The sequence below is a fragment of the Streptomyces hyderabadensis genome, from assembly GCF_020404845.1.
Classification (GTDB): domain Bacteria; phylum Actinomycetota; class Actinomycetes; order Streptomycetales; family Streptomycetaceae; genus Streptomyces; species Streptomyces hyderabadensis.
Genome location: NZ_JAIOJZ010000010.1, coordinates 1 through 113,894, shown reverse-complemented (window position 1 = coordinate 113,894; position 113,894 = coordinate 1). Strand labels below are relative to the sequence as shown.

Genomic DNA, 113,894 nt, shown 5'->3' with positions numbered 1-113,894 from the left:
TCGCGCCCCCGGAGGGGAAGAGCAGCTTCACGTAGTGGTCGGTGCAGGTGTCCGCCGCGAACGCGGAGAGCCCCTCGCCGCCGAGCACCACGCGCTGCATGTGCGGGGTCAGCCGCTCGGTGCGGACGACCTGCGCGGTGTGCGGCTTGCGCGGCTTGCGTGCCGGACGGTCTGCCATGTCGGCCTCCCTGCTCCCTGCGTGCGAATCCTTGAGTTAGGTAAACCTAAGCTAGCATCCCGAACCTGTGAATGGCTCATGGAAACGGGTGCCGCCCGCCGCCGGTCAGCCGGTGAGCGTGGCCAGCAGCCGCTGCAGTGACCCGCCGAGTCCCCAGCGAGCCGCCAGTGAGTCCAGCGCCTCGGCGTCGCGCGGAACACGCGGCAGCGCCGTGCCGGTGTCCGGCAGCGGCACGTCGTCGGCCACCCGGACGACCTTCGGGGCGACCGCGAGATACGGCCCGGCCTCGGTCAGCCGCTTGCGCTGGGTGGGGGTGAGCTTCGCCCCCGGGTCGGCGACGGCCGCCTGGATCCCGGCCAGGTCCCCGAACTCGGCGAGCAGCTTCGCCGCCGTCTTCTCGCCGATGCCGGGCACCCCGGGCAGGCCGTCGCTCGGGTCGCCGCGCAGCAGCGCCAGATCGGCGTAGCCGCGGCCGTCGACGCCGTACTTCTCGCGCAGTGCGGCCTCGTCGACGAGGTTGAGCGTGCCGACGCCCTTGACCGGGTAGAGCACGCGCACCCCGCGGGCATCGTCGACCAGCTGGTAGAGGTCGCGGTCACCGGTGACGATGTCCACCGGGCCGGTGGCCCGCGCGGTGTAGGTGCCGATGACGTCGTCCGCCTCGTATCCCGCCACGCCGACGCGGGCGATGCCGAGCGCGTCGAGGACCGCCTCGATGACCGGGACCTGCGGGGACAGCGTGTCGGGCACCTCCTCCTCGTCCGGGCCCGCCGGGCGTTCCTCGGCCACCCGGTGCGCCTTGTAGGAGGGGATCAGCTCCACCCGCCAGTGCGGGCGCCAGTCGGCGTCCATGCAGGCCACCAGGTGGTCGGGCCGGTGGTCCTTCACCAGGCGGTCGATGAAGTCCAGCAGCCCGCGCACGGCGTTCACCGGCGTGCCGTCGGGTGCCTTCACCGAGTCCGGCACGCCGAAGTAGGCGCGGAAGTAGAGGGAAGCGGTGTCGAGAAGCATCAGTCGTCCGGTCACGCCTCGCATCATGCCGCAGGTCGTGTGGGCGGGCGGGGGAGGGCGTGTGAACTGGCTCACTTAAATGTTTGGCGCATAAGCATCGGGGCAGGCGCGCAGCCGGGCCGAAGCTGGTTGATGCATTCAACTGTCAGGGGAGCTTCGCACCCTGTCCCTGCCCCCGAGCCAAGAGGTAAGCGTGTCAGCCAGACTAGAGGCCGAGAACCTGTACAAGGTCTTCGGCAGGAAACCGGACCAGGCAGTCGAACGGCTGCGCCAGGGGGATGTCCGCGAGGACCAGGGGGACGTTCGCGAGGAGCTGCGCGCCGACGGCACCACCGCCGCCGTCATCGACGCGTCCTTCACCGTGGAGCCCGGCGAGATCTTCGTGGTCATGGGACTGTCCGGATCAGGCAAGTCCACGCTGCTGCGCATGCTCAACGGTCTGTCGGAGCCGACCGCCGGGCACGTCCGCTTCGGGGGCCAGGACCTCACCGAGCTGAGCGACCGCGAGCTGCGCGAGGTCCGTTCCAAGAAGATCAGCATGGTCTTCCAGCACTTCGCGCTCTTCCCGCACCGCAGCGTCCGTGACAACGCTGCCTACGGTCTTGAAGTGCAGGGCGTGCCCCGCGCCGAGCGCGAACGCCGCGCCGACGAGGCGCTCGCCCTGTGCGGCCTGGCCGGCTGGGAGAAGTCCTGGCCCGACGAGCTGTCCGGCGGCATGCAGCAGCGCGTCGGCCTGGCCCGCGCGCTCGCCACCGACGCCGACCTGCTGCTGATGGACGAGTCCTTCAGCGCCCTCGACCCGCTGATCCGCCGCGACATGCAGGACCAGCTGCTCGACCTGCAGAAGACCCTGAAGAAGACCATCGTCTTCATCACCCACGACCTCAACGAGGCCATGCGCCTGGGCGACCGCATCGCCGTGATGCGCGACGGCCGGATCGTGCAGATAGGCACCGCGCAGGACATCCTGATCCGCCCCGCCAACGACTACGTCGCCTCCTTCACCAAGGACGTCGACCGCTCCCGCGTCCTGACCGCCGCCGCCGTCATGGAGACCGACGTGCGCGGCGACGAGGCGGACTGCGACTGCGAGACCGCCCTGCCCGACACGCCGTTCTCGGAGCTGTGCGCGATCAGCGCCCGCGTGCCCCACGCCGTGGCGGTGGTCGACGGCGAGCGCCGGCTCGTCGGCGTCGTCCCGGCCCAGCGGCTCATCGGCTTCCTCGGCGACGAGGACGACGTCGTCCCCGGCGTCTGCGACAGCCCGCGGGACAAGGGCGGCAAGAAGGTGATCAGCCGTGCCTAGGATCCCCCTCGGCGACTGGGTCAACAGCAGCGTCGACTGGCTGCTCGACAACGTCTCCTGGCTGTTCACCTTCCTCAAGGACATCTTCACCGGCGCCTACGACGGCATCAACGCCGTCCTCCAGGCCCCCGAGCCGCTGCTGCTCGCCGGCATCTTCGCCGTGATCGCCTTCTGGCTGCGCGGCACCTTCGCCGGTGTCCTCTCCTTCGTCGGGTTCGCCTTCATCGACTCCCTCGGGCTGTGGGACAACGCGATGGTCACCCTGGCGCTCCTGCTGGTCGCCACCATCATCGCGCTGGTGGTCTCGGTGCCGGTGGGCATCTGGGCGGCCCGCTCGGACCGGGTGAGCGCGTTCGTGCGGCCGGTCCTGGACTTCATGCAGACGCTGCCCGCGATGATCTACCTGATCCCGGCGATCCTGTTCTTCGGGACCGGCTCCGCCCCGGGCATCGTGGCCACCCTGATCTTCGCCCTCGCCCCCGGTGTCCGCATGACCGAGCTGGGCATCCGCCAGGTCGACAAGGAACTGGTCGAGGCGGCCGAGGCGTTCGGCACCACGCCCCGCAACACCCTGCTGCGCGTCCAGCTCCCGCTGGCGCTGCCCACGGTGATGGCGGGCGTCAACCAGGTCATCATGCTCGGCCTGTCCATGGCCGCGATCGCCGGCATGGTCGGCACCGGCGGCCTCGGCGGCGACGTCATGGAGTCCATCGGCCAGCTCAACGTCGGCCTCGGCGCCGAGGCCGGTGTCGCCATCGTGATCCTGGCGATCTACCTGGACCGCATGACCAGCGCGCTGGGCACCCACGTCTCCCCGCTGGGCCGCCGCGCGGCGGCCAAGGCACGCGCCGCCAAGGGCCTGAAGATCTGGTCCTACCGCCCCCAGCCGCAGGTCGCGGTGATCGGCATCGTGATCCTCGCGCTGGTGGCCGGCGGCATGGGCATGTTCGGCGGCGGCTCCGACGACGCCGAGGCGGCGGGCGGCGGCAAGAACGTCGGCAACGGCAAGAAGGTCTCCATCGGCTACATCCCCTGGGACGAGGGCGTCGCCTCCACGTTCCTGTGGAAGGAGATCCTCGAACAGCGCGGCTTCGAGGTCGAGGCCAAGCAGTTCGAGGCCGGCCCGCTCTACACCGCGCTCGCCCAGGGCAACATCGACTTCCAGACCGACTCCTGGCTGCCGACGACGCACGAGCAGTACTGGAAGAAGTACGGCAAGCAGCTCGAGGACCTGGGCTCCTGGTACGACGAGACCTCGCTGGAGCTGACCGTCCCGGCGTACATGAAGGACGTCAACTCCCTGGAGGACCTCAAGGGTAAGGCCGACCTCTTCGGCGGCAAGATCACCGGCATCGAGCCCAGCGCCGGTGAGATGAACCTGCTCAAGAGCAAGATCCTCAAGGAGTACGGCCTCGACCAGGAGTACAAGGTCGTCGACAGCTCCACGCCGGCGATGCTGGCCGAGCTGAAGCGGGCCTACAGCAAGCAGGAACCGATCGTCGTCACCCTGTGGTCCCCGCACTGGGCGTACAACGACTACAAGCTGAAGAAGCTGAAGGACCCCAAGGGCGCCTGGGGCAAGGGCGACGGCGTGCACTCGCTGTCCCGCAAGGGCTTCTCGGACGACAACCCGGTCGTGGCCAAGTGGCTGAAGGACTTCTCCATGTCGGAGAAGCAGCTCACCAGCCTCGAGGCCGAGATCAACAAGGCCGGCAAGGGCCAGCAGCAGGAGGCCGTGCGCACCTGGCTCAAGGCCAACCCGGGCGTCGTCGACAAGCTCGCCCCGGTCGAGGGCGGCTCCGGCGCCACCCCCGCCGAGGCCAAGCAGCCCCTGGACGTGGCCTGGTTCCCCTGGGAGGAGGACGTCGCCGTCACCTACCTGTGGAAGAACGTCCTGGAGCGCCGCGGCTACAAGATGAACCTGAAGCAGATGGACGTCGGCCCGGTCTACACCGGCCTGGCCTCCGGCGGCATCGACCTCAACTTCGACGCCTGGTTGCCGCACGCCCAGAGCAACTACTGGAACAAACACAAGGACAACCTCGTCGACCTGGGCACCTGGTACGAACCGACCTCCCTGGAGATCGCCGTCCCCTCGTACGTGAAGGACGTCAAGTCCCTCGCCGACCTCAAGGGCAAGAGCGACCTGTTCGACGGGAAGATCATCGGCATCGAGCCCGGCACCGGTCAGATGCAGCTGGTCAAGAACGACGTGATGCCGGCCTACGGCCTGGAGGACGAGTACGAGGTCGTCGACGGCTCCACGCCGGCGATGCTGGCCGAGCTCAAGCGCGCCCTCGCCAAGAAGGAGCCGGTCGCGGTCACCCTGTGGTCGCCGCACTGGGCCTACAGCGACTACGACCTGACCAAGCTGAAGGACCCGAAGAAGGCCTTCGGCGAGGGCAACACGATCCGGACCATCTCCAGCAAGAACTTCCCCGAGCAGTACCCGCAGCTCACGAAGTGGATCAAGAACTTCAAGATGAGCGAGGACGAGCTGGGCAGCCTGGAGGCCGAGATCAAGGACCGCGGCCAGGGCCACGAGGAAGAAGCCGTCGCGGCCTGGCTGAAGGAGCACCCGGACATGGTCGGCCGGATGACTCCGTAGCGCGCCGGACGGCTCCCCGGGAGCCCCGCGCAGCGACGGTCACCCCCGAGGGGTGGGCCCGGTGACGCCACCTGACGGCGCGCCGCCGGGCCCACCCCTCGGGTCGTCCCGGGCCCGGACACGGTAAGGATTCGGCCAACCACGGAGCGCCAACCCCGCACCCGAGCCTGGCCCACCAGGGCGGGAACGGCGTGCGGGAACACGGAAGGCCGTCCACGCCTTGAACCGGTAAGGCGTGTGCCACGGCGCGCGGACCCGCCCGCCGGTGGCGAGAAACGTGAGGTCGCGGCCACCGCACCGTGACATCGATGTGACGGCCGCATGAAACGGTTTGCCGAACATGCGTAGGGTGCAGAGAACTCATCAGGAGGGCCGCGCCCCGCACGGGGCACGGTGACGGTACGACGACGGGTGAAGGAGGGAGCCGGAGCGATGGGCGACCACAAAGATCAGCACCTCCGGGTGGGCGCGGCCGTACGGCGGCGGCGCCGGGACCTCGAACTCACCCTCGCCGTGGTGTCCGAGCGCAGCGGCCTGTCCGTGCCCTTCCTGAGCCAGATCGAGAACGACCGGGCGCGGCCCAGCCAGACCTCCCTGGAGAAGGTGGCCGACGCGCTGCGCACCACCGCCGTCGAGCTGCTCGCCGCGGCCGACCCGGCGTGCAGCGTCGACGTGGTCCGCGCCGAGGACCCCGACCCCGAGCTGGCGCCCAAGGTGCGCTCCCTGGTGCGCGGACACCACCAGATGCACGCCTCCGAGTTCACCGGCGACCACGACGCCGGCCGCGAACTGCAGTACCGCAACGACCAGTTGATGTTCGTCGCCGAGGGCGCCGTGGAGATCGAGGCCGAGGGCCGCGCCTACCGGCTCGGGCGCGGCGACACGCTGTACCTCACCGGCGGGGTGCGGCACCGCTGGCGGGCCACGGTGCCCGACACCCGGCTGATCGTCGTCGCCGTCGCCGAGCACATCGAGGCGGTCCGCGAAGGGCCCCGCCGGTGAGGGCGCGCCGGTGAGGGTGGTCTCGCTGGTGCCGTCGCTGACCGAGGCGGTGGCCCGCACCGTCCCCGGGGCGCTGGTCGGCGCGACCGACTGGTGCACCCACCCGGCCGGCCTCGATGTCGTCCGCGTCGGCGGCACCAAGAACCCGAAGACCGACCGCATCCGCTCCCTCGCTCCCGACCTGGTGATCGCCAACGAGGAGGAGAACCGCGCCGCCGACCTCGACGCCCTGCGCGCGGCGGGCGTCGAGGTGCTGGTCACCGAGGTGCGCACCGTCCCGCAGGCCGTCACGGAGCTGGACCGGGTGCTGACCGCCTGCGGCGCCCGCTCCCGGCCCCGCTGGCTGGACGAGGCGGAGGCCGCCTGGGCCGGCCCGCCCGTCCCCGAAGGGCGCGCCACGGCCGTCGTGCCGATCTGGCGCAGGCCCTGGATGGTGCTGGGCCGCGACACCTTCGCCGGGGACGTCCTGGCCCGCCTCGGCGTCGACCACCTGTACGCCGCCCACGCCGAGCGCTACCCGAAGGTGCCGGTGGACGAACTGCGGGCGGCCCGCCCGGACGTCGTGGTCCTGCCGGACGAGCCGTACCGCTTCACCGCCGACGACGGCCCGGAGGCCTTCCCGGGGCTGCCCTGCGCCCTCGTCGACGGGCGGTACCTCACGTGGTACGGGCCGTCACTGGCCGGGGCGCCCCGGGCGCTGGCCGCGGCCCTGCGAGCAGCACGCCGCTGAGCAGGCCCCGGGCGGTGTGCACCGCGGCGACGGCCCAGGCGGTGACGAGCAGGGCGTACAGCGCGACGGTGAGCCCGTCATAGCCGGCCAGCCCGGTCTCCCGGGCCAGTGCCTCGGCGCCGGTGACACAGGTGCCGACCGGGAAGGTGAACGACCACCAGGTCATCGAGAAGCGCATGCCCTCCCGGCGGGCCCGTACGACGTGCGCCGCGGCGAGCGCCAGCCACATCAGGGCGAAGCCCATCACCGGCACCCCGTACAGCACGGCGAAGACCGAGAAGCCCTCGGCGTACGGCCGCGGCACGACCCCCGGCGCCAGGTCCGCGAACTTCCCCACGGCGGTCGTCGACTGCCCGAGCGGGCCGAGGACGAGGAACAGCGACGGGGTGAGCGCGAGCGGCAGCGGCCCGCCGGTGAGCAGCCTGCCGAAGATCACCGGCAGGGTCAGCAGGGTCGCGAACAGACTCACGCCGAACATCGCGACACAGGCGAGCAGCAGCGTCTCGCGGGGCTGCCCCGGCGGGAGGTACGGGACGAGCAGGGGGCCGACGGCCGCGGACACCATCGGCGCGACGAGCGGCAGCAGCCAGACCGGGCTGGCCTGCCCCGGCTCGATCCGGTGGCGTACGGCCATCAGGTACGGCACCGCGACCGCCGCCGCCAGCCCGACCGCCGTACCGGCGGTGAACAGCACGGTGTCCAGGGCGACCGCGGCCGGGGTGCCGATCCAGTCCCGGCCGAGGGTCAGGGTGCCGCCGCCGACGGCCAGCAGGGCCATCGACAGACAGCCGTAGAACGGGGCCGCCGCCGGGTCGAGGAGATGGGCGCGGGCCTGGTCGCGGTGGTGCAGCCAGTGCAGGGACCGGGCGACCAGCAGCACCGCCAGCAGCAGGAGGGACAGGGCCCAGAACGCGGTGCACACGGCACGCAGGCCCGGCACCTGCCCGGGGAGCGCGGCCCCCGCCGTACCGACGATGGCGGTGCCCATGACGCAGGCGTACCAGTTGGGCCCGAGATGACGGACGGCCGGGACCCGCCGGACGGCCGGGCCGACGGTGGGGGAGGGGGCAGGAGAGCGGGGCTGGGCTGCGGTGACCATGACTCCACGGTCCCGGCCGGGGAAACCCCTGACCAGGGACCATGCCTCTATGAGGGCATAAGCTGGGGTTATGAGCGAGGGCACGGGCAGCGGTACGGGCGGCGGCACGGGTGCCGCGGAGGGCGGGCACGACACCCGGGCGCGGCACGGGGCGGGCTCGCTGGCTCACCGGGTGCCGGACCTCGGCGCGCTGGAGCTGTTGCTGGCGGTGGCCCGCCTGGGCAGCCTCGGCGGGGCGGCGCGCGAGCTGGGCATCACGCAGCCGGCCGCCAGCAGCCGCATCCGCTCCATGGAGCGGCAGCTGGGCGTCGCCCTGGTGGACCGCTCGCCGCGCGGCTCCCGGCTCACCGACGCGGGCGCGCTGGTGACCGACTGGGCGCGGCGGATCGTGGAGGCCGCCGAGGCGTTCGACGCGGGCGCGCAGGCGCTGCGGGACCGGAGGGACTCGCGGCTGCGGGTCGCGGCGAGCATGACGATCGCCGAGTACCTGCTGCCGGGCTGGCTGGTCGCGCTGCGCACCCAGCTGCCGGACACGGCGGTGTCGCTGCTCGCGGGCAACTCGACGGCGGTGGCGGAGCGCCTGCTGGCCGACGAGGCCGACCTGGGGTTCGTGGAGGGGGTGAGTGTGCCGACCGGTCTGGACTCCGCGGTCATCGGCCACGACCGGCTCATCGTCGTGACCGCCCCGGGTCACCCCTGGGCCCGTCGCAGGAGCCCGCTGAAGGCGGCGGAGCTGGCGTCGACCCCGCTGATCCTGCGGGAGAAGGGCTCGGGCACCCGGCAGGTCCTGGACGCGGCGCTGGGCGGCCTGGCCCGCCCCCTGATCGAACTGTCCTCGACGACGGCGGTGAAGGCCGCCGCGGTGGGCGGCGCCGGGCCCTCCGTCCTCAGCGAACTCGCGGTCGGCGAGGAACTGACCACCCGGCGCCTGGTGAGCGTGCCCGTGGCGGACGTCGTCCTCGCCCGCGACCTGCGAGCGGTGTGGCCCACCGGCCACCGCCCCACCGGCCCGGCCCGCCGCCTGCTGTCCCTGACCCGGAGCTAGACCCGGCGCACACCGCCCCGGCCCCGGACCCACCACGACCACCGGCGCCGGACGGCATCCCTCCCGCGACATCACGGGTGCCGTCCGCCGCGCGGGGCGGGACGGGGCGGTGGCAGGGCCGGGGCCCGGGGTGCGGGGTTGGTTCGTGGCGCGGTCTCGTGGCCGGTCTGTGTCCTGTCCGCGGGGGCCGGGGGCCGGGGGCCGGGGGCCGGGGGTGTGGGGTTGGGCTCGTGGCGCGGTCTTGTGGCCGGTCTGTGTCCTGTCCGCGGGGGTCGTTGGGCTCTTCCACGGCTGCCTCGGGGCACGATCCGCTGCGCGGGCCGGGCGGCCGGGGTGCGGGCCCCGAGGGCCGCCGGGCGTGTGGACCGGAGGTGGCCAGGTGCGGGGCGGGGGCCGTGGGGTCGCGGTTCACCGTGCGGTGATGGATCGGGCGGACGCCGTCAGGCTTCTCGGCCCCGCCGGGCCGCGTCCACCAGGGCCCTCATCACGCGTACGTCCTCGCCCATCTCCGGGTGCCACTGCACGCCCAGCACCCAGCCAGGGGCGGACGGCAGTTCCACCGCCTCCACGGTGCCGTCCGCCGCGTGGGCCGAGGCGACCAGGCCGGTGCCGAGCCGGTCCACCGCCTGGTGGTGGTACGTCGGCACGCTCGTCTCCTCCGGGACGGCGGCGGCGTACCGCGTCCCCGGCACCGGGCGCACCGGGTGGTCGCCGAACACGCCCACCACCTCGGCGTGCCCCTCGATGTGCTGGACGAGGGTGCCGCCCAGGGCGACGTTGAGCAGCTGCATGCCACGGCAGACGCCCAGCAGCGGGACGCCCGCGGCCAGGGCCGCCTCGATGAGCGCCAGCTCCCAGGTGTCCCGGGCCCGGGCCGGCGGGCCGGTGCGCGGATCGGGTTCGGCGCCGTAACGGACCGGCTCCACGTCCGGTCCGCCCGCGATCACCAGCCCGTCGACCCGGGCGACGGCCGCGGCGGCCCGCTCCGGCGCGTCCGGCGGGAGCATGACGGCCAGGCCGCCCGCCCGTTGCACCAGCCGCGGATACCCGGCCGGCAACAGGGCCGCCTCCAGCTCCCACACGCCCCAGCGCACCGCGGACTCCAGGTACGTGCTGACGCCGATCAGCGGGCTGTCCGCCATCCGCCCTCCAGGAAATCGGACCGGTCAATGAGCCGTTCCCATACCTTTGCCGCGGCATGCCGCCACGGCAAGGCGTTCAGGTCAGAAACCCGCGCAGCAGCGCCGCCGTCCCCGCGCAGTGCTCCCGCGCGATCTCCCGCGCCCCGTCCGCGTCCCCGTCGAGCACCGCCGCCACCAGCGCCGCGTGCTGGCGCTGGGAGTGCTCCAGGTTGCGCACCAGCAGCGGGATGCAGTCCAGCAGGTCGTTGAGGGTGGCGCGGACCGCCGCGTACTGTGCCGCCAGCGCCGGAGAGCCGCACAGCTCCGCCAGCGTCAGGTGCAGCATCGTGTCCAGCCGCCGGTACTGCGCCAGCGGCGCCTCCCGCGTACCGGCCAGCGCCTCGGCCAGCCGCGCCGCCCGCGCGTCCGTCAGCCCGTGCGCCGCGCACAGCCCGGCCGCGCCCACCTCCAGCACCTCCCGGAAGCGCAGCACGTCCTCGATGTCGACCCCGGCCACCCGGCGCCGCAGCTCGTCCTCGCCGCCCGCGTCCGCCCGGGGCAGCACGAACGTTCCGCCGTAGCGTCCGCGCCGCGCCTCGACCAGCCCCTGGTCCTGGAGCACCCGCAGCACCTCGCGCAGCGTCACCCGGCTGATCCCCAGCCGCTCCGCCAGCTCCCGCTCGGCCGGCAGCCGCTCGCCGCCCGCCACCAGGCCCAGCCGGACGACCTGGAGGATCTGCTCCAGCGCCTCCTCGAAGCCGTTCCCGGCCCGCACCGGGCGCAGCACCGGCGCCAGCCGGTCCGTCACGCTCCCGGCGCTCCCGGCACTCCCGGCGGATTCCTCCCGCACGCGGCCGCGCCCCCTTCCCAACCAAAGGTTCCCGGCAATACCTTATGGCTCCCGGCCAGAAGGAGGCTCTCCCCGTGGCAGACCGCACACCCCCGCTCGGGGTCGAGGAACTGCACGCCCTCGTCGCCGCCGGTGACATCGACACCGTCGTCCTCGCCTTCCCCGACATGCAGGGCCGCCTCCAGGGCAAGCGGTTCGCCGCCCGCTTCTTCCTCGACGAGGTCCTGGCACACGGCACCGAGGGCTGCAACTACCTCCTCGCCGTCGACGCCGACATGAACACCGTCGACGGCTACGCCATGTCCTCCTGGGACCGCGGCTACGGCGACTTCGCCATGCACGCCGACCCGGCCACCCTGCGCCGGCTGCCCTGGAACGAGGGCACCGCGATGGTCGTCGCCGACCTCGCCTGGGAGGACGGGTCCCCGGTGCTCGCCGCGCCCCGCCAGATCCTGCGCCGCCAGTTGGAGCGGCTCGCGGAACACGGATACACCGCGCAGGTCGGCACCGAGCTGGAGTTCATCGTCTTCCGCGACACCTACGAACAGGCCTGGGACGCGAACTACCGCGGCCTGACCCCGGCCAACCAGTACAACGTCGACTACTCGGTGCTCGGCACCGGCCGCGTCGAACCCCTGCTGCGCCGCATCCGCAACGAGATGGCCGGGGCCGGTCTCACCGTCGAGTCCGCCAAGGGCGAGTGCAACCCCGGCCAGCACGAGATCGCGTTCCGCTACGACGAGGCCCTGGTCACCTGCGACCAGCACGCGATCTACAAGACCGGCGCCAAGGAGATCGCCGCCCAGGAGGGCATGTCCCTCACCTTCATGGCCAAGTACAACGAGCGCGAGGGCAACTCCTGCCACATCCACCTCTCGCTCGCCGACGCCGACGGGCGCAACGCCATGGCCGACGGGTCCGGCATGTCCGAGGTCATGCGGCACTTCCTCGCCGGACAGCTGGTGGCGCTGCGCGAGTTCTCCCTCCTCCACGCCCCGCACATCAACTCCTACAAGCGCTTCCAGCCCGGCTCCTTCGCCCCCACCGCCGTCGCCTGGGGCCACGACAACCGCACCTGCGCCCTGCGCGTCGTCGGCCACGGCCGCTCGCTCCGCTTCGAGAACCGGCTCCCCGGCGGCGACGTCAACCCCTACCTCGCGGTGGCCGGCATGGTCGCCGCCGGGCTGCACGGCGTCGAGCAGCGCCTGGAGCTGCCCGAGCCCTGCCCCGGCAACGCCTACACCGGCGACTTCGCACACGTCCCCAGCACCCTGCGCGAGGCCGCCGAGCTGTGGGAGAACAGCACCCTCGCCAAGGCCGCCTTCGGGGACGAGGTCGTCGCCCACTACCGCAACATGGCGCGCGTCGAACTGGACGCCTACGACGCCGCCGTCACCGACTGGGAACTGCGCCGCTCCTTCGAACGCATGTGAGGCCCACTTGTCCCACGAGTCGCCCGGACTGGTCGTACTGAACCCCGCCACCGAAGAGGTCGTCGCCACCGTCCCCGCCGCCTCCGCGGCCGACGTGGACGCCGCCGTCGCCCGCGCCGTACGGGCCCAGACCGCCTGGGCCGCCCTCGCCCCCGGCGACCGGGCCCGGCTGCTGCGCCGCTTCGCCGCCACCGTCGACGCGCACCTGGAGGAGCTGGCCCGCCTGGAGGTCCGCCAGGCCGGACACCTCCTCGGCAACGCCCGCTGGGAGGCCGGCAACGTCCGCGACCTGCTCGACTACGCCGCCGGGGGAGTGGAGCGGCTCACCGGACGCCAGATCCCGGTCGCGGGAGGCCTGGACGTCACGCTCCTCGAACCCCTCGGTGTCGTCGGCGTCATCGCCCCCTGGAACTTCCCGATGCCGATCGCCGCCTGGGCCACGGCACCGGCGCTCGCAGCGGGCAACGCGGTCCTCCTCAAGCCCGCCGAGACGACCCCGCTCACCGCGCTCCGCCTGGCCGAACTCGCCCTGGCTGCGGGCCTGCCCGAGGGCCTGTTCCAGGTGCTGCCCGGACACGGCCCGGTCGCGGGCGACGCGCTCGTCGAACACCCGGACGTCGCCAAGATCGTCTTCACCGGGTCCACGGCCGTCGGCCGGCAGGTGGCCGCCAAGGGCGCCGCCCTGCTCAAGCCCGTCACCCTCGAACTCGGCGGCAAGAGCCCCAACATCGTCTTCGCCGACGCCGACATCGAGGCCGCCGCGGCCGCCGCACCCATGTCCTTCCTCGACAACAGCGGCCAGGACTGCTGCGCCCGCACCCGCATCCTCGTCCAGCGGTCCGTGCACGACCGCTTCCTCGAACTGCTCGCCCCCGCGATCGAGGCCGTCCGGGTCGGCGACCCGGCCGACGAGAGCACCGAGATGGGCCCGCTGATCTCCCGCGCCCAGCTGGAGCGCGTCCGCTCGCACGTCCCCGCCGACGCCCCCGGCATCCGCGGCAAGGCACCCGAGGGCGGGCCCGGCTTCTGGTACCCGCCGACCGTCCTCACCGGCGTCGACCCGCACGCGCCCGTGGCCGTCGAGGAGGTCTTCGGCCCCGTCGCCGTCGTCCTGCCCTTCGACGACGAGGCCGACGCGATCCGCCTGGCCAACGCCACCGACTACGGCCTGTCCGGCTCGCTGTGGACCCGGGACGTCGGCCGCGCCCTGCGCGTGTCGGGCGCGGTGCGCGCCGGGAACCTGTCCGTCAACTCCCACGCCAGCGTCCGCTACTGGACACCGTTCGGCGGGTTCAAGCAGTCCGGCATCGGCCGCGAGCTGGGCCCGGACGCGCTGACCGCGTTCACCGAGACCAAGAACGTCTTCATCAGCACGGAGGCCTAGCCACTCATGACCGAGGACATCATCTGCCGACGCCTGGTCGGCCGCAGCGCCGTCGTCACGGGCGCGGGCAGCGGCATCGGACTCGCCACCGCCCGCAGGCTCGCCTCCGAGGGCGCCCACGTCGTCTGCGGCGACGTGGACGAGGCCCGGGGCAAGGCCGCGGCCGAGGCGACCGGCGGCATCTTCGTCAAGGCCGACGTCACCGACCCCGAGCAGGTCGAGGCGCTGTTCGCGGCGGCGTACGACACCTACGGCAGCGTCGACGTCGCGTTCAACAACGCCGGTATCTCGCCGCCCGACGACGACTCCATCCTGGAGACGGGGCTGGAGGCGTGGAAGCGCGTCCAGGAGGTCAACCTCACCTCCGTCTACCTGTGCTGCAAGGCAGCCATCCCCTACATGCGCCGCCAGGGCCGGGGGTCCATCATCAACACCGCGTCCTTCGTGGCCCGGATGGGCGCGGCCACCTCGCAGATCTCGTACACCGCCTCCAAGGGCGGGGTCCTCGCCATGTCCCGGGAACTGGGCGTGCAGTTCGCCCGGGAGGGCATCCGCGTCAACGCGCTGTGCCCGGGACCGGTCAACACCCCGCTCCTGCAGGAGCTGTTCGCCAAGGACCCGGAGCGGGCCGCGCGCCGCCTGGTGCACATCCCGGTGGGCCGGTTCGCCGAGGCCGAGGAGATCGCCGCCGCGGTCGCCTTCCTGGCCAGCGACGACTCCTCCTTCGTCAACGCCACGGACTTCCTGGTCGACGGCGGGATCTCCGGGGCGTACGTCACACCGCTGTAGAACCCCGGGCACGGCGTCCTACAGTGCCGGGATGAGCATGACGCCGCCGCCCGGCTGGTACCGCGACCCGTCGGCCCCCCACCAGGAACGGTGGTGGGACGGCACGGCCTGGACGGAGCACCGCCGCGCCCCCGAGCCCGTCGGATTCGGGCCCGCGGTGGGCGCCCCGGCACCCGCTCCGACTCCCGGTCCGGGACTCGGCCAGGGGGCCGGCACCGGCGGACGCGGCAAGGCCGTCGCCGTCACCGTCGCCGCGGCCGTACTGGTCGCGGCGATCGTCACCGGCGTGTTCGTGCTGGGCGAGGACGACGGCGGCAGCCCGCGGACGCAGACCCCGCCGGTCACGGCGACCAGCACCGACCCCGCGCCGGTCAGCGACCCGCCGTCCCCCTCACCGACCGCGTCCGCGTCCTCCGCCGACGACCCGGCCGTGGTCGAGGACCAGCTCAACGGCGTCACCTTTCCGCTGCCGGACGGCTGGGTCCCGCCCAAGTACGTCGCCGAGGACGACGTCATGATGACCACCGACGGCACCTACGACTGCCCCGCCGACGGCAGCGTGTGCCGGCACGGCCTCGTCGTCTCCCGCACCGTCACCGCGAACGCCGAGTCCTCCCCGAAGGTCCTGGCCGAGCAGGACATCGAGGACGCGGCCGACGACGCCTACGACCGCGACCTGATCGGCAACAAGCCCTTCGGCGGCATCGAGTCCCACCAGGAGGTGGCGTCCGGCCCCGTCGCGGTCGTCGGACGCGCCGGGTACTACGTGCGCTGGCGGGTGAGGACGGCCGAGGGGCCCGGCGGCTACGTGCAGTCGATGGTGTTCCCCTCCACCGTCGGCACCGAGTCCCCGATCCTCGTCCGCTACGTCTTCGACGCCGGCGAGGACGGGCCGCCGCTGGCCGACATGGACAAGATCACCAAGGGTATCCGGCCCATCGGCGACGCGGACACCGGCGGCGGCGTGGGCAGCGGCATCGGCCCGACGGACTGACCCGCCCGCACAGGGGCCCCGCTACAGGAAGGTGTGCCCCTCGCCCCGGTACGTCGGCACCGTGGCCGTCACCGCGTCCCCTTCCACCAGCTGCAACGCCTCGAACCGCTCGCACAGCTCCCCGGCCTTGGCGTGCCGGAACCACACCTTGTCGCCGATCAGCAGGTCGTCGGCGGGCGAGCCCAGCAGCGGCGTCTGCACCTCGCCCGGTCCCTCCTGGGGGTCGTAGCGCAGGCCCTCGGGCAGATAGGGCACCGGCAGCCGGTCGGCCCCGGCCGCGCCGGAGGCCGGATAGCCGCCGCCGAGCACGGTCACCACGCCGACGCCCGGCCGCCGTACGACGGGCTGGGCGAACAGCGCCGCCGGACGACCGCTGAACGACGTGTAGTTGTCGAACAGCCGCGGCACGTACAGCCCCGAACCGGCCGCGATCTCCGTCACCGCGTCCTCGGCGGCGGTGTGCTGCACGCTGCCCGTACCGCCGCCGTTGACGAACTCCAGGCCGGGCACCACCGCGCGGACCGCCCGTACCACGGCCGCCCGCCGCTCGGCCAGTTCCCGGCGGGCGGCGGCCTGCATCAGCCGCACGGCACGCGACCGCAACGGCCGCCCCGCCACCGCGTCCCCGACCCCCGCCACATGACCCTCGTACGCCATGATGCCGACGACCTCGAACCCGGGCCGACGGGCCACCGCGCGGGCCAGGTCGGCGACCTCGGCGGGGGAGTGCAGCGGCGAGCGCCGGGCGCCGACCCGCACCCGGCCCCCGAGCAGCTTCAGCGAGGTGTCCAACTCCAGACACACCCGCACGACTTCCCGGCCGCCGTCGCCGTCGCGCGCCGCGTCGACGAGGTCCAGCTGGGCCACGTCGTCGACCATCACCGTCACGGCGGAGGCGAGCTTGGGATCGGCGGTCAGTTCGGCGTACCCGGCGCGGTCCGCCGACGGATAGGCGAGCAGCACGTCCTCGAAACCGGAGCGCGCCAGCCACAGGGACTCGGCCAGCGTGAACGACATCACGCCCGCGAAGCCGTCCCTGGCCAGGACCCGTTCCAGCAGCGCACGACAGCGTACGGACTTGCTGGCGACCCGGACCGGCTTCCCGCCGGCCCGGCGGACCAGGTCGTCCGCGTTGGCGTCGAAGGCCTCCAGGTCCACGATCGCCACGGGGGCGTCCAGATGGGCGGTGGCCCGGTCGTAGCGGGCCCGGTCGGCGGCGCGTGCGGTCATGACGGCAGCCTGCCAGACAGGATTACCGCGGGGTAGGGGGACGATCCGGGCCAATGCCACGGGCGGGCGGACTGGTTCCCCCTCCGGCGGGGTCACGCCGTAGAGTGACGCGCACGCACGGCGGGCCCGACCCCGGCGGCCGGGCCGGGAGCCCGCGCCGGGATGGCGGTCCGCCCGAGCGGGTATGCGTGCCCGGGACGGATCGGTTCCGCGCCGGGCCGGGCAGGAGACCGCGGCCGGGACCACCGTCTCCGGTCCGTGTCGGAGCGACGGGCCGGGGCCCGAGGAAACGGGGGGTGCATGAGCACGGAAGCGCGCCGCGCCGCCCTTCCCCCGCACCCCGCAGCACCGCCCCGCCCGCAGACCCCGCCCCGTCCCGAGGCGCCGCCGGACACGGACCCCGGACCGCCTTCCGCACCCACGCCGGGCACGAACGAGACGCCCCGACCGGCTGCCGCCGCCGGGGGCGCACCGGTGCCGGGGTCGGCGTGGGGTCCGGACGCGGCTCCCGGCCCGGAGCCCTCGGACCGTTCCGGCTCCGCGCCCGATCCCGCCACGTCGTTCGGCCGGCCGGCACCGCCCCGTCCCGGGCGCGAGCCTGCGCCGGGACCGGAGTCGGTGCCCGGTTTCGGTGGCGCTTCCCGTTCGGTGTCCGAGCCCCGGCCGGGGGCCGCTTCCGGAGCGCGGACGTCGGCCGGTGCCCAGGCCGCGTCCGGCCCGGAGACCGGGTCGGGTCCGGATGTCTCGTCCCGGGCGGCGGTGCCGCGTTCGTCGGTGCCGCCGCGCCCGGGGACCCCGCCCCGTCCCGGTGTTCCTCCCCGCCCGGCCCAGGCGCCGACGGGGGAGCGCGGCGAGGCCGCGGAGCCCGGGGCGCCTCGGCGTACCGGCGGGGCCGGCGCGCCCGCGCCCACGGCGGGCGGCGACGGCCGTGGGGGCGCGTCCACGGCCCCGGACGACGGCCGGGACGGGGACGCCACGGGTCCCGGTGCCCGGACCCGCTACCCGCGCTTCCGGCTCGCCGACTCCCGGTCCGCCGACGCCGCCGCCCCTCCGCCCAGCCCCTCCGCCCGCTTCCCCGACGCCGCCCCGACCGTCGGCCGGGACGCCCCGCGCGGCGGTGGCGCGGCGGTGGCACCGTCCCGCCGTCCCGGCGCTCCCGCACAGACCCCGACGGAGACGACCGCACGCCTGCGCCCGGTCCCGGCGGCGCCGGAAGCGGAGACGGTGGCCGCAACGGACGTTCCCGCGCCCCGGGCAGCCGTCCCGCCCTCCGGCCCCGCAGCCCCCCGCACCCCCGACCCGGCCCTCTCCTGGAGCAGCCCGCACGACCCAAGGCCCCGGGTCTCGTTCGGGGAGCCCGAGGGGTACGACGGGTCGGCCCGGCCGCGTCCGCTCGGCGGGCGTCCGCGGCCGCAGGCCGTCGCCGCCGCCGTCTGCCTCGTGCTCGGGGTGGGGCTCCTCACCGGGGCGGTCACCGGCAGCTGGCTCGCCGACGACTCCGGGGACGAGGGCGCGCGCAGCGCGTACACCGCGGCCGGCGACCTGTGGCACAGCGTGCCCGTCGACCAGCTGTTCCCGCCCACCGTCCAGGGCAAGGGCGCGGGACCCGGCGGAGCCGACCGCACCTGGACGCGGGTCGCCGTCGCCCCGGACGGCGACTGCGCCGGCGCCTTCGACCGGCTCCTCGCCAAGGTGCTCGACCCGGTCGGGTGCTCCCGCCTGCTGCGCGCCACCTACACCGACGCCACCCAGAGCTACGTCACCACCGTCGGTCTGCTCTTCACCAAGGCCGACGCCGCCGCCATGACCGCGCTGGCGGACCGGTTCGAGAAGGAGGGCCTGGGCCGCCGGGAGGACCTCATGCCGCTGCCGTACGCGGCCAAGGACACCGTTGCCGCGGACTTCGGCGCACCGCAGCGCGCCGCCTGGACCGTGTCCGTCCTCACCGATGCCCCCGTCGTCGTCTACGCCGTGTCCGGCTGGGCCGACGGCCGCACCGTCGACGAACCCGAACCCGCCGAGGAGGCCGTCGAGTCCGGCGCCGCGTCGGCGCCCGCCCAGGCCGGTCTCGGCCACGAGGCGCAGGGCCTCGCCGACCGCGTCGAACGCGCCCTGCGCGGACACGTCGGCGCACCCACGGAGCACCCGTCGTGACCCCCGCCGACCTCCGCCGCGGGACCGGCGCCCTGAGCCTGCTCCTCGCCGCCGCCCTCGCCCTCGTCCCGGCCCCCGCCGCGCACGCCGACGGCATCCGCGCCCAGCAGTGGGCCCTGGACGCCATGCACACCCAGGAGGCGTGGCGCACCACCAAGGGCGCGGGCGTCACCGTCGCCGTCCTGGACACCGGCGTCGAGGCCGACCACCCCGACCTGACCGGCAACGTCCTCACCGGCAAGGACCTGGTCGGCTTCGGCGCGAGCGAGGGCGACCGCTCCTGGGCCCGGCACGGCACCGCCATGGCCGGGATCATCGCCGGCCACGGACACGGCGCCGGCAACGCCGAGGGCGTCATGGGCATCGCCCCGGAGGCCAAGATCCTCCCCCTGCGGGTGATCCTGGAGGACGGCGACCCCTCCCGTGCCAAGGCCCGCAAGACCCGCGGCAACGCCCTGGCCGAGGGCATCCGGTGGGCCGCCGACCACGGCGCCGACATCATCAACCTCTCCCTGGGCGACGACTCCGCCTCCGCCCACCCCGAGCCGGCCGAGGACGAGGCCATCCAGTACGCCCTGAAGAAGGGCGTGGTCGTCGTCGCCTCGGCCGGCAACGGCGGCGAGAAGGGCGACCACATCTCCTACCCGGCCGCCTACCCGGGCGTGATCGCGGCGACCGCCGTCGACCGCTACGGCACCCGCGCCTCCTTCTCCACCCGCCGCTGGTACGCCACGGTCAGCGCCCCCGGCGTCGACGTGATCATCGCCGACCCCGACCACCGCTACTACGAGGGCTGGGGCACCAGCGCCGCCTCCGCCTTCGTCTCCGGCGCCGCCGCCCTGGTGAAGGCGGCCCACCCGGACCTCACCCCGGCCCAGGTCAAGGACGTCCTGGAGGACACCGCCCGCAACGCCCCGGCCGAGGGCCGCGACGACTCGCGCGGCTTCGGCTTCGTCGACCCGGCCGCCGCCATCGAGGCGGCCGGACGGCTGAAGCCGGAGGGCCTGAAGGCGGCGGCGTACGGCGACGACTACTTCGGCCCGGGACCGGACGCCCCCGCCTCCGACGACGCCACCTCCGCCTGGGCCGCGCCCCTGGCGGGCAGCGCGGGCGGCGTCCTGGTGGTCGCGGCCGTGGTCCTGTGGCGGGGGCGCCGCGAACGCCGCGACGACTTCTGACCAGCCGGAGAGGTTCCTAGGCCGCCTCGTCCGTGAACACCGACACCGCCGCCCGCGCCGCCGCCTCGGTCAGCGAGATCCCCTCCGCCTGCGTACCGCTGCCCCGCGACACCACCGCCACCAGGTAGCCGTGGCCGCCGCTCTCCACCCGCCCGATGCTGTTGACGACCCACAGTCCGGTGGTGCTGCGCTGCAGCCAGCCGTTCTTCAGCGCCCACGCCGAACCGTCCGTCCCGCCGGCCGCGTCGGCCGCCGCCGACACGCCCCACCGCTGACCGTCCGCGATCCGCTCCATCAGCCCGCGCACATACGTCCGCGACGCCTCGCTCAACGCCGACCCCTCCGCCACGAAGATCTGCCGCAGCAGCACGACCTGGTCGGCGGCGGTGGTCCGGGTCAGGCCCCACAGCGGACCCTCGCCGCCCTCGGTGCCGGTCAGCCCGAAGCGTGCGTTCGCGGCGTCGAGCCCGTCGGCCGTCCCGATTGCCTCCCACAGCGCCGACGCCGAGTCGTTGTCGCTGTTCTCGATCATCGCGGTGGCGTACGCCTTCTCCGACGCGGTGAGGGAACGCCCCGCGTCCTGCGCCCGGAGCAGCAGCGCCGCCAGGATGTCGACCTTGACGATGCTCGCCGTGTCGAAGGCGCCGGTGCCGTACGAGGCGCTCCCGCCCGAGTCCGGGTCCAGCACCGCCACCGACACCTCGGCGCCGTCCGGCACCGTCACCGACGCCATGGCCGCGGCCAGTCGCGCGTCGTCGTCCACCACCGGCTCCGCCGGCTCGACCGTCTCCACCGCCGCCTCCCCGCCCGAGGGTGCCGAGGACGACGACGATACGGCGCCGTCCGCGCCCGGGCGTGCGTGGCCCTGCCAGTACACCGCGCCGGTGGCCGTGGCACCGACGACGGCGAACGCGACCAGGGCCGACCACACCGGGGTACGCCGCCGCGGGGCCCGCCGCGCCCGCCGGGCTCTGGAGGATGCCATGGCCGCGATCGTCCACGCGGTTGCTGTGCGCGCTGTTGGGCGGAGGTTAAATCCCGGTCAGATGTCCCTGAGAGGGCGGTGAGGAACGCCGTGCGCGCCCCCCGATAGGGTCGTGACCGTGGCGAACAAGAACATCCCCGACTCCGCCTTCTCCGACGACGACGGCTCCGCCGACCCCCGGCTGAGCGCCGCGCTCGCCGCCTGGGCCGAGGACCGCGCCGCCGTCGGCCCGGTCCTGGCGGCGCTCAAGGGTGCCCGGCTGCTCGTACCCGTCGTCGCCGTACTCGGCGAGCTGGAGGAGGACGAGAACGGGCTGCGCCGCGAGAAGACCAGCGACATGGCCGTGCCGACGCTGAAGGCCGGTGACCGCACCGCGCTGCCCGCCTTCACGTCCACTCAGTCGCTCGCCCGCTGGGACCCCGCGGCCCGCCCCGTCGCCGTACCCGTGCACCAGGCGCTGCAGGCCGCCGCGCACGAGAAGGCGGACACCGTCGTACTGGACCTGGCCGGGCCGGTGCCGTTCGAGCTGACCGGAGCGGTGCTGCTGGCACTGGCCGAGGGACGTACGACCACCGACCCGCTGGCGGACCCGGCCGTGGCCCGGGCCGTGCGCGCCGCCCTGGCCGACGAGCCCGCCGTGCTCCGCGCCCACCTCGGGCCGGGACGCGCCGACGGCACGCTCGCGCTGGTCCTGGACCCGGACGCCGACGCGGCGAAGGCCGCCCGCGCCGTCGCCGGGCGGCTGGCCGCCGACGACACACTGAGGGCCCGCCTGGTGCGCGGCCTCGACCTGGCACTGCTGCCGGCCGGGGCGACGCCGCCGGGCGAGCCCTTGTACGTGCGGTGACGACTCGGGGCGGCGGTCAGCCGTAGACCGCGCCCGTGTACTTCTCGCCGGGGCCCTGGCCCGGCTCGTCCGGGACCAGCGAGGCCTCGCGGAAGGCGAGCTGGAGCGACTTCAGGCCGTCGCGCAGCGGTGCCGCGTGGAAGGAGCTGATCTCGGTCGCGGTCGCGTCCAGCAGACCGGCCAGCGCGTGCACCAGCTTGCGGGCCTCGTCCAGGTCCTTGTGGTCCTCGCCCTCCTCCGTCAGGCCCAGCTTCACGGCGGCGGCGCTCATCAGGTTGACGGCGACCGTCACGATCACCTCGACCGCCGGGACCTCGGCGATGTCGCGGGTCATGGCGTCGAAGTCGGGGTTCGCCGAGGATTCGGGAGGGGTCTCACTCATGCCGCACACGATAGGCGCAGCCGGGGAGCGGGCCCCACTCGGACTCGGTTAGCCCTTCCCCGGCCGAGCTGCTAACCTTGTGTAACGACCGGTCGGACACGCACGCCCACGGCAGCGGGTCCGGCCCACAAGTGGAGGCTTCGAACTCCCACCTGGCCGTCCTGCCGACGGCGGGTCACCGGTCAGGCGGTCCCGTCCCAGCGGCGGCGACCAGCCCGAAATCGCGCCCCGCGGTCACCGCGGCGGTGCTCCGGTAGCAGTTCGAGGAGCCCCGCCTGTGATCGTCCGGGGCATTTTTTGTGTGCCGGCGCGGTTAGGTCTATCGAACACAGACGTTACGCGGCTGTCCGCCAGACCGTCGCGTGGTGCTACCGAGGAGGATCCATCAGCGCCGAGCCCCGCATCAACGACCGGATTCGCGTTCCCGAGGTGCGACTTGTCGGTCCCAGCGGCGAGCAGGTCGGGATTGTCCCGCTTGCCAAGGCCCTGGAGCTTGCGCAGGAGTACGACCTCGACCTCGTCGAGGTCGCGGCGAACGCCCGTCCGCCCGTGTGCAAGCTCATGGACTACGGGAAGTTCAAGTACGAGTCGGCCATGAAGGCCCGTGAGGCGCGCAAGAACCAGGCGCACACGGTCATCAAGGAGATGAAGCTCCGGCCGAAGATCGACCCGCACGACTATGACACCAAGAAGGGTCACGTCGTCCGGTTCCTCAAGCAGGGCGACAAGGTCAAGATCACGATCATGTTCCGTGGTCGCGAGCAGTCCCGGCCGGAGCTCGGCTACCGACTGCTGCAGCGTCTCGCGGAGGACGTCCAGGACCTCGGCTTCGTGGAGTCGAACCCGAAGCAGGACGGCCGGAACATGATCATGGTCCTCGGTCCGCACAAGAAGAAGACCGAGGCGATGGCCGAGGCCCGCCAGGCGCAGGAAGCGCGCAAGGCGGACGCGAAGGCGAACCCCGGCAAGTCGCAGAACGCCGCGGAGGCCGACGGCGCGGAAGCCGAGGCTCCGGCCGAGGCACCCGCCGAAGCGTGACCCCGGGGGACCGCCAGTCCCCAGGACACAACCGATACCAGAGCGACGCTCCAACCGTGCCCGGTTTCACGACCGGGCACCGGAGCGCCACCGACGAGGAGAGAACGGCGCTATGCCGAAGAACAAGTCGCACAGCGGTGCCAGCAAGCGCTTCAAGATCACCGGCTCCGGCAAGGTGCTCCGTGAGCGCGCCGGCAAGCGCCACCTGCTCGAGCACAAGTCGTCCCGCGTGACGCGTCGCCTCACCGGCAACGCCGAGATGGCCCCGGGCGACGCCGCGAAGATCAAGAAGCTTCTCGGCAAGTGACGTACGGGCGCCACTGAGCGCCGTACGGCAGGACCGGGACCCAATCGATACCGGGCCGCGTGAGGACCACCGCGGCCCCGCTACAAGGAGTTAACAAGTGGCACGCGTCAAGCGGGCAGTCAACGCCCACAAGAAGCGCCGGGCGATCCTCGAGCAGGCCTCCGGCTACCGCGGTCAGCGTTCGCGTCTGTACCGCAAGGCCAAGGAGCAGGTCACCCACTCGCTGGTCTACAACTACAACGACCGCAAGAAGCGCAAGGGTGACTTCCGCCAGCTGTGGATCCAGCGCATCAACGCCGCTGCCCGCGCCAACGGCATCACGTACAACCGCTTCATCCAGGGCCTGAAGGCCGCCAACGTCGAGGTCGACCGCAAGATCCTCGCCGAGCTGGCCGTCAACGACCCGAACGCGTTCGCCGCGCTCGTCGAGGTCGCGCAGAAGGCGCTGCCGAGCGATGTGAACGCGCCGAAGGCGGCGTGACGCTGCGCCGGCTTGAGCCGTAGTTGAAGGGACCCGCAGGCTGGAGCCTGCGGGTCCCTTCGGTTGCCGCCCGGTCCTGTCCGTTCTCGGCTGCGGGCTCGTTGTGGCTGGTCGCGCAGTTCCCCGCGCCCCTGGGGGGCGCGTTGCAGTCCGCGTTGATTCAAATGTGAAGGTGAGCAAGAGTGCGACCTGGCAGCCCCGAGCTGATCTCTCCCCGGTCCCCCCGTGTCGCTGCCGCTCGGCGGCTGGGGAAGCGGAACTTCCGGGGGAAGGAGCGGCTGTTCCTGGCCGAGGGGCCGCAGGCCGTGCGGGAGGCCGCGGGGTACGGGGAGACGCTGGTCGAGCTGTTCGCCACCGTCGAGGCCGCGGAGCGGTACGCCGACATCGTGGGGGCCGCCCGGGAGGTGGGTGCCCGGGTGCACCTGGCCGCCGACGCGGTCATCGAGGACATCTCCACCACCGTCACCCCGCAGGGCCTGGTCGGGGTCTGCCGGTTCCTGGACACGCCGTTCGAGGAGATCCTCGCCGCCCGGCCCAAGCTGGTCGCCGTCCTCGCGCACGTGAGGGACCCCGGCAACGCCGGGACCGTGCTGCGCTGCGCCGACGCCGCGGGCGCCGAGGCGGTCGTGCTCACCGACGCCTCCGTCGACCTGTACAACCCCAAGGCCGTACGCGCCTCCGTCGGCTCCCTCTTCCACCTGCCGGTCGCCGTCGGCGTCCCCGTCGAGCGGGCCGTCGCCGGGCTGCGGGAGGCGGGGGTGCGGGTGCTGGCCGCCGACGGTGCGGGTGCGGACGACCTCGACGCCGAGCTGGACGCGGGCACCATGGGCGGGCCCACCGCCTGGGTGTTCGGCAACGAGGCCTGGGGGCTCCCGGAGGAGACCCGCGCCCTCACCGACGCCGTCCTGCGTGTCCCGATCCACGGGAAGGCGGAGAGTCTGAACCTCGCGACCGCCGCCGCCGTATGTCTCTACGCGTCGGCGCGTGCACAGCGCGCCGCCGGAGGGTGCCGCTCCGTCACCGAGAGCTAGTAGGGTGACCAGCTCAAGGCCCCTGCGCGGTTGAGAGGTGGGGTACGGGGATGAGCGTCGGCACGAGCAGCGCACCGGGAGCACACCAGGTGCCGCGCCCGCCCGCGCCCCGCCCGCCCGCCGATCCCGCCGACCTCGGCATCGACCCGGACCAGCTGCCCGACGGCCTGGTCGTCGCCGACGAGCACGGCCGGGTGGTCTGCTTCAACGCGGCCGCCGTCCGGATCACCGCCACCCCTGCCGCCCAAGCCCTCGGACAGCCCCTGGAGAGCGCCCTGCCCCTGGAGGACCTGGAGGGCCGCCGCTGGTGGCAGCTCACCGACCCCTACGGCGGCCTCGCCATCCGCGTCCGCCAGCCCGAGCGCAACCTGCTGCTCCCCGGCGGCCGGGAGGTCCTGGTCACCGCCCGCTACGTCCGCACCGAACGCCTCGGCCCCGTCCACCGCGTCGTCGTCACCCTGCGCGACACCGAGGCCCGGCGCCGCACCGAGCGCAGCCACGCCGAGCTGATCGCCACCGTCGCCCACGAACTGCGCTCCCCGCTCACCTCCGTCAAGGGCTTCACGGCCACGCTGCTGGCCAAGTGGGAGAGGTTCACCGACGACCAGAAGCGGCTGATGCTGGAGACCGTCGACGCCGACGCCGACCGGGTCACCCGGCTCATCGCCGAGCTGCTCGACATCTCCCGGATCGACTCCGGCCGCCTGGAGGTGCGCCGCCAGCCCGTCGACATCGGCGCGGCCGTCGGCCGGCACATCCAGGCGTACGTCGCCGCCGGCCTGGCGGCCGACCGGTTCCTGCTCCGCCTCGCCCAGCCGCTGCCCGACCTGTGGGCCGACCCCGACAAGGTCGACCAGGTGCTGAGCAACCTGCTGGAAAATGCCGTGCGGCACGGCGAGGGAACCGTCACCATTGACGTCACGCCCACGGCGTCCCCCCGCGAGGGGGAGGACACCGGCACGTCGGTCACGGTGAGCGACGAGGGGGCGGGCATCCCGGAGGAATCCATGAACCGCGTCTTCACCCGCTTCTGGCGGGGCAGCAAGCGCGGCGGCACCGGGCTCGGGCTGTACATCGTCAAGGGCATCGTCGAGGCCCACGGCGGCACCATCACGGTCGGCCGCGCCCCCGGCGGCGGCGCGCAGTTCCGATTTACGTTGCCCGTGGCGGCACCGGCGTACCTCACCTGAGCAGCACCCAGAGGCAGCCGGCGCCCCCCACGGGCGTCATCAGCGTTCCACCGCCCCGTTAGACTCGGTCTTTGGCACCTTTGCGTCCAGATCCGCAGACGAAGCGTCGACGAAGCGTCTCCGCGCCGTCTGAGGACCGTAGACGGGGCGTCCCAGCCAGCCAATCGGAAGCACGGGAAGAGATGTCGGCACCGAATAAGTCGTACGACCCAGTCGAGGTCGAGGCGTTGAAACCGGAAGAGATCGAGCGCATGCGGGACGAGGCGCTCGCCGCCTTCGCCGCCGCGGACTCCCTCGACGCGCTCCAGGAGGCCAAGGTCGCCCACACCGGCGGCACCTCCCCGCTGTCGCTGGCCAACCGCGAGATCGGCGCCCTGCCCCCGCACGCCAAGGCCGAGGCCGGCAAGCGGGTCGGCATGGCCCGCGGTGCCGTGAACAAGGCGCTGGCCGCCCGCCAGGCCGAGCTGGAGGCCGAGCGCGACGCGCGCGTCCTGGTCGAGGAGGCCGTGGACGTCACGCTGCCCTACGACCGGGTGCCGGCCGGCGCCCGCCACCCGCTCACCACGCTCTCCGAGCGCATCGAGGACATCTTCGTCGCCATGGGCTACGAGGTCGCCGAGGGCCCCGAGGCCGAGGCCGAGTGGTTCAACTTCGACGCCCTCAACATCGGCCCGGACCACCCGGCCCGCGGCGAGGCCGACACCTTCTTCGTGCAGGGCCCGGAGGACGGCGCCGAGTCCGGCGTCGTGCTGCGCACCCACACCTCGCCGGTGCAGATCCGCTCCGCGCTCACGCGTGAGCTGCCGGTGTACGTGATCTGCCCCGGCCGGGTGTACCGCACCGACGAGCTGGACGCCACCCACACCCCCGTCTTCCACCAGGTCGAGCTGCTCGCCGTCGACGAGGGCCTGACCATGGCGGACCTCAAGGGCACCCTGGACCACATGGTCCAGTCGCTGTTCGGCGCGGAGATGAAGACCCGGCTGCGGCCGAACTTCTTCCCCTTCACCGAGCCGTCCGCCGAGATGGACATGCTCTGCTACGTCTGCAAGGGCGCGTCCGTCGGCAACCCCGACCGGCCCTGCCGCACCTGCTCCAGCGAGGGCTGGATCGAGCTGGGCGGCTGCGGCATGGTCAACCCGCGGGTGCTCACCGCCTGCGGTATCGACCCGGAGAAGTACAGCGGCTTCGCCTTCGGGTTCGGCATCGAGCGGATGCTGATGTTCCGCCACAACGTCGAAGACATGCGAGACATGGTCGAGGGTGACGTCCGGTTCACCCGGCCGTTCGGGATGGAGATCTGATGCGGGTCCCGCTTTCCTGGCTGCGGGAGTACGTCGACCTGCCGGCCACCGAGACCGGCCGCGACGTGCAGGCCAAGCTGATTTCGGCCGGTCTGGAGGTCGAGACCGTCGAGCACCTGGGCGCCGACCTCAAGGGCCCCCTCGTCGTCGGCCAGGTGCTGACCATCGAGGAGCTGGAGGGCTTCAAGAAGCCGATCCGCTTCTGCACGGTCGACGTCGGCCAGGCCAACGGCACCGGTGAGCCCCAGGAGATCGTCTGCGGCGCCCGGAACTTCTCCGTCGGCGACAAGGTCGTCGTGGTCCTGCCCGGCGCCACCCTGCCCGGCGGCTTCTCGATCAGCGCCCGCAAGACCTACGGCAAGACGTCCCACGGCATGATCTGCTCCAGCGACGAGCTGGGCATGGGCGACGACGGCACCCACGGCATCATCGTGCTGCCGCCGGAGACCGAGGTCGGCAAGGACGCCATCGAGCTGCTGGAACTGGTCGACGAGGTGCTGGACATCGCCGTCACCGCCAACCGCGGCGACTGCCTGTCCATCCGCGGCGTCGCCCGCGAGGCCGCCATCGCCTACGGCCTGCCGCTGCGCGACCCGGCCCTGCTCGACGTGCCCGGGCCCAACGCCTACGGCTACCCGGTGAAGATCGCCGACCCCATCGGCTGCGACCGCTTCACCGCCCGCACCGTGACCGGTCTCGGCGCCGAGGCCCGCTCGCCGATCTGGCTCCAGCGGCGCCTGCAGAAGGTCGGCATGCGCCCGATCTCGCTGGCCGTGGACGTCACCAACTACGTGATGATGGAGCTGGGCCAGCCCCTGCACGCCTACGACCGCTCACTGGTCCAGGGCACCATCGGCGTGCGCCGGGCCCAGGAGGGCGAGAAGATCGTCACCCTGGACGGGGTCGAGCGGAAGCTGCACGCCGAGGACCTGGTCATCACCGACGACCGCGGCCCGATCGGCCTCGCCGGTGTCATGGGCGGCGCCAACACGGAGATCGCCGACCACGACGCCGCCGAGAACGGCGGGAACGCGACGAGCGACGTGGTCATCGAGGCCGCCCACTTCGACCAGGTGTCCGTCGCGCGCACCGCCCGCCGGCACAAGCTGTCCTCGGAGGCGTCCCGCCGCTTCGAGCGCGGCGTCGACCCGCAGGCCGCCGCCGCTGCCGCGCAGCGCACCGTCGACCTGCTGGTGCTGCTCGCGGGCGGCACCGCCGAGTCCGGCGTCACCGAGATCAGCGCCCCGCACGCGCCGCACACGATCACCGTGGCGGCCGACCACCCGGACAAGGTCGCGGGCGTGGCCTACGGCCGCGAGACCGTGGTACGCCGCCTCCAGGAGGTCGGCTGCGACGTGTACGGCCAGGACGAGCTGATCGTCACGGTTCCGTCGTGGCGGCCCGACCTCGACGACATCAACGACCTGGCCGAAGAGGTCATCCGCCTGGAGGGCTACGAGAACCTGCCCTCCACGCTGCCCCGGCCCCCGGCGGGCCGCGGCCTCACCCCCCGCCAGCGGCTGCACCGCCGCGTCGGACGGGCCCTGGCCGGAGCCGGTTACGTCGAGGCGCTGAACTACCCGTTCGTGAGCGAGCAGGTCTTCGACCAGCTCGGACTCGACGCCGACGACCCGGCCCGCCGCGTCGTCCGGCTGGTCAACCCGCTCAGCGACGAGGAGCCCGCGCTGCGGACCTCGCTGCTGCCGGGCCTGCTGGGCGCGCTGCGCCGCAACGACGGCCGGGGCGCGCACGACCTGGCGCTCTTCGAGACGGGCCTGGTCTTCCACCCGCGCGACGAGCAGCGCGTCGCCGCGAACCTGCCGGTCGACCGCCGCCCCAGCGCGGACGACCTCGCCGCGCTGGACGCCGCGCTGCCCGACCAGCCCCGGCACGTCGCCGTGGTCCTGGCCGGCGCCCGCGAGCAGGCCGGCTGGTGGGGCAGGGGCCGTCCGGCCGACTGGGCCGACGCGGTCGAGGCCGCCCGGACCGTCGCCCGCGAGGCCGGTGCCGAACTGGGCGTCCGCAAGGGCCAGTACGGTCCGTGGCACCCGGGCCGCTGCGCCGAGCTGTTCGTCACCTTGGACGGCGAGGAGCGGGTGATCGGGCACGCGGGTGAGCTGCACCCGCGGGTCCTGAAGACGCTGGGCCTGCCCGCGCGCACCTGCGCGATGGAGCTGGACCTGGACGCGGTGCAGCGGGTCGGCGACGACACCCCGCAGGCACCGGGCATCTCCACGTTCCCCGTCGCCACGCAGGACGTCGCCCTGGTCGTCGAGGAGTTCGTCCCGGCGTCGGAGGTCGAGGCCGCGCTGCGTGAGGGCGCGGGTGAACTGCTGGAGTCCATCCGGCTGTTCGACGTGTACGACAACGCGGAGCAGCTCGGCGAGGGGCGCAAGTCGCTGGCGTACGCGTTGCGCTTCCGCGCGGGGGACCGGACGCTGACGGTCGACGAGGCGTCGGCCGCCCGCGACGCGGCGGTTGCCCTCGCGGGCGAGCGGGTCGGAGCGGTGCTGCGCAGTTAGGGCCGCGGTTCGCCCAAGGGGCGTGGGGTTTCCGCCGGTTCGGCGGCTGCGGGTACGTCGTGGTCGCTCGCGCAGTTCCCCGCGCCCCTGAAAAGGGGCGCGGGGAACTGCGCGACCAGCCACCGACTGCCCGCAGTCGACAACGCACCCGCACACCGAACGGCGACGAGTCGAAACCATTGAAGCCGGCGGAGCCGTCCGCCCCGCCACGGAGTGTCGGGCAGGCAGCTGGGCGGACGGCGTGGATACGGGCCGCCGCACTGTACGAGGGGGAGCCGGCGGCCCGGCCGGCCTCTTTCGAGGCCCTTCAGTCAACCGGTCCGGAACTCTCCGCGACAGCGCGCACACGCTGCGGATGCGCGCACTCCGTTCACACCCCGTGTGAAGACCGACGCACTACGCTGTCGGCAGCGATTCACCGGGGGGCACCCATGCAGCCCAACACCCTGCTCGACGCGATCCTCGACGAGGCCGGGATCTCGCACGCGGGACTGGCCGCGCACGTGAACCAGGCGGGGCGGGCACGTGGGCTCGCACTGAGGTACGAACACACCGCCGTGGCGCGGTGGTTGAAGGGGCAGCGGCCGCGCGGTCAGGTGCCCGACCTGATCTGCGAGGTCCTCGCGGCCCGGCTGCACCGACCCGTCACGCTCGACGACATCGGCCTCGGCGTGCCCGGCGAACCGGCCGCCCCGCACACCGGCTCGCTCTCCGGGTTCGTGGAGCGGGCGACCGCCCTGTGGCGCTCCGACCAGCAGCAGCGCCCGCACATCCTCGGCGCCCCCGCGCTCACCGGCACGCCCGCCGTGATGCCGGTGTGGGAGTGGGAGAACCCGCCCGAGGACACGGACGTCTCCCGCGGCGGGCGGCACCGGGTCACGGCGGCCGACCTGGAGACGGTGCGCTGCGCCCGCGCGCACTACGAGCAGATGTACCGCAAGGCCGGCGGCATCGCGACCCGCGCCCGCATCGTCGGCTTCCTCAACTCCGAGGCCGCGCCGCTGCTGCGGGGCAGCTACACCGACGCCACCGGACGGCAGCTGCACCGGGCCACCGGGGGCCTGGTGGCGGTGGCCGGGATCTGCGCGTACGATTCCGACGCGCACGGCCTCGCCCAGCGCTACTTCCACCAGGCGCTGCGGCTGGCCAAGGCCAGCGGCGACCGGGGGCTCGGCGCCTACGTCATCGCGCTGCTGGTCAACCAGGCGCTGTTCCTGCGGGAGTTCCGGCAGGCCGTCGCCTTCGCCGAGGCCGCGCTGCGGGCCGCCGGACGGCACATCACCCCGGCGCTCGCCTCCGACCTGTACGCGATGCAGGCGAAGGCGTACGCGCACCTGGGCGACGGCAGCAGCGCGCTGGCCTGCATCCGCCGGGCCGAGCAGGCCGCCGAGCGCATCCGGCGCGGGTACGAGCCCGACGAGACCGGCTACGTCCAGCCCGGACTGGTCAACGTCCAGGTGGCGGAGGCGCTGCTGAGCCTCGGGGAACTCGCGGCGGCCGGGGAGCACGCGGCGGCCGCCGTCGACACCCCGGCGCACGACCGGGGGCGCGTGCACCGGCTCGCCATGCTCAGCACGATCGAACTGCGCCAGGGCAACGCCGACAAGGCGGTCGCCACCGCCGTACGGATGGCGGAGCAGGCCCGGGGCATGGAGTCCCAGCGGCTGCGCGACCGGCTGCGGGCGGTGCGCGAGCACCTGGTGAACAGCGGGTGCGCGGGCACGGACGAGGCCGCCGAACTGATCGACGGTGCCCTGCGCGTCCCCCTGTAGGAACACCCTCCGCGCCCGCCCCTGCGCCGTGAGCGGCCGTCGTACGCCTGCTGCCGGGACGCCGCTGCTGCGATATTGCCACCTACTCAAGGAAAGGTGGCAGAACCGTGCAGTGGACGAAAGAGAGCGAACAGAATGTGTACGCAAATCGCTGGTTCAGCGTCAATCTCGCCGATGTCGCCCTGCCGGACGGCCGGCACCTCGACCACTTCCTGATACGGATGCGCCCCGTGGCCGTGGCCACGGTCGTGAACGAGGCCGACGAGGTCCTCCTGCTGTGGCGGCACCGCTTCATCACCGACAGCTGGGGCTGGGAACTCGCCGCCGGCGTCGTCGAGGACGGCGAGGACGTCGCGGTGGCGGCGGCCAGGGAACTGGAGGAGGAGACCGGCTGGCGGCCCGGACCGCTGCACCACCTGATGAGCGTGGAGCCCTCCAACGGCCTCACCGACGCCCGGCACCACGTCTACTGGGCCGACGAGGGCACGTACGTCGGCCATCCCGTGGACGACTTCGAGTCGGAGCGCCGGGAATGGGTCCCGCTCAAGCTCGTCCCCGACCTGGTCGCCCGCGGGGAGGTCCCGGCCGCCAACATGGCGGCCGCGTTACTCCTGCTGCATCACCTGCGGCTCGGACAGGACGCCAGGCCGTGATCCCCGGCGCCTCGCCGTCCCACCCGCGCCGCTCAGCGTCCGAACGCCTGCCACAGCGCCACCGCCGGCGCGCCGGCGGCGGTGACCGCGGTGACTGCCGGCAGGGGCCCACGAGGTGGTCAGTCAGCGTCAGCGTCCGGGAGCGGCTACAGGGCCAGCACGGTGTCGCTGCACTCGTAGTCGCAGCTCCCCGACGCCACCTGGAGCCTCCACAGGCCGGGCTCCAGCCGCAGGGCCACCCGGAACTCCCCGTCGCCGCACGGTTTCATGGGCGTCTCCGCCAGGACCCGGCCGTCCTCGGTCACCTGCCTGACCACCAGCCGCATGGCCGCGTCGGCCCGGACGGCCACCACCTCGAACTCCTCTCCCGCCATCACGGTGTCCGGCAGGTCGATGCCCGTCTCGTAGTCGTCGGCCAGGTCCTGCAGCAGGGGGCGTCCGTCGCACACGTTGCGCATCTGCTCCCTGACGCGCGCGGCGTCGAACATGGACGCGTGCCGGAAGGAGCACCACTGCGTCCGGGTGTTCTCGTCGTCCATGAGCGGCTGGGCGGAGTGCCGCGACACCGTGCTGTCGCCCCACCAGTCCGCGGCCCCCCACGGGCTGCCCGACACACGGTGGAGATACTCGAGCGACTCGTCCGCTCCGTGGCGCACTCCGTACGTGGTGGGATGCTTGTCCCCGCCCACGACGAGCAGGTCGTACGACGGCACGCCCTTCCTCTCGTTCTCCTCCACCGCCCTCTCGATCTGCCAGGCGAACCGGGCCGCGTCGTCCAGCATCGCGGCCGGGATCCCCTCCACCGGCGCGACGGCCTGGAGCGGGATCCGGCCGAAGGCCGAGTGCTCCACCACTTCGTAGGTGGGCAGCAGCTGGCCGATGGACGGATAGGTCGAGCACACCTCACGGATGAGCGAACGCCACGGCCTCATGGCGCCGGACGCGTGACCGGTCAGCATGCGCATCGCCTTCAGGCTGCCGCGGTACGGCGTGCCCAGGGTGACGACCGCCCTGGTCTCCCGCCGGCCGCCCAGCACCTCCAGGTAGTACCGGGCGACCAGGCCTCCCATGGAGCGGCACAGAAGGATCACCTTGGCGTCCCGTGCCTCCGGGTACCTGCGCGGATCGGCGGTCGTTCGCCACCGGTCGAGGTGCTCGTCCACGAACTGCCTCAGCTTCTCCGCCGAGTTGCGGTTGCTCAGCCGCCAGTCGTAGGGAAAGGTCACCAGACGTTCCCGATCGATCCCCAGGTGCCTGGCGAGATGCGCGTGCCCGCCGTGTCTTCCCCAGCCGGGCAACTGCCGCAACGTCCTGATGGGCTCCCCGACCTCGAGTGCGTAGCGGGGCTCCGGCTCTCCGTCGCCGATGCCGTCCTGGAGACGCAGCCGCTCGGCGACCCCCGCCCGGGAGGTGAGCGCGTCGCGCAGCATCGCGAGGCTGGTGTTCCAGGCGTCTTCCCCGTCCCGGGACAGCGAGGTGCCCATGATGCCCGGAACCACCACGACGAGATCATGCTTCATGACGTGTCTTCCTCGTTGATGCTTCGGGGGAGGCCGTCCGCTGCCCGGGGAACGCCCGTGGTTCCTCCCACCACCGGTCGATGCGGTCCTGCCGGAGCAGGACCTGGTCACAGCGCAGCCCCGACTGATGCGTGCCCTGGATCACGAGCGTGAGGCCCGCGTCGTCCTGGACCGCGCCGACGTCCGCCACGTGATAGCCGCGGGGCTCCAGGGCAGGCAGGTCCCGGTCGCCGGTCAGGTCGCGGAGGACGATCCGTCCCGAGTCGTTGCGCCAGCCCACCAGGACCAGGCGGTCCGGCGGTCCGACCAGGGCCAGCCGGTCGATCACCATGCCGCCGGGCGGACGGAACGGCCTGGGGTGGGCGTAACTGCCGAGCCACCGGACGACACGCACCCGCCCGGGCCCCGGGTAGGCGATCAGCGGCACCTCGGTGCTGCCCTGGCGCACGAAGCCGGCGACCCCGCCGCCCGCGGGGATCGGTTCGTTGCCGGGCTCGTCGAACTTGAGGGGCTCGGCGCTGAGGTCCGACAGGTCCCAGAGACGCACGAGGGGGCCGCCCCATACGGCGAGCCGGGCCACGCCGCCCGGACCGTTCACCACGGCCAGCCGGTCGACGGTGCCGGCCCCGGTCATATACACGACGGCCCTGCCGTCGTCGCGCCACTCCCCGCCCGGGCCGGCAGGCCGCTCCCAGCACCGCACCCCCTGGTCCCGGGGCCAGTACAGCCGGACGCGTCCGTCGTCCCCCGTGTGCAGCGCGACCGAATGCACCTGGTCGTCGTCGGTCCCCTCCAGCGGGAGCTCGTCGCGGCGGACCGCCACCAGGTCCCGGTCGCAGCTCCAGGCCACCGCCTGGCGACGGCCGACGGCGACCACCAGCGCCCCGGCGTCCGTCCACAGGGCGCTCACCGCGGTCAGCTCGGTCACCCGGGAACCAGGGTGCTCCAGTACCGGTCCGTGGACGACCCTGCCGTCAGAGGTGTGCCGGCTCAGGAGAACGGAACGCCCTTGCGCCCTGACGACCAGGAAGCTGCCGTCCGGTCCCTGCGCCACCTCCACGCGCGGGTTGCCCTGCCTGCCCGACGACGCCGGCGCCGGTCTCCGCCCGCCGCCCCGGCCCGGCCCGTGCGGATCCCAGACCCGGACCCGGGTCTCGTCCGCCACGGCCAGACGTCCGGAACCCGACGGGTCGAACGCCAGCGCCTTGTGTTCGTGGTCGCAGGGCAGCGGTACCTGCTCGACCCCGTCACCGGTCCAGATCCGGATGTGCCCGTCCTCCTGCACGGCGACCAGCAGACCCGATCCGGTACGCCCCAGGGCCAGCGCCGGTGCCTGGGCCTTGCTCTCCCGGTCGAAGAGCAGCCGGCACTGGTCGAGGTAGAGGTCGGGAACCTGCCAGACCCGCAGTTTCTCCCCGTCCAGCGCGGCGATCACCGCCCCGTTGTCCTCGTCCGGGACAAGACCGGTCACGGTGTGCACCGCAGGAGTGCCCCGCCACAAGTACCTCGGCGTCGTCTCCCTCGACTCCCTGCCGGTGAGCCTGCGCAACCGGATCCCCTCCGCGCCCGCGATCACCGCGAAGAGGTCGTCCTGCAGCGGCAGCAACGCGGCACTCTCCGCGTCGGAGATCCGCCGCAGACTCATGTCCCGTCGCGCGGGCCGTCCGTCCCCGGTCCAGTGCCACAGCCACAGCTGCCCGTGCCCCGTCGCGGCCAGCCAGTGCCGCCCCTCCCACCGGGCCAGGTCCAAGGACTCGACGCGGCCGCCCCAGAACAACTCCTCCGAGGGACGGCGGTCCCCACCCCACCACACGCGCACCGCACGGCCGTCGTGTGCGGCCACCACCCGCTGTTCCCCCGCGCCGGTGGCGACGACACCGGCCAGGTGGACGGGGTCACCCGGGAACAGCGGCCCCGTCTCGCGGAGGCGCGCCTCCCGGCCGGCCCACGTCCACGACCGGATCTCTCCTCTGCCCGCCGCGTGGATGAGCCCCTCCCCGTCCCGTTCCCAGTGGACCGCGCACGCGCCTCCGGAGGGCGCAGGCCAGATCCGCTGCAACGGGAGACGTTCCGCACTGGTCCACAGGTCGTCCCAGAAGACCCCCGGTGCGCGGGGGATGTCCGCCCGCTCCTCGGCGGAGAACATCACCAGGGCGGTGGCCTTGAGCACCGCCCACCGGCCGGCGATCAGCCGTTCCCGGCTCACCTCCGGACGGGCCCGGAACTGATCGGCGACCGTCAGATACAGCGACGCCTGCGGGCTGTTCGCCAGCCGGGTGGCGATCAGCGGCTCCAGCACCTCGGGCGACGCGTACACCAGGAAGCGGTAGTCCGCGATCAGTTCCTCCAGCACCTGATCGCCGGCCAGGGCCGCGTGAGCGGCCAGATAGTGCGCCGTGTACGGAGCGACCGCATCCCAGTCCTCGTCGGACGCAGGCCGCAGCGCCCGGTCGGCCAGGGCGTGCAGACGCCGTTCATCGAGACCGGCCAGCAGGTGGCCGCCGAAGCTGGGGTGGTGGAACCGGTACACCGGTTCGCCGAACTCGCCGTCCCTGGCCAGCACGGCCCCGCGCGCACGCCCGACGACGAGTTCCAGATCCGCCTCGTCGTACTCCCGTTCCGCCTCGCGCGTCGCGTTCGCCATGGCCACCCAGAGCCGCCCCAGGGGAAGCCCGTTCCCCTGGGCCAGGGCCAGCGGCCTCAGGAGGTCCCGGATCCGGCGGGGGTCCTCCGGGTCGAGTTGCCGCAGCTCTTGCGCCAGCAGGGAGTCGAGCACCGTGGCTCCCTGCCGAAGCTCCGCCTCGAGCCGGTCCGGGTCGGGCAGGGCGTCCAGCTCGGCCAGCCGCCGCGCCCACAGGGTGGCCACCAGGAAGAGCCCGCTGCTGTGGGCGGCGATGTGCCGGGCGACGGCCTCCCGCGTCACCCGCTCCTCGGACGTCGTCGGCGACAGATGCCTTCCCCGCAGCAGGTTCTCGACGTGCCGGGCGAGATCGTGCTCCGTCTCGACCAGACGGTCCAGTTCCAGCACCCGGTCCCCGGCCAGGACGTCGACCAGCGACTCCGGAGCGGCCTCTCCCGGCAGCGCCCGCCTGGCGTTCGCTCGCGTGGCCACCACCACCTTGACCCTGGGGAGCGAGGCCAGCGGGGTGAGCAGTTCCCTGGCCACGCGGAAGGCATGACCGACGGCGGACTCGTCGAGACCGTCGAAGAGCAGCGTGAGCGTGCCCTTGCGGTCGGCGAGTGCGGAGACCGCCTCGACGAACGCCGGCACCGTGCCGCGTGCCGTGTGCCGGTCCAGGCCCAGATACGCGAGTTTGGCGGCCAGCTCCTGGCACAGGGAGGCCAGGGTCCGCCCCCGGCAGTGCAGCACCGCATGCACCGAATGGAGTTCGGGCTGGACCGGAGGCAGCCGCTCCAGAGCCGCGGCGAACTTCTTCGTCGTCAGGTGCGCGACGAAGTGCAGGAGCGTCGACTTGCCCGCACCGGACGCCCCGGTCACCACGTACATCCCGGTGCTGCGGACGTTCATCCAGGTCACCAAGGGACCCAGGGCGGTGTTGCGAGGGGAGAAGTCCCGCAGCCGCCAGGTGTCACCGCCGCCGGCGAAGAGGGGGATGGACTCGCTCCGGAACTCCTCACCGATCCAGGACTCGTCGTCCTCCGGCCGCGTCGCGGGCCTGACCCGGTCCGAGCAGTACGGGTTGACCAGGAAGAGCGGTCGCAGCGGGCGGACGACGGCGATCCTGGGCGTCTGTCCGTCCCGCATCCTGGCCGCCACCGCCCAGTGCAGGTAGTGCAGCGGCAGATCCGGCTGCTCGCGCGCGAAGAGCCGGTGCTGGCTGTACTCGAGGTCCGGGGTGTGCAGCACCTCTTCCAGGCAGTCAACCCAGCGCGTCTCCGTGGCTCGTTCCTCGGAGCCGGCCGTGGCGACGACGACGAAGCCGCCCGTCGGATCGTCCCCCACCTCCTGATTCCTCGCGCGCTTCACCTGGTCCTCGACCGCCTCCAGAGCGGCTCCGGAGAAGCAGGCGTCCAGCACGACCCAGGTGTCGGTGAGGTCGTTGCCCAGCCACGACGCGAGCTCCTGAGCCGAGACGGCCCGCGAAGGGTCCAGGCGTCCGTTCACATAGCTGTCCTCGCACGCGAGGTAGAAGGTGTCGCCCTCCTGGTGCCCGTGCCCCGTCCAGTAGAGGATCTTCCGGCTGGCCTGTACCTTCCGCAGGTTCGCGATCAGGTCCCGGATCTGTTTCCGGCCCGCCGCCACCGGACTCGTGTCGTCCGTGCCGCTGGTCACGCCGATGGGCTCGGTCACGAAGCCCAGCCGCCGTGTCTGCTCGACGAACTTCGCGGCCGCCCCCCGCAGATACTCGCGGTCCCTGCCACGACGAGTGTCGTCCCGGTATCTGTCCACGACGACCGTGGCCACCAGTCCGTCGTGCTCGATGGCTTCCACCGGAGCTCTCCCCCCAAAGCCCAACCAAGATCTTCAAGAGCCCAACCCGCCGACAACCGAACGTATTTGATGGTTAGTCAGCGGCGTGCAGCCGGTAATAACCTACCGGTACACCACAAGGAGGTTCACGTGGAGGAACGCGGAGACCGCGACAAATTCATCATCGGCAACCTGGTCACGGGCTGTCACGTCTTCGAGGGTGACGGGACCCGTCCCATCCGCGAGGAGAACGTGCGGATCATCTACGAACCGGAACGGCGGAGGGTTCAGCTGCCGGCCGAGGTCCAGCGGTGGCGCGGGGAGATCGAAGCCGAACAGCAGCGCAGGAAGGCGGCCGGCCAGCATTTCGCGTGGAACAACCCCCGGTTCGCCGTGGAGAGCATCATCGTCTCGCGGACCAACGAGACCGAGGAACCGCTGATCCAGCTCAGTCTGTGCGACGCGGACTACTACGACTTCCTCGCCACCTCCATCAACCTCGACACGCCGCTGCGTGAGGGCTCGGACGCCACCCTGCGGTCGCAGTACCTCGAGAACGCGGACCCGGTCAAGGCGCCCGCCTTCCTCTCGTGCAGCTTCGGCGTCAACGTGGCGGTCGAGACGGGTGTCGACGGGAAGATGGTCTTCGCCCGCCGGAGCGCGGTCGTGGAGGGCCACAACAAGGAACGCTGGAACTCGTCGGTGAACGAGGGGATGGCGGCGAACCACGACAGCCCCAAGGACGGCTCGCCGATGCGGCTGCATTCCGTGGCCCGCCGTGCGCTGCGCGAGGAACTCGCCGTCCAGGACGACGACCCGGTGGAGCTGGAACTGCTCGGCTTCGGCCTGGACGTCCACAACCACCAGTGGGCGGCCTTCTACCGTGCGGTGCTCACCGACCTGAGCGCGGACGACCTCGTCACCCGACGCAGCAAGGGCGTCGAGGACAAGTGGGAGCACGACAAGTTCGCCTTCGTGTCCGCGGACCCGGACAGCGTGCTCGACTTCCTGCTCACTCCCGGCAGGAACTGGACCCCTTGCGCTCCCGCGCTCTTCTACCTGGCGCTGGTGCGGGGTGCGGTGCTCGCCCGGGACGGGAATCCTTCCGGGCGTCTGGACGTCGAAGCCGCGGAGCGCCGCGCGATGAAGCGGCTCCGGGAAGCGGCAGCCGTCCGGTAGACCGCCGCCTCCGTGGGCCGCTCACCCGGATTCAGAAGATGTTGCGTTCCCGGTGCTGCTGGCGCAGCTTGAGGAACTTGGTACGCACCTGTTCGGTGGACATGCCGTCCTCCGCCTGGATCAGCAGGTCCGCGAGCGCGTCCCGTGACTCCATGAAACCCCGCCACTTCTGCTGGGGCTTCAGCCAGGTGTCGAACGCGGTCAGGACGGCGACGCCGAGGGCGAGTGCCGGCACCCACTCCGTCAGCCAGCTCCCGTGCCCGCCGTTCAGGTTCTGGTCGGCCGCCACCACCGCCGTGGCGGCGATCAGCAGAATGCGGCTGAGGTAGTAGGTCACCCCGTAGTTCAGGGTCGCGATGCGCCAGCGCCGCCGCTCGCGCTCCATCTCCTCCCTGAGGACCCGGGGCAGTCGTGCGATCTCACCACCCGGCTCCGTAGCCACGCTCTCCGGCGTCTGCTCGGCCTCGGCCACACGTCCCCCTTGCGATCTCTCACCTGCCTGAGCGGGGACATTGTGACCGACCGGCGAGCCGTGCACGATCGACTTCAGGACATCCGCGAATCCGGACCGGACGGCTCCGCCCGGACGCGGGTCCGGCCCGGACGACAGCGGGCCCGACCCGAAACCCCGGGTCGGGCCCACGGAAGCGGCGGGATCAGCCGTAGGCGTAGAAGCCCGAGCCGCTCTTGCGGCCCAGGCGGCCCGCGTCGACCATGCGCTGGAGCAGCGGGGGAGCGGCGTACAGCGGCTCCTTGTACTCCTCGTACATCGAGTACGCCACCGAGGCGACCGTGTCCAGGCCGATCAGGTCGGCCAGCTTCAGCGGGCCCATCGGGTGGGCGCAGCCCATCTCCATGCCGTTGTCGATGTCCTCGCGGCTGGCGATGCCCGACTCGAACATCCGGATCGCGGAGAGCAGGTAGGGGATCAGCAGCGCGTTGACCACGAAGCCGGAGCGGTCCTGGGCCCGGATCGCGTGCTTGCCCAGCACCTTCTCGGTGAACAGCTGGGCCCGGCTGAGCGTGCCCTCGGAGGTGGTGAGCGCCGGGATCAGCTCGACCAGCTGCTGCACCGGGGCCGGGTTGAAGAAGTGGATGCCGATGACGTGGTCGGGCCGCGAGGTGGCGACCGCCAGCTTCACCAGCGGGATCGAGGAGGTGTTGGAGGCCAGGATGGCGTCCGGCCGGGTCACGACCTGGTCGAGCACCTGGAAGATCTCGGTCTTGACCTGCTCGTTCTCGACGACCGCCTCGATCACCAGATCACGGTCGGCGAACTCGCCGAGGTCGGTGGTGAAGCTGAGGCGCGCCTGCGTCGCGTCCCGCTCCTCCTCGGTGATCTTGCCGCGCTCGGCCGCCTTGGACAGCGAGTTGTACAGCCGGGTGCGGCCGATCTCCAGAGCCTCGCCGGTGGTCTCGGCGACCATCACCTCCAGACCCGAGCGGGCGCACACCTCGGCGATGCCCGCTCCCATCTGACCGCAGCCCACCACGCCGACGCGTGCGATATCTCCCGAGATGCCGGTCACATCGTCCCTTTCGCTGACTCCACGGCTGGCCGCAGGCATGGCGGGGTCCCCGGTGCCTGCTCCGATCGAGCACGTTACCCCCGAATGGTCACGGATCCGTCTCCCGGGTCGGGCATGCTGAGGCCCCGTACACGATCCGTGACCGTACGGATCCACAGCGTTTCAGGAGGTCTTGTCATGGGCGGTGTCTCGCGCCGTGCCTTCACGGTGGCGGCGTTGTCGGCGTTCACGCTGGTGCCCGAGGCGTCGGCGGCGGCCCCGGGCGGCGCCGAGCCGGCGCCCCCGCGCAGCGCCGCCGCCGGGATGCGCGGGATGTGGCTGGCCACCGTGGCCAACCGCGACTGGCCGACCCGCGCGGGGCTGCGCGCCGCCGAGCAGCGCGCGGAGCTGATCGAGCACCTCGACAACGCGGTCCGGCACCGCCTCAACACGGTGATCCTCCAGGTGCGGCCGACGGCCGACGCGCTGTGGCCCTCGGCACACGAGCCGTGGTCGCAGTACCTCTCCGGCAGCCAGGGCCGCGACCCGGGCTGGGACCCGCTGGGCACCGCCGTGACGGAGGCCCACGCCCGCGGCCTGCAACTGCACGCCTGGTTCAACCCGTACCGCGTCGCCACCCACGAGGACCCGGCCCGCCTCGTGTCCTCGCACCCCGCGCGGAAGAACCCCGGGTGGGTGGTGCCGTACGGCGGGCAGCTCTACTACAACCCCGGACTGCCCGAGGTCCGGGCCTTCGTGCAGGACGCGATCATGGACGCGGTGGCGAAGTACGCGGTGGACGGCGTCCACTTCGACGACTACTTCTACCCCTATCCGGTGGCGGGCCAGAGCTTCGACGACGGCGGGACCTTCGGCACGTTCGGCACCGGCTTCGCCACGAAGGCCGACTGGCGCCGCGACAACATCGACCGGCTGGTGCGCGAGACCGCGCAGCGGGTCAAGGAGGTGCGTCCGGCCGCCCGCTTCGGCATCAGCCCCTTCGGGGTGTGGCGCAACGCCGCCGCCGACGAGCGCGGCTCCGACACCCGGGCGGGCGTGCAGACGTACGACGACCTGTACGCCGACACCCGCAAGTGGGTGCGCGAGGGCTGGATCGACTACGTGGTGCCGCAGTTGTACTGGCACATCGGGATGGACGGCGCCGACTACGCGAAGCTGCTGCCCTGGTGGGCCGAGGTGGCCCGGGGCAGCCGCACCCAGCTGTACGTGGGCGAGGCGCTGTACAAGTCGGGGGACCCGGCCCAGCCCGCCGCCTGGCAGGACCCGGCCGAGCTGTCCCGGCACCTCGCACTGGCCGCGCGCCACCCCGAGGTCCGCGGACACGTCTACTTCTCCGCGAAGGACGTCGCCGAGGACCGCGGCGGCGCGATGGCGCGGGTGGCCGCCGACCACTACGCGCAGCCGGCCACCGCCCCGCGCGGAAACAGGTGACCGGCCGTCCGGCTACCGGCGGCTCTCCCCGTGCCGGATCTCCGAGTCGGGGCCGGGCGAGCACACGGCCTCGTGCCCGTCCTCGAACCGGACCCGGTACGGGGGAGTGCCCTCGTCGCCCATGACTTCGACGATCTCCGCGACCTTGTCGTGCTCACCGACCACCCGGCCGTGCTGGACCAGCTGGTCGCCCTTGGTTGCGTGCATCCGTGAGGCCTCCTCACCCGTGTGCGGCCCGAAGGCAGGGTCTGAAGGGTCTGAAGGGTCTGACCGGGCCTAACCCCTGGCCCGCTGGGTGACCGCGATGCACACCAGTACGGCCGCGGCCGTCAGCGGAGCGGCCACCGGCAGGTGCTCGCCCAGGAGAAGTACCGACCACACCAGTGTGAGCAGCGGCTGGGCCAGCTGCAACTGGCTGGCCTTCGGGATGCCGATCGACGCCATGCCCCGGTACCAGACGACCAGGCCGAGGAACTGCGAGCCGATCGCCACCCACAGCAGTCCGGTCACACTGTGCGCCGTCAGGTGCACCGGCTCGAACGGCAGCGCCACCGCCGCCATCGGCACCGTCAGCGGCAGGCACAGCACCAGCGCCCAGCCGATGACCTGCCACCCCGGCATCTGACGGGCCAGCCGGCCGCCCTCGGTGTAACCGGCCGCGCACACCAGCAGGGCCGCGAAGAGATAGGCGTCGGCCGAGGTCAGCGCGCCGCCGCTCTGCTGCACCGTGAAGGCGATCACCGCCGCCGCACCCGCCAGGGCCGCGATCCAGAAGGTGCGCGAGGGGCGGGTGCCGACGCGCAGCGCGGACAGCAGCGCCGTGGTCAGCGGGAGCAGCCCCACGACGACGGCGGCGTGCGCGGTGGTCGACGTCTGCAACGCGAGCGTGGTCAGCAGGGGGAAGCCGAGGACCACCCCGGCGCCGACCACCGCGAGGCCCAGCCAGTGCCGCCGCTCGGGCGGTGCGACCCGCATCACCAGCAGACAGCCGCCGGCGACCACCGCGGCCAGGATGCTGCGCACGGCGATCAGGGACCAGGGGCCGAAGCCCTCCAGACCCCATGCGGTGGCGGGGAAGGTCAGGGAGAAGGCGACGACACCCAGGGCGGCCTGGACGGTGCCGAAGGCCGCACCGCCGGTCTCCGCGCTCGCGGCGCCGACTGCTATCCGGGGTGATGCGGTAGCGCTACTCTGTGCTCTCATGCAAGAGCGTAGCAGCGTCGCTGACCTGGTGGCCGTGTTGCGTCGGGAGCTGGACCGCTACTCTCCCGGCGGAAAGCTCCCGTCCAGCAGGGCCCTCGTCGACCGGTTCCGGGTGAGCCCGGTGACGGTCTCCCGCGCCCTGGCCCAGCTGGCCGCCGAGGGGCTGGTCGTCACCCGGCCCGGCGCCGGTGCCTTCCGGGCCCGGCCACGCCCGGCGGCCGCGTCCGCCGGGGACACCTCCTGGCAGGAGGTCGCGCTCAGCGCCGACGGCGCCGCCGACCTCGTACCGCGCTCGGTGGACGCCTCCGGGGTGCTGGTCTCGCTGGCCGCCCCGCCCCCCGGCGTCGTGGAGTTCAACGGCGGCTATCTGCACCCGTCCCTGCAGCCGGAGCGGGCGATGGCGGCGGCCCTGGCCCGGGCCGGACGGCGGCCCGGAGCCTGGGGCCGGCCGCCCATGGAAGGGCTGCCGGAACTGCGGGAGTGGTTCGCGCGCGGCATCGGCGGCGCCATCACGGCGGCCGAGGTGCTGATCACCGCGGGCGGCCAGTCCGCGCTGGCCACCGCCCTGCGTGCGCTCGCCCCGCCCGGCACGCCCGTCCTCGTCGAGTCCCCGACCTACCCCGGGATGCTGGCCATCGCGCGGGCGGCCGGACTGCGCCCGGTGCCCGTCCCCGTGGACGCCGACGGCGTACGGCCCGCCCTGCTCGCCGACGCCTTCCGGGCCACCGGCGCCCGCGTCTTCGTCTGCCAGCCCCTGTTCCAGAACCCGACCGGCGCCGTGCTCGCCCCCGAGCGGCGCGGGGAGGTGCTGCGCATCGCGCGGGCGGCCGGTGCCTTCGTCGTGGAGGACGACTTCGTGCGCCGCCTCGTGCACGAGGACGCGGGGCCGCTGCCCGCCCCGCTCGCCGCCGACGACCCGGACGGCGTCGTCGTCCACGTCTGCTCGCTGACCAAGGCGACCTCGCCCAGTTTCCGGGTGAGCGCCCTGGCCGCCCACGGGCCGGTCCTGGAACGGCTGCGCGCCATCCAGATCGTCGACACCTTCTTCGTGCCCCGGCCGCTCCAGGAGGCGGCGCTGGAACTGGTCGGGTCGCCCGCCTGGCCGCGCCACCTGCGCGCGGTCTCGGCCGAGTTGAGGGCCCGCCGGGACGCCATGACATCCGCGCTGCGCCTGCACCTGCCCGAGCTCTCCCTGGCCCACGTCCCCTCCGGCGGCTACCACCTGTGGCCGCGCCTGCCGGAGGGCGCCGACGAGAGTGCCCTGGCCGCGGCCGCCCTGCGCGCGGGCGTCGCGATCACCCCCGGCCGCCCGTACTTCAGCGCCGAACCCCCGGCCGCCCACTTCCGGCTGAGCTTCGCGGCGGTCGCGAACGTCGGGGAGATCGCGGAAGGCGTACGGCGCCTGCGCACCGCCTGCCCGAAGGCCTGGGGCGGCTGACGGAGCCGGCGGATAACCGGTCGACGCACCTTCGACGGCCCTGCGAACATCCCGGCATGACCGACACGCCGAAGCTCCCCGAGGGCTACGAGATCTCCACCGACCCGCACCGCATCGACGCCGGGCGCGTGCACCGCTGGCTGTCCACCGACGCGTACTGGGCGCTGGGACGGCCCCGGGAGAAACACGACCGGGCCGTCCAGGGCTCGCTCAACTTCGGCGTGTACGACGCCGTCTCGGGCGAACAGGTCGCGTACGCCCGGGTGGTCACCGACCTGGCCACCTTCGCGTGGCTGTGCGACGTGTACGTCGACCCGTCGGTGCGGGCCAAGGGCCTCGGCACGGCGCTGGTCGCGGCCGTCCGCGAGCACCTGGCACCGCACGGACTGCGGCGCATCCTGCTGGCGACGCACGACGCGCACGGGGTCTACGAGAAGCTCGGGTTCACCGCGCTGGACCGGCCCGAGGAGTGGATGGTGCTCGCCTTCGGCCGGTGAGCCGTGGCACACCCTGGGTGACCCACAGGTAACACCCCTTGACCTGGACACCTCGGCGCTCCACCATCACCGCATGGCGCTTCGGGTCACGTTCGTCGCGGCTGCGCGCAGCTCACCGCTGCTCGCGGAGCGCTTCGACGACGACCGGCCGCTGGACCGGGCCGGCTGGGACGAGGTGCTGCGCGCCGCGGGCGACCTGCTGCCGCTGGCGGCGGCCGAGCTGCGCTACTGCTCGCCCACGCCCCGCAGCCGCGCCACCGGCGACGCCCTCGGCTGTGCCCCGCTGGCCCAGCTCGCCCTGCGCGACTGCGACATGGGCCGGTGGCGTGGACTGACGCTGGGTGAGGCCATGGCCCGTGAGCCGGGGGCCGTGGACGCCTGGCTCGCCGATCCCCGGTCGGCGCCGCACGGCGGGGAGTCGCTGCTGGGCTTCATCACCCGGGTCGGCGGCTGGCTCGACACCCGTCCCGGCGAGGACGGCGACCGGATCGTCGCCGTGGCCGAACCCTCCGTGATCCGGGCCGCGCTGGTCTACGTACTGAAGGCGCCGCCCGGAACCTACTGGAACCTGGACGTCCGCCCGCTGTCGACGACCACCGTGACCGGCCGCGCCGGCCGCTGGAGCCTGCGCTTCGAAGGCGCGCGGGACCAGGGCGCTACGCATCCGGCGTTTCGCGAAGGTAATCCGTTGTGAGCAGCAGGTCCTTGGCCGGGCCGCCCACCCGCCACACGGTCCGCCAGCGGTCCGGGCCGCGGACGGTGAACTCGCCCCGGTAGAGGTCGGCGGCGCACGGGTGGTCGGCCACGTGGTGTCCCGTGGTCAGGTCCAGCCCGTGGAAGGGGCGGCCGTCCGCGAACCGCACGTCGGCGCTGCCCGGCGCGCTCCCCGGCTCATAGCGCAGCGTGCGCCCGGCGGGCCGGGTCACCCCCTGCCAGGTGAAGGCCCCCGACTCGTGGCCGACCAGCCCGCCGCCGTCGAGCGGTTCGAAGGAGGTGACTCCCTCGAACCGGCCCTCCAGACCGTTCGCCAGATCCCGCACCGACCGCTCGGTGCGCCAGCGCCCCGCGAGGTACGCCAGTACGTCGGGCACCGGCCACGACTCGCCCATGTCCACCCGCTCTCCCACTCCGGCCCACTCGTCGCCGCGCGCCCCGCCGACGCGCCGCGCCCCTCCCCATCTTGCCGTTCGCATCACCCGCCGGGGACTCGGCCCCGGCGTCACCGGCCTCCCGACGGCCTCGGCCCCGTTGCCGTCCCCTGACCCGGCATGATGTGGACCGTGGGGGAACACGACGACGACCGGGCGACCCGGCGGTTCAGGCTGACGGACACCGAGGACGGCCTCCCGTGGGGGATCTGCGACTCGGTGGACGGCCTCTTCGGCGAACCCGCGCGCGGCACGTACGAGCTGTTCGGCTGGGTCCCGGCGGCCGGTGAGGTGCGCGGCTGGATCGGCAGCCGGGTGTGGCTGCTGCCGGACGACGCGGCGGCCGGGGGCGAGGAACAGGGCCCCTGGCTGCTGGAGGACGCCGAGAGCCTGGGGCGCCCGCCCGGCACGGACGGTCTCGTGCTCACCGGGCTCGACGACTACGAAGGTCCCCCCGAGGGACACCGGACCCCGGTCCGGCTCCACGACGGACGCCGGTGGCTGGGCTCGTGCCGGGAGTTCACCCGCGTCCTGCCGCCGGAGCGGGCGGCGCCCCCGCTCGTCCTGCGCGGGCTGGCCCCGCGGGAGCGGCTGCGGGCGGCCCTGGCGAGGGGCACCCGGCGGTCGCTGGACCTGGAGCAGGCGGCCCTGGAGATACGCGACGACCGGGGGCGGTTGCTGACCGAGCGGCTGCTGTGGACCAGGGTCACCGACTGGCGGCCGTCCTCCCGGGGGACGGATCTGATCGACCTGCAGCTCGACGGAGCCCGGTACGACCCCGTGCCCGAGCACGCCCGGCCGCTCTGGGAGCGCCGGCTCGCCGGACCGCCGGACACCCCCGGCACCTGGGCCCGCCTGGACGCCCGGGGCCGGGCGGCCTGGCTCGAACTCGTCCGGGAGGCGGGCTGCCGCGGCCCAGGCCGAGACCGGCCCGCCGGTCATGCCTACCGGCTCGACGGCACGCACGTCACCGACGAGGCCGGTCTCTACCTGGCCCTCGGCGAGGCGGTCAACGGTCCCGGCGGCTACTTCGGCGGGTGCCTGGCCGCCGTCGCCGACTGTCTGCGGGGGGGCTTCGGCCACACCGCCCCCGCCACCCTGCTCTGGCGGGACATCGGTACCGCGCGCAAGCACCTCTCCCGCACGCTGACGGCGGACGGCCGCCCGTACGACCTCTTCTCGGCCGTCCTCGACGTCCTGGCCGGGGGCGGCATGCGCATCGTCCCGGCCTGACGGCGCCCCCGGGGCTGATTCCCGCCGCGCCCCTCGCAGCGGCGCGTACGGCGCTAGCGTGGGGGCCCATGATCGTATGGCTGAACGGCACCCACGGCGCCGGCAAGACGACGACCGGTGCGCTCGTGCAGCGACTGCTCCCGGACTCCCGGGTGTTCGACGCCGAGAAGGTCGGCGAGACGCTCATGGACATCACGCCGGCGCTGCCCGCCCCCGGGACGGACAACTTCCAGGACTGGCCGCCGTGGCGGCCACTCGTCGTCGAGACCGCCCGCCGGGTGCTCGACTACGCCGGCGGCACCCTGGTGATGCCGATGACGGTGCTGGTCGAGGAGTACTGGAGGGAGATCGCCGACGGTCTCGCCGCGCACCGGATTCCCGTGCGGCACTTCGTCCTCCACGCCGACCAGGACACCCTGCGGGAGCGCATCGCCCAGGACACCGTGGTGGGGCCCGACTCGCCGTTCCGGCTGCGGTACCTGGAGCCCTACGCCGAGGCCGCCCGCACCTGGCTGCACGCCGAGGCCGAGGTCGTCGACACCACCCGCCTCACACCCGGCCAGGCGGCACTGCGCATCGCGGAGGCCGTCAAGGGCTGAGGTTTCGGCGCCTCCCCCGTGGGTGAGTATTCACTGGATTGCATAAACGTGCAGCGAAACGTATAGTCATGCCATCCAGGAGGAGGATTTTCCATGGTGGTACGTGCGGCGGTGGCCGGAGCGAGCGGGTATGCGGGCGGTGAGCTGCTGCGTCTGCTCCTGACCCACCCCGAGGTCGAGATCGGCGCCCTGACCGGCAACTCCAACGCGGGTCAGCGCCTCGGCGGGCTGCAACCGCACCTGCTGCCGCTGGCCGACCGGGTGCTGGAGGCGACCACCCCCGAGGTGCTCGGCGGGCACGACGTCGTCTTCCTCGCCCTGCCGCACGGGCAGTCCGCCGCCGTCGCCGAGCAGCTCGGGCCGGACGTCCTCGTCGTCGACATGGGCGCCGACTTCCGGCTGAAGGACGCCGGTGACTGGGAGCGGTTCTACGGCTCCCCGCACGCCGGCACCTGGCCCTACGGCCTTCCCGAACTTCCGGGTGCCCGCGCCGCGCTGGAGGGGTCCAAGCGCGTCGCGGTGCCCGGTTGCTACCCGACCGCCGTGTCCCTGGCCCTCTTCCCGGCGTACGCCGCCGCGCTGGCCGAGCCCGAGGCCGTGATCGTCGCCGCCTCCGGCACCTCCGGCGCCGGCAAGGCGGCCAAGCCGCACCTGCTGGGCAGCGAGGTCATGGGCTCCATGTCGCCCTACGGCGTCGGCGGCGCCCACCGGCACACCCCCGAGATGATCCAGAACCTCGGCGCGGTGGCGGGGGAGCCGGTCACCGTCTCCTTCACCCCGACCCTCGCGCCGATGCCCCGCGGCATCCTCGCCACCTGCACCGCGAAGGCGAAGCCCGGGGTCACCGGGGAGTCGGTGCGGGCCGCCTACGAGAAGGCCTTCGCCGACGAACCGTTCGTGCACCTGCTGCCCGAGGGCCAGTGGCCCGCGACCGCCTCCGTGTACGGCTCCAACGCCGTCCAGGTGCAGGTCGCGTACGACGCCGCCGCGGGCCGGATCATCGCCATCAGCGCCATCGACAACCTGGCCAAGGGCACCGCGGGCGGTGCCGTCCAGAGCATGAACATCGCCCTCGGTCTCGACGAGACCACCGGCCTGACGACGATCGGAGTTGCGCCGTGAGCGTGACCGCAGCGAAGGGATTCACGGCGGCGGGCATCGCCGCCGGGATCAAGGAGAGCGGCAACCCCGACCTGGCCCTCGTGGTCAACACCGGCCCCCGACGCTCCGCCGCGGGCGTCTTCACCTCCAACCGGGTCAAGGCCGCGCCGGTCCTGTGGTCGGAGCAGGTCCTCAAGAGCGGTGAGCTGACCGCCGTCGTGCTCAACTCCGGCGGCGCCAACGCCTGCACCGGCCCCAAGGGCTTCCAGGACACCCACGCCACCGCCGAGAAGGTCGCGGAGGTGCTCGGGACGGGGGCCGGCGAGGTCGCCGTGTGCTCCACCGGGCTCATCGGCGTACTGCTGCCCATGGACAAGCTGCTCCCGGGCGTGGAGACGGCCGCCGGCCAGCTCTCCGAGCACGGCGGCGAGAAGGCCGCCATCGCCATCAAGACCACCGACACCGTGCACAAGACGTCTGTCGTCACCAAGGACGGCTGGACCGTCGGCGGCATGGCCAAGGGCGCGGGCATGCTCGCCCCCGGGCTCGCCACCATGCTCGTCGTGATCACCACCGACGCCGACCTGGAGACCGAGGCCCTGGACCGCGCCCTGCGCGCCGCCACCCGGGTCACCTTCGACCGGGTCGACTCCGACGGCTGCATGTCCACCAACGACACCGTGCTGCTGCTCGCCTCCGGTGCCTCCGGTGTCACCCCGGAGTACGAGGCGTTCGCCGAGGCCGTCCGCGCCGTCTGCGACGACCTCGGGCAGCAGCTCATCCGGGACGCCGAGGGCGCCAGCAAGGACATCAAGGTCGAGGTCGTGAACGCCGCGACCGAGGACGAGGCCGTCCAGGTGGGCCGCACCATCGCCCGCAACAACCTGCTCAAGTGCGCCATCCACGGCGAGGACCCCAACTGGGGCCGCGTGCTCTCCGCCATCGGCACCACGTCCGCCGCCTTCGAGCCCGACCGGCTCAACGTCGCCATCAACGGCGTCTGGGTCTGCAAGAACGGCGGCGTGGGCGAGGACCGCGAGCTGGTCGACATGCGCTACCGCGAGGTGCACATCGTCGCCGACCTCGCCGCGGGCGACGCCACGGCCACCATCTGGACCAACGACCTCACCGCCGACTACGTCCACGAGAACAGCGCGTACTCCTCATGAGCAACGGAACGAGCAACGCACCCACGCGGAAGCACACCGCGCTCCCCAAGGCCCAGATCCTCATCGAGGCGCTGCCCTGGCTGACCCGGCACCACGGCAAGACCGTCGTCATCAAGTTCGGCGGCAACGCCATGATCGACGAGGACCTCAAGGCCGCCTTCGCCCAGGACGTCGTCTTCCTGCGGCACGCCGGCCTCAAGCCCGTCGTGGTGCACGGCGGCGGCCCGCAGATCAGCGCCGCCCTCGACAAGCACGGCATCGTCAGCGAGTTCAAGGCCGGCCTGCGCGTCACCACCGAGGACGCCATGGACGTCGTACGGATGGTGCTCGCCGGACAGGTGCAGCGCGAGCTGGTCGGGCTGCTCAACCAGCACGGTCCGCTCGCCGTCGGCCTCACCGGCGAGGACGCGCACACCCTCACCGCCACCAAGCACCAGCCCGAGATCGACGGCGAACTCGTCGACATCGGCCGGGTCGGCGAGATCACCGAGATCGACACCGGCGCCATCGAGGCGCTGCTGGCCGACGGCCGCATCCCGGTCGTCTCGTCGATCGCCCGTTCCCAGGACGACCACCATGTCTACAACGTCAATGCTGATACGGCGGCTGCGGCACTCGCTGCGGCGCTCGGCGCCGAGACTCTCATGGTCCTCACCGACGTCGAGGGCCTCTACGAGGACTGGCCGAACTCCGACGAGGTGATCAGCCGCCTCACCGCGTCCGAACTGGAAAAACTGCTGCCCGACCTGTCCAGCGGCATGGTGCCGAAGATGGAGGGCTGCCTGCACGCCGTGCGCGGCGGCGTCACCACCGCCCGCGTCATCGACGGCCGGGTCCAGCACTCGATCCTGCTGGAGATCTTCACCGACGAGGGGATCGGCACGATGGTCGTGCCGGACGAAGAGGGGGAGTCGTGAGCAACACGGAGCTGACCGAGCGGTGGCAGACCACCCTCATGAACAACTACGGCACCCCGCGCCTGCCCCTGGTGCGCGGTGCGGGCTCCCGGCTGTGGGACGCCGACGGCAAGGAATACCTCGACTTCGTCGGCGGCATCGCGGTGAACGCGCTCGGCCACGCCCACCCCGCGGTGGTGGAGGCCGTGAGCCGGCAGATCGCCTCCCTCGGCCACGTCTCCAACCTCTTCATCGCGGAGCCGCCCGTCGCGCTCGCCGAACGGCTCATCCAGCACTTCGGCCGCGAGGGCAAGGTCTACTTCTGCAACTCCGGCGCCGAGGCCAACGAGGGCGCCTTCAAGATCGGCCGGCTGACCGGGCGGCCGCACATGGTCGCCACCCAGGGCGGCTTCCACGGCCGCACCATGGGCGCCCTGGCCCTGACCGGCCAGCCCGGCAAGCAGGAGCCGTTCCTGCCGCTGCCCGGGGAGGTCACGCACGTGCCGTACGGCGACCCGCAGGCGCTGGCCGCGGCGGTCACCGAGGAGACGGCGCTGGTGATCATCGAGCCGATCCAGGGCGAGAACGGCGTCGTCGTGCCGCCCCCCGGCTATCTGAAGGCGGCCCGCGCGATCACCGCCGCCACCGGTGCACTGCTCGTCCTGGACGAGGTGCAGACCGGCGTCGGCCGGACCGGGCACTGGTTCGAGTACCAGGCCCACGAGGGCGTCCTGCCCGACGTCGTCACCCTCGCCAAGGGCCTCGGCGGCGGACTGCCCCTGGGCGCCACGGTCGCCTTCGGACGCGCCGCCGACCTGCTCCGGCCCGGCCAGCACGGCACCACCTTCGGCGGCAACCCGGTCGCCTGCGCCGCCGGGCTCGCGGTGCTCGACACCATCGCCGACGAGGGGCTGCTCGACAACGTCAAGCGGCAGAGCGAGAAGCTCCGGGGCGGCGTCGAAGCCCTCGGCCACCCGCTGGTCGCCCACGTCCGGGGCGCCGGACTGCTCCTGGGTATCGTGCTCACCGAGCCGCTCGCCGCCCGGGTGCAGCAGGCGGCTCAGGACGCCGGAATCCTGGTGAACGCGCCCGCACCCGATGTCGTACGGCTGATGCCCGCGCTGAACCTCGGCGACGACGTGGTGGACGCGTTCCTCGGGGCGCTGCCCGGCATCCTTGACCAGGCCGCCGAGACGGCCCACGGGGACGGACGATCCGGAGAATGAGACGACGATGAGCCACGCGCAGGAGCACGAGCAGACGGCAGGGCCCGCCCTGCCGCAGACCCGCACCGCACGCCACCGCCGCATCGTGGACATCCTCAACCGGCAGGCGGTGCGCTCGCAGAGCCAGCTGGCGAAGCTGCTCGCCGACGACGGGCTCACCGTCACCCAGGCGACGCTCTCCCGGGACCTGGACGAGCTGAACGCGGTCAAGATCCGCAACACCGACGGCGACCTCATCTACGCGGTGCCCAGCGAGGGCGGCTTCCGCACCCCGCGGGCCCCGCTCGGGGAGTCGGCCAAGGAGGAGCGGATGCGGCGGCTCTCCGCGGAGCTGCTGATCTCCGCGGAGGCGTCGGCGAACCTCGTGGTCCTGCGCACCCCTCCGGGGGCGGCGCAGTTCCTCGCCTCGGCGATCGACCAGGCGGAGCTGCACGACATCCTCGGGACGATCGCGGGCGACGACACCCTGATGCTGATCAGCCGGGAGCCGACGGGCGGGCAGGCGTTGGCGGACCACTTGCTGCGGCTGGCCCAGAACGGGGGCTGAAGGGGGCGGTGCGGTGATCTGCCGGCTGCGGGTAGTCGGTGGCTGGTCGCGCAGTTCCCCGCGCCCCTCAGCTGCGGGCAGTCGTGCCGCTGGGGCGGCACGGGTGGGCGCAGCGGCACCCCGCCAACGCGGCTGGTGAGAACGCCGGTACCTCAGCCCAAGCGGGCCGCCAGCCCTCCCGTGCACCGCACCTCGTCCCCGGCCGTGATCAGCAGCCCCTCGACGTCGGGCAGCGACTCCAGCCACCGCAGCCCCTCCCGCGCCCCCATCGCGAACGCCGCCGTCGCCCAGCAGTCCGCCCAGGTCAGCCGGGGCGCCACCACCGTCACGGACACCAGGTCGGTCACCGCGGACCGCCCCGTGCGCGGGTCGACGACATGCGCGCCGCGCTCGGCGGAGCCGGACGTCGCCACGGCCAGCTCCGCCGAACCCGCCGCCGAGACGACCGCCGCGAGCCCGCCCCGACGCAGCGGGTCCGACACCCCGACCCGCCACGGCCGCTCCGCCCCCGGCCGCCCGAGCAACTGCACGTCCCCGCCGCCGTTGACGCTGACTCCCCACGCACCCGGCGCCGCCGCGATCCGCCGCGCGGCGCGCTCCACGGCCCAGCCCTTGACGATCCCGGTCGGATCGAGCCGCCCCTGGTACCGGGTGCTGAACCAGCCGTCGCTCACCCGCTCCGCCTCGGCCGCCAGCTCCAGCACCTCGGCGACCTCCGGCGCGCACGCGTCGAGGGCCAGCTCCCCGCGCGCCAGCCGGGAGACCTCGCTGTCGTCCCGGTACGTGCTGAACACCGCGTCGGCCCGGTGCAGCCCGGCGACCGCCTCGGCCAGCGCGGCCCGGACGGACGCGGGTTCCCCGCCGCGGACGTCGAAGGAGAAGACGGTCCCCATCGCCTCCTCCACGTGACGCACCGCGGCGGGAGCCTCGGCGGACCCGGCCCCGGTGTCAGCCACCGGCCCGGTCCAGCGCCGACTGGAGGGACTGCGTGTACCCGGCGCTGGTGTAGGTGGCGCCGGAGACCGCGTCGATGTCGGCGTTCCCGGCCGCGACGGCCGCCCGGTTGAGCTGGGGGACGGCGTCGGCGGTGACCTGGTCGCTGCGGCCGCCCTTGGGCGCCTGGAGCGCCTCGGCACCGGTGATCTTCCCGCCGCTGACGGTGATCCGGACCTGCACGGGCCCGTACTGGGTCTGCGCCGCGTCGCCGGTGAGCACCTGCGTGCCCTGCCCGGCGCCGCCCGGCTCCTGCCGCCCGGCGGAACCGGCCGCCGCGGCCGCCTTGTCGAGGGCCGACTGGAGCGACTTCACGTACCCGGCGCTGGTGTAGGTGGCGCCGGAGACCGCGTCGATGTCGGCGCTCCCGGCCGCGACGGCCGCCTGGTTCAGCTTGGGCACGGCGTCGGCGGTGACCCGGTCGCTCTGCCCGCCCTTCGGCGCCTGCACGGCCTCGGCCTTGGTGATCTTCCCGCCGCTGACCGTGACCCGGACCTGCACCGGACCGTACTGCGTACGGGCCGCGTCACCCGTGACCGTGCCGGCCCCGGCGCCCCGGCCGCCCTGCGGCGACTGCGCGGCCACGGGCGGTGCCGCGCCGCCCGCCGCCGAGGCGGAGCCCGGGTCCGACGCCGGTTTCAGCGACAGCAGCAGCACGATCCCGGACACCGTGGCGGCCCCGGCGAGCACGGCACGCCGAACGGGGTGGCTTTTCCTCATCTGTCCTGGACTCCCGATGTCCGTCGCTCACATCTCGAACGACTCGTGGTGGATACGGCGAGCGGGGACCCCCGCGCCGCGCAGTGCCTCGTACACCGACTGCGCGAAGCCGGGCGGCCCGCACAGGAAGACGTCGTGGCGCTCGACGTCCGGGATCTTCCGGGCCAGGGTCTCGGCCGAGATGTCCGGGCGCTCCCCGTCCGGGCTGTTGACCGCGTACATCAGCCGGGCGCCGCGCTCGTCCGCGATCCCGGCCAGCTCGTCCCAGAGCGCCAGGTCCTGGGTGCTGTTGGCCCGGTAGAGCAGCGTGATGTCGCCGGAGGCGCCGGGCAGCGTCTCGAACAGCGCCCGCATCGGCGTGATCCCCACCCCGCCCGCCACCAGCAGCACCTTGCCGCGGCTGCGGCGCTGGGCGGTCAGGGCGCCGTACGGGCCCTCCGCCCACACCCGGGTGCCGGGCGTCAGCTCGCGCAGCCGCGCGCTGTGGTCGCCGATCGCCTTCACGGTGATCCGCAGCAGGTCCGGACGCGGCGCCGCCGACAGCGAGTACGGGTGGGAGCTGAACCGCATGCCGGGCGCCAGGAACCGCCAGCGGAAGAACTGCCCGGCCTCCGCGCCCATCCGGTGCAGCCGGCGCCCGCCGATCAGCACCGACACGATCCCCGGCGTCTCCTCGATCACCGCCTCCACCCGCATCCGGTGCCGCAGGTTGAGGCGCAGGGGGGTCAGGACCCGGTACCAGAGGACCAGCGCGGTCACCGAGCCGTACAGGGCGTACCAGACGGTCCTGGCGGCCGGTTCGACGGCGAAGTCGTTTCCGGTGGTCAGCTGGTGCCAGAAGGTCAGGAACACCGCCGCGTAGGTGAGCAGGTGCACGTGGTACCAGGCGTCGTAGGGGATCCGGCGGCGGACGGGGCCGACGGACAGGAGCCCGATGACGACCAGCAGGCCGGTGCCGATGGCGGCCTTGCCCATGTCGGGCAGCTGGTTCACGGAGTCGACGGTCTGCGCGACGACGTCGCCGAGGCCCTTGCCGGCCTGCGCTGCGTAGCCCCACATGATCAGGAAGACGTGGGCCAGGACCAGGCAGAGGGTGTAACGGCCGGTCATGGCGTGCCAGCGGGCGACCCGGTCGGACCCGACGCGCCGCTCCAGCGCCGGCACCCGGGCCATCTGCAGGACCACGAGCGCCATCAGGTACCCGGCGAGCAGTCCGGTGATCCGGCCGGCGCCGAGGATCCGGCCGGTGTCGTCGGAAATGGCGGGCGTGTTGCGCCACCACAGCCACAACACGCCCGCCGCGCCCGCCCACACGGCGAGCAGCAGGGGGACGGCGGGGGAGCGGCGCGGACGGATGCGCCGCATCGTCTGACGGCGGGCGGCACGGCCGCCGGCGAGCGTGGTGGTCACGGTTCCTCCGTGGGGACTTGACCCTTGGCCCACAGATACGCGCCGTGCCGGGCGAGCGTTCAGCCCGTTCCCGTGCTGCCGCCCGCCGTCAGTACCGGGTGATGCCCGTCGCCCCGTCCGAGGTGCCGATCGCGAGGTGCGGCCGCTCTCCCGGCTCGGCCCACCGCAGGATCCGCCGCATGGCCTCCTTCGGCACCGACACGCATCCGGCCGTCGCCCCGCGCCCGTCGACGTGCAGGAAGATGCCCGCGCCGCGGCCGCGCACCGGGCGGTGGTAGTTGAAGCCGACGACCAGGGCGTGGGCGTACTGGGCCGAGTAGGTGATCAGGTGCTCGGCCTCGGTGGCCCGGCAGTCGGCGGGACGCGGCTCGGTCCAGCGGTTGTAGGAGCGGGAGGCGTTGTCCTGGCACCACCAGGAGTCCTCGCGGACCGGGCGGTACCGGTACGCCGTGCCGCGCGGCGCCGGCTCGATGCCGAAGGCGTAGGGGAGGTCGTACAGGCCGGTCGGGGTGGTGTCGGTGCCCTGGACACGCGTCGCCCCGTCGGTGAGTCCGCCGGACCCGAAGCGGGCGGGCGCGGAACCGGCCGCCACCCAGCGTCCGTCGCCCCCGCCCTCGCGGTCCCACCAGGTCACGGTGCCCGTGGTCGAGCCGGTGTCCGGCGCGACGGCGGTGATCAGCTGGCTGCCGCCGCCGGTGTCCGCCATCCGGGCCGGGAGCGGCGCGGCAGCGGGTCCGTCGGCGGGGGCGGCGCCGAGCAGGAGGAGCGAGGCGGCGGACACGAGGACGGCGACGACACCGGGGCGCATGGTTCAGACGGTAGAAGGAGGCAGCGGCAACGGCAGCCCGGGCAGGCCGTCGATGCTGGTGGCGATGTGCTCCTTCTTGGTGAAGTACGCGTCGAGCGAGGCGTCGTCCTCCCGGGCGAACCGCTTGCCGTGCAGGTCCCGGTCGTTCTCGTAGGCCATGAAGGGGACGGCGTAGCCGCAGGTGTCGCGGATGAGTTCGGCGTGCACGACGATGACCGCGCGCAGTCCGTGCGCGGAGGTGTCGATGTCCGGGAAGTGGGTGAGCAGCTCCGGGAAGCGGGGGTCGTCGCGGAAGACCGGCTCCCCCCGGCCGTGCACCCGCACGATGTTCGGCGGGCCCTGGAAGGCGCACCACATCAGGGTGATCCGCCCGTTCTCCCGCAGGTGGGCGATGGTCTCCGCGTTGGAGCCCGCGAAGTCGAGGTAGGCCACGGTCAGTTCGTCGAGCACCGCGAAGCTGCCCGTGAGGCCCTTGGGGGACAGGTTGACCGTGCCGTCGCCGGCCAGGGGAGCGGTGGCGGTGAAGAAGAGGGGCTGAGCCTCGATGAAGGTGCGGAGTCTGCCGTCTATGCGCTCATAAGTCTTTCCCATGTCTAACGATTATGAGGGTGCGGGACGCCGATGGCGGCATCACCCTGCAAGATTGACGAATCATGCAGGGTTCTGCATACTCATGCATGACAGTGATCGTACGGTGAGGAGCGACCCAAGTGAGCAGCAACAGCGGTGACGTCCGGCTCTGGGGCGGGCGTTTCGCCGACGGTCCCGCCGAGGCCCTGGCGAAGCTGTCCGCGTCCGTCCACTTCGACTGGCGGCTCGCCCCCTACGACATCGCCGGTTCGCGCGCCCACGCGCGCGTGCTGCACCAGGCCGGGCTGCTCACCGAGGACGAGCTGACCCGGATGATCGCCGGGCTCGACCAGTTGGAGGCGGACGTCGCCGACGGGTCCTTCACCGGCACCGTCGCCGACGAGGACGTCCACACGGCGCTGGAGCGCGGGCTGCTGGAACGCCTGGGCCCCGACCTCGGCGGCAAGCTGCGCGCCGGCCGGTCCCGCAACGACCAGGTGGCGACCCTCTTCCGGATGTACCTGCGCGACCACGCCCGGATCGTCGGCTCCCTGATCGCCGACCTCCAGGACGCACTGATCGGCCTCGCCGAGGCCCACCCGGACGTCGCCATGCCCGGCCGCACCCACCTCCAGCACGCCCAGCCGGTGCTCTTCGCGCACCACGTCCTCGCCCACGCCCAAGCGCTGGGCCGGGACGCCGAGCGGCTGCGCCAGTGGGACGAGCGCACCGCCGTCTCCCCGTACGGGTCGGGCGCGCTCGCGGGCAGCAGCCTCGGCCTGGACCCGGAGGCCGTCGCCCGCGACCTCGGCTTCGAGCACGGCAGCGCGGGCAACTCCATCGACGGGACGGCCTCGCGCGACTTCGTCGCCGAGTTCGCCTTCATCACCGCGATGATCGGCGTCGACGTCTCCCGGATCGCCGAGGAGATCATCATCTGGAACACGAAGGAGTTCTCCTTCGTCACCCTGCACGACGCCTTCTCCACCGGCTCCTCGATCATGCCGCAGAAGAAGAACCCCGACATCGCCGAGCTGGCCCGCGGCAAGTCCGGCCGCCTCATCGGCAACCTGACCGGCCTGATGGCCACCCTCAAGGCCCTCCCGCTCGCCTACAACCGCGACCTCCAGGAGGACAAGGAGCCGGTCTTCGACTCCATCGACCAGCTGGAGGTCCTGCTCCCCGCCTTCACCGGCATGATGGCCACCCTCACCGTGCACCGCGAGCGGATGGAGGAGCTGGCCCCGGCCGGGTTCTCGCTGGCCACCGACATCGCCGAGTGGCTGGTCAAGCAGGGCGTGCCGTTCCGGGTCGCGCACGAGGTGGCCGGCGAGTGCGTGAAGGTCGCCGAGGCCGACGGCAAGGAGCTGGACGAGCTGACCGACGAGCAGTTCGCCAAGATCTCCGAGCACCTCACCCCCGAGGTGCGCACCGTCCTCGACGTCCCCGGCGCCCTGGCCTCGCGCAGCGGCCGCGGCGGTACGGCGCCCAGCGCGGTCGCCGTCCAGCTGGCCGAGGTGAAGGCGGACGTGGCGGCCCAGCACGCCTGGGCGGACGCCAAGAAGTAGCGGCGGGCAGCCGCCCCGGTGTGCCCGAGGGGCATCGCGGTTACGTTGGTCAACAGCTCAGCAGCACCACAGCTTCAGCAGCCGACCGAACGGAGCCCGCGATGCCCTTCGCCCGCCTGGCCGCGGCGACCACCCCCACCTGCCACATCGGACTGGGTCTCGCCGCCGTCGGCCGCCCCGGCTACATCAACCTCGGCCGGGACCGGGACCTGCCGGCCGACCGTACCGTCGAGGCGCTGCGCGAACGCACCCACGACCTCCTGGACGCCGCCTACGCGCAGGGCGTGCGGTACTTCGACGCGGCCCGTTCCTACGGCCGCTCGGAGGAGTTCCTGGCCGACTGGCTCCGGGACCGCCCCGACGTCGACGACGTGGTCGTCGGCAGCAAATGGGGCTACACCTACACCGCCGACTGGTCCGCCGACGCCGAGCAGCACGAGGTCAAGGACCACGGCGTCGCCACCTACGACCGCCAGCGCGCGGAGACCGACGCCCTGCTCGGCGACCGGCTCGACCTGTACCAGATCCACTCGCTCACCCCGGACAGCCCCGCCCTCACCGACAAGGAGCTGCACGCCAGGCTGGCCGAGGCCGCCGCGCAGGGCAGCACCGTCGGCTTCTCCACCAGCGGCCCCGCCCAGGCCGACGCCATCCGCGCCGCGCTCGCGGTGACCGTCGACGGCGAGCCCCTGTTCCGCACCGTCCAGTCGACGTACAACGCCCTGGAGACCTCCGCCGGGCCCGCGCTGGCCGAGGCGCACGAGGCCGGGCTCACGGTGATCGTCAAGGAGGGCATGGCCAACGGCCGCCTCGCGGAGCCGCACGCCCCCGACGTCCTGAAGGCCGTCGCCGAGGAGACGGCGCTCGGCTGCGACGCGGTCGCCCTCGCCCTGGTCCTGCGGCAACCCTGGGCCGGTGTGGTGCTCTCCGGCGCGGCGACGGTCAACCAGCTCGGCTCCAACCTGCACGCCGCCGTGGTCGACCTCGACGACGACCAGGTGGCGCGCCTGGGCGCACTCGCCGAGGACCCGCACGCCTACTGGGAGCGCCGCGGGCAGCTGCCCTGGCACTGAGACCGCCCACCCGCTGACTCCGTGACCGCCGGGAGTGGTGAGTCACGCATGCCCAGCATGAGACAAACATGTCTCATATGGGTTACCGTTGTCTCATGGCCGTCGATCGTGAACAGGTACTGCGCAGCGCCGCGGCCCTGCTGACCCGGAAATCCACCGCGACCATGGACGAGGTCGCCAGGGCCGCCGGCATCAGCCGGGCCACGCTGCACCGGCACTTCGCCGGGCGCGACGCCCTCGTCCGGGCGCTGGAGTCGCTCGGCATCGCCGAGTGCGAGGCCGCGCTGAAAGCTGCCCGCACCGACGCGGGCCCGGCGGCCGATGCGGTGCGCCGCCTGGTCCGCGAGATCGAACCCGCCGCCGGTCTGCTCGCCTTCCTCTACACCGAGAACCAGCTGTTCGAGGGCGAGGAGCAGAACGAGGGCTGGGCCCGCCTCGACGCCGGGCTCACCGAACTGTTCCGCCGGGGCCAGGAGAGCGGCGAGTTCCGCATCGACCTCACACCCACCTGGCTCACCGAGGCGCTCTACGGCCTGCTGGCCTCCGGCGCCTGGGCGGTGGCCGAGGGCCGCGTGGCCCGCAACGACTTCACCCACATGATCGTCGAGCTGCTGCTCGGCGGCGCACTCCGGAGAGAGGAACCATGAACCGCACCCTGCAGCCGGCCCACCCGACCGAGGCGGTGAAGCGCCCCGGCCGCTGGCTGGCGCTGTCCGTCCTGGTGCTGGCCGTGCTGCTGGTGGCCGTCGACGCGACCGTACTCGGTCTCGCGACCCCCTACATCAGCGAGGACCTCGCGCCCTCCGGCACCCAGCTGCTCTGGATCGGCGACGTCTACTCCTTCGTCATCGCCGGTCTGCTCGTCTCCATGGGCAGCCTCGGCGACCGCATCGGACGCAAACGGATCCTGCTCCTCGGCGCCACCGCGTTCGGCGCGATCTCGGTCCTCAACGCCTACGCGCACACGCCCGAGGTGATGATCCTCGCCCGGGCCCTGCTCGGCGTCGCGGGCGCCACCCTGATGCCCGCCACCCTCGCCCTGATCCGCAACCTCTTCCACGACCCGCGCGAACGCAGCCTCGCCGTCGGCATCTGGGGCGCGGCCGCCTCCGCCGGTGCGGCGGTCGGCCCGGTGGTCGGCGGGTTCCTGCTGGAGCACTTCTGGTGGGGCTCGGTCTTCCTGATCAACCTGCCCGTCATGGCCGTCCTGGTCGTCGTCGGCGTGAAGATGCTGCCCGAGTCCCGCAACCCGAACCCGGGCCCCTGGGACCTGGCCAGCGTCGCGCTGTCCCTGGTCGGCATGGTCGGTGTGGTGTACGCGGTCAAGGAGACCGCCGCCCACGGGTTCGCCTGGGCCACGCTCGCCGCGGGCCTCCTCGGCGCCGCCGCGCTCTACGGCTTCGTCCGCCGCCAGCTGACCATGCCGGTCCCGCTGCTCGACATGCGGCTGTTCCGCAACCGCGGCTTCAGCGGCGCGGTCCTGGCCGACCTGCTGACCATCCTGGGCCTGTCGGGGCTGGTGTTCTTCCTCTCCCAGTACCTGCAACTCGTCCAGGGCAGGCGGCCCTTCGAGGCGGGCCTGGCCGAACTGCCCGCCGCCGTCGGCGCGGTGGCGGCCGGTCTGATCGCCGGCCGCGCGGCCCGGCGCTTCTCGGTCCGTGCCGTGGTCTCCGGCGGACTCGCCGCCGTCGGTCTCGCGCTCGCCGCGCTGACCGTCATCGGCCAGCACACCGGCTACCCGCTGCTCGGCACCGCCCTGCTGGTCGTCGGCCTCGGCGCGGGCTTCGCCTTCACCGTCACCGCCGACGTGATCCTCTCCAGCGTCCCCGGGGAACAGGCGGGCGCCGCCTCCGCGGTCTCCGAGACGGCGTACGAACTCGGCGCCGCCCTCGGCATCGCGGTGCTCGGCTCCATCGTGACCGGCGTCTACCGCGACTTCACCGGCCCCGCCGGCACCCCGGACGCGGCCCACGAGTCACTGGGCGGCGCGGTGGAGGCCGCCGCCCACCTCCCCGGCCCCGCGGCGGAGGCACTGCTGGACTCCGCCCGGCAGGCCTTCGTCGACGGCCTGACCCTGGCGGCGGGCGTCGGCGCCGCCGTGCTGCTGGCCGCTGCCGCGGCGTCCTGGTACCTGCTGCGCGGCCAGCGCCTGGAGGACGGGGCGGAACACCCGTAGCCCGCAGCCGCGCGGGAACGCGAAACGGCGGGCCGCTCACCGAGCGGCCCGCCGTTTCGCGCAGACGGTTCGCGGCGCTACGCCGCCTTCGCCTTGCTCGCGTACATGTCCACGTACTCCTGGCCGGACAGCCGCATGACCTCCGCCATCACGGAGTCGGTCACCGCCCGCAGGACGTAGCGGTCGCGGTCCATGCCCTCGTAGCGGGAGAACTCCATCGCCTCGCCGAAGCGGACCGTGACCCTGCCCGGCCGGGGCAGACCCGCGCCGCCCGGCTGCAGCTTGTCGGTGCCGATGACGGCGAACGGCACCACCGGGGCGCCCGTCATCAGGGTGAGCCGGGCGATACCGGTGCGACCGCGGTAGAGGCGGCCGTCGGGGGAGCGGGTGCCCTCCGGGTAGATGCCGAAGACGTGGCCCTCCTCCAGGATGCGGCGGCCGGTCATCAGCGCCGCCACCCCGCCCCGGCCGCCGTCCCGGTCCACCGGGACCATGCCGACCCCCGTGAAGAACCAGGCCATCAGCCGCCCCTTGAGGCCCTTGCCGGTGACGTACTCGTCCTTGCCGATGAAGAAGACCTGCCGGTCACAGGTCAGGGGCATGATCACCGAGTCGATGAAGGTGAGGTGGTTGCCGGCCAGGATCACCGGACCGTCGCCCGGGATGTTCTCCACACCCTCCACCCGTGTGCGGAACATCAGGCGCATGATCGGACCGAGCACTGCCTTGATGAACACGAAGCGGGACAACGGGCCCTCCGGTGTCGGGGATGCGGTATGAGTCTGTGCAGGTGAGGACATTACTCGCGGCCCGGGGGGTCACGCACCTCGGGTCACCCGGGTCTTACACGGCGTTGACGCGTGTTCACCTGCGGTGCGTGGGCGTTGCGCGCAGGTAACGCCCACGCGGGGATGTGAGGCAGGTCGCGTCCGCGAGGACCGGCGTTCCGGTTCCACGGTGCGGCCACGGCCCGGATCGAAGCACATACGGCCCGCGCTCCACGTGAGGCGCGCCGCCGGTCGCCGCCACCGGGCCCGTGCCCTTCGCCTACCCCGCCACCTCGCCGTCAAGCCGACGGCACGTCAGCCGTCCGCCCCACACGACACCTCGACGCACCCGCGCGTTCCGGCCGCGGTCTCCCGCTCGTCATGTACGCGCCCCTACGATCGGCCCGCACTGGACGGTCGACGGCAGGAGGGCCCCATGGGAACGCAGGAGTCGGACGAGCGGGCGGACGGCGGTACCGGACGGCGGGCGCTCCTCGGGGCGGCGGTGCTCGGCGCGGGCGGGGCCGTACTGGGCCTGCCCGGCACGGCGAGAGCCACCGGCACCGGGCACGGCACCGGACACGGCGGCGGGATGAAGAGCCTGCCCGTGCCGACCGTCATCGGTCACCGCGGCGCGAGCGGCTACCGCCCCGAGCACACCTTCGGCTCCTACGAGCTGGCCCTCGACATGGGCGCCGACATCGTCGAGGCCGGCGACCTGGTCCCCACCAAGGACGGTCACCTCGTCTGCCGGCACGAACCCGAGATCGGCGGCACCACGGACGTCGCCGACCACCCGGAGTTCGCCGACCGCAGGCGCACCAAGCTGCTCGACGGGGTCTCCACCACCGGCTGGTTCACCGAGGACTTCACGCTCGCCGAGCTGAAGACGCTGCGCGCCACCGAGCGCATCCCGGCCAACCGCCCGCACAACACCCTCTACGACGGCCGCTGGGAGATCCCCACGTTCGAGGAGGTGCTGCGCTGGCAGAACGAGCAGACCCGCAGGCGCGGCAAGCAGGTCTGGATCTACCCCGAGCTGAAGCACCCCACCTACTTCCGCAAGCTGGGCCTGGGCACCGAGGAGCGCCTGGCACGGCTGCTGCGCAAGTACGGCAAGGACCGCAAGAACTCGCCCGTCATCATCCAGTCCTTCGAGCCCACCAGCATCCAGCGGATGAACAAGCTGGTCGGCAACCCGCTCGCCGTCCTGCTGTCCGGCGCGAACAGCCGCCCCTGGGACTTCGTCGAGACCGGCGACCCGCGCACCACGGCCGACCTCGTCACGCCCAAGGGCCTGAAGGAGATCGCCTCCTACGCGCAGGGCATCGGACCGACCCTGGACCTGATCGTCCCGAAGGACTCCGCCGGGCGGCTCACCGAGCCGACCACACTCGTCCGCGACGCGCACCGGGCGGGCCTGATCCTGCACCCGTACACCATGCGCAACGAGAACCCCTTCCTGCCCGCCGAGTTCCGCAAGGGCAGCGACCCCGACGCCTACGGCGACGTCTTCGGTGCCTTCCGGACGTACTTCGCCACCGGCATCGACGGCATCTTCACCGACAACCCGGACACCGGCGTGCTGGCCCGCGAGGAATTCGTCAACGGCGTCAACGGCTGAGCGCACACCCCCGGTTGGGGTGACCTTCGGCCGCCCGGGCAACCCGCCGTCCGGGCGGCCGCGTCGACGTGCATATGACGCCCGACCTGGTGACCTCCCTGCGCCCCCTGCTCACCGCCGAGGCCTCGGCCGAGGCATATGCGTCCGGAACCGAGCCCGGCGACCTGGAACAGGCGGTCTGGCTGCGCCTGCTGGAGCGCCTGGCGGCCGACGGCCCGCCCCCGGACCCGCACCGCTGGCTGCGCAGCGCCGTCCGCACCGAGGCCCGCCGCACCCGCCGCACGACCCGCAACGAGCGGCCGTACGGCACCGAACCCGCCGGTGTCGCCGAGTACGCCCAGGAGCCCGAGCGGCTCGCCCTCGCCGCGGCCCGCCGCCGTGCCCTGCGCGAAGCGGTGCGCAGACTGCCGGGCCGCTGCCCCCGCCTGATGGAGGCCCTGTTGTCGCCCAGGGACCTCACATACCGGGAAATCGCGGGGGAGTTGGGTATCTCACAGGGCAGTCTTGGTCCGGAACGCTCCCGATGTCTGGGATGTCTGCGTCGATTGCTGACGCCGGAGGTTGCGGCCGGCTGAGGACGGGGATAGGAGTGGGGGACCACAGGTGATCAGGTGAGCGGGAGGCATGCGCACATGGGCATGAGCGTGACCATCTCGGCGGCGACCGGACAGGACGCCGAGCAGATCTTCCGGCTGCAGTACCTCTGCTTCCAGAGCGAGGCGGCGCTGTACGCCAACTACCGCATCGACCCGCTCGTCCAGACCCTGGACTCCGTGCGCGAGGAGGTCGCCGCCGACTGCGTCTTCGTGGCGCGGCTCGGCGACGAGGTCGTCGGCTCGGTGCGGGGACGGGTGACCGAGGACGGGGCGGCGTCCATCGGCAAGCTCTGCGTCCACCCCCGCCTCCAGGGGCACGGCATCGGGGCCCGGCTGCTGCGGGCCGCCGAGTCCGCCCTGGTCGAGCAGCGCGGTGCCAAGCGGTTCCGGCTGCACACCGGCCACCGCAGCGAGGGCAACCTGCGGCTGTACCGCCGCGTCGGCTACGAGACGGTGGGCACCGCCGAGGGCACCGACGGGGTGCCCATGATCGTCCTGGAGAAGCCGGCGGAGGCGTACGCCACCACGGCCTGACCGACCGCCGGGCCCCGGCGACCGCTAGGCGGTGCGGGCCCGGCGCAGCCAGTACAGGGCCGACAGCGGCAGCAGCACGGGGATGAAGAGGTATCCCATCCCGTAGTCCGACCACACGGTCGCGTCCGGGAAGGCCGACGGCTCCACCAGCGTCCAGGTGCCGACCGTCAGCACGCCCACCAACTCGGCGGCGCAGCACACCTGCGCCGCCCTGCGGGCCGTCTCGCCGCCGCGCACCAGGGTGTAGGTGATGAACCCGTAGACGACGCCCGCGACAGCCGACAGCGAATAGGCGAGCGGGGCCCGGTCGAACTCGGTCGCGATCTGGTACACGGATCGCGACACCGCGCCGACGACCATCACGCCGTACAGCCACACCAGCAGGATGCCGGGCCCGCCGATCAGCCGCTGTCCGGCCCGCTTCTCCTCCGTGGCCACCATCTCAGCCTCCCCAGATGTCATACAGCCGGACCTCCAGGACGGCGAGGACGACACCGCCCGCCGCGACCGTCACCGAGCCCCACCGAGTGCGCTCGGCCAGCGACATGAAGCCCGCCGCCGGCACACAGGCGAAGGCGCCCAGCAGATACGCCACGAAGATCGTCGTGCCCTGCTCCGGTTCCTCGCCCCGCGCCAGCTGCACGACCCCGACCACCAGCTGGATCAGCGCCAGCGCCGAGACCACGGCCATGCCGATGAAGTGCCAGTCCTTCGTCGGCTGGTCGCGGTAGGCGGCCCAGCCGCACCAGGCGGCCAGCAGCAGTGCGGCGACGCCGGTCACCAGCGTCAGGACGTCAAGCATGGCAGCGAGCCTATTACGGCCCAAAAGGCCCGCCGTCCCCGGCCCCGCAGGGTCGGGGGCAGGGCCGGGCACGCCCCGCCGGTCTCCGGGCCTGCCGCGCCGCCGGGATGCGAACCGTGGCGTTGGCCACAACCCACCGCGCCCACGGACTCGGCGCCGACCCGGCGGCAACGGCCGCTCGGCCTTGTCGGCACTGGTCACCGAGGGCGGAGCGGAGATCAGCGCCCGGGGCCGATTCCCGCCCCCGCGGCCATCCACCGTCCACCGCTGTCCAGTATCCGGACAGCGGTCTCCGGTCAGGGGCGTACGTCTGCTTTACTGATCGGCATGAGCACCACGAGCGACCGCACCCCTGCGACCGAGGCGACCATGACGCCCGGTGCTCGTTGTATGTGCCTGCGAATGTGCGCCTTCTAGAGGGCCCCCGCACCACCTGAGCCTCGCGCCCCGAAGCGAGCGCCCGCCCGTGTCCGCCCGCGCCCGACGCGCGCACGCGGCCGGGCCACGCCCCGCGCACACGTTTCTCCCCGGTCCACCGCCATGGCGCACCGCCACCGCGAGAACCGTGCCGCGTTCCGAAGGACCCCCAAGAACCCGAAGAACAACGCCCCGTGCCCGGCGCACACCACCGCGCCGCGCACTCGACAGTGACGGAAACCCACGTGATCACCACATCGGGCCTCACCAAGGTCTATCGTTCACGCGGCCGTGAGGTCACCGCCCTGGACGGCGTCGACCTGCACGTCCGCGAGGGCGAGGTGTACGGCGTCATCGGCCAGTCCGGCGCCGGCAAGTCCTCGCTCATCCGCTGCGTCAACCTCCTGGAGCGGCCCACCGCCGGCACGGTCACCGTCGCCGGCCAGGACCTCACCGCGCTGGCCGGCCGCGGCCCGCGCGCGGGCCGGGAACTGCGGCAGGCGCGCAGCCGCATCGGGATGGTCTTCCAGCACTTCAACCTGCTCTCCTCGCGGACCGTCCGGGACAACGTCGAACTGCCGCTGGAGATCCTCGGCAAGTCGGGGAAGGAACGTTCCCGCAAGGCGCTGGAACTGCTCGACCTCGTCGGCCTCGCCGACAAGGCGGGGGCCTACCCCGCCCAGCTCTCCGGCGGCCAGAAGCAGCGCGTCGGCATCGCCCGCGCCCTGGCCGGCGACCCCAAGGTCCTGCTCTCCGACGAGGCCACCAGCGCCCTCGACCCGGAGACCACCCGCTCCATCCTCCAGCTGCTGCGCGACCTGAACCGGCAGCTCGGACTGACCGTCCTGCTCATCACCCACGAGATGGACGTCGTCAAGAGCATCTGCGACTCGGCCGCCCTCATGGACCGGGGCCGCATCGTCGAGTCCGGCACGGTCGGCGAACTCCTGGCCACCCCGGGCTCCGAACTGGCCGCCGCGCTCTTCCCGGTCGGCGGCGAGGCCTCCGCGGACGACCGCACCGTCCTCGACGTCACCTTCCACGGCGAGGCCGCCACCCAGCCCGTCATCTCCCAGCTGTCCCGCACCTACAACATCGACATATCGATCCTCGGCGCCGCCATCGACACCGTCGGCGGCCTCCAGGTCGGCCGGATGCGCATCGAACTGCCCGGCCGCTACGAGGACAACGTCGTACCCGTCGGCTTCCTGCGCGAACAGGGCCTGCAGATCGACGTGGTGAACGAGACGCCGGAGGCCGCCCCCGCGCCGTCCGCGTCCGCCTCACTGGTGAAGGAAGGTGCCAAGTGACCTGGTCCGAGATGCAGCCGCTGCTGGAGCAGGCGTCCTGGGAGACCCTGATCATGGTCGGCTGGTCCACCCTGATCGCCGTCGTCCTCGGACTTCCGCTCGGCGTCCTCCTCGTCCTCACCGACCGCGGCGGCCTGCTGCAGAACGTCGTGGTCAACAAGGTCATCGGGCAGATCGTGAACATCGGCCGCTCGATGCCGTTCATCATCCTCATGGTCGCGCTGATGAGCTTCACCCGCTGGGTCATCGGCACCACCATCGGCAGCGAGGCCGCCATCGTGCCGCTCGCCATCGGCGGCATCCCGTTCTTCGCCAGGCTCGTCGAGACCGCCGTGCGCGAGGTCGACGGCGGGCTCGTCGAGGCCGTGCAGTCCATGGGCGGCAGCACCTGGACCATCGTCCGCAAGGTGCTGGTCCCCGAGGCGCTGCCCTCCCTGATCGCCTCCACCACCACCACGGTCATCGCGCTCATCGGCTACTCCGCCATGGCCGGCACCGTCGGCGGCGGCGGCCTCGGCGACCTCGCCGTCCGCTACGGCTACCAGCGCTTCGAGCCCGGCTTCATGTGGATCACCGTCGCGCTCCTCGCCGTCGCCATCTCGCTCATCCAGTTCATCGGCGACTACGCGGCCCGCACCCTGCACCGCCGCGGCGGACGCGGCGGCGCGGCGCCCCGGCTCCGGCTGCTCAGGGCCAAGGAGCCCGCCGCGGCCGACGTCGGCAAGGTCGCCTGACCGCGCCCCCATCAGACTCCCCGCCGTACCGGGCGGGGTCGCACCACCTCAGGAAAGGCACTTTTCGTGCGTAACACCGCCAAGATCACCACCGCCGTCCTCGCCGCCGGAGCCCTCACCCTCGGGCTGTCCGCCTGCGGCTCGGACAAGGACTCCGCCTCTGACACCTCGGGCCCGCTGGTCGTCGCCGCGAGCCCCACCCCGCACGCCGAGATCCTCGACTACGTCAAGGACAACCTGGCCAAGGACGCGGGCCTCGACCTGGAGGTCAAGGAGTTCACCGACTACGTCACGCCGAACACGGCGACGGAGGACGGCTCCGTGGGGGCCAACTACTTCCAGACCCAGCCCTACCTCGACGACTTCAACAAGAAGAACGGCACCCACATCGTGTCCGTCGTCGACGTGCACCTGGAGCCCCTCGGCCTCTACTCCCACAAGGTGAAGAAGGCCGACGACCTGAAGAGCGGTGCGACCGTCGCCGTCCCCAACGACACCGTCAACGAGGGCCGCGCCCTGCAGTTGCTCGCCGCCAACGGGATCATCACCCTCAAGGACGGCGTCGGTACCGCGGCCACCCCCGCGGACATCACCAAGAACCCGAAGAACCTGGAGTTCAAGGAGCTGGAGGCGGCCCAGACCCCGCGCTCCCTGGACGACGTGGACGCGGCGGTCGTCAACGGCAACTACGCCATCGAGGCCGACCTGAAGCCCGCCCAGGACGCCCTCGTCCTGGAGAAGGCCAAGGGCAACCCGAACAGCAACCTCCTCGCCGTGAAGGAGGGCCACGAGGACGACCCGCGCGTCAAGAAGCTCGCGAAGCTCCTCAACTCGCCCGAGGTGAAGAAGTTCATCGAGGACAAGTACGCCGGCGCGGTCCTGCCCTCCTTCTGAGCCTCCGGGCGAGGTTTCCTCCGGTCCGCCGTCCGGGCCGGACACCAGTGCCGCCCTCCGGGTCCGCTCCGTGCACACGGGGCGGACCCGGTGGTGTGGTTGAGTGCTTTCATGCTGCATGCTGGTCAGTTCGAGCAGGCCCCGACGGTTACCCAGGTTATGGAGCGGCGCATGACGAGCACCTTCCCCAACATCTCCATCAGCACGGAGCGGTTGGTGCTGCGCCCCCTGGACGAGGACGACGTCCCCGCGCTGGCCGCGATGATGAACGACGAGCAGGTCGCCGCCTGGACCCACGTCCCCCAGCCCTTCACCGAGGACAACGCCGCCACCTGGATCGGCGAGTACGCCCCCGCCGAGCGCACCGCGGGCCGGGGGCTCGACCTGGCCGTCACCGAGTTCCTCACCCAGCGACTGGTCGGCGTCATCCAGCTGACCAAGACCAACTGGCACGTACGGGCCACCGAACTCTCGTACATAATCGCCCCCTGGGCCCGGGGTGAGGGGTACGCGTCCGAGGCGGCGCTCGCCACCGTCCAGTGGCTGTTCGGCGACCAGAAGTTCGAACGCGTCGAGCTGCGCACCGCGGCCGACAACACCGCCTCCCAGCAGGTCGCCCAGAAGATCGGCTGCATCAGCGAGGGCGTCCTGCGCGGCGCCTGCATAGCACGGGCGCGCACCGACGACGGCGTTTGGACGGACGTCCGCACCGACTTCATCGTGTGGAGCCTGCTGCCGGAGGACCTGGAGGGCAGCACCGGACAGCTGACCGACACCGACGGTTTCACCACCTTCACGGACTGGAACTGATAGACGGGGGCCGACCGGCGCCGCCACCCCGGACCCAGGCCGCACCGGGTACCCTCACGGGGCGCGCCAGCGCCGGTACCACGACCACGACCTGCGAAAACCCTGGAGACTGACGACGATGGCCGACCGGGTCACGGTGATCGGCTGGGACGGTTCGCCGCTGACCGCCGCGGCACGCTCCGCACTGGGCGCCGCCACCCTGGTGGCCGGCGCCGCACACCACCTGGCACTTCCCGAGGTACCGCCCACCGCCGAACGCATCCGCCTCGGCAGCGTCGCCCTCGCCGCCCGCCGCCTCGCCGCCCACCGCGGCACGACGGTCGTCCTGGCCGACGGGGACCCCGGCTTCTTCGGCGTCGTACGCACCCTGCGGGCGCCCGAGTTCGGCCTGGAGGTGGAGGTCGTGCCCGCCGTCTCCTCCGTGGCCGCCGCCTTCGCCCGCGCCGGAATGCCCTGGGACGACGCCCATGTGGTCGTCGCCCACCCCCGCACCCTGCGACGCGCGGTGAACGTGTGCCGGGCCCACACCAAGGTCGCGGTCCTCACCTCACCGGGCGCCGGACCGGCCGAACTCGGCCTGCTGATGGAGGGCGTCCACCGCACCTTCGTCATCTGCGAGGAACTGGGCACCACCCGCGAGCGGGTCACCGTGGTCACCTCCGACAAGGCCGCCGACCACACCTGGCGCGACCCGAACGTCGTCATCGTGGCGGGCGGCAGCGCCCCGCCGGCCACCGCGGGCGACGGCACCGGCTGGATCGCCGGCCGCGACCCGGCCACCGGCCCGCGCGGCTGGTCCCTGCCCGCCGCCTCCTACGGCGGCGAACTGGGCGAGGGGGAGACCGACCTGCTGCGCACCGCCCAACTCGTCCGGCTCGGACCGCGCCTCGGCGACCTCGTGTGGGACATCGGCTGCGGCAGCGGCGCCTTCGCCACCGAGGCCGCCCGCGGCGGAGCCGCCGTCATCGCCGTCGACCGGGACCGGGACGCCTGCGCCCGCACCGAGGCCACCGCGCGGCACTTCGGCGTCCAGCTCCAGACCGTGCACGGCGACGCCCCCCACGTCCTGGAGAACCTCCCCGAACCGGACGTCGTCCGGGTCGGCGGCGGGGGAGCGGCCGTGGTCTCCGCGGTCGCGGACCGCCGCCCGCAGCGCATCGTCGCGCACGCCGCGACCCGCGACGCGGCCGAACTCGTCGGCAGGGACCTGACGGAGCACGGATACCGCGTCGAGTGCGCCCTGCTGCAGTCCGTCGGACTCGACACCCGGGCCTGGACGGAGACCGAGCGGAGCGTCGCGTTCCTGCTCAGCGGAGAGATCGTGCGGCGCGAAGCACCCCGCTGAGGCCCCACGGCGACCGCGCCCCGTGATCGGTTGTTCATACCGCGCGGGGTAGGCTGGCGGATTGTTGTACCGCATGCGGACACCCGGCAGTTCGTCGGTCGATGTCCGTAAAGCCCCGCTCCTTGGGGGGGCGGGTGTGGTACGGCAGAACCGGAGGACGCGCAACGTGGCGCAGTCCACAGCGGGCCGTCGCGGATCAAGCTGTCGTGGCGGGGGGACGACCGCGACAATGCCACTCAATGGCTTTGTCGTCTTTTCCCGCGGGTCGTTCGTGCCGCTGGGCACGCCCGCTCGTTCTTCACTACGGGCGGTCGGTGCGCCGTCCCGGGTGAGCTGGTCGTAGAAGCACTAACCGATGGGCGAGGGGTTACGCATGACCGACACCGGCCAGATCCCGGGCGAGGGGCTGCCGGAGAACGCAGGCATGGTGGAGCAGCCGGGCGCCCCCGCACCCGGCGCGTACACCTACCTCTCCGAGGCCACCGCCGAGGACGAGGACCTGTTGTTGCTGCCGGGAGCCCAGAGTGCCTGGGGCAACGAGGTCGCGCCGCCGGCGCCGGAGCCGGTCGTGGAGACCGTGCACCAGCCCGGCCCGCACGAGATGTCCGGCCGCGACAGCGGCTCGGTCGACCTCGGTGGCGTCCGGCTGCCCGACCCGGCGCAGGACCCCGCGTCCGCCCCGGCCCCGCCACGCCGGCCGCTCCACCTCGGTCCGCCGATCCCGGACACCTCCGCCAGCCCGGTCCGCTCACTCGCCGACCGCGGCCCCGCCGACGCGCCGGTACGGCACCCCGCCCCGCCGGCCGCGGCGCCCGAGTACCTCGACGTGTCGCAGGCCGCCGTGCCGACCCCGCAGGCGGCGGCACCCTGGGGCGCGCAGGCGGCGGCGCCGCAGGCCGCCCAGGAGGCCCCGGCGAACTCCGGGGCGGGGCATGCGGAAACGGTTGTTCCGGTACCGGAGCAGCAGCAGCCGGCCGAGCCGGTGGGAGCGGCCCAGGCGCTCGTGACGCGCGTGGCCACGGAGGCCGTGGCGGCGACGGGCGGGACGTCCGCGGGTGCCGCCGAGTCCGGCGAACCGCGTCAGTCGCCCGCACCCGAGGAGGCGGCCCCCGTGTCCGGGGAGGCGGCCGGGTCCGACGCGGAGCGGGCGACCGGTCCCGCGGAGGCGGCCGAGGAGGCGGAAGCGGCCGCAGCGGCTCCCGAGGCGGTCCCCGCCGAGCCCCCGGCCGAGCCCGTCCAGCCCGCTCAGGACACCGCGGTGCCCCAGGAGGCCGTCGCGGCTCCAGAGGCTCCCGCGCACCCGGCGCCGGAAGAAGCACCGGCGGAGGCACTGGCCGAAGTACCGGCCGCTGCAGCGGCCGAAGCAGCGGCCGATGCCGCGGGATCGGCCCCGGCAGAAGCACCGCAGGGACTCGACGAAGTCCCGGTCGCCGACGCCCCGGCGGCCCCCGCACCGCAGGAAGCCGCGCCCTCCGAGCCCCCCGCGCCCGAACAGGGCGACGTCCAGGCGTCCGACGCCTCCGTGGCCGTCGCGGAGCCCGAGGCGGACGCATCCGAGGCGGCCGTGCCCGAGGCCGCCGGACCCGAGCCGTCCCCGGCTCCGGATCAGCCCGCTCCGGTCCAGGCGGAGCCCGCCGCCGCAGAGGCGCCGCACCCGGTGCCGGACGTCGAGTCCGCGCCGCAGTTCGCCGTCCCCCAGCCGTCCCCGGAACCCGGCCCGGAGCCGCAGGCCGCCCAGGGCCCCCAGTCCCTCACGGACGCCAACATGCCGCAGGAGCAGGAGCAGGAGCAGGAGCAGGAGCAGGAGCAGGAGCAGGACGCGGCCGTGGCCGACGGCACGCCGGAGCCCGTACCCGCCCCGGCCCCCGTCGCCCCCGCCACCCAGGAAGCGCCCCCCGCCCAGCCCGTGGGCCAGTTCCTGCCCGTCGACGGCGGACAGGTGCCCACGACCCCGCACCTCGCGCCCACGCCGCCCGAGTCGGTCCTGGTCCCGTCGGAGGCCCCGGCACCGGAGGCGGCACCGGAGCCCGTCGCCGCGCCCCAGGCGACCGAGGACGCCGTCGCCGCGGTGCCGTCGCCGCGCGAGGCCGACCCCGAGATCGCCCAGAGCGTCGACGACCTGGACACCCGGGGCGCCGGCGAGGACGACCACGTGACCGAACCCGCCGCCGCCGAAGCGACCGGAGCGCCCGGGGCGGCGCAGGCGCCCGACGCGCCCGACGCGGGGCCCGCGCCCGAGGAGGCCCCGCACGACGGGCGTACGGCCGAAGCCGCGGACGCACCACAGGCCGTCGGCCCGGCGGCCCCCGCCTACGACGACGCCGAGCGCGAGGCCGTACTGAAGGTCATGCGCGAGCGCCGCGACATCCGCAACGGCTTCCGCAGCGACCCCATCCCGCACGAGGTGCTGCTCCGGGTCCTGGAGGCCGCGCACACCGCGCCGTCCGTCGGCCACTCGCAGCCCTGGGACTTCGTCGTCATCCGCTCCGCCGACACCCGCCGCGCCATGCACGAACTGGCGATGCGTCAGCGCGACGCGTACGCGAAGTCGCTGCCCAAGGGCCGGGCCAAGCAGTTCAAGGAACTGAAGATCGAGGCCATCCTCGACACCCCGGTCAACATCGTCGTCACCGCCGATCCGACCCGCGGCGGCCGCCACACCCTCGGCCGGCACACCCAGCCGCAGATGGCGCCGTACTCCTCCGCGCTCGCCGTCGAGAACCTGTGGCTCGCCGCCCGCGCCGAGGGCCTCGGCGTCGGCTGGGTCAGCTTCTTCGACGAGCGCGAGATGGTCCGCGCCCTCGGGCTGCCCGAGCACCTGGACATCGTCGCCTACCTGTGCGTCGGCTACGTCGACGAGTTCCCGGACGAGCCCGAGCTGATGCAGGCCGGCTGGTCCAAGCGCCGCCCGCTGTCCTGGGTGGTGCACGAGGAGACGTACGGCCGCCGCGCCCTGCCCGGCGAGGCACCGCACGACCTGCTCGCCGAGACCGTCGCGCAGATCCGCCCGCTGGACGCCAAGGCGCTGGGCGAGGCCTGGGAGCGGCAGAAGCGGATGACCAAGCCGGCCGGCGCGCTCGGCATGCTGGAGATCATCTCCGCCCAGCTGTCCGGACTGTCCCGGCAGTGCCCGCCGCCCATCCCGGAGCCCGCGGCCGTCGCCGTCTTCGCCGGCGACCACGGCGTGCACGCCCAGGGCGTCACCCCCTGGCCGCAGGAGGTCACCGCGCAGATGGTGGCCAACTTCCTGGGCGGCGGAGCGGTCTGCAACGCCTTCGCCACCCAGGTCGGCGCCGAGGTGTGCGTCGTGGACGTCGGTGTCGCCACCGACCTGCCCGCCACGCCCGGCCTGCTGCCCCGCAAGGTCCGGGCCGGGACCTCCGACATGACCACCGGCGCGGCGATGACCCGCGAGGAGGCCAAGCAGGCCATCGAGGTCGGCATCGAGACCGCCCGCGACCTGGTGGCGGCCGGCAACAAGGCGCTGCTCACCGGCGAGATGGGCATCGCGAACACCACCGCGTCCGCCGCGCTCATCTCCGTCTTCACCGGCGCCGACCCGGCCGAGGTCACCGGCCGCGGCACCGGCATCAACGACGAGACGCTGGCCCGCAAGACCGAGGTCGTCCGCCGCGCCCTCGAACTCCACCAGCCCGATCCGGCCGACCCGATCGGGGTGCTCGCGGCGATCGGCGGCTTCGAGCACGCGGCCATGGTCGGACTGCTGCTCGGCGGCGCCTCCCTGCGCACCCCGGTCATCCTGGACGGCGTCAGCGCCGGCGCCGCGGCCCTGGTGGCCCGCGCGATCGCCCCCGAGGTCCTCGCGGCCTGCATCGCCGGTCACCGCAGCGCCGAGCCCGGCCATGTCGCCGCGCTCAACAAGCTGGGCCTGCGTCCGCTGGTCGATCTCGACCTCCGCCTCGGCGAGGGCACCGGCGCGCTGCTCGCCCTGCCGATGGTGCAGAGCACGGCGCGGGCGATGCACGAGGTGGCGACGTTCGACTCGGCGGGCGTCACCGAGAAGTAGCGGTCGCTCGACGCGGGGTCCGGGAGCACGGTGCCGGGCCCCGCGTCGGCTGCCACGATCCGGCCCCGTCCGGCGACGGGGTCCCGTCACCGGGCCGGTGGTCCAACCACCGGACCACCTGGGCCCCACCGGCCACCCCGCCGTAAAATCCGCACGTCAGCGCCATCGCCGCAAGAGGAGCCGTCCCCTCATGGCCGAACACCCCGCCTATCCCGTAGGCCTCCGCCTCGCCGGCCGTCGTGTGGTCGTCCTCGGCGGCGGACAGGTCGCCCAGCGCCGCCTGCCCGCCCTGATCGCGGCCGGCGCCGACATCCGGCTCGTGTCCCCCGAGGCGACCCCGTCCGTCGAGGCGATGGCGGACGCGGGCGAGATCGCCTGGGAGCAGCGCCCGTACGCGGAGGGCGACCTCGCGGACGCCTGGTACGCCCTGATCGCCACCAGCGACACCGGGGCCAACAACGCCGCCTCCGCCGAGGCCGAACGGCACCGCGTGTGGTGCGTGCGCTCCGACGACGCCGACCGGGCCACGGCCTGGACCCCGGCGACCGGACACAGTGAGGGCGTCACCGTCGCCGTGCTCACCACCGACGCGCGCCACCGAGACCCCCGCCACACCGCCGCCATCCGCGACGCCGTGGTGGAGGGCCTGCGCGACGGCACCCTCGTCGCCCCGCACCGCCGGACCCGCACGCCCGGCGTCGCCCTGGTCGGCGGCGGCCCCGGCGACCCGGACCTGATCACGGTGCGCGGCCGCCGGCTGCTCGCCGAGGCCGACGTCGTCATCGCCGACCGGCTCGGCCCGCGCGACCTGCTCGCCGAACTGCCGCCGCACGTCGAGGTCATCGACGCGGCCAAGATCCCCTACGGCCGGTTCATGGCGCAGGAGGCCATCAACAACGCGCTGATCGAGCACGCCAAGCAGGGCAAGGCGGTCGTACGGCTCAAGGGCGGCGACCCGTTCGTCTTCGGCCGGGGCATGGAGGAGGCGCAGGCACTGGCCGAGGCGGGCATCGCGTGCACCGTCGTCCCCGGCATCTCCAGCTCGATCTCGGTCCCCGGCGCGGCCGGCATCCCGGTCACCCACCGGGGCGTCGCCCACGAGTTCACCGTGGTCAGCGGGCACGTGGCCCCCGACGACGAGCGCTCCCTGGTCGACTGGCCGTCCCTGGCGAAGCTGACCGGCACACTGGTGATCCTGATGGGCGTCGACAAGATCGGCAGGATCGCCGAGACCCTCGTCGCGCACGGCAAGTCCTCCGACACGCCGGTCGCCCTGGTCCAGGAGGGCACCACGGCCGCCCAGCGCCGGGTGGACGCGACCCTCGCCACCGTCGCCGACACGGTGGTCGCGCAGGAGGTCAGGCCGCCGGCCGTCATCGTCGTCGGCGAGGTCGTCGCCGTCGGCCCGCACGGGACGGTCTGACATGGCCGACCTCGTCACCGTCGACGACCCCGACGATCCGCGCCTGCACGACTACACCGGCCTGACCGACGTCGAACTGCGGCGCCGCCGCGAACCCGCCGAGGGCCTGTTCATCGCCGAGGGCGAGAAGGTCATCCGCCGGGCCGGCGAGGCGGGCTACGCGATGCGCTCGATGCTGCTGTCCGCCAAATGGGTCGACACCATGCGCGACATCATCGACGAGGCCCCGGCCCCGGTCTACGTCGTCGACCCGGCGCTCGCCGAACGGGTCACCGGCTACCACGTGCACCGCGGCGCGCTCGCCTCGATGCAGCGCAGGCCGCTCCCGACCGCGGCCGGCCTACTGACCACCGCCCGCCGGGTCGTTGTCATGGAGTCCGTCAACGACCACACCAACATCGGTGCGATCTTCCGCTCCGCCGCCGCGCTCGGCATGGACGCGGTCCTGCTCTCCCCGGACTGCGCGGACCCCCTGTACCGGCGCAGCGTCAAGGTCTCGATGGGCGCGGTCTTCTCCGTGCCGTACGCCCGCCTCGACACCTGGCCGGGCGGTCTGGCCGCGGTCGGTGCGGCGGGCTTCACGCTGCTCGCCCTCACCCCCGACGAGCGGGCCGAGCCCCTCGACGCGGTCGCCCCGCACCGCATGGACCGGGTGGCGCTCATGCTGGGCGCCGAGGGCAGCGGACTGACCCGGCGGGCCCTGGCGGCGTCCGACACCTGGGTCCGCATCCCGATGTCCCACGGCGTGGACTCCCTGAACGTGGGCGCGGCGGCAGCGGTCGCCTTCTACGCGGTGACGTCGGGACGCCCCTCGGCGTAGCCGCCTGCGGCGCCCGCGGTGCTCAGCCCCGGGGCGCCCGCTGCCCCGGAAGGGCACCGGCCGGCTCCACCCGCTCCTGCTGCGCCGCCCGCACGCCGCCCCGTTCGTCGCCGAGCCCGCGCGAGGGCCCCTGGCACCCCTGTGCCGCGGCGATGCCCAGCGCGACCAGCAGCGTGACGACCACGAACACGAACAGGCGCTGCCGCAGCAGCCGCGGGTTGGCGGGCCGCCGCCAGCCGGTCCCCGTCGTCCTGGCCCCACCACGGCCGGTTCCGCCGCGCGGTGCGGACCGGGCAGCGTCGTTGCGGGAGGGGTTGCGTCCCGTCGTGTCGCGGGAGGACGGCGTCGGCCGGGACCCGGACCGGGCCCCCGCACCGCCGCCGCGCGCCGGTGCGCCGCCGCGCGAGGGCGTCCCGCCCCGGGCGGGCCCGCCACCGCGCGAGGGAACGGAACCCCGGGACGGTGCGGGTCCCCGCGTCCCCGACGTGCCGCGCGGCGGGGGAGTGCCCTGCGCGCCCGGCCGGCCTTGCGGACGCCGCTGGGCACGCTCCGGGTAGGTGTCGGCGAGCCGCCCGGTGGGCACGTCCGCCTCACCACTGCGCGGCGCGGGCGGCCGTACGTCGGCCATGCCCTGGGCCTCGCGGGCGGCGATCTCCTTGAGCCGCAGCGACAGTTGCAGGGTGCTGGGGCGCTCCTCGGGGTCCTTGGCCAGGCACGCCCGCACCAGCGGGGCGAGCGCGTCCGGGACGCCGTGCAGCTGCGCCTCCTCGTGCACCACGCGGTACAGCATCACCTCGGAACTGCCGTGCCCGAAGGGCGAGTCGCCCATCGACGCGTACGCCAGCGTGGCGCCCAGCGAGAACACGTCCGTGGCCGGTGTGACCGCGGCCCCGCGCACCTGCTCCGGGGCGAGGAACCCGGGGGAGCCGACCGCGGTGCCGACGTGCGTCAGGGTGGAGGCACCGGTGGCCCAGGCGATGCCGAAGTCGATGATCCGCGGCCCCTTCGGGGACAGCAGGATGTTGGACGGCTTCAGGTCCCGGTGCACCACCCCGGCCTCGTGCACGGCGACCAGGCCCTCGGACAGCGCGGCGCCCACGGCCGCCACGTCGGCCGCGCCGAGCGGGCCCCCGTCGACGACCTTGTCGTGCAGGGACGGGCCGGGGACGTACTGCGTGGCGAACCAGGGGCGGTCCGCCTCCAGGTCCGCGGCGACCAGCCGGGCCGTGCAGCCGCCCCGGATGCGCCGGGCCGCCGAGACCTCCCGCGCGAACCGGGACCGGAACTCCTGGTCCTCCGCCAGGTCCGGCCGGATGACCTTCAGCGCGACCCGCTGCCCCTTCTTGTCGGAGCCCAGGTAGACCACGCCCATCCCACCCGCGCCGAGCCGCCTGTGAAGCCTGAACGAGCCGACGACGCGCGGGTCCTCGCGCCTCAGGCGCATCATCGCCATGTTCATCCCCGCTGCCCGGTCCCTGTGACGTGCCACAGCTTACGTTTCCACGGCCGCCCGCGCGCAGAGGCCGCGCCCTCTCGCGACAACGGATTGTCAGTGCCCGGTGCGAGAGTTGAGACGTGGTCAGCGAACGCGTGGCCCAAGCGGCCGGGTCCCGGCGATGATCCCAACGGGCCGCCGGGGCTGGGGGATTGGGGCGGGGAAAGGCGACCGGACGGGCACGGCCGGGGGCGACCGGCAGTGCCCGCGCGCGCACGGCGTGGTGGCGGGCGGAGCGGGCCCCGGGGCGGGGCCGGAGTCGTGCCGGGAGGCGATCGGAGTGAGGGATGTCACCGGACAGCCCGGAGATACCGGGACACGCTGGGCACCCCGTCCGGGAAGACCCCGAGACCCCGCAGCCGGTCTCCACCCAGGGGAGTACTCGGCAGGTGGTGGCTCATCCTCCGGGAGGCCCGGCAATCGGTACGAGGGCATGACGTCCGGCGACGGCCCGACCCATAGATTTGAGGTCAAGCGGCGGGTGCAGCACTCGTCCCCCGAGGTCAGACACCCGCCGCTGCAACGAGACAACGAAACGGTCAGGAGAGGGACCATGGCCCAGACGGTTCCGCGGACGCTGGTCCGTACACGGCAAAGCCGCCGTCAGGGCCGCCGCCACCCCGCGGTGGCGACGCTCATGGCCCTCCCCCTGGCGGTCCTGCTCCTCCTCGTCTTCGACGGGTGGGAGACAGTGGCCACACAGGCGTCGTCCGTGGGTGTGGTGCTGGGGCGCTGAGCGGCGACCCCAGGCCCGGAAGAGCGGTCCGGGCGGGGACATCCATCCATGAAACCCCGTGGGGACGGGGGTGCGGCGGACGGCACAAATGCCGGCGCAGCTGGGGAGCTGCGCCGGCATTGCTTTTCCCCGTGCCGCATCGGGCGGTCAGCACGGCGGCATCCCGCACCGCACCGGGCGGCACGGCGGCTCCCCACACCTGCGTACCCTCACCCACGTGACCACGGACGTCCCCGCCCTGCTGACCGCCCTGACGGCCCGCGTCAGGCAAGCGGCCCACGCCCGCACCGCGGCCTGTCCCTGCGGCGCGGCCACCCTCGCCGACCGCCCCGACGCCACCGTCGTCCGGCACGGGGGCACCGTAGCCAAGGCCCATCCCGCGGACGCCGACCACGCCGAGCTGTCCCTCCGGGTCACGGCGGCCGCCCGGCTCCCCGGCGTCTTCCTGCCCCCGCTCGCCCCGGCCCCCGCGGACCTGCACGGGCGGCTCGTCACGTACTGGCCCTACGGCACACCCGTCGATCCGGAGGATCCGGACGCCGCTCCGTGGGAGTCCGCGGCGACCCTCCTCGCCCGTCTCCACCGCACGCCGGCCCCCGCCGCCGTACCCCCCATGCGCGGCCCCGCGAAGGCGGCCCTGGCCGTGGCCCGCCTCCGGGACACCGCCCCCGGCCACCCCGCCACCGGGCCCGTGCTCGCGGCCTGGGCGGCGCTGCCCGCCTGGGCGCGCGGCGCGGCCGCCATGCCGGACCCGACCACCCTCTGCCACGGCGACCTCCACCTCGGCCAGCTCGTCCGGCACCCCGCGCCCGCCGGACCCTGGCTGCTGATCGACGTCGACGACCTCGGCACCGGCGTCCCGGCCTGGGACCTGGCCCGCCCCGCCGCCTGGTACGCCTGCGGGCTGCTCCCGCCCGAGCAGTGGCACCGCTTCCTCACCGCCTACCGCGCCCGCGGCGGTCCCGCCGTCCCCGCCGACGGCGACCCCTGGCCCGCCCTGGACGTCCCGGCCCGCGCCCTCACCGCGCAGACCGCCGCCCGGGCCGTCACCAAGGCGGTGCTGGCCGACCGGCCGCTGGACGAGGTGGAGCACGCCCTCGTCGACGCGTGCGCGCGCATGGCCGCCGTCCGGCCCGCCGCCCCACGGGGTTGAGCCGAAATTCCGCGAAGTAGGGTGCAACCGACCGGCGGCGGGACAGAGTCTGTCCTGGCGATACGCGAAGCAGGACCGACCGGCGAGGAGTTGAGCCGAGCATGCAGTGCCCCAAGTGCCACGCACCGATGCACACCTACAACCGCAACGGCGTTCAGATCGAGCAGTGCAGCGGCTGCCGCGGCATCTTTCTCGACTACGGCGAGCTGGAGTCCCTGACCCGTCTGGAGGCCCAGTGGTCCCAGCCCGCTCCGCCGGCCCCGCCCGCCGCCCCGCAGGCCTACCCGGCGGCCCAGGCCCCGGCCTGGGGCGCCCCGCAGCACGGCGGCCACGGTCACTACGGCCACCACCGCCAGAAGAGCTTCGGCCGCATGCTCTTCTCCAGCTGATCCGCCGCGCGCGGACCCGTCCCGACGGGCCCGCGCACGACGAAGCCCCCGGCCGTTCGAGACGGCCGGGGGCTTCGCTCCGGGTGGACGATACTGGGATTGAACCAGTGACCTCTTCCGTGTCAGGGAAGCGCTCTCCCGCTGAGCTAATCGTCCTGGGAGTGGTGCGTTACCGCGTGCGCGATACTGGGATTGAACCAGTGACCTCTTCCGTGTCAGGGAAGCGCTCTCCCGCTGAGCTAATCGCGCGGGGATCCTTACGGACCGGTGATCCTAGCGGATCAGTGGACGATACTGGGATTGAACCAGTGACCTCTTCCGTGTCAGGGAAGCGCTCTCCCGCTGAGCTAATCGTCCTTGGAGGTGGAGACGGGATTTGAACCCGTGTAGACGGCTTTGCAGGCCGTTGCCTCGCCTCTCGGCCACTCCACCAGGAGTGTAGGAGGCCCGGGAGGCCCCCTGTTCCTGCGAGCGGACGACGAGGCTCGAACTCGCGACCTCAACCTTGGCAAGGTTGCGCTCTACCAACTGAGCTACGTCCGCCTGTCGGTTCGGTCCGCTTGCGCGTCCCGGCGACGTGATGAACTCTAGCGGATTCCGGGGCCAGCACAAAAACGCGTTTGTGCAGCGTGCTGCGGTGCGTCCGGTCGCGGACCAGGTCAGGGCACCCGGAAGGACACATTCGGGTCACCTCGGGGCCACCGGCCTAGACTCGACAGCGTGCTCGACCTCCCTCCCCTCGCCCGCTTCGGCGACCGCCTCGCCACCGGTCTCCTCGACGTCACGAGCGACCCCGCCGCCCTCGACTCCGAGGGGTTCTGGGCGGTCTGCGCGGACTTCGAAGGCCGCCTGACCTGCGCACGCTTCGCGGACGTACGGACCGGGCCGGTGCCCCCGCCCGTGCCGGGAGCGTGGCGGGGCCCCGCCACCGGCGACTGGACGTCCTCGCTCGACCGCGGTGCGTACACGGCGGGCGTGCGGCGCATCCGCGCGCACATAGCCGCCGGCGAGGTCTACCAGACCAACCTCTGCCGGGTGCTGACGGCGCCCGTCGGCCCCGGCGCCGACGTGGACGCGCTCACCGCCCTGCTGGCCCGCGGCAACCCGGCCCCGTACGCCGGCACGATCCGGCTGCCCGGCCACGGCGTCGAGATCGCCACCGCGTCGCCCGAGCTGTTCCTGCGCCGCAACGGCCGGACGGTCGAGTCCGGACCGATCAAGGGCACCGGCCGGACCGAGGCCGACCTGCTGGAGAAGGACTACGCCGAGAACGTCATGATCGTGGACCTGGTCCGCAACGACCTGGGCCGGGTCTGCGCCACGGGCACGGTCACGGTGCCCGACCTGTGCGCCGTCGAGAAGCACCCCGGCCTCGTCCACCTGGTGTCCACGGTGCGCGGCGAGCTGTCCGCGGACGCCGGCTGGCCGGAGCTGCTCGGCGCCGCCTTCCCGCCCGGGTCCGTCACCGGCGCGCCCAAGTCCAGCGCGCTGCGGATCATCGACGCGCTGGAGACCGCGCCCCGGGGCCCGTACTGCGGGGGCGTCGGCTGGGTCGACGCCGACCGGGGCACCGGCGAGCTGGCCGTCGGCATCCGCACCTTCTGGGTCGACCGGGCCGATGACGGTGCCACGTGGCTGCGCTTCGGCACCGGCGCCGGCATCACCTGGGGCTCCGACCCGGAGGGCGAATGGCGGGAGACCGAACTGAAGGCCTCCCGGCTGCTCGCGGTAGCGTCGGGGACGTACGAGACGAACGGCACGGGAGAGGCGCTGGCGACGTGAAGATCTGGCTCGACGGCGGGTTGCAGGACCTCGGGTCCGCCCGCGTCTCCGTCCTCGACCACGGACTGACCGTGGGCGACGGCATCTTCGAGACGGTGAAGGCGGTGGACGGCAGGCCGTTCGCGCTGACCCGGCACCTGGACCGGCTGACCGGCTCGGCCCGCGGCCTCGGCCTGCCCGACCCGGACCTCGACGAGGTGCGCCGTGCCTGCACCGCCGTCCTCGAGGCCAACCCGATGCCGCTCGGCCGGCTGCGCATCACCTACACCGGCGGCCACGGACCCCTCGGCTCCGACCGCGGAGAGCACGGCCCGACCCTCGTCGTCGCCCTCGGCGAGGCCGCCCGCCGCCCCGACTCCACGGCCGTGATCACCGTGCCGTGGACCCGCAACGAACGCGGCGCGCTCACCGGCCTGAAGACCACCTCCTACGCCGAGAACGTCGTCGCCCTCGCCCGCGCCCGCGAACGCGGTGCCACGGAGGCGCTGTTCGGCAACACGGTGGGACAGCTCTGCGAGGGCACCGGGTCCAACGTGTTCGTCGTCCTGGACGGCGAGATCCACACCCCGCCCCTCGCCTCCGGCTGCCTCGCCGGGATCACCCGCGCCCTGGCCGCCGAGTGGACCGGCGCCCGCGAGACCGATCTCCCGCTGGAGGTACTGGAGCGCGCCGACGAGGTGTTCCTGACCTCGACCCTGCGGGACGTGCAGGCCGTGCACCGCGTCGACGACCGCGCACTGCCGGGCACCCCGGGACCGGTGACCGCCAAGGCCATGCGGATCTTCGCGGAGCGCTCCGGGGACGACCTGGACCCGTAACCCACCGATATTCGGCTGCCGTTCCCGCCGACGGTGGGTAGAACTGCCGTGATGACCACGACACTGCGGCCGACCGAGCCGCTCCAGCGCGCCGCCGACGGGACCCGCTCGCGCCACTACCAGGTGTGCGTGAACAGCCGCCCCGTCGGCGTGCTGCACCTCGGCACCTCGTCCTCCCTCGGCGACTCGGTGGCGGTGATCCACAAGCTGCGCGTCGACGAGCCGGACCGCCGCCGCGGCCGGGGCACGGTGGCCGCGCTCGCCGCGGAGGAGGTGGCGCGCGGCTGGGGCTGCCGGCAGATCGAGGCGGGCGTCGCCGGCGACGCCGAGGCGGGCACCCGGCTCGCGCAGGCCCTCGGCTACGCCCTGCGCAACCGCACCATGACCAAGCCGCTCGGCACCACCCCGCCCGGCCTGCCCGCGGGCTGCGCGGCACGGCCCATGACGCGGGAGGACTTCGCCGCCTGGCGCGCGTACGAGTCGGAGCGGTACGCCCGCACCTGGATGGAGCGGGGCGTGCCCGAGGCCGACGCGCACGCGAAGGCCCGCCGCGATCACGAAGTGCTGCTGCCCCGGGGGCTGGACACCGAGGGCATGCTGTTCAGCGTGCTGGAACACGAGGGCCGGCGGGTCGGGATCCTGTGGCTGGCGCTGCACGAGGACCGGGCCTTCGTCTACGACGTCGAGGCCGACGCGGCCCATCGCGGCCGGGGCCACGGCCGTACGCTGATGCTGCTGGCCGAGGCCCAGGCGATCGCCGCCGGCCGCTCCCGGATCGGCCTCAACGTCTTCGCGGGGAACACCCCGGCCGAGCGGCTCTACGAATCGCTCGGCTACGAAACCACGCGGTACAGCTACAGCAAGCCGCTGCTGTAACGGCGGGCGGCCGGGACCGGTCGTTCAGTCCCGCTGCTCGGCGAGCAGCCGGTTGGCGATCTCCTCGATGCGCCCGCGCAGCCCTTCCTGGCTCTTTCCGCCGTCCAGGCGCTCGCCGCCGATCACGTACGTGGGGGTGCCGGTCACGCCGATCGCCTTGCCCTCGGCCTGGTCCGCGTCGACGATCAGGATGTGCCGGCCGTCGACCAGCGCCGTGTCGAACTCCTCGGCGTCCAGTCCCAGTTCCCGGGCCACCTCGACCAGGAAGGGTTCTCCCGCACGGTCCAGCTCCGGGACCCGGCCGAGCACGGCCTCGGCGTACTCCCAGCCCCGGCCCTGCGCGAAGGCCTCCTCGGCGGCCTGCGCGGCGGCGAAGGCGTGCTTGTGCTTCTCCAGCGGGAAGTGGCGCAGCCGCACGTCCAGACGGTCGCCGTAGCGGGCGCGCAGGGCACGGAGGTCGTCCAGGGCGGTGTGGCAGTCCGGGCACTGCAGCTCGCACCAGACGTCGAGGACGGGCGCGGCGGGACGGGCGGGGGAGGAGTCGCTCATGCCTCCCATCCTCCCAGCCCCCGGCGGACCGCCCCAACCGGCCTCGGACGGTGCCCACCGGCACCTGCGGAGGAGCCGACCCCGAGATCTCCCTGATCTCCCTCCGCCGGCATGGCCCCGCGGCGGGCCGACGGTGCAGGATGGAAGGGACGAAGTACTCATGCCCGACCGAGCCCAGCCCTGGAGGACCGGATGATTGCCGAGACCGTCTGCTCCGCGGTGTCCGCGGCGGGCCTGGGCATCGCGGCGGTCACCGCGTACCGCAAGCGCTTCCTCACCGCCGCCCGCATCGCCGCCTACTCGCTGGTCCCGATCGGCCTGGTGATGACCGGAGTCGTCGAGTGGCTGGCCGACACGGCCTTCAGCCCGGTGGCCTGGGCGGGCTTCGGAGTCCTGGGCGTGTCCTGGGTGCTCTTCATGACCACGCGCGCGGTGGAGCGCCGCCGCGGCGGCACCCGCAAGGAGCGCAAGGAGGCCCGGGCCGCGGCCCGGCGCGACGCGGTGGCTCCGGGCGCCTCCGCCCCCTCCCTGGGGGCCGGCTCCCGTCCGGCCGCCGAGCCCGCGTCGAGGCCGGCGAAGGCCTCGCGTGGCGGTGACGACGACTTCAGCGACATCGAGGCCATCCTCAAGAAGCACGGCATATGACGGCCGCGGGCCGGGCTTGAAACGACACAGCGGTCCGAGGCCGACAGCGCGTGTTCCGGAATGATCACGATCCGACCGGACATTGCGACATTCAACCAACACCTGGTCGTAGCGGGCGTGTTGATCGCGTAGACCCCGTCCGCTGCGTCATCATCGCGGCGAGATGCCGGACACCACTCAGCTGGATTCCCAGCTGGACACGAGACAGAGCGAAGCCGCACGGGTGCCAGACGAACCGCGCGGCTGCCTCTTCGCCCTATCCCAGCCACCGCTGATGATCTTCCTGGCGGTGATCGGGTGTCTGCTGCTCATGGCTTCGTTGCACGATCTGCTGTTGCTGTGAGCCGTACCCGCGCTCCCCGGCGCCACCCGCCGGGGGCCGCGTCGCGTTCCGAGGGGCCCGGGATCCGAGCAGCACGGGATCCGAGGGGCCCGGGATCAGCCCGCCGCCTCCTTGCGCCGGGCCCGGTACGCGGCCACGTGCAGGCGGTTCCCGCAGGTGCGGCTGTCGCAGTACCGCCGCGATCGGTTCCGGGAGAGGTCGACGAAGGCGCGCCGGCAGTCGGGCGCCTCGCACCGCCGCAGCCGCTCCTGCTCCCCGGCCACCACGAAGAACGCCAGGGCCATCCCGCAGTCCGCGGTGAGGTGGTCCGCGACGGAGGCGCCGGGCGCGAAGTAGTGGATGTGCCAGTCGTAGCCGTCGTGGTCGGTGAGCCGGGGCGTGGTGCCCGCGGCGGCGACCAGGTCGTTGATCAGCCCCGCGGCGGTCCGGGCGTCGGGAGCGGCGAAGACCGCCGCGAACCGTCCGCGGATGCCCCGCACCGCCGTGAGGTCGAGGTCCGTGAGCACGCCGACGTCGCTGATTTCGTGCGTTCCCACGAATTCCTGGAGGGCCGCGACGTCCGGCAGCCCGTCCGGGGCCGACTCGTCCTCCGGCACGGTGTTCACCAGATCCACCACGGTGTCGAGCGCGCACCGGGTGTCGTGGGTGATCAGCACGTTTCGTCTCCCTGGCCTGGGGGTCGGGCGGGCGCCCGCCGATGCTGGCCGATGGTAGTGGCCGGCGCGACGGGCGAACCGGCCGTGATCCGGTCCCGGTCGGCGATTGCCCCGAAGACTGCCCTTTCAACGGCGGCCGGCCCGCCTTCGTTCCCGGGGCCGCGCACGCAGCGGCGCCGCCCCCGCGGAGATCCGCGGCGACGACGCCGTCGTGTGCCGTATGCGGTTGTCCGGGCCCGTGCCGTCACCCCGAGTCGACGGCGACGGGCGGCTTCACGCGGGGCCCCGCCCTAGCTTTCCGCCAGGATGTGCGAGAGCTCCTGATCGAGATCGAAGTGCCGGTGCTCCGTGCCGGGGGGCACGGCGGCGTCTGTGCGCTTCAGGAAGGACTCCAGGGCCCGCGCCGGGGCCTCCAGCAGTGCTTCGCCCTCCGGGGAGCTGAGAGCGATGCACACGACGCCCTGGCCGTGACTGCGGGACGGCCAGACACGGACGTCGCCGGTGCCTGTGGGGCGGTGGAGACCTTCGGCGAGGAGGTCGCGGGCGAACACCCACTCGACGGTCTCCTCGGCTCCGGTGTGGAAGGTGGCGTGCACGGCGTAGGGGTCGGCCGTGTCGTACCGCAGGCCTGCGGGGACAGGCAGGGAGGACTCGCTCGACACAACGAGGCGCAGGTGCAGCTCGCAGCTGACCGTGGTGTTCATAAGCGCCAGGGCCTTTCGCTCAGTGTGCGCTCGGGGATTCGCACGTCGGCGAAATCGACATGCCACCTACGGTGCCGTTGTAAACCCCTCTGAGTGTTTTGCGTGTGTTTACGTAACTCTTCCGGCCGAGAGATCGTTCGGGTCGTACGCCCATTCCGGTGACAGGTTTCGCTCCGGTAGTGTTTGGCCGTATGAACACGGGGAGTAACAAGCCCGGCGAGGCGGCCGTGGCGGCAGACCGTACGGGGACGGACGAGGCCACGGCCGAGCGGGCGCTCGGTTCGCGGGCACCGGAATTCATCAGGGCGCGCCGTGCGCTGCACCTGAGCTGGCAGGTCGGCGTCTTCATCGTCGGCCTCGCGGTCGTGGTGGCCGGCATCATCATGCTGCCGCTGCCCGGTCCGGGCTGGGTGGTGATCTTCGGCGGCATGGCCATCTGGGCGACCGAGTTCGTCTGGGCCCAGCTGGTGCTGCGCTGGACCAAGCGCAAGGTCACCGAGGCGGCGCAGCGCGCCCTCGACCCGAAGGTGCGGCGCCGGAACATCATCCTGACCTCGATCGGCGTGGTGATCATCGCCGTGCTGGCCGGGATCTACCTCTGGAAGTTCGGCCTCGAGATGCCCTGGAAGATCAAGGACCAGTGATCGTCCGCGGGGGTCGCTCCGTCGCGGCCCCCGTTGGTCACCGGCGCCTCTGACATGGGGTAATGTTCTTCCTGCGTCCGGGCGATTAGCTCAGTGGGAGAGCGCTTCGTTCACACCGAAGAGGTCACTGGTTCGAACCCAGTATCGCCCACCGGAATCAGGCGGCCCGGCTCACGATCGTGAGCCGGGCCGCTTTCGTGTGCGGCCCTCCCGGCGTCCGGGCATTCCGCTTCCGCCCGCCGTCACCTCCGCTCACCGTCACCCAACCGTGACCTGCGCTGCCGGGGCGCTCCGCGACCACACCGACGTTCGGCCGGTCGGTCGCGCCACGCCGACCTGTGGGTTCTCCCGGCCGCCGAACGGTGCGTCCGCCATGGGTGTCCCGGGCCGGTCGGGGCGTGCCCATCAATTCCTGTCCGAATCATTGACGCACCCCTGGCCCCTCCGTACCTTGTGCCAGCAAGCGCTTACTTGAAACGATTCATGAGGCGGACGCGACGTCGCGGGGAGGCTCGTATGCAGCAGGGCGGAAATGCGGAGCGGCAGGCCGGGAGGCGGACGATCCTCAAGGCGGCGGGGGCCTCGCTGGCCGTCGCGGGCCTGGGCGCCACGGCCACCGCGTGCGGCGGCGGCAGCGGCTCGGGAGACGGAACGGTGACGATCCGTTACTCCTGGTGGGGTGCCGAGGACCGGGCGGAACGCATCAACAAGACCATCGCGCTCTTCGAGAAGAAGTATCCGAAGATCAAGGTCAAGACTGACTTCCAGCCGTACACCGACTTCTGGAAGAAGTTCAACACACAGGCCTCCGGAGGCAATCCACCGGACGTCTTCCAGAATGCCATCGGATTTCTCCGCAAATACGATGCCAAGAATGTGCTGCTCGACCTCGGCGAGCAGGTGAAGGCGGGCAACCTCGCCATGGACGGATTCCGCGCCGGCCTGGAGAAGTTCGGCGAGATCGACGGCAAACTCCTCGGCGTGCCGGTCGGTTCCAACTCGATGGCCCTGGTCATCGACAAGCCCGTCTACACCCGGGCCGGCATCAAGCCCGAACAGGGCTGGACCTGGGACGACTTCGACGAGGCGATGACGAAGGTCCGGGACAGGACCGGCCGGGCCGGCGACAGCGGCATGTACGGCGTGATGTACCTCTACGACCTGTACCTGCGTCAGAACGGCAAGGCGTTCTTCACCGAGGACGGACTCGGCTTCACCGAGGCGGACCTGACCACCTGGTGGACCAAGGCGGAGAAGGACGTGAAGTCCGGCCTCTTCGCCGACCCCAAGAAGGTCGCCCAGATCAAGCCCAAGTCGGCACTGTCCGCGGAACTCGCCGGCAGCGAGTTCACCTGGGACAACTTCACCGTCCGCTACACCTCCGAGGGCAAGAGCGAGTACGGACTCGCGCCGATCCCCACCACGGACGGCAAGCGGACCGGCCAGTACCTGGGCTCCCTGATGCTCAGCGCCTACAAGCGCACCCAGCACCCCAAGGAGGTCGCCCAGTTCATCGACTTCATGGTCCACGACCCCGAGGTCGCCAAGATCATGGGCTACGACCGGGGCGTCCCCACGACCCAGGCCCAGTACGACGCGTACAAGCCGACCGACCCGGTCAACAAGGCCATCGCCGCCTACGAGGAGTCACTCGTGGAGGCCGGCGTCCTGGAGCAGATCACCCCGCACCCGAACGGGGCCGACATCTGCGAGGCCGCGTTCCTGCGCATCGCGGAGGAGATGGCGCTCGGCTCGCGGTCCGTCGAGGAGGCCGTCGAGCAGTTCTTCACCGAGTCGAAGACGGTCCTCGCCGGCTGATGGGAAGCGCCGTGACACACGCCCCCGCACTGGACGGCCGGGCGGACCCGGAGCCGCGGCACGGTCCGGCGACGTCCCCGCGCCCCGCCGGGCCGAAGCAGCGCAGGCGCCGGGAGAACCTGGCCGGATACCTCTTCATGTCCCCCTGGATCGCCGGGTTCCTGCTGCTGACCGCGGGCCCGATGGTCGCCTCGCTCTACTTCGCGTTCACCGACTACAACCTCTTCGACGCCCCCCGCTGGATCGGCCTGGACAACTTCGCCGAGATGTTCGGCGACCCGCGCTGGCGCCATTCGGTCCGCATCACCCTGTGGTACGTCGTGGTCGGCACCCCGATCAAGCTGATCGCGGCGCTGGGTGTCGCGCTGCTGCTGGCCCAGAAGCGGCGCGGACAGGCCTTCTACCGGGCTGCGTTCTACGCCCCGTCGCTGATCGGTGCGAGCGTGTCCGTCGCCATCGTCTGGAAGGCGATCTTCTCGGACGACGCGGTCGTCGACCGCACCCAGCAGCTCTTCGGGATCGGTGCCGGCGGCTGGACCGGTGACCCGGAGCTGATCATCTACAGCCTGGTGGCGCTCACCGTCTGGCAGTTCGGCGCCCCGATGGTCATCTTCCTGGCCGGTCTGAAACAGGTGCCGCGCGAGCTGTACGAGGCCGCCGACGTGGACGGCGCGGGGAAGCTGCGGCAGTTCTGGAACATCACCCTGCCGATGATCTCCCCGGTCCTCTTCTTCAACGTCCTGCTGGAGACCATCCACTCCTTCCAGATCTTCAGCTCGGCCTACATCGTCGGCGGCGGCGCCGGAGGCAACGCCTGCGGCCCGGCCGACGGCACGATGGTCTACACCTGCTACCTGTACGTCCAGGGCTTCGAGAACAGCCGCATGGGCCTGGCCTCCGCCATGGCGTGGATGCTGCTGGTCGCGGTCGCCCTGGTCACCGCGGTGCTGTTCTGGTCCCAGAAGCGCTGGGTGCACTACGAGGAGGGCGGCCGATGAGCGCGCAGGCCACCGACGTCACACCCGTCACCGACGCCCCACCGCCCAGGTCCGCCAGGGCGGCCGTGCTCCGGCGCCGCCTGCCCGGGTCGCTCGCCTGGCACCTCGGGTCGCTGGCGATCCTCGCCGTGATCCTCTACCCGGTGCTCTGGGTGATCGGCGGCTCCTTCAAGGAGAGCGGCGACATCGTCGGCAGCCTGGACCTCTTCCCGGGCGACCCGATCACGGACAACTACACGAGCCTCGCCGACGGCATCGCGGACATCTCGATCTCCACGTTCTTCGTCAACTCGCTCTTCCTCGCCGTAGGTTCCGTGATCGGCATCGTGGTGTCCTGCTCGCTGACCGCGTACGCCTTCGCGAAGATCAGGTTCGCCGGCCGCAACCTGCTCTTCACACTGATGATCGGCACGCTGCTGCTGCCCTACCACGTGCTGCTGATCCCGCAGTACGTGCTCTTCCGCAACCTGGACATGATCAACACGTACACCCCGCTCCTGCTGGGGAAGTACCTGGCCACCGAGGCGTTCTTCGTCTTCCTGATGGTGCAGTTCATGCGGAACCTGCCCAGGGAACTGGACGAGGCCGCCCGGCTCGACGGCTGCGGGCACTTCCGCATCTACTGGTCGATCGTGCTCCCGCTGTGCCGCCCCGCGCTGATCACCAGCGCGATCTTCACCTTCATCAACTCCTGGAACGACTTCATGGGCCCGCTGATCTACCTCAACGAGCCCGGCAAGTACACGATCTCCCTCGGCCTGAAGATGTTCGTGGACCAGGAGGGCCTGGCCAACTACGGCGGCATGATCGCCATGTCACTGGTCGCCCTGCTGCCGGTCCTCGCCTTCTTCCTGGCCTTCCAGCGCTATCTGATCGACGGCATGGCGACGTCCGGCCTGAAGGGCTGAGGTGACATTCCGATGACCGAAGCGCGTGCCGGGGCCCGGCCGGGACCGGGGGAGTCCCGGTTCTCCCAGGGCTTCGCCCTGTTCGCCGAGTGCCTGCTCACCGGCGTGTGGATCGCGGTGGCGGCCCTGGGGCTGGTCACCTACCCCGCCGCCTTCGCGGCCGGCGCGCGGCACCTCGGCCGTCGGCTGGCCCACGAGCGGGGCGGCTGGCGGGAGTTCACCGCCGACTTCCGGGCGGCGGTGCGCCACGGCTGGCTCGTCGGGGTCGCCGGCTGGGCCGCCCTGGCGGTGGTGTGGGTGGACGTGCGGGCCGTCCGGGACGGTCTGCCCGGCGGACCGCTGGTCGGCACCGTCGGCGTCCTCGCCCTGATCGCCGCGGCCGTCGCGGGACTGCGCGCGGCGGCGGCCTGGCACCCCGGCGCCTCCTGGCGGGCGCTGCTCGCGCGGGCGGGCCGCCGGACCCTGCGCGACCCCGCCGGTTCGCTCCTCCTCGTCGGCGGGCTGGCCGTCGTGGTCTGCTCCGCCTGGTTCAGCGCACCGCTGGCCGTCGCCGTCCTCGGCGCGGTGGCCGCGGCGGCCGTCGCGGTGGAGGAGCGCTACCGGCGTCGTTGATCCCGGGGCGGTCCCGTGCCGGCCGCCCCCCCGCCCAGGTCGGCGCTCCGGTGCCGCACCTCTATCTGTCATGCCCTTGACAGTCATGCACGCCCGTGCGGAAAGGAAAGGCCATGTCCCCCATCCCCCGCAGGTCCCTCCTCAAGGCGGCCGCCGTCGCCGGCGCCGCCGCCCAGTTCAGCTGGGCCCTGGGTACCAAGAACGCGCAGGCCGCGCCCGCCGCCGCCCCGGCCGCCGACGACAGCCCCGTCACCCTGACCTGGCTGGAGGACGGCGGCCTCGGCGCCGCCCCCGGCTCCACCGTCGGCGTCCCCTGGCCCCGGGGCGCCTTCCAGGAGGACCAGTCGTTCGCCGTCACGGACGCGGACGGCAAGGCCGTACCCGTGCAGTCCTGGCCGCTCGCCCACTGGCCCGACGGCTCCCTCAAGTGGACCGCCCACGCCGTCGGCTCGGGCAACGGCAAGCTCACCCTGGGCCCCGGTACCCCGGCCGCCCCCGCCAAGAGGGTCACCGTCGCCCGGCACGGCGGCACCATCGGCATATCGACCGGCGTCATCACCGCGAGCATCGGCACGTCCGGGTCGGCGCTGATCAAGTCGGTCACCCGGGGCGCCACCGAGATCGCCAGGAACGGCCGCCTGGTCCTGCTGCGCCAGCCCGAGATCGAGGACGGCGACCAGGGCACGGTGAAGTACGAGCGCTTCGACGGCGCGATCGACGAGGTGAAGGTCGAGCAGGACGGCCCGGTCCGCGCCGTCGTCCGCATCGACGGCAAGCACCGCAAGGGCCACCGTCGCTGGCTCCCCTTCTCCATCCGCCTCTACTTCTACGCGGGCGCCGACTCCTTCCGGATGGTGCACACCCTCACCTTCGACGGGGAGCAGGAACCCGGGAAGGCGAGCGGCGACTTCATCCGCGGCCTCGGGGTCCGCTTCACCGTCCCGATGCGCGACGAGTCCTACGACCGCCACGTCCGCATCGGCGGCGAGGGCACCGGCCTGCTCCGCGAGGCGGTCAAGGGCATCACCGGACTGCGCCGCGACCCCGGCGCCGCCGTCCAGGCGGCCCAGTTCGCCGGGGAGAGACTGCCCGACCCCGCCACCTGGGACCAGCGGGTCACCACCCGCCTGCAGTACATCCCCGAGTGGGGCGACTACACCCTCGCCCAGCTCTCCGCAGACGGCTTCACCCTGCGCAAGCGCACCAAGAAGGGACACGGCTGGATCGGCGCCGGCGGCGGACGGCGCGCCTCCGGCTTCGGCTACGTCGGCGGCGCGAGCGGCGGCCTCTCCTTCGGCCTGCGCGACTTCTGGGAGAAGCACCCCGCCCAGCTCGACATCCGCGACGCCCAGACCGACGCGGCCGAGGTCACCCTCTGGCTCTGGTCGCCCGAGGCCCAGCCCATGGACCTGCGCTTCTACCACGACGGCCTGGGACAGGACACGTACGAGGAGCAGCTCGAAGGCCTCAACATCACCTACGAGGACTACGAACCCGGCTTCGGCACCCCCTACGGCATCGCCCGCACCTCGGAACTCCTCTTCTGGGCCAACGCCGCCACCCCGAGCGCCGAGAAGCTCGCCGAACAGGTCGAGGCGGTGCGCGTCCTGCCGCAACTGGCGGCCCCGCCGAAGCAGCTCATCAAGGCCAAGGTCTTCGGCCCCGGCCTCTACTCCGAGCCCGACCGCTCCACCCCCGCCAAGGCGAAGATCGAGGACCACCTCGACTTCCTCTTCACCTACTACAAGGACCAGGTCGAACAACGCCGCTGGTACGGCTTCTGGGACTACGGCGACATCATGCACACCTACGACGCCGCCCGGCACACCTGGCGCTACGACATCGGCGGCTACGCCTGGGACAACTCCGAACTCTCCCCGGACCTCTGGCTCTGGTACGCCTACCTGCGCTCCGGCCGCGCCGACATCTTCCGCTTCGCCGAGGCCATGACCCGGCACACCGGCGAGGTCGACGTCTACCACCTCGGCAAGTGGGCTGGCCTCGGCACCCGGCACGGCGTCCAGCACTACGCCGACAGCGCCAAGCAGCAGCGCATCGCCAACACCACCTACCGGCGCTTCTACTACTTCCTCACCGCCGACGAACGCGTCGGCGACCTCATGCACGCCAACGTCGACTCCGACGAGACCTTCCTCGCCCTCGACCCGCTCCGCAAGATCCGCACCGAGCCCTACACCCCCGACCGCAACGCCCTGTCCATCGGCTTCGGCACCGACTGGAGCGGCCTGGTCTCGGCCTGGCTCACCGAATGGGAACGCAAGGGCCCCGCATGGGAGAAGGCCCGCGACCGCGTCCTGTCCACCATGGAGACCATCGCCGCCCAGCCCAACGGCTTCGTCCAGGGCAGCGGCCTGTACGACCTGGACACCGGCAGGTTCGCCGTGGCCGACAGCCCGAAGGTCGAGGTCTCCCACCTGTCCGCCGTCTTCGGCCTGAACGAACTCTGCGCCGAACTGATCGACCTCGTCGACATGCCGGAGTTCGAGCAGGCGTACTACGACTACTGCCGCTACTTCAACGCGAGCAAGACCGAACAGGCCGAGCGCTACGGCAGCAACTTCGGCAGCCTGATCCTCTTCCAGGGCCACTCGCGCCTCGACGCCTACGCCGCCGTACGGACCGGCGACGAGAAGCTCGCCACGCGCGCCTGGCAGAAGTTCCACGACTCCGACGGCTACCAGGAGTCGGCGCCCTGGACGACGGAGAAGCTGAGCGGGCCCGCCGCCCTGGTCCCGGGCAGCGAGGCGAGCTGGGTGTCCACCAACGACACCGCCCTCTACGGCCTCGCCGCCATCGAGAACCTCGCACTCCTGGGGGACAGGATGCCGTAGCCGGCCCCCGGCCGGGGCGGGCGCGGGCACACTGCACGGGTGGACTGGAACCATTACCGCTTCCGCAGCCTGTGGCCGCTGCCCGCGCCGGCCCCCGACGTCTACCGCGCACTGGAACGCATCGAGGACTACCCCCGCTGGTGGCCACAGGTCCGCGAGGTCACCCGGCTCGACGACACCAGCGGCGTCCTCCGGTTCCGCTCCCTGCTCCCGTACGAGCTGACGGCGACCGTGCGGGAAGGGCGCCGCGACCCGGCCGCCGGGGTGCTGGAGGTCGCGATGAGCGGCGACATGGAGGGCTGGGCCCGCTGGACGGTCGCCCCGCACGGCACCACCACCCTCGTCCGCTACGACCAGGAGGTCGTCGTGAACAAGCCGCTGCTGCGCCGCCTCGCCGTGCCCGGGCGGCCCCTGTTCCGGGCCAACCACCGCCTCATGATGCGGGCGGGACGGCAGGGTCTGGCCGCGCACCTGGCAGGCGGCCGGCCGGCGGTTTGATGGAAACGCCGGGAGCCCTGTATTGTTCAGTGCGTTCCCGGGCGATTAGCTCAGTGGGAGAGCGCTTCGTTCACACCGAAGAGGTCACTGGTTCGAACCCAGTATCGCCCACGCTCGCGAGAGCGACGTGTGTTCCGCAAACTACGCGGACCACGTCGCTCTCTTCGTTTCTGCACGGCTTCCGCCGCGCGTTGTGGGGGCCCCGCCACCCACACCCCCGTCCCGGCGTTGTCCCGGGCCGGGGGCGAAAGGTCACGCCGCCGCAGGCAGGTCCGGGCGCACGGGCCAGGCCGGGTCCACCGGCTCCTCCGTCCCGTTGAGCGCGAACCACGCCTGCAGCCCGCGCGCCTGACCCGCGTGCCACACCGCCTGCAGGGTGTGCAGCTCCGCTGGGGACAAGCGCTCCAGACGTGCCTGGAAGCGGCGCCCCACCGCCCGCACGACCTCCAGCGCCGCCTGCGCGTCCGCCGCCGCGTCGTGCGCCCCCTCCAACTCCACGCCGTAGTGCGCGCACAGGTCGGTGAGGGTGCGACGGCCCTTGCGGTAGCGGTCCAGATGCTTGTCCAGCACCCGCGGGTCCAGCACATGCAGCGACGTCCGCTCCAGCCAGCGGCCCAGCGAGGAGGCGCGGTGCCTGCGCAACTCCCGGTCCAGCAGGGTCAGGTCGAACGGCGCGTTCATCACCACCAGCGGACGCCCCGCACGGGCCTGCTCGGCCAGCGCCTCCGCTATCTCGTACATCACCGGCGCCGGCCACCGCCCGTGGCGCTGCACATGCTCCTCGGTCAGCCCGTGCACCGCCGTCGCCGCCTCCGGCACCGGCACACCCGGGTTCACCAGCCACCGGGTCACCCGCGGCCGCAGCCCCGGCGCGTCCTGGACGACGAGGGCCGCCGACACGATCCGGTCGGCCTCGGTGTCCACACCCGTGGTCTCCGTGTCGAAGGCGGCCAACGGCCCCTCGAACCAGCTCGTCATAGGGCACTCAACTCCTCGTTCCAGCACGGCAGCTGACGTGCCGTCCCTTGTCCCGGTTCGGTGATACCCGGGCTGTTTGCGACGTACGCCGGAAGGACACAACAGGAGTACGGGTCTTTGCAGTTCACAGACCCGCAGCGGGGATTCACCAGTTCTGGAAGGCTGTTGGTCATGGCCATTGCGCAGCCCGAACGGGGCGGGCTGCTGCCCGAGCGCACCGCGCCCTCACGCGGCTCCCTCGCCACCACCGCCTGCATGGAGACCTTGCAGGTCGGCTACCTCCACGCGGTCGCCGCCGCGGCCGGCTGCTCGCTCTCCCAGCCCTTCCCGGACAACGGCATCGACTGGCACGTCAGCCACAGCGCCCCCGGGCACACCGTCGACGACGAGGTCACCATCAAGGTGCAGCTCAAGGCCACCTACCAGCTCCCGCCGAGCCCGCCCGGCCGCTCCTTCTCCTTCACCCTCGACAACGACCACCTGACGAAGCTCGCCCGCACCCCGGTGTCGGTGCACAAGATCCTCGTCGTGATGATCGTCCCCCGGTCCCGGGACCAGTGGCTGCGCGCCGGCCACGACCGGCTCGACCTCAGGCACTGCTGCTACTGGACCAACCTCGCCGGACATCCGGTCACCGGACGGCGGCGCACCACCGTGCGGATACCGACCGCGCGGATCTTCGACGACCGTGCGCTGTGCGAGATCATGACGCGGGTCGGGACGGGAGGGAAACCATGACGCACCGCCCGGCCGGCGGCCCCCCACGGCCCGTCGAGCTCCTGAGGTCCGCCCGCCCGCACCCGGCCGACCCCCTCGACGACGGCCCGCCCGAGCCCGGCACCGTCGACCCGGCCGTGCTGACCGCCCTGCTGCACCGGCACGGCTGGCGACGGCGCGGCGGCGCCCCGGGCCGCTACGGCCGCTGGACCCCGCCAGGACCGGCCGCGGGCGTCACCAGCCTCCTGGTGCCCGTCAGCCGCGCCTTCCCCGACAGCGACGACCTGCTCGGCGAGGCGCTGCACGCCCTGTCCCGCAGCGGCACGCCCGCCGCCCGCGAGATCCTGCTCTCCCTCGCCGTCCCCAGCGACGAGATCCGCTGGGAACGCGACATCCCTGCCGGACCCGGCGACGCCGCCTCCTGGACGGCGGAGGAACAGCTGCGCTCCGCCGCCCGCCGGATGCTGCTCGCCGGAGCCCTCGCCACCCGCGCGCGGGCCGGCTACTACGGCGCCCGGCACCGGCGCTCCGCCGGCGCCGCCCTGGAGAACGTCCTGGTGAGCCCCGCCCCCGGCGGCCGCCGTCTCGCGGCGTTCCTGCCGGTCGGCACCGGCCGCCCCCTCGCCGTACGCCTGCACCAGGCCCTCCACGCCGCCCGTGAGGCCGTCGACTACCGACGGGCCACCGGGGGCACGGAGGCCTTCGACTCGGCCGTCGCGGCGGGCGTCAGCCACGAGCTGACCGAGTCCCTGGTCGCCCTCGTCCGGGGCACCGAGGGCGCCCGGGTCGCCGTCGGCTGGGCACCCGCCGCGGGCGTGCCCGAAGGGTGCGGCGCCCTCACCGACCCCGTCGAGTTCTCGCCCGGCGACCTGCCCGCCCTGCGCGAGGCGGCCGCCCGCTACCTGCGCGCCGAGCCCTCCGTCCCGGTACGGATCACCGGCACCGTCGTCCGCATGCGCCGGCCCGGACCGCGCGGCACCGGCACCGTACGGCTGCGGGTGCTGGCCGGGGCCGAGGTGCCGCACGTGCGGATCGCGCTGGACGAGGAGGCCTACCGGATCGCCGGGCACGCCCACCTCGTCGGACTGCCGGTACGGGTGCTCGGGCGGCTGGAGAGCCGGGGCGGGTTCCGGCGGCTCACCGGCGCCTGCGAGATCACCCCCGTACCGGTCGACGACGCGGAGCGGGACCGGCTGCTGAAGGCCGTCCAGGAGCACGTGGAGGTCGCCGCCTTCTTCGAGGAGGCGTGCTGCGACGGAGGGGACTGCCAGGACTGATTTCGCGGTGGACGGCCCCGGGTCGGTACGATCGCCCCCATGCGTGCGCTCCGGTATGGCGCCGCGGCCCCACCTTCAGTCAGGAGAGACCGGTGTCAGACGTCCGTGTGATCATCCAGCGGGATTCCGAGCGGGAAGAACGCGTGGTGACGACGGGCACTACGGCCGCCGAGCTCTTCGCCGGCGAGCGCTCGGTCATCGCCGCCCGTGTCTCCGGCGACCTCAAGGACCTCGCCTACGAGGTCAAGGACGGCGACACCGTCGAGGCCGTCGAGATCACCTCCGAGGACGGCCTGAACATCCTGCGCCACTCCACCGCGCACGTCATGGCCCAGGCCGTGCAGGAGCTGTTCCCCGAGGCCAAGCTGGGCATCGGCCCGCCCGTCAAGGACGGCTTCTACTACGACTTCGACGTCGAGAAGCCCTTCCACCCCGATGACCTCAAGGCCATCGAGAAGAAGATGCAGGAGATCCAGAAGCGCGGGCAGCGGTTCTCCCGCCGCGTGGTCACCGACGAGGCCGCCCGCGAGGAGCTGGCCGACGAGCCGTACAAGCTGGAGCTGATCGGTCTCAAGGGCTCCGCCTCCAGCGACGACGGCGCGGACGTCGAGGTCGGCGCCGGCGAGCTGACGATCTACGACAACCTGGACGCCAAGACCGGCGAGCTGTGCTGGAAGGACCTCTGCCGCGGTCCCCACCTGCCCACCACCCGCAACATCCCGGCCTTCAAGCTGATGCGCAACGCCGCCGCCTACTGGCGCGGCAGCGAGAAGAACCCGATGCTGCAGCGCATCTACGGCACCGCCTGGCCGACCAAGGACGAGCTGAAGGCGCACCTGGAGTTCCTCGCCGAGGCCGAGAAGCGCGACCACCGCAAGCTCGGCAGCGAGCTGGACCTGTTCTCCATCCCGGAGCAGATCGGCTCCGGCCTCGCCGTCTTCCACCCCAAGGGCGGCATCATCCGCCGGGTCATGGAGGACTACTCGCGGCGCCGCCACGAGGAGGAGGGCTACGAGTTCGTCTACACCCCGCACGCGACGAAGGGGAAGCTCTTCGAGACCTCGGGCCACCTGGACTGGTACGCCGACGGCATGTACCCGCCCATGCAGCTCGACGAGGGCGTGGACTACTACCTCAAGCCCATGAACTGCCCGATGCACAACCTGATCTTCGACGCGCGGGGACGGTCCTACCGTGAACTGCCCCTGCGCCTGTTCGAGTTCGGCACCGTGTACCGGTACGAGAAGTCGGGCGTCGTGCACGGCCTGACCCGGGCCCGCGGCTTCACCCAGGACGACGCGCACATCTACTGCACCCGCGAGCAGATGTCGGAGGAGCTGGACAAGACCCTCACCTTCGTCCTCAACCTGCTGCGCGACTACGGCCTGACCGACTTCTACCTGGAGCTGTCCACCAAGGACCCGGAGAAGTTCGTCGGCACCGACGAGGCCTGGGAAGAGGCCACCGAGACGCTGCGCCAGGTCGCCGAGAAGCAGAACCTGGAGCTGGTGGCGGACCCGGGCGGCGCCGCCTTCTACGGCCCGAAGATCTCCGTCCAGGCCCGCGACGCCATCGGCCGCACCTGGCAGATGTCGACCATCCAGCTCGACTTCAACCTGCCGGAGCGCTTCGACCTGGAGTACACGGCCGCGGACGGCACCAAGACCCGCCCGGTCATGATCCACCGCGCGCTGTTCGGCTCCATCGAGCGGTTCTTCGCGGTCCTCCTGGAACACTACGCGGGCGCCTTCCCGGCGTGGCTGGCGCCGGTGCAGGCGGTGGGCATCCCGGTCGGGGACGCTCACGTGCAGTACCTGGAGGAGTTCGCGGCGGAGGCACGGCGGAAGGGGCTGCGCGTCGACGTGGACTCCTCCTCGGACCGGATGCAGAAGAAGATCCGGACGCAGCAGAAGCAGAAGGTCCCGTTCATGATCATCGTCGGTGACGAGGACATGCACGGGGGCACGGTGTCGTTCCGCTACCGCGACGGTTCGCAGGAGAACGGCATTCCGCGCGACCAGGCACTGGCGAAGCTCGTTGACGTGGTGGAGCGCCGGATCCAGGTCTGACATTCTCCCGCCATAGCGGTGATCGGCCCCCGGGAGAAGCTCCCGGGGGCTCTTTCGGCTTCCCGGCGCCGACGCCATATGCTGCACGCATGACGAGTGAGCCGGAGCAGCAGCTGGGAGTGGGGACGCAGGACGCTTTCCAGCGTCTGTGGACGCCCCACCGGATGGCCTACATCCAGGGCGAGAACAAGCCGAGCGGCCCCGGCGCCGACGACGGCTGCCCCTTCTGCTCGATCCCGGCCAAGTCCGACGAGGACGGTCTGATCATCCGGCGCGGCGAGCACGTGTACGCGGTGCTGAATCTCTACCCCTACAACGGCGGCCACCTGATGACCGTGCCCTACCGGCACGTCGCCGACTACACCGAGCTGAACGCCGTGGAGACCGCGGAGCTGGCCGAGCTGACCAAGCAGGCGATGACGGCCCTGCGCACCGCGTCCGGCGCCCACGGCTTCAACATCGGCATGAACCAGGGCGCCGTGGCCGGCGCGGGCATCGCCGCCCACCTCCACCAGCACGTCGTGCCCCGCTGGGGCGGCGACACGAACTTCATGCCGGTGGTGGGCCACACCAAGGTCCTGCCCCAGCTCCTGGGCGATACCCGCAAGATGCTGGCGGACGCCTGGCCCTCCAGCCCGTCCGGCGTCTGAGGACGAGGCCGTCCAGGCCGAAGCGGGGGTCTGGGGGCGCAGCCCCCAGGGACAGCCACCCCGAACCCCCGCCCCACCGCCGGAGGCCTACGCGTCGTAGACGTCCGCCTTCTTCGGCACCGCCTCCTGCACCGCCCCGCTCAGGCCGCCCGCGCGGGCGCCGAACTTCTCGGTGTCCACGCCGTTCTCCTTCAGCACCTTGATCGCCGCCGAGTGCACCGCCCGCAGCACCGGAGTGGCCGCGCGCAGCGCGTCGTCGGCCATGAAGCGGTGCCGCCACGGCCGGTCCGCCCAGGCGTGCCGCACGCCGAAGGGCTCGGGCAGGGTGAGCTTGCCGCCCAGCCAGTACAGCAGCGGGGGGTACCAGGTCAGCGGGGCCCGTGCGGCCAGCCGTACCACCTCGTCGGTGTCGACCAGCGGGAGCTTCACCGTGCGGGTCTCCCAGAACTTGACCGACTTCTGGACCGTCTTCTCCTTGGCCGCGGGCTTGCTGGTGAACAGGGAGTGCACGGGGCCGAGGGCATGCCCGGTGACCTCGATGCGCAGCGTCTCGTGCAGCACCGTCACCGTGATCAGCATGGAGATGACCAGCTGGCCGTCCCACAGGGTCCACTGCACGCCCAGGTAGTGCCGGTCGCCCGCGCCGAACTGCTGCTTGTCGCAGATCTCCTGTATCGCGTGCTGCTTGACCTGGTACGCCTCGACGTCCGTGCCCTCCGGCCGGGACACCGAGTCGGCGTTCTCACCGATCGGGGTCACGATCCAGTGCCGTACGGTCGGCTTGGGGAAGCCGCCGGTGTGCAGCGGGCCGCGCTCCAGCATGCGCAGCCGGTCGTGGATGGCCTTGATGACGTCCCAGCTGCGGAACGGGTTGATCTCGCGGTCCGGGTCGACCGGGACCAGTTCCTCGGCGAGCTGCCAGTTGCCCCAGCGGGTGCCCATGCCGAGGATCCCCTTGGGACCGGCGTAGAAGACGGAGTTGGACTGCTGCTCGGCGCTGAGCCGGGCCAGCGACTGCCGCAGTTCCTCCGCGGCCGTCTCGCCGGGGCTGCTGGGCACCGCTTCGGGCACCTTGGCGCCCACGCCGGCGCCGGACAGCAGGCCGCTCCAGCGCTCCCTGAGGTCCCGTGCCGTGCGCTCGCAGATCCGCTTGGCCCAGAACCAGCCGATCACGGGCGCGACGACGCAGGCGCGCGCGTACCAGGCCCAGAAGCCGCTGAAGGGCATCTTGAGCAGGAAGAGCACGGCGAGGACGGCCATCGCCAGCAGGACCGCGGTGGCGAGCGCGCCGGCCCGTTTGTCCTCGCGCCGGGCGACGGTGGTGCGGATCTGGAAGATCAGGAGCCAGATCAGCAGGCCGGGCAGGAAGAGCAGCCCGCACAGGACCATGACGGCGCTGAGCCAGTTGTCCCGGTCCCGGCGTATGCGGTGGGCCGCGAGGCTGTGCTCGACGACGACCTGGGGCTGGGTGCCGAAGGACTGGATGAGCGGGGCCCGCTTGGGGCCCAGCATCCGGTCGATGATCGCCCGGGAGTACGCCTCGCCGAGGTTGGGCCGGAACAGCTTGATCCGGGGCTTGCTGACGGCCGACTTGTGCCACTCGCTGTTGGCCTTGAGTATCTCCTCGGCCTCGCTGTCCCGGTAGGCGGCCGAGGCCAGCGCGAAGGTGGCCGTCTGGCCGCCGTCGTCCGTGCGTGGCACCTGCGGTCCGAAGAAGTCCGCGTAACCGCCGTCAACGGTCATTCCCGCCCCCTGATCGCCACCACTGTCGCTCCTGCGGCCTTCCCGACTTGCCTGCCCCGCACACCTGTTGATCTGGTCATCAGCGTATCCGTCGGCATCGTCGCGCGTCATGGGACGGCCAAAGGCGCCCCCACGCGCGCGGGTTGGCCGCCGGGCGCGCCGTCGTACGCCGGGGCGGGCGGCCTCCGGCGCGGGGGAGCGGGCGCCCCGCACCGCAGGCCGCACCGGAGGCCCGGGCTCCGCTAGGACGCCGCCCGCACCTCCTCGCGCAGCCGGTCCGCGACCTGCGCCGGCATCGGTTCGTGCCGCGCGTAGCGCCGGTCGAAGCGGGCCGTGCCGTGCGACAGGGAACGCAGGTCGACGGCGTAGCGGCCGATCTCGATCTCGGGCACCTCGGCCCTGATCAGGGTCCGGCCGCCGCTGGTCTGCTCGGTGCCGAGTACCTTGCCGCGCCGTCCGGACAGGTCGCTCATCACCGCGCCCACGTAGTCGTCGCCGACCAGCACGCTCACCTCGGCGACCGGCTCCAGAAGGTGGATCCTCGCCTCGGAAGCGGCCTCCCTGAGCGCCAGCGCGCCCGCCGTCTGGAACGCGGCGTCGGAGGAGTCCACCGAGTGCGCCTTGCCGTCCAGCAGCGTGACCCGCACGTCGATCAGCGGATGGCCCGCGGCGACGCCCTTGGCGGCCTGGGTGCGCACGCCCTTCTCGACCGACGGGATGAACTGCCGGGGCACCGCGCCGCCGACGACCTTGTCCACGAACTCGATGCCCGAGCCGCCCGGCAGCGGCTCCACCTCGATCTCGCAGATGGCGTACTGGCCGTGTCCGCCGGACTGCTTGACGTGCCGCCCGCGCCCGGCCGCCCGGCCGCCGAAGGTCTCGCGCAGGGAGACCCGGTGCGGTACGACGTCGACCTGGACGCCGTAGCGGCTGCGCAGCCGTTCCAGGGCCACGTCGGCGTGGGCCTCGCCCAGGCACCACAGGACCACCTGGTGGGTGTCCTGGTTGTGCTCCAGGCGCATCGTCGGGTCCTCGGCGACCAGCCGGGCCAGCCCCTGGGAGAGCTTGTCCTCGTCGGGTTTGCTGTGCGCCTCGATGGCCAGCGGCAGCAGCGGGTCGGGCATCTCCCAGGGGGCCATCAGCAGCGGGTCCTCCTTGGCCGAGAGGGTGTCCCCGGTCTCCGCGCGGGTCAGCTTGGCCACGCAGCCGAGGTCGCCCGCGATCACGTGCGTGACGGGCCGCTGCTGCTTGCCGAACGGTGTCGACAGGGCGCCGATCCGCTCGTCGACGTCGTGGTCCTCGTGCCCGCGGTCGGTCAGCCCGTGCCCGGACACGTGCACGGTCTGGTCGGCGCGCAGGGTGCCGGAGAAGACGCGGACCATGGAGATCCGGCCGACGTACGGGTCCGAGGACGTCTTGACGACCTCCGCGACCAGCGACTCCTCGGGGTCGCACATGCGCAGCTCGCGCCCGGCGCCCTCGGGCGTGGTGACCCGGGGTGCCGCGCGCTCCAGGGGGGTGGGGAAGCCGCGCGTGATCAGCTCCAGCAGCTCGACCGTGCCCAGTCCCTGGCGGGCGCCGTCGGCGGCGGGGGCCGCGGCCAGTACGGGGAAGAAGACCCCGCGGGCCACGGCCCGTTCCAGGTCCTCGACGAGCGTCTTGACGTCGACCTGCTCGCCGCCGAGGTAGCGCTCCATGAGGGTCTCGTCCTCGCTCTCCGAGATGATCCCCTCGATCAGCAGGGAGCGGGCCTCGTCGAGCTGCGGCAGGTCGGCCTCGCCCGGCTCCGAGGCCACCCGCTCGCCGGAGGCGTAGTCGAAGAGCTTGCGCGACAGCAGCCCCACCAGCCCGGTGACGGGCGCGTGCCCGTCGGGCGCGGGCGGCCCGTGCAGCGGGAGGTACAGCGGCAGTACGGCGTCGGGGTCGTCGCCGCCGAAGGCCTCCGCGCAGGTCCGGGTCATCTCCTCGAAGTCCGAGCGCGCGGCCTCCAGGTGCGTGATCACGATGGCGCGCGGCATGCCGACGGCGGCGCACTCGTCCCAGAGCATGCGGGTCGCGCCGTCCACGCCGTCGGAGGCCGAGACGACGAAGAGGGCCGCGTCCGCCGCGCGCAGACCGGCCCTCAGTTCGCCGACGAAGTCGGCGTACCCGGGGGTGTCCAAGAGGTTGATCTTGATGCCGTCCCATTCGACCGGCACCAGGGAGAGCTGTACGGAGCGCTGCTGGCGGTGCTCCATGTCGTCGTAGTCCGAGACGCAGCCGCCGTCCTCCACGCGGCCCGCCCGGTTCACCGCTCCCGCCGTCAGCGCGAGAGCTTCCACCAGAGTCGTCTTGCCCGATCCGGAGTGGCCGACCAGCACCACGTTCCGTACGGACGCGGGGTGGTCGGCCGCCGTTGCCCTTCCGGCGGCTCCGGGATGGGTGTGTGCCTTGTCGCCCATGTCCTTGCCTCCCGTGCACGGTGAGGTCGTTGTGGGCGCGGACACGCGGGACCGCGTGCACTGGCGGCTCCGGCGACGCCCGCGGTCCTTCGAGCTTTCCACTCCCGTCACGCCGCGTCCATACGAAGGACCCGATCCCGCCGCCCACCTGCCGCGCCGCTGGGCGCAGGGTGCCCGGCCACCGCCCACGCGCGCGCGTGACTACGATGGGCCAGCCGGTGGCCAGCAAGGGCCGCGGCGCCACACCGACCGTCGGGAAGGCCATGCTGAACAAGTACGCGCGTGCATTTTTTACGCGTGTCCTCACACCGTTCGCCGCGTTTCTCATCCGCCGGGGCGTCAGCCCCGACACGGTCACGCTGATCGGCACCGCCGGTGTGGTCGCGGGTGCGCTGGTCTTCTACCCCATGGGTGAGTTCTTCTGGGGCACGGTGGTGATCACGCTCTTCGTCTTCTCCGACCTCGTCGACGGCAACATGGCCCGCCAGCTGGGCCGCTCCAGCCGCTGGGGCGCGTTCCTGGACTCCACCCTCGACCGGGTCGCCGACGGCGCGATCTTCGGCGGCCTCGCCCTGTGGTACGCCGGGTCGGGCGACGACAACGTGCTGTGCGCGGTGTCGATCTTCTGCCTGGCCAGCGGTCAGGTGGTGTCCTACACCAAGGCGCGCGGCGAGGCGATCGGCCTGCCGGTGGCCGTCAACGGGCTGGTCGAGCGCGCCGAGCGCCTCGTCATCTCGCTGGTCGCCGCCGGATTCGCGGGACTGCACAAGTTCGGCGTGCCCGGCATCCAGTACCTGCTGCCGATCGCCCTGTGGATCGTCGCCGTCGGCAGCCTGGTCACGCTGGTCCAGCGGGTCGTCACGGTCCGCCGGGAGGCCGCCGAGGCGGATGCCGCCGCCCAGGAGAACCAGGACGCCGAGGCGGCGAAGTGAGCACTCGGGACCGGCTGACCGACGGTCTGTACGGCGCCGGCTGGGCCACCGTGAAGAAGCTCCCCGAGCCCGCCGCCGTGCGCCTGGGCCGCACCGTCGCCGACCTCGCCTGGAAGCGGCGCGGCACGGGGGTGCGCCGCCTGGAGGGCAACTACGCGCGCGTGGTGCCCGGCGCGAGCCCGGAGCGGCTGGCCGCCCTCTCGCGCGCGGGCATGCGCTCGTACCTGCGCTACTGGATGGAGTCCTTCCGGCTCCCCGCGTGGAGCACCGAGCGGATCAAGGGCGGCTTCGCGCCGAAGGACCTGCACCACCTCACCGACGGCATGGACGCCGGCAAGGGCGTGATACTGGCCCTGCCGCACCTGGCCAACTGGGACCTGGCGGGCGCCTGGGTCACCACGAAGCTCGGCATCCCGTTCACCACGGTCGCCGAGCGCCTCAAGCCGGAGACGCTCTACGACCGGTTCGTCGCCTACCGCGAGGGCCTCGGCATGGAGGTCCTGCCGCACAGCGGCGGCAGCGCCTTCGGCACCCTGGCCCGGCGGCTGCGCGACGGCGGCCTGGTCTGCCTGGTCGCCGACCGCGACCTGTCGGCGTCCGGCGTGGAGGTCGACTTCTTCGGCGAGACGGCCCGGATGCCGGCCGGCCCCGCCCTGCTCGCCCAGCAGACGGGCGCGCTGCTGCTGCCGGTGACGCTCTGGTACGACGACTCGCCGGTGATGCAGGGCCGGGTGCACCCGCCGGTCGAGGTGCCCGAGTCAGGCACCCGGGCGGAAAAGACGTCTGTCATGACACAGGCGCTGGCCGATGCCTTCGCCACGGGGATCGCCGACCACCCGGAGGACTGGCACATGCTGCAGCGCTTGTGGCTCAAGGATCTCGACCCGGCCAAGGCGCCCGGGGCCCGCGAGCGGGGCGACCGGTGAGGATCGGCATCGTCTGCCCGTACTCCTGGGACGTGCCGGGCGGCGTCCAGTTCCACATCCGGGACCTCGCCGAGTACTTCATCCGGCTCGGTCACGAGGTGTCCGTCCTCGCCCCGGCCGACGACGACACCCCGCTGCCCCCGTACGTCGTCTCCGCGGGCCGCGCGGTGCCGGTGCCGTACAACGGCTCGGTGGCCCGGCTGAACTTCGGCTTCCTGTCGGCGGCCCGGGTGCGGCGCTGGCTGCACGAGGGCGGCTTCGACGTCATCCACATCCACGAGCCGACCTCGCCCTCGCTGGGGCTGCTGACCTGCTGGGCGGCGCAGGGCCCGATCGTGGCCACCTTCCACACCTCCAACCCGCGTTCCCGCGCGATGATCGCCGCGTACGCGATCCTGCAGGCCGCCCTGGAGAAGATCAGCGCCCGGATCGCGGTGAGCGAGTACGCCCGCCGCACCCTGGTCGAGCACCTGGGCGGCGACGCGGTCGTCATCCCCAACGGCGTCGACGTCGACTTCTTCGCCGACGCGGAGCCCAAGCCCGAGTGGCAGGGCGACACCATCGGCTTCATAGGGCGCATCGACGAGCCCCGCAAGGGCCTGCCGGTGCTCATGCGGGCGCTGCCCGGGATCCTCGCCGCCCGCCCGCAGACCCGGCTCCTGGTCGCGGGCCGCGGGGACGAGGAGGAGGCGGTCGAGAGCCTGCCGAGGGAACTGCGGTCCCGCGTGGAGTTCCTCGGCATGATCAGCGACGAGGACAAGGCCCGTCTCCTGCGCAGCGTCGACCTGTACGTGGCGCCCAACACCGGCGGCGAGAGCTTCGGCATCATCCTGGTCGAGGCCATGTCGGCCGGCGCCCCCGTCCTCGCCTCCGACCTGGACGCCTTCGCCCAGGTCCTCGACCAGGGCGCGGCCGGCGAACTCTTCCCCAACGAGGACGCCGATGCCCTGGCCGCGGCGGCCGTACGCCTGCTGGCCGACCCGGAGCGGCGTGCCGCCCTGCGGGAGCGGGGCAGTGCCCACGTACGGCGCTTCGACTGGTCCACCGTCGGCGCGGACATCCTGTCCGTCTACGAGACGGTCACCGCGGGAGCGGCGGCGGTGGCGACGGACGACCGGGCGACGGGCCTGCGGGCCCGCTTCGGCCTGGCGAGGGACTGACCCGCCGGCGCGCGTACGGCCACCGGCGAGTGCGGACCGGCCGAGCCGTCGCACCGGGGGCGCGGGCCTGTCGCGCGCCGGCTGTCGCCACTGGCGGGCGCGGGCACCGACGGGCGGGCGGGCGGCGGCCGGGCCGCGGGTGACGGCGGCGCGGTGGCCTGTCCGGCACCCGGCCCCGGGTCTCCTGTGCCGCACGGAGGGCACCGCCGTGCACCGGGTCGCCGGCGTGCGGGGACCGTCGTCGTGCACGCGGCCCACCGGGGCGGCCCGGCCCCCCGATAGGGTTGCGGCCCGTGACCGCAACCCTCATCTGGATCCTGGTCGTCCTCGTCGCCGTCGGCCTGTACCTCAGCTGGACGGCGGGCCGTCTGGACCGGCTGCACGCCCGGATCGACGCCGCCCGGGCCGCCCTGGACGCCCAGCTGCTGCGCCGGGCGTCCGTGGCCCAGGAACTCGCCACCTCCGGCGTGCTCGACCCGGCCGCCTCCATGGTCCTGTACGAGGCCGCACACGCCGCGAGGCAGGCCGAGGAGGAGCTGCGGGAGGTCGCCGAGAGCGAGCTGAGCCAGGCCCTGCGCGCCGTGTTCGCCGACGCGCAGCAGGTGGACGCGCTGCGCGAGGCGCCCGGGGGAGAGGCCGCCGCCCACGAACTGGCCGAGGCCGTGCGGCGGGTGCCGATGGCCCGCCGCTTCCACAACGACGCGGTGGGAGCCGCCCGCAGACTGCGCGAGCACCGCAAGGTCCGCTGGTTCCGCCTCGCCGGGCACGCGCCCTTCCCGCTCGCCTTCGAGATGGACGACGAGTCGCCGGCCGCCCTGGTGGAGCGGGCCGCTTAGCGCCGTAGCGCCCGGGAACGAAAACGATCCACCGCCTTCCCATTGGCCCTTGCTGTGGCCTGCTCGCCTCACGTTTCCTCGTTGCTGCAGAAACCCCCTTCTCCTCAGCGAGGTACCCGTGTCCAGCACGCTCTCCGAAAACCAGGCACCCGAGACCGGCACCGCCCGCGTGAAGCGCGGCATGGCCGAGCAGCTCAAGGGCGGCGTCATCATGGACGTCGTCACGCCGGAGCAGGCGAAGATCGCCGAGGACGCGGGCGCCGTGGCCGTCATGGCCCTGGAGCGGGTCCCGGCCGACATCCGCAAGGACGGCGGCGTGGCCCGGATGTCCGACCCGGACATGATCGAGGGCATCATCAACGCCGTCTCGATCCCGGTGATGGCCAAGTCCCGCATCGGCCACTTCGTGGAGGCCCAGGTCCTGCAGTCCCTCGGCGTCGACTACATCGACGAGTCCGAGGTGCTCACCCCGGCCGACGAGGTCAACCACAGCGACAAGTTCGCCTTCACCACCCCCTTCGTGTGCGGCGCCACCAACCTGGGCGAGGCCCTGCGCCGGATCGCCGAGGGCGCCGCGATGATCCGCTCCAAGGGCGAGGCCGGCACCGGCAACGTCGTCGAGGCCGTCCGCCACCTGCGCCAGATCAAGAACGAGATCGCCCGCCTGCGCGGCTGTGACAACAACGAGCTGTACGCCGCCGCCAAGGAGCTGCGCGCCCCCTACGAGCTGGTCAAGGAGGTCTCGGAGCTGGGCAGGCTGCCGGTCGTCCTGTTCTCCGCGGGCGGCGTCGCCACCCCGGCCGACGCCGCGCTGATGCGCCAGCTCGGCGCCGAGGGCGTCTTCGTCGGCTCCGGCATCTTCAAGTCCGGCGACCCGGCCAAGCGCGCCGCCGCCATCGTGAAGGCCACCACCTTCTACGACGACCCGAAGATCATCGCGGACGCGTCCCGCAACCTCGGCGAGGCCATGGTCGGCATCAACTGCGACACCCTCCCCGAGACCGAGCGCTACGCCAACCGCGGCTGGTAAGGCACCCCACCCATGAGTGACACCCCCGTCATCGGCGTCCTGGCCCTCCAGGGCGACGTACGGGAGCACCTCGTCGCCCTGGCCGTGGCCGACGCCGTGGCCAGGCCGGTGAGGCGCCCCGAAGAACTCGCCGAGGTGGACGGCCTGGTCGTCCCCGGCGGCGAGTCCACCACCATCTCCAAGCTCGCTGTGCTCTTCGGCGTGATGGAGCCCCTCCGCGCGCGCGTGCGGGACGGCATGCCCGTCTACGGCACCTGCGCCGGCATGATCATGCTGGCCGACAAGATCCTCGATCCGCGCTCCGGGCAGGAGACGATCGGTGGCATCGACATGATCGTGCGCCGCAACGCCTTCGGCCGGCAGAACGAGTCCTTCGAGGCCGCCGTCGACGTCAAGGGCGTCGAGGGCGCTCCCGTGGAGGGCGTCTTCATCCGCGCCCCCTGGGTCGAGTCCGTGGGCGCCGCCGCCGAGGTGCTCGCCGAGCACGACGGCCACATCGTCGCCGTCCGCCAGGGCAACGCGCTGGCCACGTCGTTCCACCCGGAGCTGACCGGCGACCACCGGGTGCACCGGCTCTTCGCCGACATGGTGCGCGCGAACCGGGCGGCGGAGTCCTTGTAGGATTCCTCCGTTCGCACAAAGACGGGTTACGCGAAGGAGACAGGCAGATGTCCGGCCACTCTAAATGGGCCACGACGAAGCACAAGAAGGCCGTCATCGATGCCAAGCGCGGCAAGCTCTTCGCGAAGCTGATCAAGAACATCGAGGTCGCGGCCCGCATGGGTGGTGCCGACGTCGACGGCAACCCGACGCTGTACGACGCCATCCAGAAGGCGAAGAAGCAGTCGGTCCCGAACAAGAACATCGACTCCGCGGTCAAGCGCGGCGCGGGCCTGGAGGCCGGCGGCGCCGACTACGAGACGATCATGTACGAGGGTTACGGCCCCAACGGCGTCGCGGTGCTCATCGAGTGCCTCACCGACAACCGCAACCGCGCCGCCTCCGACGTCCGCGTCGCCATGACCCGCAACGGCGGCTCCATGGCCGACCCGGGTTCGGTGTCGTACCTGTTCAACCGCAAGGGCGTCGTGATCGTGCCCAAGGGCGAGCTGGGCGAGGACGACGTCCTCGGCGCCGTCCTGGACGCGGGCGCGGAGGAGGTCAACGACCTCGGCGAGTCCTTCGAGGTGCTCAGCGAGGCCACCGACCTGGTCGCGGTCCGCACCGCCCTCCAGGAGGCCGGCATCGACTACGAGTCCGCGGACGCCAACTTCGTCCCGACCATGCAGGTCGAGCTGGACGAGGAGGGCGCGCGGAAGATCTTCCGGCTGATCGACGCCCTGGAGGACAGCGACGACGTGCAGAACGTCTTCGCCAACTTCGACGTGAGCGACGAGATCATGGAGAAGGTGGACGCGTAAGCCGCGTACCGGCTCGGCGGGCCGACCGCCGACCCCCCCCCCCCC

Annotated in this window: 104 protein-coding genes, 7 tRNA genes and 1 pseudogene (1 of these 112 running past the window's edge); 77 read left to right on the top strand and 35 right to left on the bottom strand. The window is 72.8% G+C overall.

The window, feature by feature from the left end; all coding sequences use genetic code 11:
- A protein-coding gene (locus K7854_RS10665) for a siderophore-interacting protein (RefSeq protein WP_226026152.1) crosses the window boundary here: on the bottom strand, nt 1-178 show its 5' end (the start). It extends 665 nt beyond the left edge of the window; the window shows 178 of its 843 coding nt (coding positions 1-178); its start codon is at nt 176-178; its stop codon lies off the left edge, out of view.
- A 105-nt stretch (nt 179-283) separates the two neighbouring features.
- A complete protein-coding gene (locus tag K7854_RS10660) occupies nt 284-1,189 on the bottom strand; it encodes a 5'-3' exonuclease (RefSeq protein WP_226026199.1) in 906 nt (301 codons plus the stop codon).
- Between the two features lie 193 nt (nt 1,190-1,382).
- On the opposite strand from K7854_RS10660, the gene K7854_RS10655 reads away from it, so the two are divergent.
- The 4 genes from K7854_RS10655 (at nt 1,383) to K7854_RS10640 (ending at nt 6,835) form a co-directional block, all read left to right on the top strand.
- Nucleotides 1,383-2,495 (top strand): quaternary amine ABC transporter ATP-binding protein, encoded by a 1,113-nt coding sequence (locus tag K7854_RS10655; RefSeq protein WP_226026151.1) that lies wholly within the window; start codon nt 1,383-1,385, stop codon nt 2,493-2,495.
- A complete protein-coding gene (locus tag K7854_RS10650; RefSeq protein WP_226026150.1) occupies nt 2,488-5,103 on the top strand; it encodes an ABC transporter permease/substrate binding protein in 2,616 nt (871 codons plus the stop codon). The genes K7854_RS10655 and K7854_RS10650 overlap by 8 nt, the downstream gene beginning before the upstream one ends.
- A gap of 432 nt (nt 5,104-5,535) precedes the next feature.
- Nucleotides 5,536-6,105 (top strand): helix-turn-helix domain-containing protein, encoded by a 570-nt coding sequence (locus K7854_RS10645; RefSeq protein ID WP_030404708.1) that lies wholly within the window; start codon nt 5,536-5,538, stop codon nt 6,103-6,105.
- Between the two features lie 10 nt (nt 6,106-6,115).
- Nucleotides 6,116-6,835: a helical backbone metal receptor gene (locus K7854_RS10640; protein ID WP_226026149.1), complete on the top strand. Its 720-nt coding sequence runs from the start codon at nt 6,116-6,118 to the stop codon at nt 6,833-6,835.
- Here K7854_RS10640 and K7854_RS10635 read toward each other — a convergent pair.
- Entirely contained in the window at nt 6,762-7,934 is a 1,173-nt protein-coding gene (locus K7854_RS10635) for a TDT family transporter (protein ID WP_226026148.1), read from the bottom strand. The genes K7854_RS10640 and K7854_RS10635 overlap by 74 nt on opposite strands.
- Before the next feature lie 70 nt (nt 7,935-8,004).
- Here K7854_RS10635 and K7854_RS10630 point away from each other — a divergent pair, with 70 nt between their 5' ends.
- Nucleotides 8,005-8,979: a LysR family transcriptional regulator gene (locus K7854_RS10630; RefSeq protein ID WP_226026147.1), complete on the top strand. Its 975-nt coding sequence runs from the start codon at nt 8,005-8,007 to the stop codon at nt 8,977-8,979.
- Between the two features lie 440 nt (nt 8,980-9,419).
- Here the strand turns inward: K7854_RS10630 and K7854_RS10625 are convergent, their stop codons facing one another.
- Nucleotides 9,420-10,121, bottom strand: coding sequence for a gamma-glutamyl-gamma-aminobutyrate hydrolase family protein (locus tag K7854_RS10625; protein ID WP_226026146.1), 702 nt, complete (start codon nt 10,119-10,121; stop codon nt 9,420-9,422).
- Between the two features lie 76 nt (nt 10,122-10,197).
- Nucleotides 10,198-10,908, bottom strand: coding sequence for a FadR/GntR family transcriptional regulator (locus tag K7854_RS10620; RefSeq protein ID WP_226026145.1), 711 nt, complete (start codon nt 10,906-10,908; stop codon nt 10,198-10,200).
- Between the two features lie 116 nt (nt 10,909-11,024).
- Between K7854_RS10620 and glnA4 the strand changes: the two genes are divergently transcribed.
- From glnA4 to K7854_RS10600, 4 genes are read left to right on the top strand one after another with little or no spacing between them, the layout of a single operon-like run.
- Entirely contained in the window at nt 11,025-12,383 is a 1,359-nt protein-coding gene (gene glnA4, locus K7854_RS10615) for a glutamine synthetase family protein (protein WP_226026144.1), read from the top strand.
- A gap of 7 nt (nt 12,384-12,390) precedes the next feature.
- Nucleotides 12,391-13,767, top strand: a complete 1,377-nt coding sequence (locus K7854_RS10610; RefSeq protein WP_226026143.1) for an aldehyde dehydrogenase family protein — start codon at nt 12,391-12,393, stop codon at nt 13,765-13,767.
- 6 nt (nt 13,768-13,773) lie between these two features.
- A complete protein-coding gene (locus K7854_RS10605) occupies nt 13,774-14,556 on the top strand; it encodes a 3-oxoacyl-ACP reductase (RefSeq protein ID WP_226026142.1) in 783 nt (260 codons plus the stop codon).
- Between the two features lie 37 nt (nt 14,557-14,593).
- The gene (locus tag K7854_RS10600; protein ID WP_226026198.1) at nt 14,594-15,550 is read left to right on the top strand and encodes a DUF2510 domain-containing protein; all 957 of its coding nucleotides are present in this window, start codon (nt 14,594-14,596) and stop codon (nt 15,548-15,550) included.
- Between the two features lie 21 nt (nt 15,551-15,571).
- Here K7854_RS10600 and K7854_RS10595 read toward each other — a convergent pair whose 3' ends face one another.
- The gene (locus tag K7854_RS10595; protein ID WP_226026141.1) at nt 15,572-16,780 is read right to left on the bottom strand and encodes an amino acid deaminase/aldolase; all 1,209 of its coding nucleotides are present in this window, start codon (nt 16,778-16,780) and stop codon (nt 15,572-15,574) included.
- 759 nt (nt 16,781-17,539) lie between these two features.
- Between K7854_RS10595 and K7854_RS10590 the strand changes: the two genes are divergently transcribed.
- Entirely contained in the window at nt 17,540-18,934 is a 1,395-nt protein-coding gene (locus K7854_RS10590; protein WP_226026140.1) for a hypothetical protein, read from the top strand.
- Nucleotides 18,931-20,112, top strand: a complete 1,182-nt coding sequence (gene mycP / locus K7854_RS10585) for a type VII secretion-associated serine protease mycosin (protein WP_226026139.1) — start codon at nt 18,931-18,933, stop codon at nt 20,110-20,112. Before K7854_RS10590 ends, mycP begins: the two co-directional genes overlap by 4 nt.
- A 16-nt stretch (nt 20,113-20,128) precedes the next feature.
- Here mycP and K7854_RS10580 read toward each other — a convergent pair whose 3' ends face one another.
- Entirely contained in the window at nt 20,129-21,097 is a 969-nt protein-coding gene (locus tag K7854_RS10580) for a serine hydrolase (RefSeq protein ID WP_226026138.1), read from the bottom strand.
- Nucleotides 21,098-21,215: 118 nt separating this feature from the next.
- Between K7854_RS10580 and K7854_RS10575 the strand changes: the two genes are divergently transcribed.
- Complete coding sequence (locus K7854_RS10575) at nt 21,216-21,944, top strand: SseB family protein (RefSeq protein ID WP_226026137.1); 729 nt, start codon at nt 21,216-21,218, stop codon at nt 21,942-21,944.
- A gap of 16 nt (nt 21,945-21,960) precedes the next feature.
- Here K7854_RS10575 and K7854_RS10570 read toward each other — a convergent pair whose 3' ends face one another.
- The gene (locus tag K7854_RS10570) at nt 21,961-22,326 is read right to left on the bottom strand and encodes a DUF1844 domain-containing protein (RefSeq protein ID WP_061445672.1); all 366 of its coding nucleotides are present in this window, start codon (nt 22,324-22,326) and stop codon (nt 21,961-21,963) included.
- Between the two features lie 384 nt (nt 22,327-22,710).
- On the opposite strand from K7854_RS10570, the gene infC reads away from it, so the two are divergent.
- The 9 genes from infC to K7854_RS10525 all read left to right on the top strand — a co-directional run bounded on the left by infC (nt 22,711) and on the right by K7854_RS10525 (nt 32,624).
- The gene (gene infC, locus K7854_RS10565; RefSeq protein WP_226026197.1) at nt 22,711-23,364 is read left to right on the top strand and encodes a translation initiation factor IF-3; all 654 of its coding nucleotides are present in this window, start codon (nt 22,711-22,713) and stop codon (nt 23,362-23,364) included.
- A gap of 112 nt (nt 23,365-23,476) precedes the next feature.
- A complete protein-coding gene (gene rpmI, locus K7854_RS10560) occupies nt 23,477-23,671 on the top strand; it encodes a 50S ribosomal protein L35 (protein WP_003977225.1) in 195 nt (64 codons plus the stop codon).
- Nucleotides 23,672-23,768: 97 nt separating this feature from the next.
- Nucleotides 23,769-24,152, top strand: coding sequence for a 50S ribosomal protein L20 (rplT, locus tag K7854_RS10555; RefSeq protein ID WP_003977226.1), 384 nt, complete (start codon nt 23,769-23,771; stop codon nt 24,150-24,152).
- A 182-nt stretch (nt 24,153-24,334) separates the two neighbouring features.
- Entirely contained in the window at nt 24,335-25,183 is an 849-nt protein-coding gene (locus K7854_RS10550; RefSeq protein WP_226026136.1) for a TrmH family RNA methyltransferase, read from the top strand.
- Between the two features lie 50 nt (nt 25,184-25,233).
- Nucleotides 25,234-26,373, top strand: coding sequence for a sensor histidine kinase (locus K7854_RS10545; RefSeq protein ID WP_226026135.1), 1,140 nt, complete (start codon nt 25,234-25,236; stop codon nt 26,371-26,373).
- 182 nt (nt 26,374-26,555) lie between these two features.
- The gene (gene pheS, locus K7854_RS10540) at nt 26,556-27,677 is read left to right on the top strand and encodes a phenylalanine--tRNA ligase subunit alpha (protein ID WP_226026134.1); all 1,122 of its coding nucleotides are present in this window, start codon (nt 26,556-26,558) and stop codon (nt 27,675-27,677) included.
- Entirely contained in the window at nt 27,677-30,199 is a 2,523-nt protein-coding gene (gene pheT / locus K7854_RS10535; RefSeq protein WP_226026133.1) for a phenylalanine--tRNA ligase subunit beta, read from the top strand. Before pheS ends, pheT begins: the two co-directional genes overlap by 1 nt.
- A 431-nt stretch (nt 30,200-30,630) precedes the next feature.
- Nucleotides 30,631-31,971 carry an NsdA family TPR-like regulatory protein gene (locus tag K7854_RS10530; protein ID WP_226026132.1) on the top strand — a complete coding sequence of 447 codons (1,341 nt, stop codon included), beginning with the start codon at nt 30,631-30,633 and terminating at the stop codon, nt 31,969-31,971.
- A 107-nt stretch (nt 31,972-32,078) separates the two neighbouring features.
- Entirely contained in the window at nt 32,079-32,624 is a 546-nt protein-coding gene (locus K7854_RS10525) for an NUDIX hydrolase (RefSeq protein WP_226026131.1), read from the top strand.
- A 146-nt stretch (nt 32,625-32,770) separates the two neighbouring features.
- On the opposite strand, the gene K7854_RS10520 is transcribed toward K7854_RS10525, so the two are convergent.
- On the bottom strand, nt 32,771-34,144 hold the full coding sequence (locus K7854_RS10520; protein WP_226026130.1) for an esterase/lipase family protein: 1,374 nt from the start codon (nt 34,142-34,144) through the stop codon (nt 32,771-32,773).
- Nucleotides 34,134-38,597 carry an NACHT domain-containing protein gene (locus K7854_RS10515; RefSeq protein WP_226026129.1) on the bottom strand — a complete coding sequence of 1,488 codons (4,464 nt, stop codon included), beginning with the start codon at nt 38,595-38,597 and terminating at the stop codon, nt 34,134-34,136. The genes K7854_RS10520 and K7854_RS10515 overlap by 11 nt, the downstream gene beginning before the upstream one ends.
- Before the next feature lie 129 nt (nt 38,598-38,726).
- Here K7854_RS10515 and K7854_RS10510 point away from each other — a divergent pair, with 129 nt between their 5' ends.
- Complete coding sequence (locus K7854_RS10510; protein WP_226026128.1) at nt 38,727-39,755, top strand: translation initiation factor 2; 1,029 nt, start codon at nt 38,727-38,729, stop codon at nt 39,753-39,755.
- Nucleotides 39,756-39,786: 31 nt separating this feature from the next.
- Here the strand turns inward: K7854_RS10510 and K7854_RS10505 are convergent, their stop codons facing one another.
- Both K7854_RS10505 and K7854_RS10500 read right to left on the bottom strand, forming a co-directional pair.
- Nucleotides 39,787-40,227 (bottom strand): hypothetical protein, encoded by a 441-nt coding sequence (locus tag K7854_RS10505; RefSeq protein ID WP_226026127.1) that lies wholly within the window; start codon nt 40,225-40,227, stop codon nt 39,787-39,789.
- A gap of 184 nt (nt 40,228-40,411) precedes the next feature.
- Nucleotides 40,412-41,323: a 3-hydroxybutyryl-CoA dehydrogenase gene (locus K7854_RS10500; protein ID WP_264087154.1), complete on the bottom strand. Its 912-nt coding sequence runs from the start codon at nt 41,321-41,323 to the stop codon at nt 40,412-40,414.
- Nucleotides 41,324-41,461: 138 nt separating this feature from the next.
- Between K7854_RS10500 and K7854_RS10495 the strand changes: the two genes are divergently transcribed.
- Nucleotides 41,462-42,715: a glycoside hydrolase family 10-like protein gene (locus K7854_RS10495; RefSeq protein ID WP_226026126.1), complete on the top strand. Its 1,254-nt coding sequence runs from the start codon at nt 41,462-41,464 to the stop codon at nt 42,713-42,715.
- Nucleotides 42,716-42,727: 12 nt separating this feature from the next.
- Here K7854_RS10495 and K7854_RS10490 read toward each other — a convergent pair whose 3' ends face one another.
- On the bottom strand, nt 42,728-42,922 hold the full coding sequence (locus K7854_RS10490; RefSeq protein WP_226026125.1) for a DUF1918 domain-containing protein: 195 nt from the start codon (nt 42,920-42,922) through the stop codon (nt 42,728-42,730).
- A 69-nt stretch (nt 42,923-42,991) separates the two neighbouring features.
- A complete protein-coding gene (locus K7854_RS10485) occupies nt 42,992-43,918 on the bottom strand; it encodes a DMT family transporter (RefSeq protein WP_226026124.1) in 927 nt (308 codons plus the stop codon).
- Here K7854_RS10485 and K7854_RS10480 point away from each other — a divergent pair.
- From K7854_RS10480 to K7854_RS10470, 3 genes are all read left to right on the top strand, one after another.
- On the top strand, nt 43,833-45,356 hold the full coding sequence (locus tag K7854_RS10480) for an aminotransferase-like domain-containing protein (RefSeq protein WP_372481021.1): 1,524 nt from the start codon (nt 43,833-43,835) through the stop codon (nt 45,354-45,356). The genes K7854_RS10485 and K7854_RS10480 overlap by 86 nt on opposite strands.
- A gap of 56 nt (nt 45,357-45,412) precedes the next feature.
- Nucleotides 45,413-45,853 carry a GNAT family N-acetyltransferase gene (locus K7854_RS10475; protein WP_226026122.1) on the top strand — a complete coding sequence of 147 codons (441 nt, stop codon included), beginning with the start codon at nt 45,413-45,415 and terminating at the stop codon, nt 45,851-45,853.
- A gap of 73 nt (nt 45,854-45,926) precedes the next feature.
- Nucleotides 45,927-46,547, top strand: coding sequence for a histidine phosphatase family protein (locus tag K7854_RS10470; protein ID WP_226026121.1), 621 nt, complete (start codon nt 45,927-45,929; stop codon nt 46,545-46,547).
- Here the strand turns inward: K7854_RS10470 and K7854_RS10465 are convergent.
- On the bottom strand, nt 46,510-46,962 hold the full coding sequence (locus tag K7854_RS10465; protein WP_226026195.1) for a DUF6314 family protein: 453 nt from the start codon (nt 46,960-46,962) through the stop codon (nt 46,510-46,512). The genes K7854_RS10470 and K7854_RS10465 overlap by 38 nt on opposite strands.
- 159 nt (nt 46,963-47,121) lie before the next feature.
- Between K7854_RS10465 and K7854_RS10460 the strand changes: the two genes are divergently transcribed.
- The 7 genes from K7854_RS10460 (at nt 47,122) to K7854_RS10430 (ending at nt 53,772) form a co-directional block, all read left to right on the top strand.
- Nucleotides 47,122-48,234 carry a barstar family protein gene (locus tag K7854_RS10460; protein WP_226026120.1) on the top strand — a complete coding sequence of 371 codons (1,113 nt, stop codon included), beginning with the start codon at nt 47,122-47,124 and terminating at the stop codon, nt 48,232-48,234.
- Between the two features lie 68 nt (nt 48,235-48,302).
- Complete coding sequence (locus K7854_RS10455; RefSeq protein ID WP_226026119.1) at nt 48,303-48,833, top strand: AAA family ATPase; 531 nt, start codon at nt 48,303-48,305, stop codon at nt 48,831-48,833.
- A 93-nt stretch (nt 48,834-48,926) separates the two neighbouring features.
- The gene (argC, locus tag K7854_RS10450; protein WP_226026118.1) at nt 48,927-49,955 is read left to right on the top strand and encodes an N-acetyl-gamma-glutamyl-phosphate reductase; all 1,029 of its coding nucleotides are present in this window, start codon (nt 48,927-48,929) and stop codon (nt 49,953-49,955) included.
- Nucleotides 49,952-51,103: a bifunctional glutamate N-acetyltransferase/amino-acid acetyltransferase ArgJ gene (gene argJ / locus K7854_RS10445; RefSeq protein WP_226026117.1), complete on the top strand. Its 1,152-nt coding sequence runs from the start codon at nt 49,952-49,954 to the stop codon at nt 51,101-51,103. Before argC ends, argJ begins: the two co-directional genes overlap by 4 nt.
- On the top strand, nt 51,100-52,020 hold the full coding sequence (gene argB / locus K7854_RS10440; RefSeq protein ID WP_226026116.1) for an acetylglutamate kinase: 921 nt from the start codon (nt 51,100-51,102) through the stop codon (nt 52,018-52,020). Before argJ ends, argB begins: the two co-directional genes overlap by 4 nt.
- Nucleotides 52,017-53,225, top strand: a complete 1,209-nt coding sequence (locus tag K7854_RS10435; protein ID WP_226026115.1) for an acetylornithine transaminase — start codon at nt 52,017-52,019, stop codon at nt 53,223-53,225. The genes argB and K7854_RS10435 overlap by 4 nt, the downstream gene beginning before the upstream one ends.
- 7 nt (nt 53,226-53,232) lie before the next feature.
- Entirely contained in the window at nt 53,233-53,772 is a 540-nt protein-coding gene (locus tag K7854_RS10430; protein ID WP_059299601.1) for an arginine repressor, read from the top strand.
- 152 nt (nt 53,773-53,924) lie between these two features.
- Here the strand turns inward: K7854_RS10430 and K7854_RS10425 are convergent, their stop codons facing one another.
- The 5 genes from K7854_RS10425 to K7854_RS10405 form a co-directional block, all read right to left on the bottom strand.
- Nucleotides 53,925-54,665, bottom strand: coding sequence for an FAD:protein FMN transferase (locus K7854_RS10425; RefSeq protein ID WP_226026194.1), 741 nt, complete (start codon nt 54,663-54,665; stop codon nt 53,925-53,927).
- A gap of 55 nt (nt 54,666-54,720) precedes the next feature.
- Entirely contained in the window at nt 54,721-55,485 is a 765-nt protein-coding gene (locus K7854_RS10420) for an FMN-binding protein (protein WP_226026114.1), read from the bottom strand.
- A gap of 27 nt (nt 55,486-55,512) precedes the next feature.
- Nucleotides 55,513-56,895, bottom strand: coding sequence for a ferredoxin reductase family protein (locus tag K7854_RS10415; protein ID WP_226026113.1), 1,383 nt, complete (start codon nt 56,893-56,895; stop codon nt 55,513-55,515).
- An 88-nt stretch (nt 56,896-56,983) separates the two neighbouring features.
- Nucleotides 56,984-57,703 carry a L,D-transpeptidase family protein gene (locus K7854_RS10410; RefSeq protein ID WP_226026112.1) on the bottom strand — a complete coding sequence of 240 codons (720 nt, stop codon included), beginning with the start codon at nt 57,701-57,703 and terminating at the stop codon, nt 56,984-56,986.
- Nucleotides 57,704-57,706: 3 nt separating this feature from the next.
- Nucleotides 57,707-58,294 carry a pyridoxamine 5'-phosphate oxidase family protein gene (locus K7854_RS10405; RefSeq protein ID WP_226026111.1) on the bottom strand — a complete coding sequence of 196 codons (588 nt, stop codon included), beginning with the start codon at nt 58,292-58,294 and terminating at the stop codon, nt 57,707-57,709.
- A gap of 119 nt (nt 58,295-58,413) precedes the next feature.
- On the opposite strand from K7854_RS10405, the gene argH reads away from it, so the two are divergent.
- The 4 genes from argH (at nt 58,414) to K7854_RS10385 (ending at nt 63,090) form a co-directional block, all read left to right on the top strand.
- Entirely contained in the window at nt 58,414-59,841 is a 1,428-nt protein-coding gene (argH, locus tag K7854_RS10400) for an argininosuccinate lyase (protein ID WP_226026110.1), read from the top strand.
- 101 nt (nt 59,842-59,942) lie between these two features.
- Nucleotides 59,943-60,914: an aldo/keto reductase gene (locus K7854_RS10395; RefSeq protein ID WP_226026109.1), complete on the top strand. Its 972-nt coding sequence runs from the start codon at nt 59,943-59,945 to the stop codon at nt 60,912-60,914.
- 95 nt (nt 60,915-61,009) lie between these two features.
- Nucleotides 61,010-61,561 (top strand): TetR/AcrR family transcriptional regulator, encoded by a 552-nt coding sequence (locus tag K7854_RS10390; RefSeq protein WP_226026108.1) that lies wholly within the window; start codon nt 61,010-61,012, stop codon nt 61,559-61,561.
- The gene (locus tag K7854_RS10385) at nt 61,558-63,090 is read left to right on the top strand and encodes an MFS transporter (protein WP_226026107.1); all 1,533 of its coding nucleotides are present in this window, start codon (nt 61,558-61,560) and stop codon (nt 63,088-63,090) included. Before K7854_RS10390 ends, K7854_RS10385 begins: the two co-directional genes overlap by 4 nt.
- Before the next feature lie 77 nt (nt 63,091-63,167).
- Here K7854_RS10385 and K7854_RS10380 read toward each other — a convergent pair whose 3' ends face one another.
- Entirely contained in the window at nt 63,168-63,788 is a 621-nt protein-coding gene (locus K7854_RS10380) for a lysophospholipid acyltransferase family protein (protein WP_226026106.1), read from the bottom strand.
- A 505-nt stretch (nt 63,789-64,293) separates the two neighbouring features.
- Between K7854_RS10380 and K7854_RS10375 the strand changes: the two genes are divergently transcribed.
- From K7854_RS10375 to K7854_RS10365, 3 genes are all read left to right on the top strand, one after another.
- Complete coding sequence (locus K7854_RS10375) at nt 64,294-65,481, top strand: glycerophosphodiester phosphodiesterase (protein WP_226026105.1); 1,188 nt, start codon at nt 64,294-64,296, stop codon at nt 65,479-65,481.
- Between the two features lie 74 nt (nt 65,482-65,555).
- Nucleotides 65,556-66,056: a sigma-70 family RNA polymerase sigma factor gene (locus K7854_RS10370; protein ID WP_226026193.1), complete on the top strand. Its 501-nt coding sequence runs from the start codon at nt 65,556-65,558 to the stop codon at nt 66,054-66,056.
- Between the two features lie 57 nt (nt 66,057-66,113).
- Nucleotides 66,114-66,611, top strand: a complete 498-nt coding sequence (locus K7854_RS10365) for a GNAT family N-acetyltransferase (RefSeq protein ID WP_226026192.1) — start codon at nt 66,114-66,116, stop codon at nt 66,609-66,611.
- 24 nt (nt 66,612-66,635) lie between these two features.
- Here K7854_RS10365 and K7854_RS10360 read toward each other — a convergent pair whose 3' ends face one another.
- Nucleotides 66,636-67,052 (bottom strand): hypothetical protein, encoded by a 417-nt coding sequence (locus tag K7854_RS10360; RefSeq protein WP_226026104.1) that lies wholly within the window; start codon nt 67,050-67,052, stop codon nt 66,636-66,638.
- Nucleotide 67,053: 1 nt separating this feature from the next.
- Nucleotides 67,054-67,413, bottom strand: a complete 360-nt coding sequence (locus K7854_RS10355) for a hypothetical protein (protein WP_087810295.1) — start codon at nt 67,411-67,413, stop codon at nt 67,054-67,056.
- Nucleotides 67,414-67,487: 74 nt separating this feature from the next.
- Here K7854_RS10355 and K7854_RS10350 point away from each other — a divergent pair.
- The 9 genes and pseudogenes from K7854_RS10350 to K7854_RS10310 form a co-directional block, all read left to right on the top strand.
- A pseudogene (locus tag K7854_RS10350) lies at nt 67,488-67,645 on the top strand (HAD family hydrolase); the annotation flags it as partial.
- A gap of 430 nt (nt 67,646-68,075) precedes the next feature.
- Nucleotides 68,076-69,140 carry a methionine ABC transporter ATP-binding protein gene (locus tag K7854_RS10345; RefSeq protein ID WP_226026103.1) on the top strand — a complete coding sequence of 355 codons (1,065 nt, stop codon included), beginning with the start codon at nt 68,076-68,078 and terminating at the stop codon, nt 69,138-69,140.
- Entirely contained in the window at nt 69,137-69,874 is a 738-nt protein-coding gene (locus tag K7854_RS10340) for a methionine ABC transporter permease (RefSeq protein ID WP_226026102.1), read from the top strand. Before K7854_RS10345 ends, K7854_RS10340 begins: the two co-directional genes overlap by 4 nt.
- Nucleotides 69,875-69,940: 66 nt before the next feature.
- Complete coding sequence (locus tag K7854_RS10335) at nt 69,941-70,768, top strand: MetQ/NlpA family ABC transporter substrate-binding protein (protein WP_226026101.1); 828 nt, start codon at nt 69,941-69,943, stop codon at nt 70,766-70,768.
- Between the two features lie 171 nt (nt 70,769-70,939).
- A complete protein-coding gene (locus K7854_RS10330) occupies nt 70,940-71,578 on the top strand; it encodes a GNAT family N-acetyltransferase (RefSeq protein ID WP_226026100.1) in 639 nt (212 codons plus the stop codon).
- Nucleotides 71,579-71,696: 118 nt separating this feature from the next.
- Nucleotides 71,697-72,923 (top strand): precorrin-6y C5,15-methyltransferase (decarboxylating) subunit CbiE, encoded by a 1,227-nt coding sequence (cbiE, locus tag K7854_RS10325; RefSeq protein WP_226026099.1) that lies wholly within the window; start codon nt 71,697-71,699, stop codon nt 72,921-72,923.
- Nucleotides 72,924-73,296: 373 nt separating this feature from the next.
- On the top strand, nt 73,297-76,950 hold the full coding sequence (gene cobT / locus K7854_RS10320) for a nicotinate-nucleotide--dimethylbenzimidazole phosphoribosyltransferase (RefSeq protein ID WP_226026098.1): 3,654 nt from the start codon (nt 73,297-73,299) through the stop codon (nt 76,948-76,950).
- A gap of 190 nt (nt 76,951-77,140) precedes the next feature.
- Entirely contained in the window at nt 77,141-78,373 is a 1,233-nt protein-coding gene (cobA, locus tag K7854_RS10315) for a uroporphyrinogen-III C-methyltransferase (RefSeq protein ID WP_226026097.1), read from the top strand.
- 1 nt (nt 78,374) lies between these two features.
- The gene (locus K7854_RS10310) at nt 78,375-79,193 is read left to right on the top strand and encodes a TrmH family RNA methyltransferase (RefSeq protein WP_226026096.1); all 819 of its coding nucleotides are present in this window, start codon (nt 78,375-78,377) and stop codon (nt 79,191-79,193) included.
- A gap of 22 nt (nt 79,194-79,215) precedes the next feature.
- On the opposite strand, the gene K7854_RS10305 is transcribed toward K7854_RS10310, so the two are convergent.
- On the bottom strand, nt 79,216-80,652 hold the full coding sequence (locus K7854_RS10305; RefSeq protein WP_226026191.1) for a serine/threonine-protein kinase: 1,437 nt from the start codon (nt 80,650-80,652) through the stop codon (nt 79,216-79,218).
- Nucleotides 80,653-81,241: 589 nt separating this feature from the next.
- On the opposite strand from K7854_RS10305, the gene K7854_RS10300 reads away from it, so the two are divergent.
- The 3 genes from K7854_RS10300 (at nt 81,242) to K7854_RS10290 (ending at nt 82,966) form a co-directional block, all read left to right on the top strand.
- A complete protein-coding gene (locus K7854_RS10300) occupies nt 81,242-81,424 on the top strand; it encodes a hypothetical protein (RefSeq protein WP_052837821.1) in 183 nt (60 codons plus the stop codon).
- A gap of 217 nt (nt 81,425-81,641) precedes the next feature.
- Nucleotides 81,642-82,577 carry a phosphotransferase gene (locus K7854_RS10295; protein WP_226026095.1) on the top strand — a complete coding sequence of 312 codons (936 nt, stop codon included), beginning with the start codon at nt 81,642-81,644 and terminating at the stop codon, nt 82,575-82,577.
- Nucleotides 82,578-82,678: 101 nt separating this feature from the next.
- Nucleotides 82,679-82,966, top strand: coding sequence for a TFIIB-type zinc ribbon-containing protein (locus K7854_RS10290; protein ID WP_087810305.1), 288 nt, complete (start codon nt 82,679-82,681; stop codon nt 82,964-82,966).
- Between the two features lie 84 nt (nt 82,967-83,050).
- Here the strand turns inward: K7854_RS10290 and K7854_RS10285 are convergent.
- From K7854_RS10285 to K7854_RS10265, 5 genes are all read right to left on the bottom strand, one after another.
- A tRNA-Val gene (locus tag K7854_RS10285) sits at nt 83,051-83,122 on the bottom strand.
- Between the two features lie 21 nt (nt 83,123-83,143).
- A tRNA-Val gene (locus K7854_RS10280) sits at nt 83,144-83,215 on the bottom strand.
- 36 nt (nt 83,216-83,251) lie between these two features.
- A tRNA-Val gene (locus K7854_RS10275) sits at nt 83,252-83,323 on the bottom strand.
- Between the two features lies 1 nt (nt 83,324).
- Nucleotides 83,325-83,398 (bottom strand) — tRNA-Cys (locus tag K7854_RS10270).
- Nucleotides 83,399-83,436: 38 nt separating this feature from the next.
- Nucleotides 83,437-83,509 (bottom strand) — tRNA-Gly (locus K7854_RS10265).
- Between the two features lie 177 nt (nt 83,510-83,686).
- Between K7854_RS10265 and K7854_RS10260 the strand changes: the two genes are divergently transcribed.
- From K7854_RS10260 to K7854_RS10250, 3 genes are read left to right on the top strand one after another with little or no spacing between them, the layout of a single operon-like run.
- Nucleotides 83,687-84,748 carry a chorismate-binding protein gene (locus K7854_RS10260; protein WP_226026094.1) on the top strand — a complete coding sequence of 354 codons (1,062 nt, stop codon included), beginning with the start codon at nt 83,687-83,689 and terminating at the stop codon, nt 84,746-84,748.
- Nucleotides 84,745-85,566 (top strand): aminotransferase class IV, encoded by an 822-nt coding sequence (locus K7854_RS10255; protein WP_226026093.1) that lies wholly within the window; start codon nt 84,745-84,747, stop codon nt 85,564-85,566. Before K7854_RS10260 ends, K7854_RS10255 begins: the two co-directional genes overlap by 4 nt.
- 51 nt (nt 85,567-85,617) lie before the next feature.
- Nucleotides 85,618-86,442, top strand: coding sequence for a GNAT family N-acetyltransferase (locus K7854_RS10250; protein WP_226026092.1), 825 nt, complete (start codon nt 85,618-85,620; stop codon nt 86,440-86,442).
- 24 nt (nt 86,443-86,466) lie between these two features.
- Here K7854_RS10250 and K7854_RS10245 read toward each other — a convergent pair whose 3' ends face one another.
- Nucleotides 86,467-86,991, bottom strand: a complete 525-nt coding sequence (locus tag K7854_RS10245; RefSeq protein WP_226026091.1) for a DsbA family protein — start codon at nt 86,989-86,991, stop codon at nt 86,467-86,469.
- A gap of 192 nt (nt 86,992-87,183) precedes the next feature.
- Between K7854_RS10245 and K7854_RS10240 the strand changes: the two genes are divergently transcribed.
- Nucleotides 87,184-87,636: a hypothetical protein gene (locus K7854_RS10240; RefSeq protein ID WP_226026090.1), complete on the top strand. Its 453-nt coding sequence runs from the start codon at nt 87,184-87,186 to the stop codon at nt 87,634-87,636.
- Nucleotides 87,637-87,799: 163 nt separating this feature from the next.
- Nucleotides 87,800-87,979, top strand: coding sequence for a hypothetical protein (locus K7854_RS10235; protein WP_226026089.1), 180 nt, complete (start codon nt 87,800-87,802; stop codon nt 87,977-87,979).
- Nucleotides 87,980-88,074: 95 nt separating this feature from the next.
- Here the strand turns inward: K7854_RS10235 and K7854_RS10230 are convergent, their stop codons facing one another.
- A complete protein-coding gene (locus tag K7854_RS10230) occupies nt 88,075-88,635 on the bottom strand; it encodes a CGNR zinc finger domain-containing protein (protein WP_226026088.1) in 561 nt (186 codons plus the stop codon).
- 290 nt (nt 88,636-88,925) lie between these two features.
- Complete coding sequence (locus K7854_RS10225) at nt 88,926-89,339, bottom strand: SsgA family sporulation/cell division regulator (RefSeq protein WP_004002642.1); 414 nt, start codon at nt 89,337-89,339, stop codon at nt 88,926-88,928.
- Nucleotides 89,340-89,530: 191 nt separating this feature from the next.
- On the opposite strand from K7854_RS10225, the gene K7854_RS10220 reads away from it, so the two are divergent.
- The 9 genes from K7854_RS10220 to K7854_RS10180 all read left to right on the top strand — a co-directional run bounded on the left by K7854_RS10220 (nt 89,531) and on the right by K7854_RS10180 (nt 97,780).
- Nucleotides 89,531-89,983 carry a TIGR02611 family protein gene (locus K7854_RS10220; RefSeq protein ID WP_127894349.1) on the top strand — a complete coding sequence of 151 codons (453 nt, stop codon included), beginning with the start codon at nt 89,531-89,533 and terminating at the stop codon, nt 89,981-89,983.
- Nucleotides 89,984-90,062: 79 nt separating this feature from the next.
- A tRNA-Val gene (locus K7854_RS10215) sits at nt 90,063-90,134 on the top strand.
- 365 nt (nt 90,135-90,499) lie between these two features.
- Nucleotides 90,500-91,801 carry an ABC transporter substrate-binding protein gene (locus K7854_RS10210; protein WP_226026087.1) on the top strand — a complete coding sequence of 434 codons (1,302 nt, stop codon included), beginning with the start codon at nt 90,500-90,502 and terminating at the stop codon, nt 91,799-91,801.
- Entirely contained in the window at nt 91,801-92,799 is a 999-nt protein-coding gene (locus K7854_RS10205) for a carbohydrate ABC transporter permease (RefSeq protein WP_226026086.1), read from the top strand. Before K7854_RS10210 ends, K7854_RS10205 begins: the two co-directional genes overlap by 1 nt.
- Nucleotides 92,796-93,707 (top strand): carbohydrate ABC transporter permease, encoded by a 912-nt coding sequence (locus K7854_RS10200; RefSeq protein ID WP_226026085.1) that lies wholly within the window; start codon nt 92,796-92,798, stop codon nt 93,705-93,707. The genes K7854_RS10205 and K7854_RS10200 overlap by 4 nt, the downstream gene beginning before the upstream one ends.
- A 12-nt stretch (nt 93,708-93,719) precedes the next feature.
- On the top strand, nt 93,720-94,319 hold the full coding sequence (locus K7854_RS10195) for a hypothetical protein (protein WP_226026084.1): 600 nt from the start codon (nt 93,720-93,722) through the stop codon (nt 94,317-94,319).
- Between the two features lie 113 nt (nt 94,320-94,432).
- Complete coding sequence (locus tag K7854_RS10190) at nt 94,433-97,171, top strand: exo-rhamnogalacturonan lyase family protein (protein ID WP_226026083.1); 2,739 nt, start codon at nt 94,433-94,435, stop codon at nt 97,169-97,171.
- A gap of 39 nt (nt 97,172-97,210) precedes the next feature.
- A complete protein-coding gene (locus tag K7854_RS10185) occupies nt 97,211-97,669 on the top strand; it encodes an SRPBCC family protein (protein WP_226026082.1) in 459 nt (152 codons plus the stop codon).
- Nucleotides 97,670-97,708: 39 nt separating this feature from the next.
- Nucleotides 97,709-97,780: transfer RNA gene (locus tag K7854_RS10180), tRNA-Val, on the top strand.
- A 141-nt stretch (nt 97,781-97,921) separates the two neighbouring features.
- Here K7854_RS10180 and K7854_RS10175 read toward each other — a convergent pair.
- Nucleotides 97,922-98,647 carry a 3'-5' exonuclease gene (locus K7854_RS10175; RefSeq protein ID WP_226026081.1) on the bottom strand — a complete coding sequence of 242 codons (726 nt, stop codon included), beginning with the start codon at nt 98,645-98,647 and terminating at the stop codon, nt 97,922-97,924.
- Between the two features lie 171 nt (nt 98,648-98,818).
- On the opposite strand from K7854_RS10175, the gene K7854_RS10170 reads away from it, so the two are divergent.
- The 4 genes from K7854_RS10170 to K7854_RS10155 all read left to right on the top strand — a co-directional run bounded on the left by K7854_RS10170 (nt 98,819) and on the right by K7854_RS10155 (nt 103,360).
- A complete protein-coding gene (locus tag K7854_RS10170; protein WP_226026080.1) occupies nt 98,819-99,385 on the top strand; it encodes a DUF4365 domain-containing protein in 567 nt (188 codons plus the stop codon).
- On the top strand, nt 99,382-100,641 hold the full coding sequence (locus K7854_RS10165) for a hypothetical protein (RefSeq protein WP_226026079.1): 1,260 nt from the start codon (nt 99,382-99,384) through the stop codon (nt 100,639-100,641). The genes K7854_RS10170 and K7854_RS10165 overlap by 4 nt, the downstream gene beginning before the upstream one ends.
- Nucleotides 100,642-100,733: 92 nt before the next feature.
- Nucleotides 100,734-102,710 carry a threonine--tRNA ligase gene (gene thrS / locus K7854_RS10160; RefSeq protein WP_226026078.1) on the top strand — a complete coding sequence of 659 codons (1,977 nt, stop codon included), beginning with the start codon at nt 100,734-100,736 and terminating at the stop codon, nt 102,708-102,710.
- 89 nt (nt 102,711-102,799) lie between these two features.
- Entirely contained in the window at nt 102,800-103,360 is a 561-nt protein-coding gene (locus K7854_RS10155; RefSeq protein ID WP_226026077.1) for an HIT family protein, read from the top strand.
- An 87-nt stretch (nt 103,361-103,447) separates the two neighbouring features.
- Here the strand turns inward: K7854_RS10155 and K7854_RS10150 are convergent, their stop codons facing one another.
- Together K7854_RS10150 and K7854_RS10145 are read right to left on the bottom strand one after the other, a co-directional pair.
- Nucleotides 103,448-105,103 carry an AbeC-like domain-containing protein gene (locus K7854_RS10150; RefSeq protein WP_226026076.1) on the bottom strand — a complete coding sequence of 552 codons (1,656 nt, stop codon included), beginning with the start codon at nt 105,101-105,103 and terminating at the stop codon, nt 103,448-103,450.
- Between the two features lie 242 nt (nt 105,104-105,345).
- Nucleotides 105,346-107,544: an elongation factor G-like protein EF-G2 gene (locus tag K7854_RS10145; RefSeq protein WP_226026075.1), complete on the bottom strand. Its 2,199-nt coding sequence runs from the start codon at nt 107,542-107,544 to the stop codon at nt 105,346-105,348.
- Between the two features lie 206 nt (nt 107,545-107,750).
- Here K7854_RS10145 and pgsA point away from each other — a divergent pair, with 206 nt between their 5' ends.
- From pgsA to K7854_RS10110, 7 genes are all read left to right on the top strand, one after another.
- The gene (pgsA, locus tag K7854_RS10140) at nt 107,751-108,476 is read left to right on the top strand and encodes a phosphatidylinositol phosphate synthase (protein WP_226026190.1); all 726 of its coding nucleotides are present in this window, start codon (nt 107,751-107,753) and stop codon (nt 108,474-108,476) included.
- Nucleotides 108,473-109,402 carry a phosphatidylinositol mannoside acyltransferase gene (locus K7854_RS10135; protein ID WP_226026074.1) on the top strand — a complete coding sequence of 310 codons (930 nt, stop codon included), beginning with the start codon at nt 108,473-108,475 and terminating at the stop codon, nt 109,400-109,402. The genes pgsA and K7854_RS10135 overlap by 4 nt, the downstream gene beginning before the upstream one ends.
- Nucleotides 109,399-110,562: a glycosyltransferase family 4 protein gene (locus tag K7854_RS10130; protein ID WP_226026073.1), complete on the top strand. Its 1,164-nt coding sequence runs from the start codon at nt 109,399-109,401 to the stop codon at nt 110,560-110,562. The genes K7854_RS10135 and K7854_RS10130 overlap by 4 nt, the downstream gene beginning before the upstream one ends.
- Nucleotides 110,563-110,855: 293 nt before the next feature.
- Complete coding sequence (locus K7854_RS10125) at nt 110,856-111,398, top strand: LemA family protein (RefSeq protein WP_164412786.1); 543 nt, start codon at nt 110,856-110,858, stop codon at nt 111,396-111,398.
- Nucleotides 111,399-111,516: 118 nt separating this feature from the next.
- Entirely contained in the window at nt 111,517-112,428 is a 912-nt protein-coding gene (gene pdxS, locus K7854_RS10120; protein WP_061445743.1) for a pyridoxal 5'-phosphate synthase lyase subunit PdxS, read from the top strand.
- A gap of 12 nt (nt 112,429-112,440) precedes the next feature.
- Nucleotides 112,441-113,049 (top strand): pyridoxal 5'-phosphate synthase glutaminase subunit PdxT, encoded by a 609-nt coding sequence (gene pdxT, locus K7854_RS10115; protein WP_226026072.1) that lies wholly within the window; start codon nt 112,441-112,443, stop codon nt 113,047-113,049.
- 47 nt (nt 113,050-113,096) lie between these two features.
- Nucleotides 113,097-113,849 (top strand): YebC/PmpR family DNA-binding transcriptional regulator, encoded by a 753-nt coding sequence (locus tag K7854_RS10110; protein WP_226026071.1) that lies wholly within the window; start codon nt 113,097-113,099, stop codon nt 113,847-113,849.
- Nucleotides 113,850-113,894 lie beyond the last annotated feature (45 nt).

Excerpts from the sequence above, each read along its gene's own strand:
- K7854_RS10530 (WP_226026132.1), top strand. The coding sequence starts at position 30,631 with ATGCAGCCCAACACCCTGCTCGACGCGATCCTCGACGAGGCCGGGATC.
- cobT (WP_226026098.1), top strand. The coding sequence starts at position 73,297 with ATGACCGACACCGGCCAGATCCCGGGCGAGGGGCTGCCGGAGAACGCA.
- K7854_RS10475 (WP_226026122.1), top strand. The coding sequence starts at position 45,413 with ATGACCGACACGCCGAAGCTCCCCGAGGGCTACGAGATCTCCACCGAC.
- K7854_RS10165 (WP_226026079.1), top strand. The coding sequence starts at position 99,382 with ATGACGCACCGCCCGGCCGGCGGCCCCCCACGGCCCGTCGAGCTCCTG.
- K7854_RS10600 (WP_226026198.1), top strand. The coding sequence starts at position 14,594 with ATGACGCCGCCGCCCGGCTGGTACCGCGACCCGTCGGCCCCCCACCAG.
- K7854_RS10375 (WP_226026105.1), top strand. The coding sequence starts at position 64,294 with ATGGGAACGCAGGAGTCGGACGAGCGGGCGGACGGCGGTACCGGACGG.
- K7854_RS10305 (WP_226026191.1), bottom strand. The coding sequence starts at position 80,652 with ATGAACATGGCGATGATGCGCCTGAGGCGCGAGGACCCGCGCGTCGTC.
- K7854_RS10545 (WP_226026135.1), top strand. The coding sequence starts at position 25,234 with ATGAGCGTCGGCACGAGCAGCGCACCGGGAGCACACCAGGTGCCGCGC.
- cbiE (WP_226026099.1), top strand. The coding sequence starts at position 71,697 with ATGGCCGACCGGGTCACGGTGATCGGCTGGGACGGTTCGCCGCTGACC.
- K7854_RS10395 (WP_226026109.1), top strand. The coding sequence starts at position 59,943 with ATGCCCTTCGCCCGCCTGGCCGCGGCGACCACCCCCACCTGCCACATC.
- rpmI (WP_003977225.1), top strand. The coding sequence starts at position 23,477 with ATGCCGAAGAACAAGTCGCACAGCGGTGCCAGCAAGCGCTTCAAGATC.
- K7854_RS10625 (WP_226026146.1), bottom strand. The coding sequence starts at position 10,121 with ATGGCGGACAGCCCGCTGATCGGCGTCAGCACGTACCTGGAGTCCGCG.
- K7854_RS10520 (WP_226026130.1), bottom strand. The coding sequence starts at position 34,144 with ATGAAGCATGATCTCGTCGTGGTGGTTCCGGGCATCATGGGCACCTCG.
- K7854_RS10635 (WP_226026148.1), bottom strand. The coding sequence starts at position 7,934 with ATGGTCACCGCAGCCCAGCCCCGCTCTCCTGCCCCCTCCCCCACCGTC.
- K7854_RS10595 (WP_226026141.1), bottom strand. The coding sequence starts at position 16,780 with ATGACCGCACGCGCCGCCGACCGGGCCCGCTACGACCGGGCCACCGCC.
- K7854_RS10300 (WP_052837821.1), top strand. The coding sequence starts at position 81,242 with ATGGCCCAGACGGTTCCGCGGACGCTGGTCCGTACACGGCAAAGCCGC.
- K7854_RS10455 (WP_226026119.1), top strand. The coding sequence starts at position 48,303 with ATGATCGTATGGCTGAACGGCACCCACGGCGCCGGCAAGACGACGACC.
- K7854_RS10380 (WP_226026106.1), bottom strand. The coding sequence starts at position 63,788 with ATGTTCCGCACACGGGTGGAGGGTGTGGAGAACATCCCGGGCGACGGT.
- K7854_RS10235 (WP_226026089.1), top strand. The coding sequence starts at position 87,800 with ATGCCGGACACCACTCAGCTGGATTCCCAGCTGGACACGAGACAGAGC.
- K7854_RS10405 (WP_226026111.1), bottom strand. The coding sequence starts at position 58,294 with ATGGGAAAGACTTATGAGCGCATAGACGGCAGACTCCGCACCTTCATC.
- K7854_RS10240 (WP_226026090.1), top strand. The coding sequence starts at position 87,184 with ATGATTGCCGAGACCGTCTGCTCCGCGGTGTCCGCGGCGGGCCTGGGC.
- K7854_RS10410 (WP_226026112.1), bottom strand. The coding sequence starts at position 57,703 with ATGCGCCCCGGTGTCGTCGCCGTCCTCGTGTCCGCCGCCTCGCTCCTC.
- pheT (WP_226026133.1), top strand. The coding sequence starts at position 27,677 with ATGCGGGTCCCGCTTTCCTGGCTGCGGGAGTACGTCGACCTGCCGGCC.
- K7854_RS10210 (WP_226026087.1), top strand. The coding sequence starts at position 90,500 with ATGCAGCAGGGCGGAAATGCGGAGCGGCAGGCCGGGAGGCGGACGATC.
- K7854_RS10570 (WP_061445672.1), bottom strand. The coding sequence starts at position 22,326 with ATGAGTGAGACCCCTCCCGAATCCTCGGCGAACCCCGACTTCGACGCC.
- K7854_RS10490 (WP_226026125.1), bottom strand. The coding sequence starts at position 42,922 with ATGCACGCAACCAAGGGCGACCAGCTGGTCCAGCACGGCCGGGTGGTC.
- pgsA (WP_226026190.1), top strand. The coding sequence starts at position 107,751 with ATGGGCCAGCCGGTGGCCAGCAAGGGCCGCGGCGCCACACCGACCGTC.
- argC (WP_226026118.1), top strand. The coding sequence starts at position 48,927 with ATGGTGGTACGTGCGGCGGTGGCCGGAGCGAGCGGGTATGCGGGCGGT.
- K7854_RS10220 (WP_127894349.1), top strand. The coding sequence starts at position 89,531 with ATGAACACGGGGAGTAACAAGCCCGGCGAGGCGGCCGTGGCGGCAGAC.
- K7854_RS10420 (WP_226026114.1), bottom strand. The coding sequence starts at position 55,485 with ATGAGGAAAAGCCACCCCGTTCGGCGTGCCGTGCTCGCCGGGGCCGCC.
- K7854_RS10645 (WP_030404708.1), top strand. The coding sequence starts at position 5,536 with ATGGGCGACCACAAAGATCAGCACCTCCGGGTGGGCGCGGCCGTACGG.
- K7854_RS10330 (WP_226026100.1), top strand. The coding sequence starts at position 70,940 with ATGACGAGCACCTTCCCCAACATCTCCATCAGCACGGAGCGGTTGGTG.
- K7854_RS10145 (WP_226026075.1), bottom strand. The coding sequence starts at position 107,544 with ATGGGCGACAAGGCACACACCCATCCCGGAGCCGCCGGAAGGGCAACG.
- K7854_RS10370 (WP_226026193.1), top strand. The coding sequence starts at position 65,556 with ATGACGCCCGACCTGGTGACCTCCCTGCGCCCCCTGCTCACCGCCGAG.
- pheS (WP_226026134.1), top strand. The coding sequence starts at position 26,556 with ATGTCGGCACCGAATAAGTCGTACGACCCAGTCGAGGTCGAGGCGTTG.
- K7854_RS10170 (WP_226026080.1), top strand. The coding sequence starts at position 98,819 with ATGGCCATTGCGCAGCCCGAACGGGGCGGGCTGCTGCCCGAGCGCACC.
- K7854_RS10200 (WP_226026085.1), top strand. The coding sequence starts at position 92,796 with ATGAGCGCGCAGGCCACCGACGTCACACCCGTCACCGACGCCCCACCG.
- K7854_RS10365 (WP_226026192.1), top strand. The coding sequence starts at position 66,114 with ATGGGCATGAGCGTGACCATCTCGGCGGCGACCGGACAGGACGCCGAG.
- K7854_RS10425 (WP_226026194.1), bottom strand. The coding sequence starts at position 54,665 with ATGGGGACCGTCTTCTCCTTCGACGTCCGCGGCGGGGAACCCGCGTCC.
- K7854_RS10175 (WP_226026081.1), bottom strand. The coding sequence starts at position 98,647 with ATGACGAGCTGGTTCGAGGGGCCGTTGGCCGCCTTCGACACGGAGACC.
- K7854_RS10485 (WP_226026124.1), bottom strand. The coding sequence starts at position 43,918 with ATGAGAGCACAGAGTAGCGCTACCGCATCACCCCGGATAGCAGTCGGC.
- K7854_RS10660 (WP_226026199.1), bottom strand. The coding sequence starts at position 1,189 with ATGCTTCTCGACACCGCTTCCCTCTACTTCCGCGCCTACTTCGGCGTG.
- pdxT (WP_226026072.1), top strand. The coding sequence starts at position 112,441 with ATGAGTGACACCCCCGTCATCGGCGTCCTGGCCCTCCAGGGCGACGTA.
- K7854_RS10250 (WP_226026092.1), top strand. The coding sequence starts at position 85,618 with ATGACCACGACACTGCGGCCGACCGAGCCGCTCCAGCGCGCCGCCGAC.
- K7854_RS10580 (WP_226026138.1), bottom strand. The coding sequence starts at position 21,097 with ATGGCATCCTCCAGAGCCCGGCGGGCGCGGCGGGCCCCGCGGCGGCGT.
- K7854_RS10430 (WP_059299601.1), top strand. The coding sequence starts at position 53,233 with ATGAGCCACGCGCAGGAGCACGAGCAGACGGCAGGGCCCGCCCTGCCG.
- K7854_RS10465 (WP_226026195.1), bottom strand. The coding sequence starts at position 46,962 with ATGGGCGAGTCGTGGCCGGTGCCCGACGTACTGGCGTACCTCGCGGGG.
- K7854_RS10495 (WP_226026126.1), top strand. The coding sequence starts at position 41,462 with ATGGGCGGTGTCTCGCGCCGTGCCTTCACGGTGGCGGCGTTGTCGGCG.
- K7854_RS10190 (WP_226026083.1), top strand. The coding sequence starts at position 94,433 with ATGTCCCCCATCCCCCGCAGGTCCCTCCTCAAGGCGGCCGCCGTCGCC.
- K7854_RS10470 (WP_226026121.1), top strand. The coding sequence starts at position 45,927 with ATGGCGCTTCGGGTCACGTTCGTCGCGGCTGCGCGCAGCTCACCGCTG.
- argB (WP_226026116.1), top strand. The coding sequence starts at position 51,100 with ATGAGCAACGGAACGAGCAACGCACCCACGCGGAAGCACACCGCGCTC.
- cobA (WP_226026097.1), top strand. The coding sequence starts at position 77,141 with ATGGCCGAACACCCCGCCTATCCCGTAGGCCTCCGCCTCGCCGGCCGT.
- K7854_RS10155 (WP_226026077.1), top strand. The coding sequence starts at position 102,800 with ATGACGAGTGAGCCGGAGCAGCAGCTGGGAGTGGGGACGCAGGACGCT.
- K7854_RS10360 (WP_226026104.1), bottom strand. The coding sequence starts at position 67,052 with ATGGTGGCCACGGAGGAGAAGCGGGCCGGACAGCGGCTGATCGGCGGG.
- K7854_RS10245 (WP_226026091.1), bottom strand. The coding sequence starts at position 86,991 with ATGAGCGACTCCTCCCCCGCCCGTCCCGCCGCGCCCGTCCTCGACGTC.
- K7854_RS10605 (WP_226026142.1), top strand. The coding sequence starts at position 13,774 with ATGACCGAGGACATCATCTGCCGACGCCTGGTCGGCCGCAGCGCCGTC.
- K7854_RS10110 (WP_226026071.1), top strand. The coding sequence starts at position 113,097 with ATGTCCGGCCACTCTAAATGGGCCACGACGAAGCACAAGAAGGCCGTC.
- K7854_RS10630 (WP_226026147.1), top strand. The coding sequence starts at position 8,005 with ATGAGCGAGGGCACGGGCAGCGGTACGGGCGGCGGCACGGGTGCCGCG.
- K7854_RS10355 (WP_087810295.1), bottom strand. The coding sequence starts at position 67,413 with ATGCTTGACGTCCTGACGCTGGTGACCGGCGTCGCCGCACTGCTGCTG.
- K7854_RS10290 (WP_087810305.1), top strand. The coding sequence starts at position 82,679 with ATGCAGTGCCCCAAGTGCCACGCACCGATGCACACCTACAACCGCAAC.
- K7854_RS10195 (WP_226026084.1), top strand. The coding sequence starts at position 93,720 with ATGACCGAAGCGCGTGCCGGGGCCCGGCCGGGACCGGGGGAGTCCCGG.
- K7854_RS10205 (WP_226026086.1), top strand. The coding sequence starts at position 91,801 with ATGGGAAGCGCCGTGACACACGCCCCCGCACTGGACGGCCGGGCGGAC.
- K7854_RS10225 (WP_004002642.1), bottom strand. The coding sequence starts at position 89,339 with ATGAACACCACGGTCAGCTGCGAGCTGCACCTGCGCCTCGTTGTGTCG.
- K7854_RS10150 (WP_226026076.1), bottom strand. The coding sequence starts at position 105,103 with ATGACCGTTGACGGCGGTTACGCGGACTTCTTCGGACCGCAGGTGCCA.
- K7854_RS10385 (WP_226026107.1), top strand. The coding sequence starts at position 61,558 with ATGAACCGCACCCTGCAGCCGGCCCACCCGACCGAGGCGGTGAAGCGC.
- K7854_RS10460 (WP_226026120.1), top strand. The coding sequence starts at position 47,122 with ATGATGTGGACCGTGGGGGAACACGACGACGACCGGGCGACCCGGCGG.
- K7854_RS10390 (WP_226026108.1), top strand. The coding sequence starts at position 61,010 with ATGGCCGTCGATCGTGAACAGGTACTGCGCAGCGCCGCGGCCCTGCTG.
- K7854_RS10500 (WP_264087154.1), bottom strand. The coding sequence starts at position 41,323 with ATGCCTGCGGCCAGCCGTGGAGTCAGCGAAAGGGACGATGTGACCGGC.
- K7854_RS10310 (WP_226026096.1), top strand. The coding sequence starts at position 78,375 with ATGGCCGACCTCGTCACCGTCGACGACCCCGACGATCCGCGCCTGCAC.